The organism is Xanthomonas sp. LF07-6 (genome assembly GCF_034105445.1).
GTDB classification, from domain to species: domain Bacteria; phylum Pseudomonadota; class Gammaproteobacteria; order Xanthomonadales; family Xanthomonadaceae; genus Xanthomonas_A; species Xanthomonas_A sontii.
The window spans coordinates 288,358-403,700 of record NZ_JAXGGI010000001.1 but is presented as its reverse complement, the minus strand read 5'-3'; the positions used below and the strand labels follow the sequence as shown (position 1 = coordinate 403,700).

Annotated in this window: 90 protein-coding genes and 3 tRNA genes (2 of these 93 only partly in view); 68 read left to right on the top strand and 25 right to left on the bottom strand. The window is 69.3% G+C overall.

Features of this window, described 5'->3' with window-relative positions:
* A protein-coding gene (locus SLW56_RS01605) for an alkaline phosphatase (protein ID WP_267093773.1) crosses the window boundary here: on the bottom strand, positions 1-1,268 show its 5' portion. It extends 439 nt beyond the left edge of the window; 1,268 of the gene's 1,707 nt are visible here — the first part of the coding sequence; it begins with the start codon at positions 1,266-1,268; its stop codon lies off the left edge, out of view.
* A gap of 152 nt (positions 1,269-1,420) precedes the next feature.
* On the opposite strand from SLW56_RS01605, the gene SLW56_RS01600 reads away from it, so the two are divergent.
* The 3 genes from SLW56_RS01600 to SLW56_RS01590 all read left to right on the top strand — a co-directional run bounded on the left by SLW56_RS01600 (position 1,421) and on the right by SLW56_RS01590 (position 4,198).
* A complete protein-coding gene (locus tag SLW56_RS01600; RefSeq protein ID WP_017909254.1) occupies positions 1,421-2,761 on the top strand; it encodes a dicarboxylate/amino acid:cation symporter in 1,341 nt (446 codons plus the stop codon).
* Positions 2,762-2,768: 7 nt separating this feature from the next.
* Positions 2,769-3,605, top strand: coding sequence for a class I SAM-dependent methyltransferase (locus SLW56_RS01595; protein WP_267085074.1), 837 nt, complete (start codon positions 2,769-2,771; stop codon positions 3,603-3,605).
* Between the two features lie 113 nt (positions 3,606-3,718).
* On the top strand, positions 3,719-4,198 hold the full coding sequence (locus tag SLW56_RS01590) for an acyl-CoA thioesterase (protein ID WP_017909252.1): 480 nt from the start codon (positions 3,719-3,721) through the stop codon (positions 4,196-4,198).
* 22 nt (positions 4,199-4,220) lie between these two features.
* Here the strand turns inward: SLW56_RS01590 and SLW56_RS01585 are convergent, their stop codons facing one another.
* A complete protein-coding gene (locus SLW56_RS01585) occupies positions 4,221-4,970 on the bottom strand; it encodes a nucleotidyltransferase domain-containing protein (protein ID WP_320694257.1) in 750 nt (249 codons plus the stop codon).
* 161 nt (positions 4,971-5,131) lie between these two features.
* Between SLW56_RS01585 and SLW56_RS01580 the strand changes: the two genes are divergently transcribed.
* A complete protein-coding gene (locus tag SLW56_RS01580; RefSeq protein ID WP_267117254.1) occupies positions 5,132-5,908 on the top strand; it encodes a class I SAM-dependent methyltransferase in 777 nt (258 codons plus the stop codon).
* A gap of 117 nt (positions 5,909-6,025) precedes the next feature.
* Here SLW56_RS01580 and SLW56_RS01575 read toward each other — a convergent pair whose 3' ends face one another.
* Positions 6,026-6,862 (bottom strand): NlpC/P60 family protein, encoded by an 837-nt coding sequence (locus SLW56_RS01575; RefSeq protein ID WP_320694256.1) that lies wholly within the window; start codon positions 6,860-6,862, stop codon positions 6,026-6,028.
* Positions 6,863-6,969: 107 nt separating this feature from the next.
* The gene (locus SLW56_RS01570) at positions 6,970-7,512 is read right to left on the bottom strand and encodes a C40 family peptidase (RefSeq protein WP_017909248.1); all 543 of its coding nucleotides are present in this window, start codon (positions 7,510-7,512) and stop codon (positions 6,970-6,972) included.
* A gap of 109 nt (positions 7,513-7,621) precedes the next feature.
* Here SLW56_RS01570 and SLW56_RS01565 point away from each other — a divergent pair, with 109 nt between their 5' ends.
* From SLW56_RS01565 to SLW56_RS01540, 6 genes are all read left to right on the top strand, one after another.
* A complete protein-coding gene (locus SLW56_RS01565; protein ID WP_043092617.1) occupies positions 7,622-8,101 on the top strand; it encodes a peptidylprolyl isomerase in 480 nt (159 codons plus the stop codon).
* A 139-nt stretch (positions 8,102-8,240) separates the two neighbouring features.
* A complete protein-coding gene (locus tag SLW56_RS01560) occupies positions 8,241-9,482 on the top strand; it encodes a DUF418 domain-containing protein (RefSeq protein WP_320694255.1) in 1,242 nt (413 codons plus the stop codon).
* Between the two features lie 157 nt (positions 9,483-9,639).
* Entirely contained in the window at positions 9,640-11,001 is a 1,362-nt protein-coding gene (gene gorA, locus SLW56_RS01555) for a glutathione-disulfide reductase (RefSeq protein WP_267099139.1), read from the top strand.
* 88 nt (positions 11,002-11,089) lie between these two features.
* Positions 11,090-12,025, top strand: coding sequence for a DMT family transporter (locus tag SLW56_RS01550; RefSeq protein ID WP_148827547.1), 936 nt, complete (start codon positions 11,090-11,092; stop codon positions 12,023-12,025).
* Positions 12,022-12,405: an MGMT family protein gene (locus tag SLW56_RS01545; protein WP_295926851.1), complete on the top strand. Its 384-nt coding sequence runs from the start codon at positions 12,022-12,024 to the stop codon at positions 12,403-12,405. Before SLW56_RS01550 ends, SLW56_RS01545 begins: the two co-directional genes overlap by 4 nt.
* 706 nt (positions 12,406-13,111) lie before the next feature.
* Positions 13,112-13,768 (top strand): rhomboid family intramembrane serine protease, encoded by a 657-nt coding sequence (locus SLW56_RS01540; protein ID WP_267099141.1) that lies wholly within the window; start codon positions 13,112-13,114, stop codon positions 13,766-13,768.
* A gap of 138 nt (positions 13,769-13,906) precedes the next feature.
* Here SLW56_RS01540 and SLW56_RS01535 read toward each other — a convergent pair whose 3' ends face one another.
* Complete coding sequence (locus SLW56_RS01535; protein ID WP_320694254.1) at positions 13,907-15,919, bottom strand: M13 family metallopeptidase; 2,013 nt, start codon at positions 15,917-15,919, stop codon at positions 13,907-13,909.
* A 237-nt stretch (positions 15,920-16,156) separates the two neighbouring features.
* Positions 16,157-18,256 carry a M13-type metalloendopeptidase gene (locus tag SLW56_RS01530; RefSeq protein WP_193312573.1) on the bottom strand — a complete coding sequence of 700 codons (2,100 nt, stop codon included), beginning with the start codon at positions 18,254-18,256 and terminating at the stop codon, positions 16,157-16,159.
* Between the two features lie 201 nt (positions 18,257-18,457).
* Between SLW56_RS01530 and SLW56_RS01525 the strand changes: the two genes are divergently transcribed.
* Positions 18,458-20,050, top strand: a complete 1,593-nt coding sequence (locus tag SLW56_RS01525) for an NAD(P)/FAD-dependent oxidoreductase (RefSeq protein ID WP_267085067.1) — start codon at positions 18,458-18,460, stop codon at positions 20,048-20,050.
* A gap of 128 nt (positions 20,051-20,178) precedes the next feature.
* On the opposite strand, the gene SLW56_RS01520 is transcribed toward SLW56_RS01525, so the two are convergent.
* Together SLW56_RS01520 and SLW56_RS01515 are read right to left on the bottom strand one after the other, a co-directional pair.
* Positions 20,179-22,182: a S9 family peptidase gene (locus SLW56_RS01520; protein WP_267123634.1), complete on the bottom strand. Its 2,004-nt coding sequence runs from the start codon at positions 22,180-22,182 to the stop codon at positions 20,179-20,181.
* A 79-nt stretch (positions 22,183-22,261) separates the two neighbouring features.
* Positions 22,262-25,069 carry a TonB-dependent receptor gene (locus SLW56_RS01515; protein WP_267099145.1) on the bottom strand — a complete coding sequence of 936 codons (2,808 nt, stop codon included), beginning with the start codon at positions 25,067-25,069 and terminating at the stop codon, positions 22,262-22,264.
* A 456-nt stretch (positions 25,070-25,525) separates the two neighbouring features.
* Here SLW56_RS01515 and SLW56_RS01510 point away from each other — a divergent pair, with 456 nt between their 5' ends.
* On the top strand, positions 25,526-27,091 hold the full coding sequence (locus tag SLW56_RS01510) for a tetratricopeptide repeat-containing sulfotransferase family protein (RefSeq protein WP_295965594.1): 1,566 nt from the start codon (positions 25,526-25,528) through the stop codon (positions 27,089-27,091).
* Between the two features lie 174 nt (positions 27,092-27,265).
* Here SLW56_RS01510 and SLW56_RS01505 read toward each other — a convergent pair whose 3' ends face one another.
* Positions 27,266-27,655, bottom strand: coding sequence for a cupin domain-containing protein (locus SLW56_RS01505; RefSeq protein WP_267099147.1), 390 nt, complete (start codon positions 27,653-27,655; stop codon positions 27,266-27,268).
* Positions 27,656-27,940: 285 nt separating this feature from the next.
* Complete coding sequence (locus SLW56_RS01500) at positions 27,941-30,697, bottom strand: TonB-dependent receptor (protein ID WP_295969721.1); 2,757 nt, start codon at positions 30,695-30,697, stop codon at positions 27,941-27,943.
* Between the two features lie 767 nt (positions 30,698-31,464).
* Between SLW56_RS01500 and apbC the strand changes: the two genes are divergently transcribed.
* The 3 genes from apbC to SLW56_RS01485 all read left to right on the top strand — a co-directional run bounded on the left by apbC (position 31,465) and on the right by SLW56_RS01485 (position 33,587).
* A complete protein-coding gene (gene apbC, locus SLW56_RS01495; protein ID WP_152239691.1) occupies positions 31,465-32,316 on the top strand; it encodes an iron-sulfur cluster carrier protein ApbC in 852 nt (283 codons plus the stop codon).
* Between the two features lie 130 nt (positions 32,317-32,446).
* Entirely contained in the window at positions 32,447-33,019 is a 573-nt protein-coding gene (gene dcd, locus SLW56_RS01490) for a dCTP deaminase (RefSeq protein WP_010340509.1), read from the top strand.
* Positions 33,020-33,059: 40 nt separating this feature from the next.
* On the top strand, positions 33,060-33,587 hold the full coding sequence (locus SLW56_RS01485; RefSeq protein WP_152236095.1) for an RDD family protein: 528 nt from the start codon (positions 33,060-33,062) through the stop codon (positions 33,585-33,587).
* Positions 33,588-33,666: 79 nt separating this feature from the next.
* Here the strand turns inward: SLW56_RS01485 and SLW56_RS01480 are convergent, their stop codons facing one another.
* The 3 genes from SLW56_RS01480 to SLW56_RS01470 are packed head-to-tail and all read right to left on the bottom strand — an operon-like array spanning position 33,667 to position 34,941.
* Complete coding sequence (locus tag SLW56_RS01480; RefSeq protein WP_003467495.1) at positions 33,667-33,834, bottom strand: DUF5668 domain-containing protein; 168 nt, start codon at positions 33,832-33,834, stop codon at positions 33,667-33,669.
* A gap of 28 nt (positions 33,835-33,862) precedes the next feature.
* On the bottom strand, positions 33,863-34,270 hold the full coding sequence (locus tag SLW56_RS01475; RefSeq protein WP_152236094.1) for an HIT family protein: 408 nt from the start codon (positions 34,268-34,270) through the stop codon (positions 33,863-33,865).
* 8 nt (positions 34,271-34,278) lie between these two features.
* Complete coding sequence (locus SLW56_RS01470) at positions 34,279-34,941, bottom strand: dienelactone hydrolase family protein (protein WP_320694253.1); 663 nt, start codon at positions 34,939-34,941, stop codon at positions 34,279-34,281.
* Between the two features lie 156 nt (positions 34,942-35,097).
* Between SLW56_RS01470 and rimO the strand changes: the two genes are divergently transcribed.
* Complete coding sequence (gene rimO, locus SLW56_RS01465; protein WP_152236092.1) at positions 35,098-36,486, top strand: 30S ribosomal protein S12 methylthiotransferase RimO; 1,389 nt, start codon at positions 35,098-35,100, stop codon at positions 36,484-36,486.
* A 42-nt stretch (positions 36,487-36,528) separates the two neighbouring features.
* Here the strand turns inward: rimO and greB are convergent, their stop codons facing one another.
* The gene (greB, locus tag SLW56_RS01460; protein ID WP_017911327.1) at positions 36,529-37,035 is read right to left on the bottom strand and encodes a transcription elongation factor GreB; all 507 of its coding nucleotides are present in this window, start codon (positions 37,033-37,035) and stop codon (positions 36,529-36,531) included.
* 108 nt (positions 37,036-37,143) lie between these two features.
* On the opposite strand from greB, the gene SLW56_RS01455 reads away from it, so the two are divergent.
* Positions 37,144-38,583: a rhomboid family intramembrane serine protease gene (locus tag SLW56_RS01455; RefSeq protein ID WP_267121131.1), complete on the top strand. Its 1,440-nt coding sequence runs from the start codon at positions 37,144-37,146 to the stop codon at positions 38,581-38,583.
* Positions 38,584-38,644: 61 nt separating this feature from the next.
* Here the strand turns inward: SLW56_RS01455 and SLW56_RS01450 are convergent, their stop codons facing one another.
* Positions 38,645-39,925 carry a hypothetical protein gene (locus SLW56_RS01450; RefSeq protein ID WP_152236090.1) on the bottom strand — a complete coding sequence of 427 codons (1,281 nt, stop codon included), beginning with the start codon at positions 39,923-39,925 and terminating at the stop codon, positions 38,645-38,647.
* Between the two features lie 249 nt (positions 39,926-40,174).
* On the opposite strand from SLW56_RS01450, the gene nudK reads away from it, so the two are divergent.
* Positions 40,175-40,777: a GDP-mannose pyrophosphatase NudK gene (gene nudK / locus SLW56_RS01445; protein ID WP_267100168.1), complete on the top strand. Its 603-nt coding sequence runs from the start codon at positions 40,175-40,177 to the stop codon at positions 40,775-40,777.
* A 129-nt stretch (positions 40,778-40,906) separates the two neighbouring features.
* Here the strand turns inward: nudK and SLW56_RS01440 are convergent, their stop codons facing one another.
* Complete coding sequence (locus SLW56_RS01440) at positions 40,907-41,359, bottom strand: GFA family protein (protein ID WP_295926825.1); 453 nt, start codon at positions 41,357-41,359, stop codon at positions 40,907-40,909.
* A gap of 58 nt (positions 41,360-41,417) precedes the next feature.
* Positions 41,418-42,923 carry a DUF853 domain-containing protein gene (locus SLW56_RS01435; RefSeq protein ID WP_267093787.1) on the bottom strand — a complete coding sequence of 502 codons (1,506 nt, stop codon included), beginning with the start codon at positions 42,921-42,923 and terminating at the stop codon, positions 41,418-41,420.
* A gap of 319 nt (positions 42,924-43,242) precedes the next feature.
* Here SLW56_RS01435 and SLW56_RS01430 point away from each other — a divergent pair, with 319 nt between their 5' ends.
* Complete coding sequence (locus SLW56_RS01430; protein WP_152236088.1) at positions 43,243-44,841, top strand: transglycosylase SLT domain-containing protein; 1,599 nt, start codon at positions 43,243-43,245, stop codon at positions 44,839-44,841.
* 678 nt (positions 44,842-45,519) lie between these two features.
* Here SLW56_RS01430 and asd read toward each other — a convergent pair.
* A complete protein-coding gene (gene asd / locus SLW56_RS01425) occupies positions 45,520-46,365 on the bottom strand; it encodes an archaetidylserine decarboxylase (RefSeq protein ID WP_267093789.1) in 846 nt (281 codons plus the stop codon).
* Positions 46,362-47,012 (bottom strand): SCO family protein, encoded by a 651-nt coding sequence (locus SLW56_RS01420; protein WP_010340523.1) that lies wholly within the window; start codon positions 47,010-47,012, stop codon positions 46,362-46,364. The genes asd and SLW56_RS01420 overlap by 4 nt, the downstream gene beginning before the upstream one ends.
* Before the next feature lie 79 nt (positions 47,013-47,091).
* Between SLW56_RS01420 and prmB the strand changes: the two genes are divergently transcribed.
* The 12 genes from prmB (at position 47,092) to SLW56_RS01360 (ending at position 65,632) form a co-directional block, all read left to right on the top strand.
* Positions 47,092-48,018 carry a 50S ribosomal protein L3 N(5)-glutamine methyltransferase gene (prmB, locus tag SLW56_RS01415; RefSeq protein WP_148827806.1) on the top strand — a complete coding sequence of 309 codons (927 nt, stop codon included), beginning with the start codon at positions 47,092-47,094 and terminating at the stop codon, positions 48,016-48,018.
* A 10-nt stretch (positions 48,019-48,028) separates the two neighbouring features.
* Positions 48,029-49,132 (top strand): chorismate synthase, encoded by a 1,104-nt coding sequence (aroC, locus tag SLW56_RS01410; protein ID WP_267093790.1) that lies wholly within the window; start codon positions 48,029-48,031, stop codon positions 49,130-49,132.
* Positions 49,125-50,159: a D-glycerate dehydrogenase gene (locus SLW56_RS01405; RefSeq protein ID WP_320694252.1), complete on the top strand. Its 1,035-nt coding sequence runs from the start codon at positions 49,125-49,127 to the stop codon at positions 50,157-50,159. The genes aroC and SLW56_RS01405 overlap by 8 nt, the downstream gene beginning before the upstream one ends.
* Positions 50,160-50,259: 100 nt before the next feature.
* On the top strand, positions 50,260-51,285 hold the full coding sequence (locus tag SLW56_RS01400; protein ID WP_320694251.1) for an aspartate-semialdehyde dehydrogenase: 1,026 nt from the start codon (positions 50,260-50,262) through the stop codon (positions 51,283-51,285).
* 365 nt (positions 51,286-51,650) lie between these two features.
* The gene (locus SLW56_RS01395) at positions 51,651-53,762 is read left to right on the top strand and encodes a FimV/HubP family polar landmark protein (RefSeq protein ID WP_320694250.1); all 2,112 of its coding nucleotides are present in this window, start codon (positions 51,651-51,653) and stop codon (positions 53,760-53,762) included.
* 217 nt (positions 53,763-53,979) lie between these two features.
* Positions 53,980-54,753 (top strand): tRNA pseudouridine(38-40) synthase TruA, encoded by a 774-nt coding sequence (gene truA / locus SLW56_RS01390; protein ID WP_295908737.1) that lies wholly within the window; start codon positions 53,980-53,982, stop codon positions 54,751-54,753.
* A complete protein-coding gene (locus SLW56_RS01385; RefSeq protein WP_010342993.1) occupies positions 54,750-55,412 on the top strand; it encodes a phosphoribosylanthranilate isomerase in 663 nt (220 codons plus the stop codon). Before truA ends, SLW56_RS01385 begins: the two co-directional genes overlap by 4 nt.
* 233 nt (positions 55,413-55,645) lie before the next feature.
* A complete protein-coding gene (locus tag SLW56_RS01380) occupies positions 55,646-56,326 on the top strand; it encodes a DUF1449 family protein (protein WP_017912820.1) in 681 nt (226 codons plus the stop codon).
* Positions 56,323-58,323: a hypothetical protein gene (locus tag SLW56_RS01375; protein WP_026143208.1), complete on the top strand. Its 2,001-nt coding sequence runs from the start codon at positions 56,323-56,325 to the stop codon at positions 58,321-58,323. Before SLW56_RS01380 ends, SLW56_RS01375 begins: the two co-directional genes overlap by 4 nt.
* A gap of 122 nt (positions 58,324-58,445) precedes the next feature.
* Positions 58,446-63,782, top strand: coding sequence for a DNA repair ATPase (locus SLW56_RS01370; protein WP_320694249.1), 5,337 nt, complete (start codon positions 58,446-58,448; stop codon positions 63,780-63,782).
* Positions 63,779-64,492 (top strand): hypothetical protein, encoded by a 714-nt coding sequence (locus tag SLW56_RS01365; protein WP_320694248.1) that lies wholly within the window; start codon positions 63,779-63,781, stop codon positions 64,490-64,492. The genes SLW56_RS01370 and SLW56_RS01365 overlap by 4 nt, the downstream gene beginning before the upstream one ends.
* Positions 64,493-64,534: 42 nt before the next feature.
* Complete coding sequence (locus SLW56_RS01360; RefSeq protein ID WP_267085731.1) at positions 64,535-65,632, top strand: toxic anion resistance protein; 1,098 nt, start codon at positions 64,535-64,537, stop codon at positions 65,630-65,632.
* A gap of 163 nt (positions 65,633-65,795) precedes the next feature.
* On the opposite strand, the gene SLW56_RS01355 is transcribed toward SLW56_RS01360, so the two are convergent.
* The gene (locus SLW56_RS01355; protein ID WP_320694247.1) at positions 65,796-66,698 is read right to left on the bottom strand and encodes a LysR family transcriptional regulator; all 903 of its coding nucleotides are present in this window, start codon (positions 66,696-66,698) and stop codon (positions 65,796-65,798) included.
* Between the two features lie 97 nt (positions 66,699-66,795).
* On the opposite strand from SLW56_RS01355, the gene trpB reads away from it, so the two are divergent.
* The 5 genes from trpB to SLW56_RS01330 all read left to right on the top strand — a co-directional run bounded on the left by trpB (position 66,796) and on the right by SLW56_RS01330 (position 72,731).
* Complete coding sequence (trpB, locus tag SLW56_RS01350; protein WP_267085732.1) at positions 66,796-68,013, top strand: tryptophan synthase subunit beta; 1,218 nt, start codon at positions 66,796-66,798, stop codon at positions 68,011-68,013.
* Positions 68,014-68,159: 146 nt separating this feature from the next.
* Positions 68,160-68,963, top strand: coding sequence for a tryptophan synthase subunit alpha (gene trpA, locus SLW56_RS01345; RefSeq protein WP_295912108.1), 804 nt, complete (start codon positions 68,160-68,162; stop codon positions 68,961-68,963).
* 338 nt (positions 68,964-69,301) lie between these two features.
* Complete coding sequence (gene accD, locus SLW56_RS01340; protein ID WP_267103765.1) at positions 69,302-70,189, top strand: acetyl-CoA carboxylase, carboxyltransferase subunit beta; 888 nt, start codon at positions 69,302-69,304, stop codon at positions 70,187-70,189.
* A 142-nt stretch (positions 70,190-70,331) separates the two neighbouring features.
* Positions 70,332-71,675: a phosphoglucosamine mutase gene (gene glmM, locus SLW56_RS01335; protein WP_320694246.1), complete on the top strand. Its 1,344-nt coding sequence runs from the start codon at positions 70,332-70,334 to the stop codon at positions 71,673-71,675.
* Positions 71,676-71,792: 117 nt separating this feature from the next.
* The gene (locus tag SLW56_RS01330) at positions 71,793-72,731 is read left to right on the top strand and encodes a 2-oxoglutarate and iron-dependent oxygenase domain-containing protein (protein WP_242156702.1); all 939 of its coding nucleotides are present in this window, start codon (positions 71,793-71,795) and stop codon (positions 72,729-72,731) included.
* 129 nt (positions 72,732-72,860) lie between these two features.
* Here SLW56_RS01330 and SLW56_RS01325 read toward each other — a convergent pair whose 3' ends face one another.
* Complete coding sequence (locus SLW56_RS01325; protein ID WP_320694245.1) at positions 72,861-73,661, bottom strand: SDR family NAD(P)-dependent oxidoreductase; 801 nt, start codon at positions 73,659-73,661, stop codon at positions 72,861-72,863.
* Between the two features lie 113 nt (positions 73,662-73,774).
* Here SLW56_RS01325 and tpiA point away from each other — a divergent pair, with 113 nt between their 5' ends.
* The 25 genes from tpiA (at position 73,775) to pnp (ending at position 99,922) form a co-directional block, all read left to right on the top strand.
* Positions 73,775-74,536 carry a triose-phosphate isomerase gene (gene tpiA / locus SLW56_RS01320; RefSeq protein ID WP_043092571.1) on the top strand — a complete coding sequence of 254 codons (762 nt, stop codon included), beginning with the start codon at positions 73,775-73,777 and terminating at the stop codon, positions 74,534-74,536.
* A gap of 62 nt (positions 74,537-74,598) precedes the next feature.
* On the top strand, positions 74,599-75,033 hold the full coding sequence (gene secG, locus SLW56_RS01315) for a preprotein translocase subunit SecG (protein WP_152245707.1): 435 nt from the start codon (positions 74,599-74,601) through the stop codon (positions 75,031-75,033).
* Positions 75,034-75,084: 51 nt separating this feature from the next.
* Positions 75,085-75,169 (top strand) — tRNA-Leu (locus SLW56_RS01310).
* A gap of 107 nt (positions 75,170-75,276) precedes the next feature.
* A complete protein-coding gene (locus SLW56_RS01305; protein ID WP_010343005.1) occupies positions 75,277-75,633 on the top strand; it encodes an NADH-quinone oxidoreductase subunit A in 357 nt (118 codons plus the stop codon).
* A complete protein-coding gene (locus SLW56_RS01300) occupies positions 75,624-76,178 on the top strand; it encodes an NADH-quinone oxidoreductase subunit B (RefSeq protein WP_010343006.1) in 555 nt (184 codons plus the stop codon). The genes SLW56_RS01305 and SLW56_RS01300 overlap by 10 nt, the downstream gene beginning before the upstream one ends.
* 32 nt (positions 76,179-76,210) lie before the next feature.
* Positions 76,211-76,960 carry an NADH-quinone oxidoreductase subunit C gene (locus SLW56_RS01295; RefSeq protein ID WP_026144075.1) on the top strand — a complete coding sequence of 250 codons (750 nt, stop codon included), beginning with the start codon at positions 76,211-76,213 and terminating at the stop codon, positions 76,958-76,960.
* Positions 76,957-78,264 (top strand): NADH-quinone oxidoreductase subunit D, encoded by a 1,308-nt coding sequence (locus SLW56_RS01290; RefSeq protein ID WP_017912135.1) that lies wholly within the window; start codon positions 76,957-76,959, stop codon positions 78,262-78,264. Before SLW56_RS01295 ends, SLW56_RS01290 begins: the two co-directional genes overlap by 4 nt.
* The gene (gene nuoE / locus SLW56_RS01285) at positions 78,261-78,788 is read left to right on the top strand and encodes an NADH-quinone oxidoreductase subunit NuoE (protein ID WP_010343009.1); all 528 of its coding nucleotides are present in this window, start codon (positions 78,261-78,263) and stop codon (positions 78,786-78,788) included. The genes SLW56_RS01290 and nuoE overlap by 4 nt, the downstream gene beginning before the upstream one ends.
* A gap of 5 nt (positions 78,789-78,793) precedes the next feature.
* Positions 78,794-80,137 (top strand): NADH-quinone oxidoreductase subunit NuoF, encoded by a 1,344-nt coding sequence (gene nuoF / locus SLW56_RS01280; protein WP_148828923.1) that lies wholly within the window; start codon positions 78,794-78,796, stop codon positions 80,135-80,137.
* A complete protein-coding gene (gene nuoG, locus SLW56_RS01275) occupies positions 80,134-82,383 on the top strand; it encodes an NADH-quinone oxidoreductase subunit NuoG (protein WP_295970846.1) in 2,250 nt (749 codons plus the stop codon). Before nuoF ends, nuoG begins: the two co-directional genes overlap by 4 nt.
* On the top strand, positions 82,380-83,471 hold the full coding sequence (gene nuoH / locus SLW56_RS01270) for an NADH-quinone oxidoreductase subunit NuoH (RefSeq protein ID WP_017908129.1): 1,092 nt from the start codon (positions 82,380-82,382) through the stop codon (positions 83,469-83,471). Before nuoG ends, nuoH begins: the two co-directional genes overlap by 4 nt.
* A 3-nt stretch (positions 83,472-83,474) precedes the next feature.
* On the top strand, positions 83,475-83,963 hold the full coding sequence (nuoI, locus tag SLW56_RS01265; RefSeq protein WP_012915532.1) for an NADH-quinone oxidoreductase subunit NuoI: 489 nt from the start codon (positions 83,475-83,477) through the stop codon (positions 83,961-83,963).
* Between the two features lie 9 nt (positions 83,964-83,972).
* Complete coding sequence (locus tag SLW56_RS01260; RefSeq protein WP_017908130.1) at positions 83,973-84,620, top strand: NADH-quinone oxidoreductase subunit J; 648 nt, start codon at positions 83,973-83,975, stop codon at positions 84,618-84,620.
* Positions 84,617-84,922 carry an NADH-quinone oxidoreductase subunit NuoK gene (nuoK, locus tag SLW56_RS01255; RefSeq protein WP_017908131.1) on the top strand — a complete coding sequence of 102 codons (306 nt, stop codon included), beginning with the start codon at positions 84,617-84,619 and terminating at the stop codon, positions 84,920-84,922. The genes SLW56_RS01260 and nuoK overlap by 4 nt, the downstream gene beginning before the upstream one ends.
* A 7-nt stretch (positions 84,923-84,929) precedes the next feature.
* Positions 84,930-87,083 carry an NADH-quinone oxidoreductase subunit L gene (nuoL, locus tag SLW56_RS01250; protein WP_320694244.1) on the top strand — a complete coding sequence of 718 codons (2,154 nt, stop codon included), beginning with the start codon at positions 84,930-84,932 and terminating at the stop codon, positions 87,081-87,083.
* Positions 87,084-87,103: 20 nt separating this feature from the next.
* Positions 87,104-88,606 (top strand): NADH-quinone oxidoreductase subunit M, encoded by a 1,503-nt coding sequence (locus tag SLW56_RS01245; protein ID WP_320694243.1) that lies wholly within the window; start codon positions 87,104-87,106, stop codon positions 88,604-88,606.
* A gap of 36 nt (positions 88,607-88,642) precedes the next feature.
* On the top strand, positions 88,643-90,118 hold the full coding sequence (gene nuoN, locus SLW56_RS01240; RefSeq protein ID WP_026143462.1) for an NADH-quinone oxidoreductase subunit NuoN: 1,476 nt from the start codon (positions 88,643-88,645) through the stop codon (positions 90,116-90,118).
* Positions 90,119-90,325: 207 nt separating this feature from the next.
* Positions 90,326-90,402 (top strand) — tRNA-Met (locus tag SLW56_RS01235).
* Positions 90,403-90,609: 207 nt separating this feature from the next.
* Entirely contained in the window at positions 90,610-91,215 is a 606-nt protein-coding gene (rimP, locus tag SLW56_RS01230) for a ribosome maturation factor RimP (protein WP_152245715.1), read from the top strand.
* A complete protein-coding gene (gene nusA / locus SLW56_RS01225; RefSeq protein WP_017908136.1) occupies positions 91,212-92,723 on the top strand; it encodes a transcription termination factor NusA in 1,512 nt (503 codons plus the stop codon). The genes rimP and nusA overlap by 4 nt, the downstream gene beginning before the upstream one ends.
* Before the next feature lie 95 nt (positions 92,724-92,818).
* Positions 92,819-95,530 (top strand): translation initiation factor IF-2, encoded by a 2,712-nt coding sequence (infB, locus tag SLW56_RS01220; RefSeq protein WP_320694242.1) that lies wholly within the window; start codon positions 92,819-92,821, stop codon positions 95,528-95,530.
* 113 nt (positions 95,531-95,643) lie between these two features.
* A complete protein-coding gene (gene rbfA, locus SLW56_RS01215) occupies positions 95,644-96,057 on the top strand; it encodes a 30S ribosome-binding factor RbfA (RefSeq protein WP_267093802.1) in 414 nt (137 codons plus the stop codon).
* 201 nt (positions 96,058-96,258) lie between these two features.
* Entirely contained in the window at positions 96,259-97,185 is a 927-nt protein-coding gene (gene truB, locus SLW56_RS01210) for a tRNA pseudouridine(55) synthase TruB (protein ID WP_320694241.1), read from the top strand.
* Positions 97,186-97,388: 203 nt separating this feature from the next.
* Complete coding sequence (gene rpsO / locus SLW56_RS01205; RefSeq protein ID WP_003467392.1) at positions 97,389-97,649, top strand: 30S ribosomal protein S15; 261 nt, start codon at positions 97,389-97,391, stop codon at positions 97,647-97,649.
* Positions 97,650-97,813: 164 nt separating this feature from the next.
* The gene (gene pnp, locus SLW56_RS01200) at positions 97,814-99,922 is read left to right on the top strand and encodes a polyribonucleotide nucleotidyltransferase (protein ID WP_267107444.1); all 2,109 of its coding nucleotides are present in this window, start codon (positions 97,814-97,816) and stop codon (positions 99,920-99,922) included.
* A 361-nt stretch (positions 99,923-100,283) separates the two neighbouring features.
* Here pnp and SLW56_RS01195 read toward each other — a convergent pair whose 3' ends face one another.
* A complete protein-coding gene (locus SLW56_RS01195; protein WP_320694240.1) occupies positions 100,284-101,630 on the bottom strand; it encodes an EAL domain-containing protein in 1,347 nt (448 codons plus the stop codon).
* A gap of 114 nt (positions 101,631-101,744) precedes the next feature.
* Entirely contained in the window at positions 101,745-102,065 is a 321-nt protein-coding gene (locus SLW56_RS01190) for a DUF3175 domain-containing protein (RefSeq protein ID WP_152239657.1), read from the bottom strand.
* A gap of 544 nt (positions 102,066-102,609) precedes the next feature.
* Here SLW56_RS01190 and SLW56_RS01185 point away from each other — a divergent pair.
* From SLW56_RS01185 to SLW56_RS01165, 5 genes are all read left to right on the top strand, one after another.
* Positions 102,610-106,953 (top strand): DEAD/DEAH box helicase, encoded by a 4,344-nt coding sequence (locus tag SLW56_RS01185; protein ID WP_320694239.1) that lies wholly within the window; start codon positions 102,610-102,612, stop codon positions 106,951-106,953.
* Positions 106,954-107,394: 441 nt separating this feature from the next.
* Positions 107,395-109,062 (top strand): methyl-accepting chemotaxis protein, encoded by a 1,668-nt coding sequence (locus SLW56_RS01180; protein WP_150411363.1) that lies wholly within the window; start codon positions 107,395-107,397, stop codon positions 109,060-109,062.
* An 81-nt stretch (positions 109,063-109,143) separates the two neighbouring features.
* Complete coding sequence (locus tag SLW56_RS01175) at positions 109,144-110,826, top strand: CHASE3 domain-containing protein (RefSeq protein WP_320694238.1); 1,683 nt, start codon at positions 109,144-109,146, stop codon at positions 110,824-110,826.
* Positions 110,827-110,837: 11 nt separating this feature from the next.
* Positions 110,838-111,359, top strand: a complete 522-nt coding sequence (locus tag SLW56_RS01170) for a chemotaxis protein CheW (protein WP_267104220.1) — start codon at positions 110,838-110,840, stop codon at positions 111,357-111,359.
* Between the two features lie 84 nt (positions 111,360-111,443).
* Complete coding sequence (locus SLW56_RS01165; RefSeq protein WP_043092554.1) at positions 111,444-111,626, top strand: hypothetical protein; 183 nt, start codon at positions 111,444-111,446, stop codon at positions 111,624-111,626.
* Positions 111,627-111,819: 193 nt separating this feature from the next.
* Here SLW56_RS01165 and SLW56_RS01160 read toward each other — a convergent pair.
* Positions 111,820-111,895: transfer RNA gene (locus SLW56_RS01160), tRNA-Ala, on the bottom strand.
* Positions 111,896-112,126: 231 nt separating this feature from the next.
* Here SLW56_RS01160 and SLW56_RS01155 point away from each other — a divergent pair.
* Entirely contained in the window at positions 112,127-112,531 is a 405-nt protein-coding gene (locus SLW56_RS01155; RefSeq protein WP_010344215.1) for an H-NS family nucleoid-associated regulatory protein, read from the top strand.
* Between the two features lie 104 nt (positions 112,532-112,635).
* Here SLW56_RS01155 and rnd read toward each other — a convergent pair whose 3' ends face one another.
* Positions 112,636-113,721 carry a ribonuclease D gene (gene rnd, locus SLW56_RS01150; RefSeq protein ID WP_320694237.1) on the bottom strand — a complete coding sequence of 362 codons (1,086 nt, stop codon included), beginning with the start codon at positions 113,719-113,721 and terminating at the stop codon, positions 112,636-112,638.
* 151 nt (positions 113,722-113,872) lie between these two features.
* Between rnd and SLW56_RS01145 the strand changes: the two genes are divergently transcribed.
* A protein-coding gene (locus SLW56_RS01145; protein WP_152235786.1) for a formylglycine-generating enzyme family protein crosses the window boundary here: on the top strand, positions 113,873-115,343 show its 5' portion. It continues 389 nt past the right edge of the window; the window shows 1,471 of its 1,860 coding nt (coding positions 1-1,471); it begins with the start codon at positions 113,873-113,875; its stop codon lies off the right edge, out of view.

Sequence of the window (115,343 nt, the reverse complement as noted above, 5' to 3'; positions counted from 1 at the left end):
CCGGTGTTGGCGTCCTCGCCGCTGGTGCCGCGCACCTTGCCCAGGATCGGGTTGCCGCGCTGCGGGTAGCCGACGAAGTTCAGCGTGTGCGAGTGGTCGGCGGTGACGATGATCAGCGTGTCCTCGGCCGAGGTCGCATCCGCCGCGGCCTGCACCGCCTGCGACAGGGCGATGGTCTCGTCCAGCGCGCGGTAGGCGTTGCCGGCGTGGTGCGCGTGGTCGATGCGGCCGCCTTCGACCATCAGCACATAGCCGTTCTTGTCCTGCGACAGGGTACGGATCGCGGCCTTGGTCATCTCGGCCAGGCTCGGGTCGCCATTGGCGCTGCGGTCGCGGTCGTGGTCGAACTGCATGTGGTCCGGCTCGAACAGGCCCAGCAGCGCCGGCGCGTTCTGCGCCGCCTCCAGTTGCCCGCGGGTCCACACGTAGGCGCCCTGCGGATGACGCTGGCGCCATTCGCCGACCAGATCGCGGCCATCCAGGCGCAGGCCGACCTTGTCGTCGTACTCGGGGTCGCGCTGCTCGACGGTGGTGAACTGGCCGCGGCCGCCGGCCAGCATCACCTGCGGGCCGCGCCCGAAGCGTGCGCTCACCATCTGCTGGGCGATGTCGCGGCAACCCTCGGCCACCGCCTTCTCCGGCAGGTCGGCATCGCTTTCCCAGTTGCGCTCGGGCACGTGCGCGTAGGTCGCGGCCGGGGTGGCGTGGGTGAGACGGGTGGTGGTGACGATGCCGGTGCCCATGCCGGCGCTGTCGGCCAGTTCCAGCCAGCTCAGCAACTGCTTGCCGAGGCTGTCGGCGCAGGCGTCGCGCTTGCCGGCGGCCACGCCGATCGCGCCCATGTGGGTCTTCACCCCGGTGGTGATCGAGGTCATGGTGCCGGCCGAATCCGGCGTCTGCGAATCGGTGTTGTAGGTCTTGCTCAGCGCGGTGGCGGGGAACGCTTCCCACGACAGCTGGTTCTCTTCGCCGGAGGCGCCCTTGCGCTGGCCGTCGAGGATGCGCGCGGCGGCGACCGTGGTCAGGCTCATGCCGTCGCCAAGGAACAGGATCACGTTCTTGGCCTTGCCGCGCATCGCACCGTTGTTGGCGGCCTTGGCGGCGCCGCTGCGGTACCACCAGGCCGGGGTCTCGCCGGCCGGATGGGCCACGGCGGGGACGACGATCGGCGCGACGTTGGCGCTGGCGGCCGGCGCATGCGGCGTGCTGGCGCAGGCGCCCAGCAGTAGGGTGGAGGCGGCGGCGAGGGCGGAAACGGGTAGGCGCATACGCAGAACGGGTCCTGAACAACGAAGTCCCCTGCATTATGCCGACTGCGACAAGGCACGCCGATGACATCGCGCCTTTCCAGCCATGGCGTCGTCGCTGCTGCCGGGGTGCGCTATCGTGCGAAACCCCCCGATCTCTCTGGACAGCGTCGATGAAACTGGTGACGGCCTGGTTACGCATTCCGTTCTGGCAGCGCGTGGTCGCCGGCTTCCTGCTGGGCGCCCTGGCGGGCTGGGCGCTGGGCCCGACCGCGGAGACCTGGTTCAAGCCGCTGGGCGATCTGTACGTCACCCTGATCAAGATGATCGCGGTGCCGCTGGTGTTCTTCGCGGTCATCAACGCGATCTCGGCGCTGCACGGACAGCAGTCGGTGGCCAAGCTGGGCGGGCGCACCTTCCTGTGGTTCGTGGTCACCGCGGCGCTGGCGGTCGGCGTCGGCCTGGCCGTGGGCACGGTGTTGCAGCCGGGCGCCGGCCATCTGGGCCTGCGCGTGGACAGCGCCTGGACCCCGCGCGACGTGCCCAGCCCGGTGCAGGTGCTGCTGGACGTGGTGCCGTCCAACCCGTTCTATGCGCTCACCGGTATCGGCACCAAGACCAATGCCGCTGGCGAGACCGTGCTGGCGGCAGGGCGCGGTTCGATTCTGCCGGTGATCTTCTTCGCCGCGCTGCTGGGCTTTGCCATGGTCAAGCTCGGCGAGCGCGTGGCCGAGGCGCGCAAGCTCACCAAGCAGATGAGCGAGATCATGATCCAGGTCACCCGCTTCGTGCTGGAGATGACCCCGCTCGGCACCTTCGGCCTGATCGCCGCGCTGGTCGGCGGCTACGGCTTCGGCAAGCTGCTGCCGTTCGGCAATTTCGTGCTGGCGCTGTACCTGGCCTGCGCGATCCACATCGTGGTGGTGTACAGCGGCCTGCTGCTGGTGCACGGGCTCAATCCGTGGAAGTTCTTCCGCGGTGCCGCGCCGGGCATGCAGGTGGCCTTCGTCAGTTCCTCCAGCTTCGCCGCGATGCCGGTGGCGTTGCGCTCGATCACCCACAACCTCGGCGTCAACAAGGACTACGCCGCGTTCGCGGTGCCGCTGGGCGCCAGCATCAAGATGGATGGCTGCGGCGCGATCTTCCCGGCGCTGTGCGCGGTGTTCATCGCCCAGTACACCGGCGTGCCGCTGACCGCCAACCAGTATTTCGTGGTGCTGATCGCCTCGGTGCTGGGCAGCTTCGGCACCGCCGGCGTGCCCGGCACCGCGGTGGTGATGGCCACGGTGGTGCTGAGCGCGGCCAACCTGCCGCTGGAGGTGATCGGCTACCTGTACGCCATCGACCGCGTGCTGGACATGATGCGCACCATGACCAACGTGACCGGGCAGATGCTGGTGCCGGTGCTGGTGGCCAAGGAGACCGGCCTGCTTGATCGCACCATCTACGAGGCCGCCCCGAGCAATGTCGGCCTGGAAGATCCGCCGGTCGACGGTTCCGGCCAGGTGCGTTGATGCGTCCGTGAGTACGCCTGCCGAGAGCCTGCGCGCGCAGCTGCGACAGTTGCCCGGGCTGACGCTGCACGCGGGTGTGCTGGTGCACGACGCCCTGCCGGACGACCCGTTCGAGCAGCGCTACCTGGACGTGCGCCGCCGCGAAGGCCGGCTCTACAGCGACGCCCAAGTGCGCACGCTGCCGCAGCCGCCCGGCGCGCTCGGCGCCAGCCACGAATGGCGGGTGCGCGCCGAATCGTGCCGGCGCCTGTTGCGCCATCTGCGTGCGCGTGGCGGCGACGGGCCGCTGCTGGAACTCGGCTGCGGCAACGGCTGGCTGTCGTATCGCCTGGCCAGCGGCCTGCAGCGCGAAGTCTGCGGTGTCGACGTCAATCGCACCGAACTGGCGCAGGCGGCGCGGGTCTTCGCCGACGCGCCGCGGTTGAGCTTCGTCGCCGGCGACATCCTGCGTTTGCCGCTGCCGGCGCAGCGGTTCGATGTCGTGGTGGTGCCGGCCTGCCTCCAATACTTCGCCGATCCGCGTGCGCTGATCGCACGCCTGCTGCAGCTGCTGCAGCACGACGGCGAACTGCACATCCTCGACAGCCCGTTCTACGCCGACGTCGAGCAAGCCAGGGCCAGCGCCGCGCGCAGCCTGCGCTACTTCAGCGGCCTGGGCTGCGCCGAACTGGCGCAGCAGTACTACCAGCACACCGAGGCGGTACTGGACGGCATCGTGCTGCGCCGGTTGTTCGACCCACGGCGGCTGTCGGTGCGTTGCCTGCGGGCGTTGCGCTGGCGCCAGCCGCATTTCCCGTGGCTGTGCATCCGCAAGCGCGACAATCTCGCGCTGGCCGCGGCCTAGCCGGCGCCGCCGACCGCCGGCGCGTCTGCGGCGACACCTTATTGCGGCGCCGTTGCGATTGGCGGCGGCGGCGCATGGCAGACTGCCGCCTCCTTCCCCTGCATGGACTCCCGATGAGCGGCACGCAACGCGAACTGACCTTCCGCTTCCTGGCCGAACCGATCGACGTCAACTACGGCGGCAAGGTCCACGGCGGCGTGGTGATGAAGTGGATCGACCAGGTCGGCTATGCCGCGGCGGTGGGCTGGAGCGGCCACTACAGCGTGACCGTGGCGGTGGGCGGCATCCGCTTCGTCTCGCCGATCCGCATCAGCGACATGGTCACGGTCGGCGCCAAGCTGGTCCACACCGGCACCAGCAGCATGCATTTCGCCATCGAGGTGCGCGCCCGCGATCCGATGGGCGGCGAGCCGCGTCTGTGCACGCATTGCATCATCGTGTTCGTGGCTCTGGATGGCGTCGAAGGCCGCCCCACCGCGGTGCCGGCCTGGCATCCGGACACGCCGGAAGACCATCGCCTGGCCGAGTACGCGCAGAAGGTGATGGAACTGAGCAAGGGCATCGAGGACACCATCGCCCACTACCACGGCTGAGCGCGCGCGCCCGCGCGCTGGCTCAGGCGCGCCAGTCCGCGGGCGCGATGCGGCAGTCGCCGTCGAACAGGCGGCCGCCGTGCACGGCCAGTTCCTGCTGCGCCAGCGCCAGCACCGGCGCACCGTCGGCGTTGGCGAACAGCGCGGCGAAGGCCTGGTCGAAGCGTTGGCCCAAGGCCGGATCCATCCGTGCCAGCAGGCGCGGCACCCACTTGCCGCTGCCGTACCAATGGCCGCGTCCGCGCAGCGCCAGTTCCGCCAGGCGCGGATGCAGCAGGGCGCCGATGGCGAGGATCTCGGCGGCGCTGCGCTCGCCGCACAGGTCGTCGACCAGGTCAGTGATCTCGTAGCGCAGCGCGTCCCGTTGCGCCTGCGTCAGCGGCGGCGGCCCGGCCTGCAGCCGCGCGGCGACCTGGCTTTGCAGGCTGCGTGCGGATTCGGTCGCGGTGCCGACGAGGGTGCCCTCGTCGATCATGTGCAGCAGGCTGGGGCGGCCGCGGGCGGCGTCTTCGTCGACGAACCAGGCCAGCGTGCCCGGGTCGTGCACGAAGGCTTCGACGGGCATGCCGTCGGCGAGGAACGATTCGCGGCGTGCCGCCGGCAGGCGCTCATAGACCACGACCAGGTCGAGATCGGACAGATGCGTGCCTTCGCCGCGCAGGATCGAGCCGGCGGCGAAGCCGAAGGCCGCGTCGGCGTAGCGGGTGGACAGCAGCGATTGCGCGATCGCCAGCGCCTGGGCGGGCGTGGGCAGGGTGAGCGTGGCCGGCATCAGCGCAGCGCCTGCAACTGCGGCCAGGACGCGACCCGGCGGACGGGCTCATCGGCACGGCAGGACTGCGAGGCAGGCGAGGGGTGTGGTGTCATCGAAGTTCCGGTGACGCGATCGAGGCGGACAGCGTATCGTGCCGGCGGGCAACGCGGACGGCGACGATGACCCTCCAGGCGGACAGCGCGGAACTGCAGCGGCAATACGGCGATACACAGCGGCTGGTGCAGCGTAAGTCGCTGCATGCCAAGTACGGCCGCGGCGATTGGTACCCGTGGTTGCGCGCGCAGGTGCCGTTGGCCGCAGACATGCGCGTGGCCGATATCGGCTGCGGCACCGGCCAGCTGTGGGGCGCGCTCGCCGGGCAGTGGCCGCCATCGCTGGCATTGCAATTGCTGGATCGCTCGCCGGCCATGGTCGCTGCGGCATTGGCGCAGGCGGCGACGTTGCGGCCACAGGGTGTGGTCGGCGACGCGATGCGCCTGCCGCTGCGCGATGCCAGCATCGACGCCGCATTGGCCGTGCATATGCTCTACCACTTGCCCGATCCGCATGCGGGCGTGCGCGAGCTGCGGCGCATCGTCCGTCCAGGCGCGGCAGTACTGGCGGTGCTCAATGGTCGCGACAACATGCGTCAACTCGCGCAACTGGTCGCCGGGGTGGCCGGTGGCCCGGACCGCGACCCGTCCACCCTGCGCCTGGACGCGGAGGCGGGCGCGCGCCTGTTCGCCATGCACTTCGCACAGGTCCGGGTCGCGCGCTTCGACGACGTGCTGGTCTGCACCGATCCCGAGGACGTCATGGCCTATCTGCAGAGTCTGCCGTTGCCGCCGCAGGCGCACGCGTCAGCCTTGCGGCAGGCGGTAGAGGCAGCGTTTGCGCATGGCGACGGCGCGTTGCGGATCGACAAGGACGTGCGTGCGATCGTTGCCACCGCCTGAGGGCGGCCGCGTCGGTGCCAGTGGCACGAGCGCCAGCCGGGCGGCCGCGAAACGCCACAACGAAAAAGGCCGCTGTCCCCAGCGGCCTTTTCTGTGCGGTATCTGCGGAGCGGCGGCTTACATCGCCACGCGGCGCGCCTGCACGAACTTCTCGCCCCAGTAGCCGGAGGTCAGCGTGTCCACGCGCACGTCCTTGCCGCGGCTGGGCGCGTGCAGGAAGCGGCCCTCGCCGACGTACAGGCCGACATGGTCGACGCGGCCCTTGCGACCGAAGAACACTAGGTCGCCCGGCGCCAGCGCGTCGCGGTCCTTGATCAGCTGGGCATTGGCCTCGCGGGCCATCTCGCGCGACACGCGCGGCAGTTCGATGCCCAGCGCGGTGCGGAACACGTAGCCGACCAGGCCGCTGCAGTCGAAGCCTTCGGTGTCCTCGCCGCCCCAGCGGTACGGGGTGCCCAGCAGCGCCATGGCGCGCTTGAGCACGGACTGGACCTTGTCGCCGCCCGGCACCACGCCTTCGCGCGGGACCGGCTGGGACACGTCGTAGTTGGCCAGCAGGCGGCTGATGTCGCCGGCGAACATCGCCGAGCGGTCCATCAGCGGAATGGTGTCGTTGGCGGCCAGGTGCGGCAGCAGGGCGGCCAGGGTGGCGGTGGCGGCGGCGTCGGCCTTGCTGCGCGACGGTGCGGGCGCCTGGCCGGCGGCCGGCTTGGCCGAGGTGGTGGTGTTGTTGGGGGTCTGCGCGGTCGCCTGGGCGGTGGTCGCGGTGGCGCTCACCTGGGCGGGAGCGGGGGCGACGGTCGCGATCGCTTCCGGGACGACGGTGTCGGCGGGAGCGGTCTGGGCCAGGGCCGGGAGGGCCGAGAAACAGAGCGAGGCGGTGCAGAAGAGGCGGAAAGCGGTCCGGCGGGGAACGGCGGGCTTGCCTGGAGAGGTCTGGGCTTCGGTCGTCACGCTTGGATCACAAAATAAAACGATGGGGGATCATGCCTTGTAGACAGAAATAGGAAGTTCAAATAAGGTTAAATTTTCGTAATTATGAATGTGGGTGAAATCACAGTTCAACGCAAAACCCGTTTCGCCCCTGTGTAATGGTCCCGCCAGTAGGCCCCGTCCAGCGAATCCAGGCGCACCGTTCCGCCCGTGCTGGGAGCGTGCACGAAGCGGCCTTCACCGACATAAATTCCGACGTGCGTCACATTTCCTGCGCTGCCGAAGAACACCAGGTCGCCGGTGCTCAGGCGCTGCGGATCGATCCGCGGCCCCTGCACCGCAGCCAGTTCGCGCGAGGTGCGCGGCAGCCGCAGGTCGAGCATGTCGCGGTAGACGTAGGCGACCAGGCCGCTGCAGTCGAACCCGGACTCGGGGGTGTTGCCGCCGTAGCGGTAGGGCGTGCCGACCAGGCCCAGCGCCCGCATCAGCACTGCGTTGGCCGCGCCCGGGTCGGCCGGCGCCACCTGCGGCCACTCGCGCACCGCCACCGGTGCCGGCCGGGTGTGGCGGACCTCGTGGCGTCCGCAGGCCGCCAGCGCGGCGGTGCACAGCAGCGGAAGCCACCACGGGAACGCGCGGCGGCCGCGCGGCGAAACTGGCGTGTTGTGCATGGAGCCGGGATAATGCGCGACCTCAGAAGGCCGCCATCATGGCGGCGCTCCCGGCGGCCGACAAGCCGCCCATCCCGTCTGCCCCCGGCAGCCACAGCGCAGAGTGCACATGAAGATCGAAAAAGACCGCGTCGTCCGTTTCCACTACACCGTTTCGGAAGTCGGTCAAGAACCGATCGAAAGCTCCAAGGACCGCGATCCGCTGGTGATCCTGGTCGGCCACGGCAACATCATCCCGGGCCTGGAGAACGCGATGATGGACAAGGCCGCCGGCGACAGCTTCGGCGTCGACGTGGCCGCCAAGGACGCCTATGGCGAGTACCGCGAGGGCCTGAGCCAGCGCGTGCCGAAGAAGCATTTCGGCGCGGCCAAGCTGCAGCCGGGGAGCCAGGTGGTGCTGCAGACCAACTTCGGCCCGCGCGCGGTCACCGTGCAGAAGGTCGGCATGAGCGTGGTCGACGTCGACCTCAACCACCCGATGGCCGGCAAGGACCTGCACTTCGACGTGGAGATCGTCGACGTGCGCGAGGCCAGCGCCGAAGAGATCGAGCACGGCCACGTGCACGGCGACGGCGGCCACCACCACTGAGTGCGTTGGCGGCGGTGCCGGTCGCGCCGGTGCCGCCAGCCCTGGCACCGCGCGCAGCGGTGCCGTCGTGCCGCCGCGGACGCCGGCGGCCTTCCTGATCGCGGCGAGGGACATCGCCGGCCTTCCGCCCGGTGCCGCCTTGGCCACTTCCGCCCCCGTGTTGCAGCCCATCGCGCCCGCCGAGCGCATCGCCACGCTGGACGTGCTGCGCGGCTTCGCCCTGCTGGGCATCCTGCTGATGAACATCGAGGGCTTCGTCGGCCCGCTGGACGCGGCGATGACCGGTCTGGATCCGGCGCTGCGCGGCGCCGACCGCGTCGCCGACGCCCTGGTCTACATCCTGGTGCAGGGCAAGTTCTACACCTTGTTCTCGCTGCTGTTCGGCATGGGCTTCGCGGTGATGGCGCAGCGCGCCGAGACCGCGCGGCGGCCGTTCGGTGGTTTCTTCCTGCGCCGCAGCGCGGGGCTGCTGCTGATCGGCCTGCTGCATGCCGTGCTGCTGTGGTCCGGCGACATCCTGGTCAGCTATGCGTTGCTGGCGTTCATGCTGCTGGCGTTCCGCGAGGCGCCCACGCGCTGGCTGCCGGGCATGGCGCTGGTGGTCTACCTGTTCGCGCCGGCGCTGTGGCTGTTGATCGGCGCCGCCGCCTGGGCGGCGCAGGCCGATCCGCACGGTGCAGCGCAGTGGCATCGGGACATGGCCGAGCAGGCGCAGCGCGGCGCGGCGGCGCTGGCGCAGCAGCGCGAGGTGTTCGGCCACGGCAGCTACGCCCAGGCCACCGCGCAGCGCGCGCGCGACCTGGTCGAATCGCTGAGCGGGCTGCTGTTCAATGCGCCGACCATCTTCGGCATGTTCCTGCTCGGCGCCTGGTGCGTGCGCAGCGGCCTGGCCGCGCAACCGCAGCGCTTCCCGCGGCTGCTGGCGGTGCTGCGCTGGGGTGTGCTGCCGCTGGGGCTGGGGCTGATGCTGCTGAGCTTCCGGCTGGAGCCGTGGATGGATCCGGCGCGGCTGGATCTGCGCCTGACCTGTGCCTACGCCCTGGCCAGCGTCGCCAGCGGCCTGATGGCGCTGGGCTATGCGGCCTGGCTGGTGCGCGCCGCAGCGGCGTTGCAGTGGCTGGCGCCGGCCGGACGCATGGCGCTGAGCAACTACCTGCTGCAGTCGCTGGTGTGCACGACGTTGTTCTACGGCTACGGCTTCGGCTATTTCGAACAACTGCCGCGCGCCTGGCAGATCCCGTTCGCGGTCGCGCTGTTCGCGCTGCAGGTGGCGCTGTCGCACTGGTGGCTGCAGCGGTTCCGCTTCGGTCCGGTGGAGTGGCTGTGGCGCTCGGCCAGCTACCTGCGCTGGCAGCCGATGCGGCGCCGCGACGCGGCCTGAGCGCAGGCGCTGCAGCGGCGTCCTCACATCTGCCGCGCGGTCGCCCATGGCATGCTCCGCGGCGACCGAGACATGCGACAGGACAGCCGATGGACGATGTGAACCGCGCGCACCGTGCCGCGCCCGATGCGACCCCGCCGCGCGCCGAGCGTGCGCCGTGAACGGGGCGATCCGCGATTACGACCTTCTGGTGCTGGGCGGCGGGTCCGGCGGCCTGGCCACCGCCTTCCGCGCCGCCAGCCATGGCGCACGGGTGGCGATCCTGGAGCCGAGCGCGCTCGGCGGGACCTGCGTCAACGTCGGCTGCGTGCCGAAGAAGGCGATGTGGCTGGCGGCGGATCTGGTCGAACGCATCGATCTGGCGCGCGCGGTCGGCTTCGCCATTCCGGAGGCCACGCTGTCCTGGGCGGAACTGGTGGCGCATCGCCAGGGCTACATCGGCAACATCCACGCCAGCTACCGGCGCCGGCTGGATGCCGACGGCGTGGTGCTGATCCCGCGGCGCGGCCGGCTGGTCGATGCGCACACCGTCGAATGCGACGACGGCGTGCGGGTCAGCGCCAAGCACGTGGTGATCGCCACCGGCGCGCACGCGCTGCGGCCGAACATCGACGGCGCCGAGCTGGGCCTGGTCTCCGACGACTTCTTCAATCTCTGCGAGGCGCCGCCGCGGGTGGCGATCGTCGGCGGCGGCTATATCGCGGTGGAACTGGCCGGGCTGCTGCAGGCGCTGGGCAGCCGGGTGGAACTGTACGTGCAGGGCGAGCGCCTGCTGGAGCGGTTCGACGTGGAACTGGCACGGCAGCTTGCCGACAACCTGCGCCACCAGGGCGTGCGCCTGCATTTCGGCTACCGCGCCGGCGCCTTGCGCCGCAGCGGCGAGGGCCTGTGCGTGGTCGATGCGCAGGGGCAGCCCGGCGAGAGCGTCGACAAGGTGTTCTTCGCGATCGGGCGCCGCCCCAACACGCGCGACCTTGGCCTGGAAGCGCTTGGTGTGCGCCTGGGCGACAAGCACGAGATCGTGGTGGACGCGTACCAGAACACCGACGTGCCGGGGCTGTATGCGATCGGCGACGTGGCCGGCAAGGTCGGCCTGACCCCGGTGGCGATCGCCGCCGGGCGCAAGCTGATGGACCGCGTGTTCGGCGACCGGCCGCAGGCACGGCTGGACTACGAGAACGTGCCCAGCGTGGTGTTCTCGCATCCGCCGCTGGGCCAGGTGGGATTGGGCGAGGAGCAGGCACGCGAGCGCTATGGTGCCGACGCGGTGACCGTGTACCGCAGCAATTTCCGGCCGATGCTGCAGGCCCTGGCCGATTCGCCGCAGCGCAGCTTGTTCAAGCTGGTGTGCGTGGGCGCCGAGGAGCGTGTGGTCGGCTTCCACCTGCTCGGCGATGGGGCCGACGAGATCCTGCAGGGCTTTGCGGTGGCATTGAAGCTGGGCGTGACCAAGCAGCAACTGGAAGACACCGTGGCGATCCATCCGACTTCGGCCGAGGAAGTGGTGCTGATGCGCTGAGGTCGCCGCGATCCGGCGGCTGGTTGGCTGTGGCGCCGTAGAATGGCGGCATGCACGTGTCCTCTTCTCCCTGCCGCGGCGCCGCGCGATGAGCGCGTCCGGCACGTCCGCCGCCGTCGCCCCCACCGCCACCCAGGCCAGCCTCGGTGGCGTGCTGCTCGCCGCCGGCGGCGCGATCGCGTTCTCGGGCAAGGCCATCATCGTCAAGCTTGGCTATCGCTATGGCGTCGATGCGGTGACCCTGCTGGCCTTGCGCATGCTGGTGGCGCTGCCGTGCTTCGCGGCGATGGCGCTGTGGGCGGCGCGCCGCGCGCCGCCGCTGCAGGCGGGCGACCGTTGGCGGATCGTCGCGCTGGGCGTGCTCGGCTACTACCTGGCCAGCTTCCTGGATTTCCTCGGCCTGGCCTACATCACCGCGACCCTGGAGCGGCTGATCCTCTATCTCACCCCGACCCTGGTGCTGCTGATCGGCGTCCTGCTGTGGCGGCGGCGTCCGCAGCGGCGCCAGCTGTGGGCGCTTGCGTTGAGTTACCTGGGCGTGTTGCTGGCGTTCGGCCACGACCTGCAGATCGGCGGCGCGCGTACTGCTTGGGGGAGCTTGCTGGTATTCGGCAGCGCGCTGGCCTATGCGGCCTATCTGGTCGGCAGCGGCCAACTGGTGGCGCGGGTCGGCGCGGTGCGATTGACCGCCTACGCCAGCCTGGTCGCCTGTGCGCTGTGCATCGCCCAGTTCCTGCTGCTGCGGCCGCTGCACGCGCTGGTCCTGCCGACACCGGTCTACGCGCTGTCGCTGCTCAACGGCACGCTGTGCACGGCGGTGCCGGTGCTGGCGACGATGCTGGCGGTGCAGCGCATCGGCTCGGCGCTCGCGTCGCAGATCGGCATGCTCGGCCCGGTCTCCACCATCGTGCTCAGCGTGCTGGTGCTGGGCGAGGCAATGGGGCCGTGGCAGATCGCCGGCACCGTGCTGGTACTGGGCGGGGTGCTGCTGGTGTCGCGGCCGGTGCGGGCACGGTCGGCATGAGTCCACGGCGGCCGCCCGCAGCGAGCGCGTCGGCGCCGGCCGCAACGGCGGCGGCCGAGGCGCATGCGCGGATCCTGGCGACGATCCGGACGATCCCGTCGGGCCAGGTGCGCGGCTATGGCGAGGTGGCGATGCTGGCCGGGTTGCCGGGACGCGCGCGGCTGGTGGCGCGCCTGCTCGGCGGCAATGCCGATGCCGCGCTGCCCTGGCACCGGGTGCTGCGCAGCGACGGCCGCATCGCCTTTCCCGAAGGCTCGCGCGGCTATCGCGAGCAATGTCAGCGCCTGCGCGCCGAAGGTGTGGCGGTGCAGGGCGGACGGGTGAAGCGTGCGCCCGCGCCGGCGCGCGATCTCGATGCCGAGGTCTGGGGGCCGCGCTAGCGAGGTGCGCCAGAACTGCGGGGCTCGTGTCTCGAAGCGCAGAAGACGCCGGCTGTGAAGGGCTTAGCCACTCTCCCTCCGGGAGAGGGGTTGGGGTGAGGGTAGGGGCGCGAAGCGCATGCGGTGTTTCGACTGCATGAGGCTGCGCCCTTACCTTCATCCGCCCCTTCGGGGCACCTTCTCCCGGAGGGAGAAGGAGGTACAAGCCCCCCTCCCTCCGGGAGAGGGGTTGGGGTGAGGGTAGGGGCGCGAAGCGCATGCGGTGTTTCGACTGCATGAGGCTGCGCCCGTACCCTCATCCGCCCCTTCGGGGCACCTTCTCCCGGAGGGAGAAGGGACGTACAAGCCCCTCTCCCTGCGGGAGAGGGGTTGGGGTGAGGGTAGGGGCGCGAAGCGCATGCGGTGTTTCAGCTGCACGAGGCTGCGCCCGTACCCTCATCCGCCCCTGCGGGGCACCTTCTCCCGGAGGGAGAAGGAGGTACAAGCCCCTCTCCCTGCGTGAGAGGGGTTGTGAGGGTACGGACGCGAAGCGCATGCCGCATGTTGACTGCGCGAGGCTTCGCCCGCGCCCTCGTCTGTCTCTTCGGCGCACCGCGCTCGCAATACCTCTTGGAAGAGCGGCGTTGGTCATGGCATGCCGCTGCATTGGTTGGGGTGCATGCTCTGGCGAGCGGCTATGATGGAGACAGTTGCCACGGACCCGACCATGTTTCCCAGACTTCCGCCCGTCACCCAAGCGCTGCTGATCGGCAACGTCGTGGTATTCCTGCTGCAGATGCTGCTCGGCATGGACACCTTCGATCCCTTCATGCTGTGGCCGATCGGCGCGTTCGATGCGTTCTCGCCCGGGCAGAACTTCCAGCTTTGGCAGTTGCTGACCTATGGCTTCCTGCACGGCAGCTTCTCTCACCTGCTGTTCAACATGCTGGCGCTGTACATGTTCGGCGGGCCGCTGGAGCAGACTTGGGGCAACAAGCGCTTCCTGACCTACTACCTGGTCTGCGTGGCCGGCGCAGGCCTGTGCCAGTTGCTGGTCGGTTGGTGGATGCTGAGCAATGGCAGCCAGCCGCTGCCGGTCATGGGGGCCTCGGGTGGCGTTTTTGGCTTGCTGCTGGCGTTCGGCATGCTGTTCCCGAACCAGCGGGTGGTGCTGCTGTTCCCGCCGATCCCGATGAAGGCGCGCACCTTCGTGATCGTGTTCGGCGCGCTGGAACTGCTGATGGGCTTCACTGGCTGGCAGCCGGGCGTGGCGCATTTCGCGCATCTGGGCGGCATGTTGTTCGGCTGGCTGATGATCCGCTACTGGCGCGGCCAGCCGCCGTTCGGCAAGCGCAAGCCGCCGCGTCCGCGCATCGTGCGCTGAGCGAAAACGCCTGCGGCTGCTGCGCGCCGCAAGCGCGGCGCCGGCGGCACGTTTTCCCGACCCCTGAACGCAAGACGGCGCGGTTGCCCGCGCCGTCTTGCTGTGTGTGCCTGGCCGGCGGCTAGCGCCGACACCGGCTCACGGCCACAGGTGGATCTGTTCGGCTTCGCTGCGCACCATCGGCTGGCCGGGCTTGCAGGTGAAGGTCGCGGCGAAGGCGGGCAGGTTGGCCAGCGCGCCGTTGGTGCGCCAGCGGCCGGGCGCGTGCACGTCGGCGGTGACCCGCTGCACGGCTTCGTTCGGCGACAGTTGCTGCGCCCACAGGCCGGCCCAGGCCTTGTAGAACGCCTGCTTGCTTGCCTCGTTGGCGGTCGGTTGCGCGGCGCTGTAGGCCTGCCAGGCCAGTTCGACGCTGCCGATGTCGGTCAGGTCCTCGTCCTGGGTCAGCGGGCCGTTGACCTTGGCGCCCTTCACGCCCGGGAAGTCGTAGGCGCCGTACTGCGCGGCGGTGCGGGCGGCCAGCGCGTTCCAGGCGCTCTTGTCTTCCGGGGTCCACCAGTTGCGCAACTGGCCCTGCGCGTCGACCTGGCTGCCCTTGCTGTCGATGGCGCCGATCAGCTCGTGCGCGACCATCGCGCCGTAGGCGCCGTACAGCGTCGCGGCGTCGCCGCCGGCCGCGTACACCGGCGGCTGCAGCACCGCGGCGGTGACGATCAGGCGGTTCTGGGCGATGTCGTAGGTCAGTGCGGGCTGCTGCGGCAGCACGTCCCAGCGGCGGTCGGCGTTGCCCTTGCCGATGCGCTTCATCTCCTCGCGGTGACGCCAGGTGGAGGCGATCAGCATGTTGCCGCCGAAGCTGCCGCGGCCCATCGGCTGCAGGGTGTAGTCGAGGTCGCGGCGCGGCGCGCCGACCTCGATCTTCAGTGCGGCCAGCTTGGCCTGCGCCTCGGTGCGCGCCGGCTCGCTCAGCCAGGTGCTGCGCTTGACCGCAGCGATCTGCGCGTCGCGCACCTGGTCGGCGATGGTCTCGGCCTGGCGGCGGGTGTCGGCCGACAGGTAGCGGGCCACGTACTCGCGGCCGAGCATGGGGCCGGCGGCGACGTTGATCGCGTCCAGCACCTGCGCCCAGCGCGGCGGCGGTGCGACCTGGCCCTGCAGCACGCGGCCGCGGAACTCGAAGCTGGCGTCGCGGAAGCTCTTGGACAGGTACGGCGCCATCGCATCGCCCACGCGCCAGCGCAGGTAGGCCTTCCACTGCTCGGGCTTGATGCTGACGATCATGCCGTCGAGCTGCTTGAACATGTCCGGGTCGGCCATCGACACCAGGTCGTCGTTGACGCCCTGCGCCTTGAGGAAGGCGTCGAGCTGCAGGTTGCGGTACTGCTTGTTCAACTCCTTGGTCGAGATCGGCGCGTAGTTGTTGAACGGGTTGTTGATGCCGGACAGCGACTTGGCGCTGCGCGCCAGCGCGGTCTCGATCTGCAGCACCGACTGCGCGTCGGCCTCGAGGCGGTCGGCCGGGGTGCCGGTCAGGGTCAGGATCTGCTTGACGTAGGTGCGGTAGCGGCCCATCAGCGCCATGGTGTCGGCGTCGGTGCGGGTGTAGAAGGCCGGATCGGGCAGGCCCATGCCGCCCTGCATGAAGTAGCCGATGTGGCGGTCCAGCGCCTTCAGGTCGACGTCGGCGCCGAAGTTGAACGCGACCGGGATGCCGATCTGGTGCAGCGCGGCGATCGAGGCCGGCACGTCCTTGGCCTTCTTGATCGCATCGATGCGGCCGAGCAGCGGCGCGATCGGGTTGGAGCCGTCCTTCTCGACGGCGGCCTCGTCCAGGCCGCTGGCCCAGAAATCGCCCAGCGCCTTCTGCACCGCGTTCTGCGGCGACTGCATGGAGGCGTCGAGCAGGTCGCGCTGCTGTTGCTGGGTGCGCTCGGCCAGCTGGCCCAGCGCGGTGACCGCGCCGGTCTGCGGCACCGGGTTCTGCTTCAGCCAGTCGGCATTGGCGTCGTCGTAGAAGTCGCTGCAGGCGGCGCTGATCGGCGGGGCCTTGGGCGCGGCGGCGCGCTTCTTCTTGGGCGCGGCATCGGCGGCGGAGGCGAGGGCGATCAGGCTGAGGGCGACGGCGAGGGCAAGCGGACGGGCATTGGGCATCGGGAACGCATCCGGTCAGGATTAAAGTCGGCGGAGTTTAACAAGCTGCGGTGTGCAACTGTGGCGATGATGCGCGTCCACGTCCCCACCGGATTCAGCGAGCGACGCCGGCAGGCACGGGTGCCGGTGGCCGGGCAGGGCGGTCGGCATCGCCGCCGTCGTCGCAGGCCGATGCCCACGCAAAGAAAAGGCCCGGACAAGCCGGGCCTTTTCGCGAGACGTCAGTGACGCCGTCGCTTACCAGATCACCACGCGCTTGTCGCCGCTGCGCACCATCGGCGCGCCCGGCTTGCACTGGAACGCGGTGGCGAAGGCCTCCAGGTTCGACGGCGCACCGATCGCGCGGAACTGCGCCGGGGCGTGCGGATCGGTGGTCAGGCGCACCATCGCGTTCTGCGGGGTGTACTTGGTGCGCCACACGGTGGCCCAGTTGATGAAGAAGTTCTGGTCGCGGCTCATGCCGCCGACCTTCGGGTCGTCCTTGCCCTCGGTGGCCTTCTTCATGGCGTCGTAGGCGGTGGTGATGCCGCCCAGGTCGGCGATGTTCTCGCCCAGGGTCAGCTTGCCGTTGACGTGCTTGCCGTCGACCTCGTAACCGTCGAACTGCTGCACCAGCTTGCCGGTGAGCGCGGAGAACTTCTTGGCGTCGGCCGGGGTCCACCAGTTCTCGAAGTTGCCGGTCGGCCCGAAGCGCGCGCCCTGGTCGTCGTAACCGTGGGTCATCTCGTGGCCGATCACCGCGCCGATGCCGCCGTAGTTGAACGCGTCGTCGGCCTTGGGGTCGAAGAACGGCGGCTGCAGGATCGCCGCCGGGAACACGATCTCGTTCTGCAGCGGGTTGTAGTAGGCGTTGACCGTCTGCGGGGTCATGCCCCACTCGGTCTTGTCCACCGGCTTGCCGATCTTGCTGAGGTTGTACTTGTAGTTGAACGCGGTGGCGGCGCGCACGTTGTCCAGGTAGCTGTCGCGCTGGGTGCTCAGGCTGGCGTAGTCGCGCCACTTGTCCGGGTAGCCGATCTTCGGGGTGAAGGTCTTCCACTTGTCCAGGGCCTTGGCCTTGGTCTCGTCGCTCATCCAGGTCAGCTTCTCCAGGCGCGCCTTCAGCGCCTGGCTCAGGTTCTCGACCAGTTGCTGCATCTTGGCCTTGTCGTCGGCCGAGAAGGCGACCTTGACGTACATCTGGCCCATCGCCTCGCCGGCACCCTCGTTGATGCTGCCGAGCACGCGCTTCCAGCGCGGCTTCATCTCGGCCTGGCCGTTGAGTTCCTTGCCGTAGAAGGCGAAGTTTTCCTGCGCGAAGGCGTCGCTCAGGTACGGCGAGGCGCTGTCCACGGTGTGGAAGCGCAGGTAGGCGCGCCACACCGACGGGTCGGTGTCGCCCAGCGCCTTGCTCACTTCCTGGTGGAAGGCCGGGATCGCCAGCGAGAACTTCTCCGGCACGGCCACGCCCTGCGACTCGAAGAACTTGGTCCAGGGGAAGTTCGGGGTCAGCTTGTCGGCGTCGGCAGGGGTGACCGGGTTGTAGGACAGCTCGGCGTCGCGCGAGAGCTGCTCGCTGGACTTGGACACCTTGGCCAGGCGCGTTTCCAGCGCCACCACGTCCTGCGCCTGCTTGGCCGCGTCGGCCGCCGGCACGCCGGCCAGCTCCAGCACCTTGGCCACGTGCGCCTGGTAGGCCTTGAGCTTGTCCTGCTTGTCGGCGTCGAAGTAGTAGCTGCGGTCGGGCAGGCCGAGGCCGCCCTGCATGGCGTAGGCCATGTTCATCGCCGAATTCTTGAAGTCCGCCTCGGCGCCGAAGCCGAACAGGCCGTTCTCGCCCTTGGCCGCGCTCTGGCGCAGGTACTCGGCCACCGCCGGGCCGTCCTTGAGGCCGTCGATCGCGGCCAGGTCGGCCTTCAGCGGCGCGATGCCCTGGGCGTTGATCTTGGCTTCGTCCATGCCCGAGGACCAGAAGTCGCCGACGATCTTCTCCACGCCCTGCGGGTTGGCCGCGGCGGCGGCCTGTTCGGCCAGCTGGTGCTGCGCCGCGACCGAGCGCTCGTCCAGGATCGAGAACGCGCCCCAGCTGCTGCGGTCCTTGGGGATCTCGTTGGCGGCCAGCCACTTGCCGTTGACGTAGCCGTTGAAGTCGTCGCAGGCGTTCTTGCTGGCGTCCAGGTCGTCGACGTTGAAGGCGTTGTAGGCCGGCAGCTTGCTGGTGTCGAGCTTGAGGTCGGTCGACGCCGCGGCCGGGGCGGCGGCCGGCGCGGGCTTGGCGGCGTCGGCGGCGGGCGCGGCGCTCTCGGGCTTGTTGCAGCCGGTCAGCGCGGCGCTCACGGCCAGGGTCAACAGCAGCATCTTGGGATTGCGAAGGGTCACAGGCAGGCTCCAGGCCGACGTGGATAAAGGAATGGCCCGCACGGGCCGTGGCGAGACTCTACGCCGCCACTGCAGGTTTCAGGGGTGTCGAAGGTCATGGGTGGCCCTGGCCATTGGGCCGCAGGACGGCGTCGCCGCCTGCCGTCGGCAGGCCCGCCGGCGCTGGCTTACCATGCGGCCATGACCCGCGAACCGCCATGCGATGCCCTGATCGTCGGCGCCGGCCACAACGGCCTGGTCTGCGCCGCCTACCTGGCGCGGGCCGGCTGGAAGGTGACGGTGCTGGAGCGGCGCGGCGTGGTCGGCGGCGCTGCGGTGACCGAGGAGTTCCACCCCGGGTTCCGCAACTCGGTGGCGTCCTACACGGTGTCGCTGCTGCAGCCCAAGGTGATCGCCGACCTGGATCTGGCCGGCCACGGCCTGCGCATCGTGCCGCGCCGGCGCAACAACTTCCTGCCTTTGCCGGATGGACGTTATCTGCTGACAGGCGCCGGCCACACCCAGGCCGAACTGGCCAGGTTCTCCGCACGCGACGCCGCGCGCCTGCCGGCCTACGAGGCGCGGCTGGAGGGCATCGCCGACGTGCTGCGCGCGCTGGCGTTGCAGCCGCCGCCCAACGTCACCGATGGCGGCTGGCTGCAGGCACTGCCCGAGCTGCTGCGCGCCGGCCGCCTCGGGCGCCGCCTGCATGCGCTGGATGCGGAGTTGCGCCAGGACCTGCTGGACCTGTTCACCATCTCCGCCGCCGAGTATCTGCAGCGCTGGTTCGAGAGCGACGCGGCGCAGGCGTTGTTCGGCTTCGACGGCATCGTCGGCAACTACGCCAGCCCGTACACGCCGGGATCGGCCTACGTGCTGCTACACCACGTGTTCGGCGAGAGCAATGGGGTCAAGGGCGCCTGGGGCCATGCGCTGGGCGGCATGGGCGCGATCACCCAGGCCATGGCCCGCGCGGCCACTGCGGCCGGCGCGCGCATCCGCACAGATGCGGGCGTGCGCGAGATCCTGGTCGAGGGCGGACGCGCGGTCGGCGTGGTCACCGAGCAGGGCGAGCGCCTGCGGGCGCGGCACGTGGTCGCCAACGTCAATCCCAAGCTGCTGTACGAACGCCTGCTCGATCCGGCGCACGTGCCGGCCGCCACCCGCGAGCGCATGGTGCACTGGCGCTGCGGTTCCGGCACGTTCCGCATGAACGTGGCGCTGTCGCGGCTGCCCAGTTTCAGCGCGCTGCCGGGGCCGGGCGATCATCTCACCGCCGGCATCGTACTGGCGCCTAGCCTGGACTACATGGACCGCGCCTACCACGACGCGCGCCGGCACGGCTGGTCGCGCGAACCGATCGTCGAACTGCTGATTCCCAGCACCCTGGACGATGGCCTGGCGCCGCCCGGCCAGCACGTGGCCAGCCTGTTCTGCCAGCACGTCGCGCCGCAGTTGCCGGACGGGCGCAGCTGGGACGCGCACCGCGAGGAGGTCGCCGACCTGATGATCGCCACCGTCGAGCGCTACGCGCCGGGCTTCGCCGCCGCGGTGCTGGGCCGGCAGGTGCTGAGCCCGCTGGACCTGGAACGCACTTTCGGGCTGATCGGCGGCGACATCTTCCACGGCGCGCTGAGCCTCAACCAGTTGTTCAGCGCACGGCCGATGCTCGGCCAGGCGGCGTACCGCGGTGCGATTCCCGGCCTGTTCCTGTGCGGCTCCGGCACCCACCCCGGCGGCGGCGTGACCGGCGCGCCCGGCCACAATGCGGCGATGGCGTTGTTGCGCGGTTGAGCGGCGGCGGACGATAGCGGCAAGAAAAAAAGAACCCTGGCATGGCGACCAGGGCGAGGGAAAGGCGCGGCGCGTGCAGCGCGCCGCGCGTGCCACGGCGGCGCGCCGTGGCGTTGTCTGCGCCAGCGTCAGGGCGCGCCGGCCTGCACGGATGCGCTCGGTCGTGCCGCGGAACCGCCCAGGTGCGCGTCGAAGAACCCCAGCATTCGGGTGTAGAGGTTGAGGTTGTTGTCTTCCTTGTAGAAGCCGTGGCCTTCGCCGGACTGCACGATCACGCCTTCGGGTGGGTTGCCGGCCGCCTGCAGCGCCTTGGCCAGCGCCTCGGTGTGCTCCGGCGGGCAGCGGTCGTCGCGTGCACCGGCGGCGAGGTAGATCGGCAGCGTCAGCGCCTGCACGTGGTTGATCGGCGACATCCGCTCCTGCTCGGCACTGGTGCTGCCGAAGGCGCGCAGCAGATAGCGCCTGCCGCTCTCGCTCTTGCTGGTGTCGCTGAGCCGCAACTGGATCTTGGCGTCGTACATGCCGACGTAGCCGAACGCGCAGCGGAACAGCCCCGGCGCGCGCACCGGCGCCATCATCGCGGCGTAGCCGCCGAAGCTGCCGCCGTAGATGCAGATCCGCGCCGGATCGGCCAGACCCTGCTGGATGGCGTACTGGGTGCCGTCGACGATGTCGTTGATGATGCCCCCGTCCCACTGCCCGTAGGCGCGGTCCATGAACGCCTTGCCGAAGCCGCCGGAGCCGCGGTAGTTGAGTTGCAGCGTGGCGTAGCCGCGGCTGGCGAACAGTTGCGCCTCCGAATGGAAGCCCCAGTTGTCGCGCGGCCCCATCGGTCCGCCGTGCACGTTGACGATCAGCGGCAGGTTCTTCGCCTGCGCTCCGGCCGGCACGGTGAGGTAGCCATGGATGCGCAGACCGTCGCGGGCGGTGAACTGGATCGGCGTGATCGTGGCCATCTTCGCCGCATCGATCCAGGGCCGGCTCTTCATCAGGAAGCGCGCCTTGCCGGTGGCGCGCTCGTACAGGTACAGCTCGCCGGGATTCTGGTCGCTGCGCACGCTGACCACGATGGTGTCGCCATTGCGGGTGGCGCTGGCGAAGTCGACGTACTGGCCGGGAAAGGCCGCGGCCAGGCTGGCGTACAACGCTGCGTCCGGATGCGCCTCGTCGATCAGCCTGACCTGCGGCGCGCCGGCCTCGGTGACCACCGCCAGCGCGGTGTCCGAGCCGTCGGTGGCGGTGATGGTGCGCGCCACCTCGCTGGTGGGGTCCTGGAACAGGGTGACGAAGCCGCCGCTGCGCGGATCCAGATACCCGAACGCGCCGGGCGCCTTGCCGTCGTCGCGGGTGGCATAGACGCGGCCGTTGGCGGTGGACCAGGCGATGTCCAGGCGCGCGCCATCGGCCTTGCTGGCGTTGATGAGCTCCCACTTGCCGTCCTTCAGCGCGTACACCTCGCTGTGGCTGTCGTAGCCGGTGTCCTCGTCCTTGTCGCTCTGGCAGGTGGCGAAGGCGGGCTGCTTGGTCGCGTCCAGGGCGATGGAACAGTTCGTCTTCGGCGCGCGGCCCAGCGATTTGCGCCGCCCGCTGAGGGTGTCGATCATCACCACTTCGGTGCCGGCACCTTCCGAGGAGCGCGGGTAGCGCACCTGCATGACCACGTTCTGCTCGTCGTCGCGCAGCGTGTCGAGCAGCGCGAACGATTCGCGGCCGACGCTCTTGCCGCGCTGGGTGACGCCCTGGGTGCCGTATTCGATCAGGGTGCGCGGCTGGCCGCCGTCGGCGTCGACCGCGAACCACTCGCCGGTGCCCATCGGCCGCTCGAACGAACCGACCTTCTTGACCGCGGTGAACAGCAGCCGCTTGCGGCCGGTCCAGTAGAACGCGCCGACGCTCTTGCCGTCCGGCAGCACGTTGACCTTGATCGGCTTGAGGTCGCGCGTGCCGAGCACGGTCAGCACGTCCTGCTCGCCGCGGTCCACGGTCAGCGCCAGGTATTCGCCGTCCGGCGAAATCTTCACCGCGCTGTAGGTGGGACGTTTGACGAAATCCGCAATGGGCGGGGGAGCGGCCGCGGCGATGCCGACGTGCAGGCACAGCCCCAGCGCGCAGAAAGCAACGAGTCGTTTCACGAGAATCCTTTTTGCGTGATTGAACACAGCGAGAGCCCGATGCCGGGCTCTCGCTGACCTCCGGTGCGCGTGGTGCGGCTCAGCGGAAGCGGTACTGGAACTCCGCCGCCACTTCGCGGCCGTACGGGCTGTAGGCGCGCCAGAAGTACGGATACGTGTTGTAGCCGCTGTCCTTCGGATGCGTCTTGTCGAACACGTTGTTGACGTAGAAGTTGACCGTCAGCTTGTCGGTCAGCTTCTTGCCCACGTTGGCGTTCCAGATGAAGTACGGCGCGATGCGGCCGGTCTCCTGCCAGTTCGGCAGGCTGCCGTAGCGGATCATGAACACCGCCGCCTGCCAGTCGTTCCTCTGCCAGGTCGCGGTGGTACGGATGCGGCTGCGGAAGTCGAAGTTGCCCAGGTCGTCGCGGTAATCGAGGATCGGATCGCCCTTGAACTCGGCCGACTTCTGCTCGAGGGTGTGCGAGTAGCCCACCTGGAAGCGGAAGTCGCCAAGCCGGTCGGTGTCCAGGCGGTAGTCCAGCGACGCATCGATGCCCTTGGTGCCGAGGAAGGCGCGGTTGATCGGACCGCGGCGAATCTCGGTGATCTGGCCGTCGTTCGGCGTGCCCGGCGCGTTGAGGCGGGTGACCCGCGACAGCATGTCGTTGCAGAACGCCGAGCCCGGCGCACCCAGGGTGAACGGGTTGCGGTTGCGGGTCAGCCCGGTCACGCAGCCGGCTTCGCCGTCGAGGATGTAGGTGGAGGTGATGTCGGCCACCACGTTCTTCAGGCGGATGTCGTAGTAGTCGGCGGTGACCGACAGGCCGTCGAGCACGTCCCACACGAAGCCGGCGGTCCACGACGTGCCGGTTTCCTCGGAGAGGTTGGTGGTGCCCTGGCGCACGCCGTACGCGGTGTAGTTCACCGTGGTGTCCGAGGTCGGGCACTGCGCCGCGGCGCGGCCGCTTTCCAGGCAACGACGGGTGTCGAAGATGCTGGAGAACGAACCGCTGCGATCGGCGAACACGTAGTGCAGGTCCGGCGCGCGGAAGCTGGTGGAGTAGGAGCCGCGGAACAGCAGATTGTCCAGCGGACGCCATTCCAGGCCGGCGTTCCAGGTCTTGGCGTCGTCCACCGCGGTGACGTCGTCGTACTTGTCCAGGCGTCCGGCCAGGTGCGCCTTCAGCGAGCTGAGGATCGGAATCGACAGCTCCACGCCCAGCGCGTAGCGGTCGCGCTTGCCGCCGCCGCCGGTGCCGGTGAGATTGTACGGACGGTCGGTGCCGGTGTAGTCGGGCAGGATGCGCGGGTCGGCATTGAGCTTGTATTCCTGCTGCGAGGCTTCGACCACGCCGGCAAAGCCCAGCGCGCCGGCCGGCAGCTCAAACAGGTCGCCGGAGAGCACGAAGCTGCCCTGGTTGACATGCGAGTTGGCGTCGGTCTTGACCGTGGTGCTCAACGCCGCGAACTGGTCCGGGGTCAGTGCGCTGTAGTAGCGCTGCTGGTTCAGGCGATACACCGGATAGGTGACGCCGCCGACCACGCGGGTGCCCAGTTGCTGGCCGAGGAAGTAGTCGTTGACCGCCGAGGCCATCAGCCGCGGACGATCGACCTTCACCTTGTACTCGGCGCGCGACAGGGTCAGGTCCCAGTCGAAGCGGTCGCCCAGCTTGCCGCGCAGGCCGGCGGCGAAGTCGTAGGACTTCTCCTTGTTGCGCGCCATCAGGTGCTCGACGCCGCCGGCTTCCTGCGGGGCGAACACGCGCTGCGCGTCGACCAGCGCGTTGAAGCCGGGATCGAACCACAGCGCGCCATTGGTGCGGCCGGACCAGAACTGGGTGCCCGAGGTGTACTTGGACTCGGACGACCAGGCCTGCAGGCTGGCCCAGCCCTGCATGCCGCCTTCGAAATCGAAGGTGCCGTAGGCGTAGCCGGACAGGTCGTTGTTCTCGTTGCGGATGGTCTGGTAGGCCGGATCCTTGAAGGTGCCGCAGGCCTGGCCGAGGTTGGTGATGGCGCCGGCGGCGCTGGCGCTGCGGTAGTTCCAGCGCACCCACTCGTCGCCCAACTGTTCGCAGGCGCCGGCCGGCGGCGCGAAGTAGGAGTTGGTGGTCGAGCCGGTGCGGCGGCGCACGCGCATGGTGCCGGTCGGCTGGATGCCGACGAAGGCCGGCGGGAACGGGTTGTCCAGCGACGAATCCATGAAGTCGCGCTGGTAGCCGTACAGCGGCTCGCCGGCGGTGTACTCGAAGGCGTAGGTCAGGCTCCAGCGGTCGCCGGTCTTGCCGCCGATCCACTGGAAGTCGCCGGTGTCGCCGCCGCCGCGGGTCAGGGTGCTGCCGCGCAGCTTGACCAGGTCGCCCTCGTAGTTGGTCTTGAGAATGACGTTGACCACGCCGGCGACCGCGTCGGAGCCGTAGATGGCCGAGGCGCCGCCGGCGAGGATCTCGATGCGGTCGACCGCCGCGGCCGGGATGTTGCCGAAGTTGGCGAAGTTGCTCTGGCCGTTGTACGGCAGCGGATAGTCCGCGGCGCGGCGGCCGTTGATCAGCAGCAGGGTACGGCCGGGGCCGAGACCGCGCAGGTTGATCACGCTGGCGTTGGGGGTGAAGCCGCCCTGGAACAGCTCGTTCTGGGTGGAGCCGGAGGCCTGGGTGAGCGTGCTCAGCGCGTCGAAGACGGTGTTGAAGCCTTCGCGCTCGATCTGCGTGGCGGAGATGATGGTGACGGGCGAGGGGCCCTCGACCTCGGTGCGCTGGATGCGCGAACCGGTCACCGTCACCTTCTCGAGGGTGCGCGCCTTGGCGCCGGTGGCCTCGGTCAGTTGTTCCGTCTCCGATTCCTCGCTCGCGGGCTGGCTTTGCGCCAGCGCCGATGCGGCGGGCAGGGCCAGAATGGCGGACACAGCAACGACTAGAAGACTCCGCTTGGGAGTCGGTGCTTTGACTGACATTGACAAATTTCCCCTAGATGCTTGTGCAGTACCCGGGTCCCTTCCTGGACAGGTACGTGTAGAGAGTGTGAGGTCCGTTTCACGTTTCTTGACCGTAGCATGAACAAATCGGAAAAGTAACGAAAAATTTGCGTTACATGACATGTTTTTGAAGTGGACGTGCTGTAAAGGCGGTCGCCGCGGCAGGCGCACCTGGACGCCACGTGATGCAAGCCCTTGTCGCCGCGGCGTTTGCGCCAGCGCGAGCCCGTTTCGCTCCGCGCTCGCCCTGCGGCCGGGGTGTGCGGCGGCGGCTGGCGGCAGACACCGCGCATGCGCGCGAATGCTGCGCTGCGGTCATAATCGGAGACCGCCGCGCCCGCCTGCGTGCCGCCGCGGCCAGCCTTCCAGGGGAGATCGGGCGCATCCATGAGCGAACAGGTTCAGCTCTACAACCAGGCCATCGCCGCGCTCAATCGCAGCGACTGGCCGCACGCGCTGCGGATCGCGCAGCATCTGCTGCAGGCCTTGCCGCAGCATCCGGGCGTGCATTTCGTCGCCGGCGTGGCGGCGCTGGAGTTGCAGCAGATGCAGGTCGCCGCGGTGCATCTGCACCAGGCCGCGACCCTCAATCCCGAACGCGCCGACTACGCGGCGCAACTGGCGCGGGTGTTGGCGATGGGCCGGTTCCTTCAGGATGCGCACCGTTTCGCCGATCATGCGATGGCGCTGCAGCCCACCGATGCACATACCCTGGACACGCTGGGCGTGGTCTACAGCCAGGTCAACGAACACGCCGCGTCGTTGCAGGCGTTCACGCGTGCGGTGCAGGCGGCGCCGCAGCAGGCCAGCTTCCGCTACAACCTCGGAACTTCGCTGCTGTTCTTCGGACGGCTGCAGGAGGCCGAGGCCGAATACCGCGCCTGCCTGGCGCTGGAGCCGCGCTACTGGAAGGTGTACCTGTCGCTGTCGCAACTGCGCAAGTGGACGCCGGAGGAGAACAACCTGGCGCTGCTCGACGCCGCGCTGGCGTCGGCCGTCGACGATCCGGACGCGGTGCTGCACCTGAACCTGGCGCTGGCCAAGGAGCACGAAGACCTCGGCGACTACCGCGCGGCGTTCCGCGGTTATGTGCAGGGCAAGTCGGTGCACAAGCGGGCGCGCGGCTACACCTCCGAGCGCGATGCGCGCCTGTTCGAGGCCCTGCATCGGAGCTTCCGCGCCGATGATGCGCCGGTGGCGGGCTTCGAGAGCGAGGAGCCGATCTTCGTGATCGGCATGCCGCGCAGCGGCACCACCCTGGTGGACCGGATCCTGTCCAGTCATTCGCAGGTGCACTCGGCGGGCGAACTGCAGAACTTCTCGGTGGTGCTCAAGCGCCTGACCGGCACGCCGTCGCCGGAGATCCTCGACGAAACCACGCTGAGCCAGGTGCAGGGGCTGGACTGGCGCGCGCTCGGCCGCGGCTATGTCGAATCCACGCGCCCCGGCACCGCGCTGAAGCCGCGCTTCGTGGACAAGCTGCCGCACAACTTCCTCTACGCCGGCCACATCGCGCGGGCCTTGCCGAAGGCCAAGATCGTGTGCCTGCGGCGCGATCCGATGGACACCTGCCTGAGCAACTTCCGCCAACTGTTCGCGCTGTCATCGCCGTACTACGACTATTCCTTCGACCTGATGGACGTCGGCCGCTACTTCCTGATGTTCGACCGGCTGATGGCGCACTGGAACGCGGTGCTTCCGCAGCGCATCCTGCAGGTCGATTACGAGGACCTGGTGAATGCGCAGGAGCCGACCACGCGCCGCCTGCTGGAGTTCTGCGGCCTGCCATGGGACGACGCCTGCCTGCATTTCGAGCAGAACCAGGCGCCGGTGGCGACCGCCAGCGTGGTGCAGGTACGCACGTCGATGACGCGTTCCTACATGGGGCGCTGGCAGCGCTACGGCGAGGATCTGCAGGAACTGAAGGCGCTGTTGTCGGCGTTCTATCCGTAACCACTGGGCCGGCCACGCGGCCGGTCTCTACCGCTCCGTGATCGGTCGCTGTGGTATCCGGCGCGCACGCTGGCGCGTGGCGCAGGCGTGGTGCGGAGCGGTGAGCGCTGCGCACTTCTTCCGTGGCGCTCCTGTGTGCCGCGGCATTGCCGCACTGCGCGTGGCTGGCCTCGCCTAGTCCAGATCGGTCTGGATCCAGGTCGGCGAATGATGGATGTCCAGCGTCTGCAGACGGCCAGGACCCAGGTTCTCGAACCGGTGCGGCACGCCGGCGGGACCGAAGACCACGTCTCCGGCCGCCGCCTCGAGCGTGCTGTCGCCGACGAAGAATCGCGCGCGTCCGACCAGGACCACGAAGGTTTCGTCGTACGGATGGACGTGGCGCGGCGGGCCGTCGCCGATCGCATCGGTGCCGTAGGTCAGGACGGTGACCGCACCACCCAGGGCTGCGCCGGCGACGACGCCGTGCCACGGCGGCGGCGTGTCCGCATCGAACAGCCGTGCCTGGGTTGCCGGCCGCCCGTCCGCGGCGAAGGTGGCGGGATCGAAGTCGCGACGCGCCATGTCGGGTATCTCCACTGGATGCATTGCGGCATCGGATACGACGACGAGGAGGGGGCGTCTCGGCGGCGACGGATGCGTTGGGCGCGATTACAGCATGGGCTGACGGCGCCAACGGCCACGGCGGCGGAACGCCGTCGTACGCAAATCATGTGTGCTTGACCAATCTCGCCGACGTGCCGCGCGGGCAGACGCCTGCAATGGATGGAATGACCTAGTAGGCCGCGCATGCGAGGCAAAAAAAAGCCCACCCTTGCGGGTGGGCTCTGTGAGGACATGCGTGTCGGCTTACTTGCCGAACGAGTAACGCATTTCCAGGTAGTACGCACGGCCGTACACATCGAAGTTGTAATCGTTGTACGCCCACTGCGCGCTGCCCGGGTACGACTTGTCCAGCGGCGGCATCTTGTTGAACACGTTGGTCATCATCAGCGACAGCTCCATGCCCTCGAACGCCTTGTAGGTCACGCTGGCGTTGTGGGTGATGTGCGACGGCAGCTTGCCGGCGCGCGGGGAGGCATAGCCGGCCGGTGCGACGGTCGCCGCGTAGTTCGGGGTCTTGTCGAACCAGCTCGCGTACCACGTGGTCGAGAACTTGCCGATGTCCCAGGTCAGCGACGCGTCGGCCTTGCGCTTCGGGTCGGTGCTCCAGTACGGATCGTTCAGCAGGTCCACCGGCGTGTCGCCCGTATAGCGCACGTACTTGTGGCGCAGGTTCTCGCTGTAGCTGGCGATGGTGCTCAGGTCGCCCCAGCGACCGAAGTCGTAGCCATAGCGGAACGAGGCGGTGACCGCTTCCAGCTTCTGGTTGGAGACGTTGATCTTCGGTGTGTAGATGTTGGTGATCTGGCCGGTGGCATTGCGTGTGACTTGGGCGAACGTGGCCTGGCACAGCGCCGAGGCGGCATCGTCGATGCCGGCGCGGCAGCGGTAGTCCTGGAGGCTCAGGCCATCGGCGCTCTGCTGGGTGACTTCATCGCTGATGTCCCAGTTGAGGTAGTCGACGGTCAGCGCCATGCGGTCCACCGGCGACCACACGAAGCCCGCGCTCCACACGTCGGCGTTGATCGGCTTCAGGTCCAGGCTGCCGGACTGCGTACCGCGGAACTGACGGCTCGAGTAGGCCTGCGGACAGTTGTCGGTATTGCCCGGCAGATAGCCGCGCTGCGCGCACTGGTAGTAATCGACAACGCTGCTGTAGTAGCCGCTCTGGCCCTGGTACAGGTCGGACAGGGTCGGCGCGCGGAACGCGGTGCCGTACTTGCCGCGCAGCAGCAGGGTCTCGAAAGGACGGTACTCCAGCGAGATGCTGTAGGTCGGCTTGTCGATGGTGCGGCCGCTGGCCTTGAACGCATCGTAGCGGCCGGCCAGGGTGATGGTCAGCGGGTCGAACACCGGCATGCGCAGTTCCGAGGTCAGCGCGTAGCGGTCGCGCTGGCCGCCGCCGGCCACCGAGGTCAGACCCCAGACTTCGCCGTTGAGGATGACCGGATCCGGCGCGTAGTCCCACTTCTGCTTGCCGTACTCGCCGACCACGGCCAGGCCCGCGTCGCCGCCGGGCAGGCTGAACAGCTTGCCGTTGGTGGCCTGCACGCGAATCATGCCGTCGGAGGTCTTGCTCTTGTTGGTGGCCTGGCCGGTGAAGCTGGCGAAGTCCGCCTGGCTGATCGGCGAGTAGAACGCCGCGTAGTTCGGCGAGTAGACCGGATACCCGAAAGTGGGATCAACGCCAAGTTGCGGTCCCAGCACTCTGTCGATGAAGAACTGGTCGATCGCGTTCTTGTAGCGGACCAGCTGGCGCTCTTCCAGCTTGTACTGGGTGTAGGTGACGCCGGCATCGTAGTCCCAGCTCGATTGGCCGAGCTGGCCCTGGGCGCCGAAGGTCACGCGCACCGAGTCGCTCTTGTTGCGGCTCATCGTGTCCTTGATGCCGTTGATGCCCATTTCTTCCGGCGCGAACGAGCGCTGCAGGTTCAGCAGGTCGTCCACCTGCGGATCGTAGTAGTAGCCGAAGTCGGCGGCGGTGCCCCACCAGATGTAGTTGGAACCGGCGTTGAACTTGACCTCGTCGTGGCTGTAGAGCACGTCGCCGTACAGCTGCACGTTGTCGTTCAGGTCATGGGTGCCGTGCAGGTAGGCCTGCAGCGACTTGGTGCCGCTGTCCAGGGTGCGGTAGCCCGGGGTGTACTTGGAGCCGCAGTAATACTCGTCGCCGAAGCCACGGCGCTGCTGCTTGGCGATGGTGCCGCCGAACAAGCCGGACACGTTGCTGCAGTTGTTCGGGTCGAGGAACTTGTAGCTGGTGAACGGGCTGTAGACCAGGAAGTCGCGGCTCGGCAGCTGGGCGTTGTAGCCCTGCGTGTTGAACTGCTTGGTCTGGCTGCGCTGATAGGCCCAGATCGGATCCTTTTCTTCGTACTGCAAGCCGCCCAGGATGCTGGTGCGGCCATCGGCCGAGGTCCAGCCGTCGGCGAAGGTGGTGCGGAAGTTGCTGCCGCCGCCCTCGGAGAAGCCGCCGCCGCGGATGCTGAACACCGCGCCGTCCATCTTCTTCTTCAGGATGACGTTGATCACGCCGGCGATCGCATCGGAGCCGTACAGCGACGACTGGCCGCCCGGCAGGATTTCGATGCGGTCGACCAGGTCGATCGGAATGCCGCTGATGTTGTTGAACGTGTCGCTGCCGTTGTACAGCGCCGGGTAGTTCGACATCGGACGGCCGTCGATCAGGTACTTCACGTAGCCCGGCGGCAGGCCGAACAGGCTCACCGTCTTCGCGCCCTGGGTGAAGGTGCCCGAGCTCTGCCCGCCCTGCACGCCGCCGGTGGCGAACGAGCTCTTCTGCAGCACGTCGGCGACGGTGCTGAAGCCGCGCGCCTTGATTTCTTCGGCGTTGATCGTGGTGACCGGGGTGGCGGTCTCGATCTCGGTCTGCGGGATCAGCGAGCCGGTGACGGTGATCTTGTCGAGATTCGTCGCTTTATCGGTCTTGTCGTCGGTCGTGGCGTCCTGCGCGAAGGCGGCGAACGCGGCCGGGACAAGCATGGCGGAGGCCAGCGCGGCACTCAGGTGGCTGTGCTTGAAACTACGAGTATGACGGACAGTCATCTTTCTCTTCCCCGAAAATCAATCGATAAGGCGAGGGGCCTCGTGCCGCGACGTGTGCCTTGAAAGTGGGATCGCGTCCTGCGATCAACCCAAACGTAACACGGACTTAACGCGGTTTGTACATGGGTGTCACTTTTTTCGTCTACCAACAAAAACTGCGGTGATCAGGCGGGAAATGTCGGCGAACGTCGGGCCGCGGCACCGACGTAGACAAATTTCGCGTTGCTTTGCACCATTGCGGGGCATTCGTTGTATAGGTTGCTGAACGGATGTGGGGCGTGGCGGGCCGTGCCCCTGAAGGCCTGCGACGACTGGGCGATCCCGATACCGCCGGCAGCGCGGCCCGGCTACCGGCGCACCATTTCGGTGAGCGCGACTCGCCATCGTGGGGCGTGCAAGTGCGGGTGACCGCCGCATCGGCATGGCGCGCCGCGATCCCGGCGTCTGCGCGGGCCGGTGCCGAGGCGCGCGATGGCGGAGCTGAAAGGTCGGTCGCAGGCCGTGCCACGCGGCATTTGCGCAAAATCCGCCAGCGCTCGCGCCGCCCGCGGCGCGGGACCGTGCGTCGGTGCACTTGTATAGTCATGTGTCTGTGCGGCCCGCGCCGCTGCCGATGCCCGCGGCGCCGTGTGCGGTCCATGGTTTCCTTTCCGTCGCGCGCATGCCTGGCCTGCGTCGCCGACGCTTTCTTGTTGAGTTTCCCGATGACCGATCGCCCGCGTCTCCCCGCCCACGCCGTCCAGCCCAAGCTCGCCCCGCACCCGCGCATCCGCAACGTCGTCGCCGTCGGCTCCGGCAAGGGCGGGGTGGGCAAATCCACCACTGCCGTGAACCTGGCCCTGGCCCTGCAGCGCCAGGGCGCGCGCGTCGGCGTGCTGGATGCCGACGTCTACGGCCCCAGCGTGCCGGCCATGCTCGGCCTGAGCGGGCGCCCGGACAGTCCGGACGACAAGAGCATCGAGCCGATGCGCGCCTTCGGCATCGAGGCGATGTCGATCGGGCTGCTGGTGGACCAGGACACGCCGATGATCTGGCGCGGTCCGATGGCGACCTCGGCGCTCACCCAACTGTTCGCCGATACCCTGTGGGACGACCTGGACTACCTGCTGATCGACCTGCCGCCCGGCACCGGCGACATCCAGCTGACCCTGGCGCAGAAGATCCCGGTGGCTGGCGCGGTGATCGTCACCACCCCGCAGGACATCGCCACGCTGGACGCGAAGAAGGCGCTGAAGATGTTCGAGAAGGTCGAAGTGCCGGTGCTGGGCATCGTCGAGAACATGGCGGTGCACACCTGCAGCCAGTGCGGCCATGTCGAGCACCTGTTCGGCGAGGGCGGCGGCCAGCGCATGGCGCAGCAGTACGGTGTGCCGCTGCTGGGATCGCTGCCGCTGGCGATCGCGATCCGCGAGCAGGGCGATGCCGGCACCCCGGTGGTGGCGGCCGCGCCGGACTCGGCCGCGGCGCAGGCCTACCTGGCCACCGCGCAGCGCCTGACCGAGGAACTGCGCAAGCGCCCGCGCGCGGCCATCCCGATCTCCGCGGCGTTGGGCTGAGCGGCGCGCGGCGCCTGCCGCGAACGCCCCGCGACCGGCTAGAATCGCCGGTCATTGCGGCCGGCCCCATCGGTCGGCCGCGCTCCCGGCGCGCAGGCTGCGGCCGCCGCCACCGGCATCAGGAACCCCCATGAGCATCAAGAGCGACCGCTGGATCCGCCGCATGTCCGAACAGCACGGCATGATCGCGCCCTACGAGCCGGGCCAGGTCAAGCAGGTCGACGGCCAGCGCATCGTCAGCTACGGCACCTCCAGCTACGGCTACGACGTGCGCTGCTCGCGCGAGTTCAAGGTGTTCACCAACATCAACTCGACCATCGTCGACCCCAAGCACTTCGACCCCAAGAGCTTCGTCGACATCGAGGCCGACGAGTGCATCATCCCGCCCAACAGCTTCGCGCTGGCGCGTACGGTGGAATTCTTCCGCATCCCGCGCGACACCCTGGTGGTATGCCTGGGCAAGAGCACCTATGCGCGCTGCGGCATCATCGTCAACGTGACCCCGCTGGAGCCGGAGTGGGAAGGCCACGTGACCCTGGAGTTCAGCAATACCACGCCGTTGCCGGCGCGCATCTACGCCAACGAAGGCGTGGCGCAGATGTTGTTCTTCCAGTCCGATGCCGACGACGTCTGCGAGACCAGCTACAAGGATCGCGGCGGCAAGTACCAGGGCCAGACCGGCGTGACCCTGCCCAAGACCTGATCTCCCACTCCCTTCTTTCCGACAGCACAAGGAGCGCGCAATGAACGACCCCAATCCCTACCAGGCCCCCGACGCGGCGTTGCCGCCCGCGCTGCCGGGCATCGCCGACGGTGAGACCCTGGCCGGACGCGGCGAGCGCCTCGGCGCGGCGCTGATCGACGGCGTGATCTCGCTGGCGACGTTCCTGCCGGTGGCGGCGCTGACCGGCTACTTCGGCAAGGTCATGGAGGCCGCGCGCAGCGGCGTGCAGGTGCCGTTCCTGACCACGCTCGGCTACGGCGTGCTGGGCATGGTGATCTTCCTGCTGGTGCAGGGCTACCCGCTGGCCAAGAGTGGCCAGACCTGGGGCAAGAAGCTGCTGTGGATCCGCATCGCCGACCTGGACGGCGGGCAGCCGCCGTTCTGGCGCCTGATCGCGCTGCGCTATCTGCCGACCCAGGCGATCTCGCTGTTGCCGATCGTGGGCGGCATCTACGCCCTGGTGGACGCGCTGTTCATCTTCCGCCAGGACAAGCGCTGCCTGCACGACCTGATCGCCGGCACCCGCGTGGTCAACGTCCGCCGCTGAGTCAGCGGCCGCGACGCAGTAGCGGGGTGGGGATCGCCCAGGCGAATCCCCACTCCCAAATCCCCAATCCCGGCTGCACCTACTTGCCGCGGCCGAACAGCATGCCGACGCCGACCGCGACCAGGATCGCCGGCCACCAGGTGGCGATCAGCCGGCCCAGGCTCAGGTTGGTCCAGCCCAGGTTGTTGGCCAGGAACACCAGGCCGATCACGATCAGCACGATGGCGGCGATCACATTGGATTTCATGGAGGCGCGGCTTCCGCAAAAAGGGCGCCTATCGTAGCCGCTGGCGCCACGCCGCAACACGCGCCTGCAGTTCCTCGGGCGGCAGCCGCTGCGCCGCGCCGCTGCCCCACACCGGGCCGGGCCACGCCGCATCGTCCGGGTGCCGCCCCAGCACGTGCACGTGCAGTTGCCGCACCACGTTGCCCAGCGCGCCGATGTTGAGCTTGTGCACGCCCGGTTCGTGCCGCAGGAGTTGCGAGAGCTGGTTGATCTCGGCCAGCAGCAGACGCTGCTGGCCACCGTCCAGGTCGATCCATTCGCTGGCCTCGGCCACCCGCGGCACCAGCAGCAGCCACGGGAAGCGCGCGTCGTCCATCAGCCGCACCTGCGACAGCGGCCCGTCGGCGACGAACGCGCTGTCGGCCTGCAGCCGCGGGTCGAGGACGAAGTCGGCCACGCCGCGGCTCAGCCCAGGTGCTCGGCGAGGAACGCCAGGCTGCGTTCGCGGGCGAGCTCGGCACTGTCGGCGTCGTAGTGGTTCGGGTCCACGTGGCGGTCGAAGCCGTGGCCGGCCGGGTACACTAAGGTCTGCATCTGCGGCAGCTTTTCGCGGTGCTGCTGGATCGACTCGGCCGGGATGCTGCCGTCCTGCGCGCCGAAGTGGAACAGCACCGGCGCCTTCGGCGTTTCGTCGAGGAACTGGGTGTTGCGGCCGCCGTAGTAGCTCACCGAGGGCAGGCCCAGGCGCAGCGCCGACAGCAGCGCGACGCTGCCGCCCCAGCAGTAGCCCAGGGTGCCGACCTTGCCGGCCGGCGCCAGCGCCTGCGCGGCCGCCTGCACGATGTCCAGGGCGCGGTCGAAGCCGAGCGCACCGACCAGTTCCAGGCCCTTGCGCACGCCGTCCTGGTCGTAGGCCAGCTGCGCGTCCTTCTCGACCGGATCGAACAGCGCCGGCGCCAGCACCTCGTAGCCGTGCGCGGCGTAGCGGTCGGCGACCTCGCGGATGTAGTCGGTCACCCCGAAGATCTCCTGGATGACGACCAGGCCTCCGCGCGGCGTGCCCTCGGGCAGGGCATGCCAGGCGGAGACCTGGCCGTGAGCGGTGTCGAGCGTGGTCCAGTGGCCCATGGCGGCATTCCTGTGGCGTGGGGGAAGCGGCGGATTATCCATGGCCCAGGCTAAGCCGGGGTGAGCGGGCGCATACCGGGCCGGGCCGCGCCGGCGGCCCCGGCCCGGTATACTTCGCGCGCTGTTTTTCTCCCAGGCCCCCGGACCCCGGCCCCAATGTCTCTCGCGACCCCCAAAGTCGGCTTCGTCAGCCTCGGCTGCCCGAAGGCCCTTGTCGATTCCGAACGCATCCTCACCCAGCTGCGCGTGGAGGGCTATGCGATCGTGCCCAGCTACGACGCGGCCGACGTGGTGGTGGTCAACACTTGCGGTTTCATCGATTCGGCGGTGGCCGAGTCGATGGAGGCGATCGGCGAGGCCATGGCCGAGAACGGCAAGGTCATCGTCACCGGCTGCCTGGGCAAGCGCTCGGAGCAGATCCGCGCGGCCTATCCGGACGTGCTGGCGGTGTCCGGCCCGCAGGACTACCAGAGCGTGATGGAAGCGGTGCATGCGGCGCTGCCGCCGCGCCACGACCCGTTCGTGGACCTGCTGCCGCGCGCGCGGGGCGCCGAGGACGACATCGGCGTCAAGCTGACCCCGCGCCACTACGCCTATCTGAAGATCTCCGAAGGCTGCAATCACCGCTGCAGCTTCTGCATCATTCCGTCGATGCGCGGCGACCTGGTGTCGCGCCCGGTCGACGAGGTGCTGCGCGAGGCCGAACGCCTGGTCAAGGGTGGGGTGCGCGAGTTGCTGGTGGTGTCGCAGGACACCTCGGCCTATGGCGTGGACCTGAAGTATGCCGAGCGCGAGTGGCGTGGCCGCGCCTACCAGACGCGGATGAAGGCGCTGTGCGAGGGTCTGTCGGAACTGGGCGCGTGGGCGCGCCTGCACTACGTATATCCGTATCCGCACGTGGACGACGTGATCCCGCTGATGGCCGAGGGCAAGTTGCTGCCGTACCTGGACATCCCGTTCCAGCACGCCAGCCCGCGCATCCTCAAGTTGATGAAGCGGCCGGGCGCGGTGGAGCGCACCCTGGAGCGCGTGCAGCGCTGGCGTGCGCTGTGTCCGGAAATCACCCTGCGTTCGACCTTCATCGTCGGCTTCCCCGGCGAGACCGACGCCGAGTTCGAGCAGTTGCTGGAGTTCCTGGACGAAGCGCAGCTCGACCGCGTCGGTGCCTTCGCCTATTCGCCGGTGGAAGGCGCCAGCGCCAATGCGCTGCCGGATCCGGTGCCGGAGGAACTCAAGCAGGAGCGGCTGGCGCGCTTCATGGAGCGGCAGGCGGCGATTTCCGCCGCGCGCCTGGAAGCCAAGATCGGCACGGTGCAGGAGTGCCTGGTCGACCTGCTGGAGGACGGCATCGCGGTGGCGCGCTCCAAGGCCGATGCGCCGGAGATCGATGGCCTGGTGCATATCCAGAACGGCGGCGAGCTTGGGCTGAAGCCGGGCGATCTGGTGCAGGTGGAGATCACCGACAGCGACGAGCACGACTTGTTCGGCGATGCCCTGCCGGCGCAGGCGTCGTCGGCAACGCCGCTGGATCTGCGGGTGCTCTGACGCTGCAGGCGGCGGCATGCGTGGCGCCACGGCGCCGCGCGCTCACGGCGCGGCGTAGTCCACCGCCACCACCACGAAGCTGTGGCGGCCGCCGGGCAGCTGTGCTTCCACTTCGTCGTCGACGCGCTTCTTCAGCAGCGCACGCGCCAGCGGCGAATCGATGCTGATCCAGCCGCGCGCCGCGTCGGTCTCGTCCGGGCCGACGATGCGGTAGCGGCGCAGTTCGCCGCTGTCGGCATCCTCCAGTTCGATGTGCGCGCCGAAGAACACCGCCTGCGGGTCGGACGGCGCCTCGGCGACCACGCGCAGCGCTTCCAGGCGCTTGCTCAGGTAGCGCACGCGGCGGTCGATCTCGCCCAGTTGCTTCTTGCGGTAGGTGTACTCGGCGTTCTCCGAGCGATCGCCCTCGGCCGCCGCCGCGGCCAGCGCCTTGACCACCTCGGGGCGGCGCACCCGCCACAGTTCCTCCAGCTCGGCCTTGAGCCGGGCATGGCCTTCCGGGGTGATCAGGGCGGTGCTTTTTTCGGCAGGGGGACGCCAGCGGCTCATCGGTGCGACTGCGGTGGAGCGGGGTGGCGATGCTAGCGCGTGCCTGCGGCTTGCGCACCCGCAGGCGATGGCCGAAGCTGGCGCCGCCCCGCACATGGACGTTCTTCGATGTTGATCCTGCCGCTGCACAAGCCGCTGTCGCGGGACAATTTTCCGGTGGTCACGCTGCTGCTGATCCTGCTCAACATCGCGGTGTACGCGGGCTGGCAGCGCCACGACGCGGCGCCGCTGCGGCAGGCGCAGCGCTACTACCTGGACTCCGGTCTCGGTGCGCTGGAAGCGCCGGCCTACGCGCGCCATCTGGAACGCAGCGGTCAGCGCGAGGCGTTGGCGCAACTGCAGCAGGTACCGGCGGCGGAGCGGCCGGCCTTCGTCGGCGCCGCCACCGTGCACGACGTGCGCTTCGTGCAGGCCATGCGCGACGGCAGCGCCTTCGCCGATGCCGGTGCACAGCGGGCGTGGACGCCGCTGCGCGCGCATTACGACGCGCTGCTGCAGCGCGTGTTCACCCTGCGCCATGTGCAGCGCAGCTCGGAATGGGCGCCGGCGCGCATGCTCAGCGCCGCGTTCCTGCATGCCGACGCCATGCACCTGCTCGGCAACATGCTGTTCCTGCTGGCGCTGGGCACGCTGCTGGAAGGCGCGATCGGCGGCTGGCGGTTCCTGGCGGTGTACCTGCTCGGTGCGTTCGGCGCCAGCGCGGCCAGCCTGTGCTGGCGCTGGGGCGAGGCAGGGGCGGGCCTTGGCGCGTCCGGTGCCATCGCCGCGCTGATGGGCGCGTTCTGCGTGGTGTGGGGACGGCGTCCGGTGCGCTTCTTCTATTGGGTGGCGGTGCTGTTCGACTACGTGCGTGCGCCGGCCATCGTGCTGTTGCCGCTGTGGCTGGGCTGGGAGCTGTACAACCTGCTGTACAACGGCGATGCCGGCATCGGCTTCGACGCGCATGCCGGCGGACTGATGGTCGGCGCGCTGCTCGGTGCCGTGCTGGTGGCAACCGGGCAGACGCGCGAGGCCTTCCTGCGCGACGATGGCGGGGCGCCGGCCGATGACCGCTGGGAGCGTGCGCAGGCGCATCTGGGGCGGATGGAGCACGTCCAGGCCGGCGCATTGCTGGACGCGTTGGCGGCGGAGGCGCCGCAGCGCTTCGATGTGGCACTGGCGCGCTACCGCCTGGCCGCCAATGCCGGCCAGGCCGCGACAGCGCGGGCACGGGCGCTGGAGCTGTTGCGCCTGTCGGCGGCATCAGCCCAGGAAGCGCGGCAGCAGGCGGGAGTGCTGCACGCGGCCGGCGATCTGGATGCACCGATGCGTGCGGCGTTGTTCGTGCGTTGGATGGCGCTGGGAATGCTGGTCGAGGCCGAGACGCTGCTGGCGCAGGATGCGGTCTCGCCACGCGAGCAGCAGGCGCAGGCCTGGTTCCGGCTGGCGCTGGGCCACGGCGAACGCCAGGCTACAACGGAGTGGCGGCGCGTGCTGGAGGCGCTGGTCGCGCGGTATCCGGATCTGCCGCAGGCGGACAAGGCGCGGTTCCTGCTCGCCAATGCGTGAGGGCGCGGCCCGGTACCGAAGCGGGGCATGTTGGTGCGCCCCGCACCGTGCGCGACGCGCGCTAGACCGGCGCGATCGTCACCGCGCGCAACGCCGCCTGCAGCTTGCCGCGTTGCACCTCGTCGTCGCAGCGGCTCAGCGCGTGTTCCAGCAGGCCGCGCGCCTGCGCGTCCTCGCCGAAGCGTTCGGCCAGCAGCAGGGCGGCCTGCAGCGACCAGGTGCTGTGTTCCGGTGCCTTCGGCCAGGCATGCAGCGCGGCCTGCAGGCCGTCGGCGGCGAGCCGGAACTGGCCGGCTAGCTGCGCGCGTTCGGCCAGCAGCGTGGCCTGTTCCGGCAGCAGCGGCACGAAGTCGGGATCGGCATCCAGCGCCTCGCGCTGCAGGGCCAGTGCCCGCCGTTCCTGCTTCTCCTGCAGCAGCCGGTGGATGTACTGGCGGGTGTGCTCGCGGCGTTCGTCCTGGCGCGCACTGCCGCGCAGCAGACGCTGGTACAGCTCGTGCACGCCCAGGCTCACCGCGCGGGTGCGCACTTCGCTGCGCAGCACCTGCAGCGCGTCGTCGGTATGGCCGTCGCGTACCAGCTGTTCGGCCTCGTCGAGTACGCGCTGGTCCGGGTCGTGGCGGGTGAAGCCGCTCGCGGCGTCGGCGGCAGGTTCGTAGCCCAGCACGGCGTGATACTGGTAGACCAGATAGCCCATCAGGTGGAAGGCGGCGAACAGGCCCCAGATCGTCACCACGGTGACCGCCAGGTCGGCGACCAGTGGCGGCAGGACGCGCTGCAGCCAGGCGGCGGCACCCAGCGCGCTCGCCTGGATCACGAACAGCAGGCCGAACGCGGCAAGGTACGGCCAGCCGATGCGCAGCGCCAGGCCGATCGACACCGCCGGGTTCAGCGCGCGGCGCAGGCTGCCGTCCATCGCCAGGGAAATCAGGATGCCCGGCTGCAGCAGCACCACCGCCAGCAGCATCAGCAGGCCGCCGACCGGCCCGGTCAGCAGCAGCGCGGCGAACACCGCCACGCCGAGCAGGATCATCATCGCCAGCAGCCGCAGCACCACGCCGTCGCCGATGTCGAAGCCACGTTCCGGCGCGTCCAGGTAGCCATCGGCGGTGTGCCGCAGGATCTCGAAGGCGTACTTGTAGATGGCCAGGGTGGTGACGATGCCCAGGATCCAGCCGATGCCGGGCAGCATGCCCAGCAGGCTGCACAGGGTCAGCGCGATCAGCGCGTACAGCGCGCCGCCGCGCAGCGGATACAGCGCGATGGCGCGGGTGCGCGCCCAGAACGGTTCGGGTGTGCTGCGGTGTACGCGGCTCGCGCCCGCGCGACGACGGTCTTCCATGACGCCCCCTGTCTACGAAGTGTGACGATTGTGCGGGTCGGCTGCGGCGCACGCAATCGGGCGCCTGGCTGGGGGGCGGCAGCGCAATGCGGACGGCGGCACCGAGGGAGTGTGGTCGGTTGCGCAAAGCGCACCCCGTGCCGGCGCGCAGGGGTGCGTGCTGGCTACACTGCCCGGTCGAACGGCGGCAGAGGTGTGGCGGGTGCCGCGCCTGCGGCCTGCCGTGTCCCTTGTCCCTTGGAGTTTCGCTTGGACCCTTCGTTCGTTTCCGGCAACCCGCGCGTGCGCGTCACCAACATCGAAGTGCTGTCGGACAACTGGTACGTGCTGCGCAAGGTCAGCTTCGATTTCCAGCGCCACGACGGCAGCTGGCAGGCGCTCACGCGCGAGGCCTACGACCGCGGCAACGGCGCGACCATCCTGCTGTACAGCCGCGCCAAGCGCACGGTGATGCTGACCCGCCAGTTCCGTCTGCCGACCCTGCTCAACGGCAACCCCGACGGCATGCTGATCGAGGCCTGCGCCGGCCTGCTTGATCGCCACGATCCGGAGACCTGCATCCGCAAGGAGACCGAAGAGGAGACCGGCTACCGGATCGAGAACGTGCGCAAGGTGTTCGAGGCGTTCATGAGTCCGGGTTCGGTGACCGAGCGGCTGTACTTCTTCGTGGGCGAGTATGTCGATCGCGACAAGGTCGGTACCGGCGGTGGCGTGGCCGCCGAGGGCGAAGAGATCGAAGTGCTGGAGCTGGCGCTCGATGCGGCGCTGGCGATGATCGACACCGGCGAGATCGCCGACGCCAAGACCATCATGCTGCTGCAGTACGCCAAGCTGCACGGTTTGCTGGCCTAGCGTAGCTTTATCGGTTCTTGTCTCTGCGGGTGGCATCGCCAGGATCGAAGGCCGCGCCTAACAGCGCATCCAGCGTTCTGAACGCTGCGCCTGTCGATCGCTGGTGACGACGGTGTGCGGCAGGCATGCTCAGGTGTCAGCGATGACCCATTGCACGTCCGGCACCCACGCCTGCCGCCATCGGGCCATTTTTGCCTCGGCGTCCAGCCATTGTGGGGACACCGGTGCTGCGGCCCCCAACGCCGGCGTCTTGTTCAGACAGCCGGCATTGACGGCACCGTAAAGCCGCCCCTGATGCTCGAACGTGACCGCGACCAGCACCCCGCACTGGCGGCACAGCTGGAATTGCGCGGCCTCCGCACCCTGGCGATAACGATGCACGGCCTCGGCATGCGTGGCCGTCAGTCGCAGCGTGCCGGCGGGATCGGAAACGTATCCCGCACCATGCTTCTGGCAGAAGCTGCAGTCGCAGGCGCGCGGACGGATGTCCTCGGCCGGTTGATCCGTCGAGAACGCGACGGTCAGGCAGCCGCAGTGGCAGCTTCCCTGGAGCGTTGTCGGCTTGTCTTGCCGCGACATCATTGAAAGGCGCTCATCGCGTTCCTGTCCATGCTGGAGCTTCCTTTGGCGTCGGCCGCGCTCAGCGCTTGCCGCCGAAGATACTGCCGAAGATGCCGCGCACGATCTGCTGGCCGATGCGGTTGCCGATGGTGCGCGAGGTCTGCTTGGCCATCGCCTCGAGCATGCCCTGGCGGCGCTTGGTGCCGAACACCGCGTCCTTGACCGCCTGGCCGAAGCCGCTGTCCTGCGCTTCGTCCTGTTCGCGGGTGCGCGCCGGCGGCGCGGCGCTGTGGTCGGCGCTCTGCTCGACCCGGCGCGCCAGCAGTTCCGCCGCCGATTCGCGATTGACCGGCGTGTCGTAGCGCGTGCCGACCGGGCTGCCGGCGCGCACCTGCGCGCGCTCGGCGTCGGTGATCGCGCCCATGCGGCAGCGCGGCGGGGCGATCAGGGTCTGCTGCACCGGTGCCGGCACGCCCTTGTCCTGCAGCGTGGACACCAGCGCCTCGCCGGTGCCGAGCTGGGAGATGGCCTTGGCCACGTCCAGCTTGGGATTGGCCACGAAGGTTTCGGCGGCGGTGCGCACCGCCTTCTGATCGCGCGGCGTGTAGGCGCGCAGCGCGTGCTGCACGCGGTTGCCGAGCTGGCCGAGGATGCTGTCGGGCACGTCGTCCGGGAACTGCGAGCAGAAGTACACGCCCACGCCCTTGGAGCGGATCAGCCGCACCACCTGCTCGATGCGCTGCACCAGCGCCGGCGGCGCATCGTCGAACAGCAGGTGCGCCTCGTCGAACACGAACACCAGTTTCGGCTTGTCCAGGTCGCCCACTTCCGGCAGCCGCTCGAACAGTTCCGACAGCAGCCACAGCAGGAAGGTCGAGTACAGCCGCGGCTTGAGCACCAGTTGCGCGGCGGCGAGGATGCCGATCACGCCGCGACCGTCGTGGTCGACCCGCATCAGCTCGGCCAGGTCCAGCGCCGGCTCGCCGAAGAAGCCTTCGCCGCCGTCCTGGGCCAGGCGCAGCAGCGCACGCTGGATCGCCGCCACCGACTGCGCGCTGACCAGGCCGTACTCGGTGGAGATGTCCTTGCGCTCTTCCACCACCAGCGCCAGCAGCGCGCGCAGGTCGTCCAGGTCGAGCAGCAGCAGGCCGCGGTCGTCGGCCAGCTTGAACACGATGTCGAGCACGCCGGCCTGGGTGTCGTTGAGTTCCAGCACGCGCGCCAGCAGGGTGGGGCCCATCTCGCTGACGGTGGTGCGGACCGGATGGCCGAGCTTGCCGTACAGATCCCAGAACAGCACCGGATTGGCCGCGGGGGCGTAGTCGGCCACGCCGATCTCCCGGGCGCGCTGCAGCACCTTCTCGCTGCCGTCGCCGGGCATTGCCAGGCCGGCCACGTCGCCCTTGACGTCGGCCAGGAACACCGGCACGCCGATGCGCGAAAAGCCTTCGGCCAGCGTCATCAGGGTCACGGTCTTGCCGGTGCCGGTGGCGCCGGCGACCAGGCCGTGGCGGTTGCCCAGGCGCGGTTGCAGCAGCACCGCGATGTCGTCGGTCACGCCTTTGCCTAGCAGGATCGGGTCCATATCGGGGTCCGCAATGAGATGCCCGGATTCTAGAACGTACGCGGCATGGCCGAACGCGTGCCGCGCTGCGCCGGCCTGCAACTGCCGGCACTCCCGGCCAACCGCGGTCTTTGCGAGGTGTGGTCGTTCGCGGGTGCGGCACCGCGTGGCGGACGACATCGGTGGCGCGGGAGCCAGCGCGCGGTAGTTGTGTTGCGGTGCGGGATGGCCGCCAGCGATGAACCCTGGCCCCGCCGCGGGCCGGACCCTGGCCGCCGCGACCTTGCCGCGATGCGACGGCGGGGGCTACCCTGCGGCCTTTCCGTCGCCGCGTCCCACCATGCCCCTTCCGTTCCGCTTCACCCACGCGTGGCCCGTCGCGGCTGCCGTGGCGCTGACCTGCACCGCTCCTGCCGCCCAAGCCCGCGTGTCCGCCCGCGACCAGGCCGCCATCGCCGTCCTCGACCAGCGCCTGGCCGCCGCCGAGAAGCGCTACAACGACGCCCTGGTGCTGGTCGGCAACAGCGACCCCAAGGGCACCCAGGAAAGCGACGCCGCGCTGGAGGACATCGAGGACGTGATCCAGGCCTGCATCAAGCAGCGCGGCTGCGAGGTGGGCACCTATCTGGGGGCGTACAAGCGCCTGCTGAAAGCCAAGGCCGACGCGCAGGGCCAGGCCAGCGACACCGATGCCGCCGCCGACGACTCGGCGCCGCTGCAGGCCGACCCCGACCACATCAGTCCGCTCGCCGCCGATGTGCCGGAAGCCGCGCGTGCGGCGCGCCTGCTCAACGACAAGCGCCACGCCTTCGATTCGATGGTGGAGTACAACCCGGCGGTGCAGGCCGGCATCCGCCGCTGGCTCACCGACATGCGGCCGGCACTGATGAGCAGCTACGAGAACTACCAGAACCTGCGCGCGGTCATGTGGCCGGAATGGGAGAAGCGCGGCCTGCCGGAAGCGCTGCTGTTCGGCATCATCGCCAAGGAATCCAACGGCCGCGTGCACGCCAATTCGCGGGTGGGCGCCGCCGGGCTGATGCAGTTCATGCCGGCCACCGGGCGCCGCTTCGGCCTTGGCCCGGACGGTACCGGCTTCGACACCCGCTACGACGCGCGCAGCGCCGCCGAGGCCAGCGCGGTCTACATCAACGAGCGCATGGCCGAACTCAATCGCAGCGTCGAACTGGCGCTGGCCGGCTACAACGGCGGCGAAGGCCGCGCCGCGCGCGTGTTCAACCAGATGCCCGGCCGCAGTTTCTGGGACGCGTCGGTGTACAACCAGTTCCCGGCCGAGACCAAGGACTACGTGCCGATGGTGATCGCCGCGGCGTGGATCTTCCTGCACCCGCAGCAGTACGGCGTGGCCTTCCCCAAGATCAATGCGCAGCCGGCCACGCTGCGCCTGGCCAAGTCCACCACCATCTACGAACTGACCATCTGCCTGGGCAGCGACGGTACCCGGGACGGCTACATGCGCGCGCTGCGCAACCTCAACCCGCGCTACGAGCCGGACGGCTGGATCCCAGCCGGGGTGACCATCAACGCCACCACCAAGATCGTCGGCCTGTACAACCGCTACTGCGTCAGCGGCCCACGCGCCGACCTGGCGCGCGCGCTGATCACCGCCGACGTCACCTCCGCCGTGCGCAGCGGCAGCCCGGCGCCGGCCGCCGACCTTACCGGCAATGTCGCGGTGGGCGACGTCAGCCCGGTCGCCGGCGTGCCGACCACGGTGGCCACCGGCCGTCCCGCGCCGGCCAAGCCCAAGCAGAAGCAGGTGCGCAACTACCGCGTGGCCAAGGGCGACACCCTGGGCCGGATTTCCGACCGCCACGACTGCGATCTGAAGGAGCTGGCCAAGGCGAATGGCTTGCGTGCGCCGGGTTATGCGCTGAAGCCGGGGCAGTCGCTGAAGCTGGTGGGCTGCGAGAAGTAGGGCGCTGTCGCTCCCTTCTCCCTCCGGGACCATGGCCCCCTTTTCGGGGGAAGGTGGCGCGCAGCGCCGGATGAGGGTGCGGCTGCCGCAGTGTTGGGCGCGTGGCTTTTCGGTCATCCATCGCGGACGGACCGTCTGTCACCGTCCATGCGTCGGGACTGAATTCCCTCCCACAGTGTGTGCCGTTGTATCTCGCGGGTCGCTAGCTGAAGCTCCGGCCGCGAGACCCGAGCGCGGCCCATCCCTTCTCCCCTGGGACCATGGCCCCCTTTTCGGGGGAAGGTGGCGCGTAAGCGCCGGATGAGGGTGCGGCTGCCGCGGTGTTGTGTGTGCGGCTTTTCGGTCATCCATTGCGGGTTGGTGGTCTGTCACCTTCCATGCGTCGGGACTGAAGTCCCTCCCACAGTGGGGCCATTGCATCTCGCGGGTCGCTGGCATGAACGTCGACCGCGAGATCCAAGCGCGATCCCCATCCCTTCTCCCCTCGGGACCATGGCCCCTTTTCGGGGGAAGGTGGCGCGTAGCGCCGGATGAGGGTACGGCGGCCGCAGTGCTGGCGCGTGTGGCTTTTCATCTACCCATTGCAAGCCCGGGTTCTCTCACCGCCAGCGCGTCGGGACTGAAGTCCCTCCCACAAGGGTGTCTCTACACAAAGGGCCGCAGCGCGGCCTGCGCACCTCAGCGCACCAGCCGCGCCAGTGCCTGCCCCAGCCGCACCGGCGATTCCGCCTTCAGCGTCGGGTCGAACGCGGCCACGCCGGGCGGCAGCAGCACGATCACCGTGGAGCCGTAGTTGAAGCGCGCCATCTCCTCGAACCGCTGCAGGGTAATCCCCTTGCCGCGCCAGTCCTTGCGGGTGATGCGGTCGGCGTAGCGCGGGATCTCCACGCCGCTCCACACCGTTTCCACGCCGGACACCAGCAGCGCGCCGACCATCACCGAGACCATCGGGCCGAAGTCGGTGTCGAAATGGCAGACCAGGCGCTCGTTGCGCGCGAACAGGCGCGGCACGGTGCGCACCGCGTCGGTGCCGACGCTGAACAGCCGCCCCGGCACGTGCACGGTTTCGCGCAGGGTGCCGGTCCAGGGCATGTGCACGCGGTGGTAGTCGCGCGGCGACAGGTACACGGTGGCATACAGGCCATTGGCGAACGGGGCCGCGGCGGCGTCGTCGCCGAGCAGTTCGGCGGCGGTGAACGACTGCCCCTTGGCCTGGAAGATGCGTCCGTCCTCGATCCGGCCGAGCTGGCTGATGCGGCCGTCGGCCGGCATCAGCAGCGCCTGCGGATCGGGATCGGCGACGCGCGCGCCCGGCTTCAGTGCGCGGGTGAAGAAGGCATTGAAGGTCGGGTAAGCGGTCGCGTCCGGTTGCGCGGCCTCGCTCAGGTCCACGCCGAAGCGGCGTACCACCGTGTCGATCAGCCACTGCTTGAGCCCGGGCCGCGACGAATAGGCCAGGCGCCGCGCCAGCGAGGACAGCAGCCGGTGCGGCAGCACGTAGGTCAGGCGGGTGGTCAGGCTCATGGGGCGGTGGCCTTGGTCAGGGCCTGCAGGTCGGCGGCGATCGCGGCGGCATCGAACGGCGGGCGGATCAGCCCGGCCTGGCGGCCCTGCGGGTCGAGCACCGCGATCGCGGCGGAGTGGTCCATGCTGTAGTCGTTCGGGTTCTCGGCGTAATGCTTGCCGGGCACCTTCTGGAACACGAAGCCCAGCGCGGTGGCGAAGCGCTCCAGCTCGGGCACGTCGGCGGTGGCGGCGATGGTGTCCTTGTGGAAGGCGTGGGCGTACTCGCCCAGCCGCGGCAGGGTGTCGCGCTGCGGGTCGACCGAGACGAACAGCACGCGCGGGCGCAGCGTGTCCGGCAAGGTCTCCCATTGCTTCTGCGCGCGCGCCAGGTCGGCCAGGGTGGTCGGGCACACGTCCGGGCAGGCGGTGAAGCCCAGGAACACCAGGGTCCAGTGGCCCTTGAGCTCGCCCGGCACCAGCGGCGTGCCGTCGGTCTGGCGCAGGTGGAAGTCGGGCAGGGGCCGCGGCTGCGGGTACATGCGCACCGTGCGGGTCTCCGGCCAGGCCGGGGCGGCGCTGCCGCCGAAGTACTTCTGGGCCAGCAGCAGCCCCAGGCCGGCGGCCAGGGCAACCACCAGGACGATGCCGAAGGTGCGGTTGAACATACTGATTTCCCATGCAACGAACGCTCATCATAGCGGCCGGGCCTCTATAATCGGGGGCCGAATTGCCTTGCCTGTTGCCATGACTGCCGACGCGGCCGCCGAACTCCACACGATCATCGACCTGATCCGCTACGGCACCAGCCGTTTCAACGCCGCCGGGCTGAGCTTCGGCCACAGCTACGACAACGCCCTGGACGAGGCCACGCAACTGGTGCTGCACGCGCTGCACCTGCCGCACGACCTCGGCCCGGCCTACGGCAGCGCGCGGGTCACCACGCCGGAGAAGGCGCAGGTGCTGGCGCTGTTCGAGCGCCGCATCGCCGAGCGCATCCCCGCCGCCTACCTCACCGGCGAGGCCTGGTTCGCCGGGCTCAGCTTCAAGAGCGATGCGCGCGCGCTAGTGCCGCGCTCGCCGATCGCCGAACTGATCGAGGCCGGCTTCGAGCCGTGGCTGGCCGGACGCCCGGTGGAGCGCGCGCTGGACCTGTGCACCGGCTCGGGCTGCATCGCCATCGCCATGGCCCACTACAACCCGAACTGGCAGGTGGACGCGGTCGACATCAGCGACGACGCGCTGAGCCTGGCCGCCGAGAACAAGGAGCGGCTGCTGGCCGACAACGTCGAACTGGTCAAGTCCGACCTGTTCGCCGGGCTGGGCGGGCGCCGCTACGAACTGATCGTCACCAATCCGCCCTACGTCACCCACGCCGAGACCGACGCGCTGCCGCCGGAATACGCGCACGAGCCGGAGCTGGGCCTGCGCGCGGGCGACGACGGGCTGGACCTGGCGCTGAAGATCCTGCGCGACGCGCCGGCGCACCTGAGCGAGGACGGGCTGCTGATCTGCGAGGTCGGCGAATCCGAACGCGCGCTGGCGCAGTTGCTGCCGGAAGTGGACTTCGCCTGGGTCGAGTTCAAGGTCGGGCAGATGGGCATCTTCGCGGTGGAGCGCAGCGAATTGATCGCGCACCACGCGCGCATCGCCGCGCTGGCCGCGGACCGGTGACGCAAGCGACATGAGCGCGAACAGTTTCGGCAAGCTGCTGACCGTCACCACCTTCGGAGAATCGCACGGGCCGGCGATCGGCTGCGTGGTCGATGGCTGCCCCCCGGGGCTGGAACTGGACGCCAGCGAATTCGCCCACGACCTGCAGCGCCGCGCCACCGGCAAGAGCCGGCACACCTCGGCGCGACGCGAAGCCGATGCTATCGAGATCCTGTCCGGGGTCTATGAGGGCCGCACCACCGGCACTCCGATCGGCCTGCTGATCCGCAACACCGACCAGCGCAGCAAGGACTACACCGACATCGCCCGGCAGTTCCGCCCCGGCCATGCCGACTACAGCTATTGGCAGAAGTACGGCATCCGCGATCCGCGTGGCGGCGGGCGCTCGTCGGCGCGCGAGACCACCATGCGCGTGGCCGCCGGCGTGATCGCCAAGAAGTGGCTGGCGCAGCGCTACGGCGTGCGCGTGCGCGGCTACCTGTCGCAGCTCGGGCCGCTGCTGCCGCAGGGCTTCGCCTGGGACGCGGTGGAGGACAACGCGTTCTTCTGGCCGCATGCGCCGCAGGTGCCGGAGCTGGAGGCGTACATGGATGCGCTGCGCAAGTCCGGCGATTCGATCGGCGCGCGGGTGACCGTGGTCGCCGACGGCGTGCCGGCGGGCTGGGGCGAGCCGATCTACGGCAAGCTCGACGGCGAACTGGCCGCGGCGATGATGAGCATCAACGCGGTCAAGGGCGTGGAGATCGGCGACGGTTTCGCCGCGGTGACCCAGAAGGGCACCGAGCACCGCGACCTGATCGCGCCGGACGGCTTCCAGTCCAACCACGCCGGCGGCGTGCTCGGCGGCATCGCCACCGGCCAGCCGGTCGTCGTCTCGGTGGCGTTCAAGCCCACCTCCAGCCTGCGCCTGCCCGGCGCCACGGTGGATGTGGACGGGCAGGCGGTGGACGTGATCACCACCGGCCGCCACGACCCCTGCGTCGGCATCCGCGCCACCCCGATCGCCGAGGCGATGATGGCGCTGGTGCTGATGGACCAGGCGCTGCGCCACCGCGCGCAATGCGGCGACGTCGGCACGATCACGCCGCGCATCCCCGGCGGTGGCGATGGCTGAGTCGCGGCCGCGGGTGTGGGTCAGCCAGCCGCTGTTCGACGACGTCGTCGCACGGCTGGGCGAGTATTGCGCGCTGACCACCACCGCGGACGTGACCAGGTATTCGCCGCAGGACCTGGCCGCGGCGCTGGCGCCGCTGGACGGCGCCCTGGTCACCCTCAACGAACGCATCGGCGCCGCCGAGATCGCCGGCGCGCCGCGGCTGCGCGCCATCGCCAATGTCGGCGTCGGCTACAACAATCTGGACCTGGGCGCGCTCAGCGCGGCCGGCATCGTCGCCACCAACACCCCTGACGTGCTCACCGAGACCACCGCCGATCTCGGCTTCGCCCTGCTGATGGCCGCCGCGCGCCGCGTCGGCGAGGCCGAGCGCTGGCTGCGCGCGGGGCAGTGGCAGCAGTGGTCGTTCCAGACCATGCTCGGCGCCGATGTCCACGGCAGCACCCTCGGCATCCTCGGCATGGGCCGCATCGGCCAGGCCATCGCGCGCCGCGCCGCCGGCTTCTCGATGCGCGTGCTGTACCACAACCGCAGCCGCCTGCCGGCCGAGGTGGAGCGCGCGCATCGCGCCGAGTACGTCGGCTTCGACGACCTGCTAGCGCGCGCCGACCACTTGCTGCTGGTGCTGCCGTACAGCGCGCAGTCGCATCACATCGTCGACGCCGCCGCGCTGGCGAAGATGCGGCCGACCGCGACGCTGGTGAACATCGCCCGCGGCGGCCTGGTCGATGAAATCGCACTGGCCGACGCGCTGGCCAACGGGCGCCTGGCCGCGGCCGGGCTCGACGTGTTCGAAGGCGAGCCGGCGATCCGTCCGGAGCTGCTGGCGCTGCGCAACGTGGTGCTGACCCCGCATATCGGCAGCGCCAGCGTGGCCACGCGCCGCGCAATGGTGTCGCTGGCGGTGGACAACCTGCTTGCCGCGCTGGGCATCGGCGCCGACGCCGGGCGCCCGCCCAACGCGCTGAACCTGGACGCGATTGCCGCGGCCGGCGGCGCGCGGGCGATTGCGGACAAAAAACGATAGGGAGCCTGCGGCGCCGCGCGCGACGCGCACGGCAGGTTCCCCGAATCCACGTGGCAGTGCGGCTGTTCCTCCCCTTCTTTTTCTGCGGATCGAATCTTCCATGAGCAATGCAACCCGTCGTTTCAACGTCGCCGTCGTCGGCGCCACCGGTGCCGTCGGCGAAACCATGCTGAGCATCCTCGCCGAGCGCGATTTCCCCGTCGCCACGCTGTACCCGCTGGCCTCCGAGCGCTCGGCCGGCGGCCAGGTCGAGTTCAACGGCCACAAGGTCACCGTGCTCGACCTGGCCACGTTCGACCCGAGCGGCGTGGACATCGCGCTGTTTTCGGCCGGCGGCGGCATCTCCAAGGAATACGCACCGAAGTTCGCCGCGGCCGGCGCGGTGGTGATCGACAACTCCTCGACCTTCCGCTACGACGACGACGTGCCGCTGGTGGTGTCGGAGGTCAATCCGCACGCGCTGAAGCACCGTCCGCGCGGCATCGTCGCCAACCCCAACTGCTCGACCATGCAGCTGATGCCGGTGTTGGCGCCGATCCACAAGGAATACGGCATCGAGCGCATCAACGTGGCCACCTACCAGTCGGTGTCCGGCGCCGGCCGCTCGGGCATGGAGGAGCTGGGCAAGCAGACCGCGCAGTTGCTGGCGTTCCAGGACATCGAGCCGCAGAAGTTCCAGGCGCAGATCGCCTTCAATCTGATCCCGCACATCGACGACTTCCAGCCCAACGGCTACACCAAGGAAGAGATGAAGCTGGTGTGGGAGACGCAGAAGATCCTCGAGGACAGCAGCATCCTGGTGAACCCCACCGCGGTGCGCGTGCCGGTGTTCTTCGGCCATTCCGAAGCGGTCAACATCGAGACCAAACGCAAGATCACCGTCGAGCAGGCGCGCGCGCTGCTGGGTCAGGCTCCGGGCGTGGAAGTGGTCGACGAGCACAAGGCCGGCGGCTATCCGACCCCGGTGACCCATGCCTCCGGCAAGGACCCGGTGTTCGTCGGCCGCATCCGCGAGGACTTCTCGCACCCGCGCGGCCTCAATCTGTGGGTGGTGGCCGACAACATCCGCAAGGGCGCTGCGCTCAATGCGGTGCAGCTGGCCGAGCTGGTTGCCCTGGAGGGCTGAGATTCGGGAGTCGGGATTGGGGATTCGTAAGAGCCCCGCAGCGCCGTTTCGGCGCTGCGGAGCGCGTTATCTCCAGGCAACCACGCAACGGCCAGTGGCGCATGCCTTGGCCGTTGTCGTGTCCAGCATTTGCGTCGTGCCGGATGGCGCAGCTCAAGCGGCGCCCGTGTGGGAGGGACTTCAGTCCCGACGGGCTTTACCGACCCAGTGTCCGGGCTGAATCCCTTCCCACACCTGCTCCCCACCACAACGCCAGCGCTCCGTCGGCATTGCGCGCCAACCCACGCAATTCGACCCCGCCGCCGCTGCAGTGCGCGCAACGAATCCACAATCCCAAATCCCCAATCCCCGCTTCATATATATTGATGGACATGACTCCAAGGGGCAGGGGCGGGATGCGCCTACAACCACGTTTGTTCCGTCGCCGTCGCGGCGATGCGGTGTCCGCCGTGCGCGGGCTGCGCCATGTCTGTCGCGCCGCCGCGGCGCTGCTGTTGCTGGCCTGCAGCCAGGCCGCGCTGGCCCTGGGCCTGGGCGATATCCGCGTGCTGTCCAAGCCGGGCGAGCCGTTCCTGGCCGAGATCCCGGTGATCTCCAACGAGCCGGGCGAACTGGAGCGGGCGCGGGTGGCGCTGGCCTCGCCGGCGACCTTCGCGCGGGTCGGGCTGGAGCGCCCGCAGGGCCTGGTCAGCGATCTGCAGTTCCGCTTCAGCCAGACCCGCAAGGGCCGCGCGGTGATCCAGGTCAGCAGCCGCATGCCGGTCGACGTGCCGTCGCTGAGCTTCCTGATCGAGGTCGATTGGGGCCAGGGGCGGCTGATCCGCGAATACTCCGCGCTGATCGATGCGCCCAACACCGCCGCCGCGATCGATGCACCGGCGATCGATGCGCCGGCCGCGGCGCAGCCGTCCGACCGCATCGCCCGCGAAACGTCCACCGCGGCGCCAGCGCCTGCCGCCGCCGCCACGCCGGCGACGCCAAGCGCCAGGCCGGCCGCCACGCCGCGTCCGGCGCCGGCCCCCGCGGCCGCGCCCGGCGATGCGCTGGCGCCGGTGCGCGCCGGGCAGACCCTGTCGCAGATCGCCGGGCAACTGGCGCGCGGCAACGGCCATTCGCTGGACCAGACCATGGTCGCGCTGCTGCGCGCCAATCCGGACGCCTTCATCCGCGGCAATCTCAACCTGCTCAAGCAGGGCGCGGTGTTGCGCACCCCGCGCGAGGAGGATCTGGCCAGCCTGGATGCCGCCGCCGCCGAGGCGGTGGTGCGCGAACAGGCGGCGCAATGGCGCCAGGCGCGTGCGCCGGTGCCGCAGCCGGCACAGGCGCAGCAGGACGCGGCGACGGCGCAGACTGCGCCCAAGCCGGCCGCCGCCGCTGGCGCACGCCTGGAAATCGCACCGGCGGTGCCGGCGACGCGCCGCGAGGCGGGAACCAAGTCCGGCACCGGTGCCGGCGACGAAGGAGACATGGTGGCAGCCCAACAATTGCAGCAGGCGCGCGAAGACCTCGCGGCACGCGATGCCGAGGTCCAGGAACTGCGTTCGCGGGTGGAGCAGCTCGAAAAGCTGAAGGCCCAGCAGCAGCAACTGATCGCGTTGAAGGACAGCGACCTGGCCGCGGCGCAGAAGCGCCTGGCCCAGGCCGGGCAGGCGGCGCCGGCCGCGGCGGCCGCCCAGGCACCGGCCAATGACGGGTTCCCGCTGTGGCTGTGGGGCGGGCTGAGCCTGCTGGTGCTGGGCCTCGGTGCCTGGCTGCTGTCGCGCCGGCGCAAGCCCTCGCCGCTGCCGCCGTTGCCGCGCGACGACGATGCCGCGCTGGCGGCGAGCGCCGCGGTGCCGGTGGTCGCGCACCGCGATGTCGATGCGCCGGAACTGCCGCCGCTGGAACCGGCCGAGCCGCTGGCGGAGGAGGAGGCGGTCGCCCGCGACCACGAGGCGTTGGAAGAGTGGGAGCGCGCCGACCATCTCGACCACGCTGCCGCCGATCACTCAGATCACGCCGATCACCACACCGCACTCGACGACGACGCCTTCGAGCGGGTGCTGGCGCAGCAGTCGCTGCGGCAGGCGCCGGCCGATGCGCCGCTGTCCGCGGACAACGACGACGACCATTCCGCTGGCGTGTCCGATGCCCATCCGGAGGCCGCACCGGCCGCCGAGCCGGTTGCCGAGGCGCCGTGGCGGCAGCCATCGCCGGTGGTCGCAGTGCCGGGCGGCGACGCCCATGCCGACAAGGACGCCGGCGGCGGCCGGCAGGAGCCGACCTGGCATCAGCCTGCCGCGCCGGCCCCGGCCCCGGCCCCGGCCGAAGCACCGTCGCCGTATCCGCCGGCGGGCCGCGAGCGGCTGGAACTGGCGGTGGCGTACATGGATCTGGGCGACAACGAGACGGCACGTACCCTGCTGACCGAGGTCGCGGCCAGTGGCGATCCGGCCGCACGCGCCGAAGCGCTGCAATTGCTGGGACGGCTGGACTGATGGCAGCAGGCGGCGCGCGGCGCGCTCGCCGCGGCCGGCCGGCCTGGAGCGGGACGGCCCTGCGGCAGCGTGTCCCTGGGCGGCGGGCGCACGCCGAAGGCGCGTTCCGGGACTGGCAGATGCAGTGCTGCGGCGTTGCAGGCGCCCCGCGCTGGCCCATGCACGCGTCGGCCGCAGCGCGCGCCGGCGCCGATGCCGCACTGCAGTGGAGGTCGCCATGCGCTACGCGCTAGGCGTGGAGTACGACGGCAGCGAATTCCAGGGTTGGCAGCAACTCGGCGAGAGCGGTGGCCCCAGCGTACAGGCGACGCTGCAGGCGGCGCTGTCGTCGGTGGCCGACGCCCCGGTGAGCGTGGTCTGCGCCGGCCGCACCGATGCCGGCGTGCACGGCGAGTGCCAGGTGGTGCATTTCGATTGCGACGCGCCGCGCCCGGCGCGCGGCTGGATGCTGGGCGCCACCGCGCGGTTGCCGCCCTCGGTCTGCGTGCGCTGGTGCGTGCCGGTGGCCGACGACTTCCACGCGCGCTTCTCCGCCCGCGCGCGCCGCTATCGCTACCGCCTGCTCAACCGCCAGGTACGCCCGGCGCTGTACCGGCAGACCCTGAGCTGGGAGCGGCGGCCGCTGCAGGCCGAGGCCATGCACGCGGCGGCGCAGGCGCTGCTGGGCGAGCAGGACTTCAGTGCTTTCCGCAGCGTGCAGTGCCAGGCCCTGCACGCGCGCCGCGAGCTGCAGTCGATCGCGGTGACCCGCAGCGGCGAGCTGGTCGAGATCCAGGTCCAGGCCAATGCATTCCTTCATCACATGGTGCGCAATATCGTTGGTTCCCTTGTCATGGTGGGAACGGGCGAAAAGCCGGCGTCCTGGATTGGCGAACTGCTCGCGGGACGCGACCGCCGCGTCGCTGGTCCGACGGCACCGCCGCAGGGCCTGGTGTTCGTCGGTCCCCTCTATCCCGCCCACTGGACGCTTCCGGACGAGGTCACGCTATGAATCGCACGCTGTATCGCACCCGCATCAAGTTCTGCGGCATGACCCGCGCCGGCGACATCCGCCTGGCAGGCGAGTTGGGCGTGGATTCGATCGGGTTCGTGTTCGCCCATGGCAGCCCGCGGCGAGTGGCGCCGGCCGAGGCGCGGGCCATGCGCCAGGCCGCCGCGCCGATGGTGGACGTGGTGGCGCTGTTCCGCGACAACCCCAAGGACGAGGTGCGCGAGGTGCTGCGTACGGTGCGTCCGACCCTGCTGCAGTTCCATGGCGACGAGGACGACGGCTTCTGTCGCAGCTTCAACCTGCCGTACCTGAAGGCGGTGCCGATGGGCGGCGGCGAGGTGAATGCGCGCACCCTGCAGCTGCAGTATCCGAACGCGGCCGGCTTCCTGTTCGACAGCCACGCGCCCGGCGAAAGCGGCGGTTCGGGCAAGACCTTCGACTGGTCGCGGCTGCCGACCGGCCTGCACCGGCCGTTCCTGCTCGCCGGCGGCATCAATGGCGACAACGTGTTCGACGCGATCATCGGCACCCTGCCGTGGGGCGTGGACGTGTCCAGCGGCATCGAGAGCCAGCCCGGGATCAAGGACGGCCACAAGATGCGCAAGTTCGTCGAGGAAGTGCGCCGCGCCGACTGCCACGAGTTGAACACCAACTGCTGAGCGCGGCCGGCTGGCACGCGCCGCCGGGAGCAGCCCGCTGCCGGGTCCGGGCCGGCGCCGGCCGCCGCAGGTGCCGCCGCTTCGGCCCGCGCCGCGGGCCAACCGCCGCGACTTTCACGTATCATCCGGCTCTAGAACCTGCCGGCGGTCCGCCGCGCGCCGTGCGCGCAGGCCGGCGGGATGACGCGTGCCCATGATGGGGCACGCCGTCACGGCACAGCAAGGATGAGGGGATGGCCGAGTTCCTGAACGTCGCACTGGGATTTCCCACGTTGCCGTACAGCATCCTGTTGGCATTTTCCGCGCTCTACTGGGCGCTGGCCGCCTTCGGCATCGGCGACCATGCCGCGCCCGACGGGCATCTGCATGTCGACGGCGCCGACCATGGCCTGCACGGCGTGTCCGCCGTCTTCGCGCGGCTGGGCCTGGGCGGTGCGCCGGTGATGCTGGTGGTGGCGCTGCTCTCGTTCTGGGGCTGGCTCGGCACCTATTTTGTCCATCTGTTCCTGCTGCAGTCCCTGCCGGCCGGCCTGCGCTGGGGCATCGGCAGCGGCGTGGCGCTGTTGGCCCTGCTGCCTGCGCTGCCGCTGACCTCCTGGATGCTGCGGCCGCTGCGCCGGCTGTTGCTGCGGCTGCGGCCGGTGGCGCAGACGTCGTTGCTCGGCAAGGTCGGCGTCGTCGCCTCGCCGCGTGCCGACGCGGACTCCGGCTACGCCACCGTCGACGATGGCGGCGCCGGCCTGGTCCTGCAGGTGCGTGCTCAGGCCGGCCAGGTCTATCCGCGCGGCGAGCGCGTGGTGCTGGTCGACTACGTGCAGGCGCACAACCACTATCTGATCGCCCGCGAGCAGGATCTGCCGGGTTTGCCGTTTCCACACAGCCTGATTGCGGGCGATAAGGAGATCCACCGATGAGTTTTGCGACGATGGCGCCGTTTCTGATCGGCGTCGGCATCCTGCTGGTGCTGCTGCTGGGGCTGGCCGGCCTGTTCCGCGCGTTCTACCGCAAGGTGGATCAGGGCGTAGCGCTGATCGTCAACGACATGAGCGCCACGCCCAAGGTGCACTTCACCGGCGCGTTGATCGTGCCGGTGCTGTACCGCGCCGAGCTGATGCGGATCAGCCTGATCACCCTTCAGGTCGACCGCCGCGGCAAGGAAGGGCTGATCTGCCGCGACAACATGCGCGCCGACATCGCCGTGGCGTTCTACCTGCGGGTCAACGAGACCCAGGCCGACGTGCTGCGCGTGGCCAAGGCGATCGGCGCCGACCGCGCCTCGGACAAGGACGCGGTCGACGAACTGTTCAACGCCAAGTTCTCCGAGGCGCTCAAGACGGTGGGCAAGAAGTTCGAGTTCACCGAGCTGTTCGAGAAGCGCCAGGAGTTCCGCGACGAGATCATCGCGGTGATCGGCAACGACCTCAACGGCTACGTGCTCGAGGACGTGGCGATCGACTACCTGGAGCAGACGCCCAAGGCGCTGCTGGATCCGCACAACATCCTCGACGCCGAGGGCATCCGCAAGATCACCGAGCTCACCGGCACCCAGAACGTGGTCACCAACGAGCTGGAGCAGAACGCGAAGCTGGCGATCACCAAGAAGAACGTGGAGGCGCGCGAGGCGATGCTGGCGCTGGAGCGGCAGCAGGCCGAGGCCGAGGCGCGGCAGAAGCGCGAGGTCGACACGATCCGCGCGCGCGAGCAGGCCGAGACGCTGAAGGTGCAGGAGGAGCAGCGCCAGTTGGCGGAGAACGCGCGCATCGAGGCGCAGCAGTTGATCGACATCCGCGAGCAGAACCGCCTGCGCGAGGTCGAGGTGGCCGAACAGAACCGCCAGCGCGCGGTGGCCATCGAGGTCGAGCGGGTCGCGCGCGCGCGCCAGCTGGAGCAGGTCACCACCGATCGCGAGGTGCAGCTGCAGGGCGTGGAGCGCGACAAGGTGGTCGAGAACGGCAAGATGGACGTGGCCAACATCACCCGCGAGCGCATCGCCATCGACAAGACCGTGGCGCAGGAAGAGGAGCGGATCAAGGAAGTGCGCCAGGTCGCCGAGGCCGACCGGCTCAAGCAGGTCACGATCCTGGAAGCGGAGGCCAAGGCGCAGGAACTGCTGGTGCGCCAGGTCAAGGACGCGCAGGCGCGCGAGACCGCGGCCAAGCACCGCGCGGTCGAACTGACCACCCTGGCGCAGGCCGAACACGAGGCCGCCGGCAAGCAGGCCGAAGCCAAGAAGCTGCTCGCCGACGGCATCCGCGCCGAGAAGGCCGCGCCCGGTCTGGCCGACGCGCAGGTCAAGGAGGCCTCGGCACTGGCGATCGAGAAGGTCGGTATCGCCGAGGCGCGGGTGATCGAGGCCAAGGCCGATGCCAGCCTCAAGCAGGGCAGCAACGAGGCGCGCGTGCTGGCCGAGACGCTGCAGGCCAAGGCGCAGGGCGAAGAGCAGATGGGCAAGGCCAAGGCCAGCGCCGCCGAGTCGATCGGCATGGCCGAGGCGGTGGTGGTGGAGAAGCGCCTGTTGGCCGAGGCCGACGGCCTGACCCGCAAGTTCGAGGCGATCGGCGCGCTCAGCGACAGCGCGCGCGGCCACGAGGAATTCCGGATGCTGCTCGACAACAGCCTCAAGCAGGCGCTGGCGTCGATCGAGGCCGGCAAGGAAGTGTCCAAGGAGAACGCCGAGGTCATCGCCAGCGCCCTGCGCAATGCCGACATCGACCTGGTCGGCGGCGACGGCGGCATGTTCGACAACCTCATCAAGGCGGTCTCGCTCGGCAAGTCGATCGAAGGCCTGGCCGACAAGAGCCCGATCGTGCAGGACCTGATGCAGCGCTATCTCGGCGTGCAGCGCGGCGCGGCGGCGCCGTCGCGGCTGGCGCCGGACGCGGCTGGCCAACTGCCCGTCGCCGAGCCTTGAGCGCGGCACTGGACTGAGTGCGCAGGCGGCGCGCGGCCGGCGACGGTGGCGCGTCGTCGCAACCCGTGGCGGGCGCGCGGCGCGATGCGCCGATCCCCCGCAAGCCGGCAGGAGCCGCGACGATGGCAACACCTCCCCAACCCCAGACCGATCCCCAGCCCGAGGGCGACGCGCCCAGCCAGGTCGACCAGGCGGTCGCCCAGGGCGGCGCCTACGACGTGCTGCGCAAGCGCTTGGTCGAGCAGGGCGCGCGGCTGCAGGACGCGGTCGAGGCGCTCAACCGGCAGCGCCTGCAGGAGTTCGGCGACAGCCGTCTCGAGGTGGACGGCCGCTTCCGCATCCGCACCGAGCACAATTGCGTCGGCCGCGACATCGTGCAGGTCGGGCCGGACCTGCTGCTGTTCGGCTACAACGTGTTCCTCGGGCTCAAGAACCAGACCCGCGTGCAGGACGTGTTCGGGCTGTACCGGCTGGTCGAGGGCGCCGACGGCTACGACGTCAGCCCGATCGACCTGGCCGGCAGCTTCCTCGGCCAGGCCGGCTTCGTGCACGACTTCGGCGAGCTGTACGCCTACTACAAGCACGCCCGGCTGCTGCAACTGATCGTCATCGGCGGCAAGCTGCTGGCGGCGTTCCAGATCGGCGAGCGCAGCAGCGACGTGCGCGTATTCCGCTGGGCGCAGGACAGCGACGGCGCGCTCACCTACATCGATGCGCGCGGCGAACGCGACATCGCGCTGCCGCCGCCGTTCGACTTCGAATGGACCCGCGCCACCCGCGAGATGGCGGTGAACGGGCGCCATTCGCATCTGAACATCCTCGATACCCTGTTCGTGGAGACCATCGGCGGCGATCTGACCATCAAGGTCGAGAACAACACCGAGACCGGACAGGGCATCTACAGCGAACCGGTGGAGGACAAGACCCAGTCGCTGGATGATGCGCAGTTCGATTTCGCGCGGGTCGGCAGCCTGGTCCTGCTCAAGGTGCTGCCGTATCGCGAGACGCAGTTGCGCGGGCTGATCTACAACACGCTCAGCGGCCGCATCGTGCGCAACGATGCCATCGTGCAGGCCTGCGTGCAGCTGCCCGAGGACCACGGCATCATTTTTCCCGGCGGCTATTACCTGCAGAACGGCGATCACAAGGCGTTCGACGCGGCGATGGACGGGATGCAGTTCAAGCGCGCGATCCGCTCGCCCAACGGCGAGGACGTGCTGTACATCTTCTACGAGCGCGAGGGCGGCAAGTCCGCGCTGTTCGTCTACAACACCATCCGCCGCGCGCTGCAGAACCCGGTGTTCGGCCATGGCTATGCGTTGCTGCAGGACGGGCGCATGGTGCTGTTCCATGCCGAGGGCAGCGAGCCGACCCGGATCCATCCGATGCAGGTCTGGCAGACTCCCTTCAGCAGCGACGAGTTCGCTGCCAGGCGCCCGCCGAGCAACACCTTCCTCGGTCGCATCGGCAATGCCGAACTGGTGCGCGGCATCTCCAGCCTGTTCGGGCTGGCGCGCGCGATCGACCGCGACGAGGTGTCGGTGCAGCGCTACCAGTTGCTGGTGGAGGACGCGCGGCGCCTGTTCGACGCGCACCATTGGCTGGAGGACGCGCACTGCGGCGACCTGGCCGGCGTGCTGCGCGGCATCAGCGCCACCGGCGAGGCGGTGCTGGACGAATACGAAAAGGTGCTGTCGATCCGCCAGCAGTCCGACCAGGCGATGGCCGAGGCCACGGCCGCGCACAAGGCGCTGCTGGCGCGGCTGCAGCCGGAGAACTGGAACAGCATCCAGGAGTTCGTCGAACCGCTCAACGCCATCGCCGCGCAGCGCGGCCATCTGCTGACCATCCGCGAGTACCGCTACATCGACACCGATGCGATCGATGCGATGGGCGCGACGCTGCAGCAGGCCCACGACACCGTCGGCGCCGCCACCGGGCGTTTCCTCGGCAGCGAAAGCGCGCTGGCGCCGTTGCACGCGCGCCTGGCCGAGCTGGACGCGGCGGCGCAGGTGGCGGCGACCGCGCGCGCGCTGTCCGAGCAGGTGCAGGCGATGCAGGCGATGTCGGCCGACCTGGACCTGCTGTCGGAACTGATGGCCGGGCTCAAGGTCGACGACGCCACCGAGCGCACCCGCGTGGTCGAGGCCCTGTCCGAAGTCTACGCGCGGCTCAACCAGGCGCGTGCGCGTGCCGAGCAGCGCCGCAAGAGCCTGGGTTCGGCCGAGACCGTGGCCCAGTTCGGTGCGCAGTTCGCGCTGTTCGGCCAGGCGATCACCAGCGCGCTGGCGCTGTCCACCGATCCCGAGCGCGCCGACGAGCAGCTTTCGCGGCTGATGGTGCAACTGGAGGAACTGGAGAGCCAGTTCGGCGAGCACGAGCAGTTCCTCGGCGACATCCTCAGCAAGCGCGAGGAACTGGTCGAGGCGTTCGAGACGCACAAGCAGGCCTTGCTCGACGACCGCCAGCGCAAGGCGCGCTCCTTGCTGGACGCGGCCTCGCGCATCCTCGACGGCCTGCCGCGGCGCACCGAGCGCTTCGCCAATGCCGACGAACTCAACGCCTTCTTCGCCGGCGACCCGCTGATTCTCAAGCTGCGCGAGCTGGCCGAGCGGCTGCGCGGCTACCGCGACAGCGTCAAGGCCGACGACGTCGAGGCGCGGCTGAAGGGCGTGCGCGACCAGGCGGTGCGCGCGCTGCGCGACCGCAGCGAGCTGTTCGAAGCCGGCGGCAACGTGGTGCGGCTGGGTCCGCGGCACCGCTTCAGCGTCAACACGCAAGCATTGGACCTGACCCTGCTGCCGCGCGAGGATGGACTGGCGCTGCATCTGACCGGCACCGACTACCTGGAGCCGCTGCAGGACGCCGCACTGGACGCCACCCGCGCCTACTGGCAGGTGACGCTGGATTCGGAATCGCCCACGCTGTACCGCGGCGAATACCTGGCCGGGCGCATGCTGGAAGCGGCGCTGGCGGGCGAGGAGGGGCTGAGCCTGGATGCGCTGGCGCAACTGGCGGCCACACCCGACGCGCTGGCGCGCAGCGTGCGCGACTTCGCCGCGCCGCGCTACCGCGAGGGCTACGAGCGCGGCATCCACGACCACGACGCCACGCGCATCCTGCAGGCGCTGCTGCCCTTGCAGCAGGCCGCGGGCACGCTGATGCACGCCCCGGCCGCGCGCGCGCTGGCGCTGGCGTTCTGGGCCGAACGCCAGCGCGAGGAGGAGGTGGCCGCGTGGGTCGCGCGTCAGGCCGGCGTCGATGCGATCGCGCGCCTGTTCGGCGCGCGCGACGGCCGCGACGCGCTGCAGGCCGAGATGGCGCAGGCCATGCAGCGCTTCGCCGAGGACGCAGGGCTTGCGTTCGATGCCGCCCAGGCGCGGGCGGCCGCCGCCTACCTGGCGGCCGAACTGGCGCAGGGCGAACCGACTTTTCCGTTCAGCCGGCATGCGCGGGAACTGCTCGATGCGCTGCATGCGCGGCTGGCCGAGGCCGGGCTGCGCGAGCAGTTCGAGCAAGGCCTGGAACGCGTGCGCGGCAAGCTCGGCGCTGCCTGGACGCAGGCCAGCCAGTGGGTGCAGGGCCTGTGCCACGATCCGCGCTTCGCGGTCCACGCCGGCTACGCGCCCGAGGCGGTGGCGATCGCGCTGCTGGCGCCGCGGCTGCGCAGCCGCGCCAGCGAGGTGGCGTTGATGGCCACGGTGGAGGGCCTGCTCGGCGAACATCCGCGCATCGAAGGCGGGCGCCTGCGCCTGGCCATCGACGATTTCCTGGCGCGCCTGCGCCACCACGAGCAGGTGTTCGTGCCCGGCTTCCGCCAGTACCAGGCACTGCGCCAGCAGGTCATCGCCCGCGAGCGCGAGCAGTTGCGCCTGTCCGAGTTCAAGCCGCGGCCGCTGTCCTCGTTCGTGCGCAACAAGCTGATCAATGAGGTCTACCTGGGCGTGATCGGCGACAACCTGGCCAAGCAGATGGGTACGGTCGGCGAGAACAAGCGCAGCGACCTGATGGGCATGCTGATGCTGATCTCGCCGCCCGGCTACGGCAAGACCACGCTGATGGAGTACGTCGCCAGCCGGCTCGGCCTGGTCTTCATGAAGATCAATGGTCCCGCGCTGGGCCACGCGGTGCGCTCGCTGGATCCGGCGCAGGCGCCGGACGCCACCGCGCGACAGGAATTGCTCAAGCTCAATCTCGCGCTGGAGATGGGCAACAACACCATGCTGTACGTCGACGACATCCAGCACACGCACCCGGAATTCCTGCAGAAGTTCATCTCGCTGTGCGACGGCACGCGCCGCATCGAGGGCGTGTGGAAGGGGCGCACGCGCACCTACGACATGCGCGGCAAGAAGTTCTGCGTGGTGATGGCCGGCAATCCGTACACCGAGTCCGGCGAAGTGTTCAAGATTCCGGACATGCTCGCCAACCGCGCCGACATCTACAACCTGGGTGACGTGCTCGGCGGCATGGAGGAGGCGTTCCTGCTCAGCTACATCGAGAACGCGCTCACCTCCAATCCGGTGCTCGCGCCGCTGGCCACGCGCGAGCTGGCGGACCTGTACCTGCTGGTGGATCGCGCGCGCGGCAAGGAGATCTCCAGCAACGCGCTCAGCCATGCCTACAGCGGCGCGGAGATCAACGAGATCGTGGCCACGCTGCAGCGCCTGCTGCGCGTGCGCGAGGTGGTGTACAAGGTCAACCAGCAGTACATCGCCAGCGCCGCGCAGGACGATCGCTACCGCACCGAGCCGCCGTTCCGGCTGCAGGGCAGCTACCGCAACATGAACAAGCTGGCGGAGAAGGTCTCGCCGGTGATGAACGAGGCCGAGTTGCAGCAGCTGATCTCCGACCACTACCTGGGCGAGGCGCAACTGCTGACCAGCGGCGCCGAGGAGAACCTGCTCAAGCTGGCCGAGTTGCGCGGCGCGATGGGCGCCGAGGAACAGGCGCGCTGGGACCAGATCAAGCGCGACTTCCTGCGCAACAAGGCGATGGGCGCCGACGAGGCCGATGTCGGCGGGCGCATGGTGGCGCAGCTGGCGGACATCGCAGGCGGCCTGCAGGGGCTGCGTGCCGAGCCGAGTCCGGAACCGGCACGCTGGGAGCAACTTCTTGCGCTGCTGCGGCAGGTGTTGGCCGAACGCGAGCGCGAAGCGCCGCCGGCCACGCCGGCCGCGCCTGCGCAGACGGAAGCATCGGTCACGCCCGCGCTGCAGCTCTTGCTGGACGCACTCGCGCGCTCGCACGAGGGACAGGCGCAGGCCGGGCAGGCGCTGACCGCGCTGGCAGAGGCGCTGCGCGCGTCGTTGCGCGAGCCGTCCGCGCCGGAAGCGGAGCCGCGCGTGCGGCGGCCGCGCACGCTGGCCGAACGCCAGCTCGACGAAGCGCTGGCGCGGCATTTCTATGGCGACGCGGGCGCCGCGCGCAGCGACGATCCCGAACCCGGCCCTGCGTGAGCGCGCGCGCCGCTCCTGCGCTGCCCAAGCCGCCGGTGTCGCCGCCCGCGGCGAACGACGCGCAGGTCGCGTCCGGCTACGCGGCGCCGCTGCTCGAGGCGGTCGCACAGGCCCTGGCCGCGCGCGCCGCCGCGCCGGACGCCGGCGCGGCACTGGTGCAGGAGCTGGAGCGCATCCAGCACGCACTGCAGGCGCGCGATCCGCGGCGGATCCGCCGCGACAGCAGCCTGCTCGGCCGTCTGCTCGGCCGCGACCTGGAGCGCCAGGCCGAGGCCGAGACCCTGCAGGCGCAACTGGGCGTGGTCCTGCTGCGGGCCGATGCGCATGCCCAGGCGCTGCGGCACGCGGGCCAGGCATATGCCGAAAGCGCCGGCGTCGCCGAGGCCGGCGTGGCCGCGCTCGAGCGCTGGATCGCCGCGGCGCCGACGCCCGACCCGGCGTTGGCGCAGGCCTGGAACCAGCGACTCGACCACTTGCGCCGCCTCGCCGCCGCCTGGCGCCTGGAAGCGGCGCAATGGCGGTTGCTGCAACAGCAGGGCGAGCACCTGCTGCAACGCTACAGGAACATCCGCGACGTGCTGCTGCCGGCCTGGCGCCAGGCCGCCGTCACGCCGCAGGCAGCGCAGGGCAGGGACCACGTGGCCCGCGCCGCACAGGCGCAGCAACACATCCTGGCCGAACTGCAGGCCATGCGGGCTAGACTGCGCTGAGCCTGCGCCGCCGCCGCGAATCGCTATCGAAGGAGAACCATGATGACCCAGGAACACCCGCTGACGCCGCAGAGCCTGCCGCTGCAACCCGACGAAGCCGAGCTCAAGGCGCTCGGCCTGGTGCCGGACGATCGTGCGCAGATCGCGGCGCTGGCGCAGGGCCTGCGCGAACTCACGCCCGGCAGCCTGCACCTGTTCGGCACCGAGGTCGCCGCGCAGACCGCCGCGTTCTCCAGCCAGTTGCTGGACCAGGTCCGCAACCGCGACCTGGAGGCCAGCGGCGACAAGCTCGGCGAAGTGGTGCGGATCGCGCGCGCGCTCAAGCTGGACCAGCTCGGCGAGCGCTCGCGGGTGCCGCTGATCGGCGGCCTGATCGATCGCCTGCGCGCGTCCAAGGACGAACTGGTGCAGAAGTTCAGCGACACCAACCGGCAGATCGAACAACTGCTGCGCGACGTCGGCGCGCAGCAGGCCAACCTCGGCCAGCGCGTGGGCGAATTCGACCGCATGCACCAGATGGTGCAGGCCGAGCGCCGCGAACTGGGACTGCACGTCGCTGCCGGCAAGCTGCGCCTGGCCGAACTGCAGCAACAGCACCTGGCGCTGGCGGGCCAGGACGATCCGCAGGCGCGCGGCCAGCGCGCCGAGATCGATACCGCCCTGCGCCTGCTCGACAAGCGCGTCGGCGACCTGCAGGTGATGCAGCACGCGGCCGAGCAGGCGCTGCCGATGATCCGGCTGATTCAGGCCAACGCGCTGCAACTGATCGAGAAGTTCAACACCGTCCGCGACATCACCATCCCGTCGTGGAAGCGCCAGTTCGCGATCCAGCTGTCGCTGCACGAGCAGCAGAACGCGGCGGTGCTGTCCAACGCCATCGACGATGCCACCAACGACATCATGCGCCGCAACGCCGACCTGCTGCGGCAGGCCTCGGTGGACACGGCGCGCGCCAACCAACGCGCGGTGATCGATATGGACACGCTGCGCCACGTGCACGAGCAACTGATCGCCACGGTGGAGGAGGTGCGCGAGATCCACCGCGACGGCATGCAGCAGCGGCGCGCCGCCGAGGTCGAGCTGAGCCGGCTGCGCGACGACCTGCAGCGGCGCCTGGCCGCGCCGGCGCAGCCGGGCTGACGCGCGCGCCCGCCGATGGGCGCTCGACGCCCCACCCACCCATGTAGAGCGGCTTCAGCCGCGACAGACACCTCCACTCCCGCGCACGCCAAGCGTCGCGGCCAAGCGTCCTGTACAGCGCGGTTGCGCCGCGAATTGCCGGCGAACAGGCCAGGCAATACGCCTAGCCGCGATCCTCCCGCAACTCGCCGGCCAACCACCCGGCCAACGCCTCCACCCGTGGATCCTGCTGCTCCCGCCGCGCGCACAGCGCCCACTGCCCGCCGGTGTCGACGAAGCCCCAGGGCGCCAGCAGGCGGCCATTGGCCAGGTCGTCGGCGACCAGCGGCTGCGGCGCGATCGCCACGCCGATCCCGGCCAGCGCCGCCTCCAGCAGGTAGTACAGGTGTTCGAAGCCGGTGCCGTAGCGCAACTGCGCCGGCGCCAGTCCCTGCGCCTCGGCCCAGGCCGGCCAGGCCTGCGGGCGCGACACCGTATGCAGCAGCGGCAGCCCCTGCAGCGCCGCCGGTGCAGCCGCGGCCAGTGCCGGTGCCTGCGGCAGGGCAGGGCTGAGTACCGGGCCGATCCGCTCCGGCGCCAGCACGCGCACCTGCCAGTCCGCCGGCCACGGCGCCTGACCCAGCAGCAGCGCCGCATCCAGGCCGTCCAGGTCGGCGGCGAAGTCGCCCTCGTGCGCGGACAGGTGCAGGGTCAGCGCCGGCAGGTCGCGCTGCAGCGCCTGCAGCCGCGGAATCATCCAGCGGGCCAGGATGCTGCCGGGGCAGCCCAGCACCAGCGCGGTCGGCCGCGCGGGACGGCGCAGTTCCGCCACCGCCTCGTGCAGTTGCGCGAACGCCGCGCCGGCTGCCTCGCACAGGCGCGTGCCGGCGGCGGTCGGGCGGATGCCGCGGCCGTCGCGCTGCAGCAGCGGCAGCCCCAGTTCCTGCTCCAGCAGCCGCACCTGACGGCTCACCGCGCCATGGGTGACATGCAGTTCCGCCGCCGCCTCGCCGACGCTGCGCAGCCGCGCGGCGGCCTCGAACGCACGCAGGGCGTTGAGCGAGGGCAGGCGGCGCGTGCTGGTCATGTGAGTTTTCCTGACGGATTGCGTCAGACTTTATCGGTTTTTCTGTGGGAACGTGTGCGCTAAAGTGCAGGCCTGTCCTGTTGCCCCCGGTTGCGCCATGTCCTCTGTCCCCGTCAGCGACTTCCACGCCTACCCCGACGCCGCCGGCCATTTCGGCCGCTACGGCGGCCGTTTCGTCGCCGAGACCCTGATCGGCCCGCTGCAGGAGTTGGCCGCGGCCTACGACGCCGCGCGCCAGGATCCGGCCTTCATCGCCGCCTACGACAAGGACCTGACCCACTACGTCGGCCGGCCCAGCCCGATCTATCACGCCGAGCGGCTCAGCCGCGAAGTGGGCGGCGCGCAGATCCTGCTCAAGCGCGAGGACCTGAACCACACCGGCGCGCACAAGATCAACAACACCATCGGCCAGGCGCTGCTGGCCAGCCGCATGGGCAAGACCCGCATCATCGCCGAGACCGGCGCCGGCCAGCACGGCGTGGCCAGCGCCACGGTGGCCGCGCGGCTGGGCCTGGAGTGCGTGGTGTACATGGGCGCCACCGACATCGAGCGGCAGAAGATCAACGTCTACCGGATGAAGCTGCTCGGCGCCACGGTGGTGCCGGTGCATTCCGGCTCGGCCACGCTCAAGGACGCGCTCAACGAGGCGATGCGCGATTGGGTGACCAACGTGCAGGACACCTTCTACATCATCGGCACCGTCGCCGGTCCCGATCCTTACCCGCGCATGGTGCGCGACTTCAACGCCATCGTCGGCCGCGAGGCGCGTGAGCAGATGCTGCGCGACTACGGCCGCCTGCCGGATGCGATCAGCGCCTGCGTCGGCGGCGGCAGCAACGCCATCGGCCTGTTCCATGCCTTCCTCAACGACGCCTCGGTGAAGATCTACGGTGCCGAGGCCGCCGGCGACGGCATCGGCAGCGGCCGCCATGCCGCCTCGATCGCCGCCGGTCGCCCCGGCGTGCTGCACGGTAACCGCACCTACGTGATCTGCGACGACGACGGGCAGATCGTCGAGACCCATTCGGTGTCCGCCGGCCTGGACTACCCGGGCGTGGGTCCGGAGCACGCGTTCCTGGCCGACAGCGGCCGCGCCATCTACCATGGCATCACCGACGACGAGGCGCTGGCCGCGTTCCACCTGCTGGCGCATACCGAGGGCATCCTCGCCGCGCTGGAGTCCAGCCACGCCGTGGCGCAATCGATCAAGCTGGCGCGCGAATTGCCCAAGGACGCGCTGGTGCTGTGCAACCTGTCCGGCCGCGGCGACAAGGATGTGCACACCATCGCCGCGCGCGAGGGGCTGACGCTGTAACGCTTTGCCCTTCTCCTTCGGGAGAAGGTGGCGCGGAGCGCCGGATGCGGGTGCGGGCGCAGCCCCGTACTCACATTCCGCACCGCTTCGCCTATTCCCCTCACTCCAACCCCTCTCCCGGTGGGAGAGGGGTGCATAGGTCCCCCATGAACCGCCTCGCCGATACCTTCGCCCGACTCGATGCCCAAGGCCGCAAGGCCCTGATCCCCTTCCTCACCGCCGGCGATCCGTCGCTGGAGGCGACCGTGCCGGCGATGCATGCGCTGGTCGAGGCCGGTGCCGACGTGATCGAACTGGGCGTGCCGTTCTCCGATCCGATGGCCGACGGCCCGACCATCCAGCGCAGTTCCGAGCGCGCGCTGGCGCGCGGCGCCGGCCTGCGTTACGTGCTGGAGACGGTCAGCGCGTTCCGTCGCGACGACGCCACCACGCCAGTGGTGCTGATGGGCTACCTCAACCCGGTGGAGATCCACGGCACCGCGCGCTTCGCCGAGGAGGCGGTGGCGGCCGGCGTGGACGGCGTACTGCTGGTCGACCTGCCGCCGGAGGAGTCGGCCGAGACCCTGACGGTCTTCGCCGACGCCGGCCTGGACCTGATCGTGCTGGCCTCGCCGACCACCAGCGACGCGCGCATCGCCCTGTTGTGCGAGGCGGCGCGCGGCTATCTGTACTACGTCAGCTTCGCCGGCGTGACCGGCGCCGACCGGCTGGATACCCGTGCCGCCGGCGATCGCCTGCGCCAGTTGCGCGCGCGCTGCCCGGTGCCGGTGGTGGCCGGCTTCGGCATCAAGGACGCCGCCAGCGCCAAGGCCATGGCGGTCGATGCCGACGGCGTGGTGGTCGGCAGCGCGCTGGTCGCGGCGCTGGCCGAGGCCGGCAGCCCGCAGGCCGCGCGCGACGCCGCCCTGGCGTTCCTGACGCCGCTGCGGCAGGCGCTGGACGCGGGCTGAGCCCCGCCTGGTCCGTCGCGAACGCCCGCCGCGCGCGGGCGTTCGCGTTTTGCCGCAATGCCGCAAATGTGGTGCGTGCGGAGCATGCGGTACATGCATCGTTGGTCGGACGGCACGCGCCGTCGCTAGCCCCCGCTTAGGTGTCGACGATGCGGGATGGCGGCGACGCTACCGCACGTCCCGCGTTGCGCGGCCGCAGCAGGCGTCCTGGCGGCGGCCGCGCCGCTACCGGCCGGCCCGGCCGCTCCATGCGCCACCGTCTGCAGGCCACCGGGGGACCGAGTTAGACTGTCGCCCCTCTGCGGCTCTCGCGGCCGCCCAATGGATCGTCACATCGCATGAGTTGGCTCAGCAAATTGATGCCTTCGGGCATCCGCACCGACAGCACGCCCAGCAAGAAGCGCAGCGTTCCCGAAGGCTTGTGGGAGAAATGTCCCAACTGCAGCGCCGTGCTGTACCGGCCGGAACTGGAGGATAACCTGGAGGTGTGCCCGAAGTGCGGCCACCACATGGCGATCCGCGCGCGCGCGCGCCTGGCCGCGCTGTTCGACGCCGACACCGCGCCGACCGAGATCGGTGCGCGCCTGGGTCCGACCGACGCGCTCAAGTTCAAGGACCAGAAGAAGTACGGCGAGCGCATCAAGGCCTCACAGAAGAGCACCGGCGAATACGACGCGCTGGTGGCGATGCAGGGCCTGCTCAAGGGCCAGCCGCTGGTCGCCGCTTCGTTCGATTTCGCCTTCATGGGCGGCTCGATGGGCTCGGTGGTCGGCGAGCGCTTCGCCCTGGCCGCGGAGACCGCGCTGAAGATCGGCGCACCGTTCGTGTGCTTCTCCGCCAGCGGCGGCGCGCGCATGCAGGAAGGCCTGTTTTCGCTGATGCAGATGGCCAAGACCTCGGCCGCGCTCGGTCGCCTGCGCGAGGCCGGCCTGCCGTACGTGTCGGTGCTGACCCATCCCACCACCGGCGGCGTCTCGGCCAGCTTCGCCATGCTCGGCGACATCAACATCGCCGAGCCGTACGCGCTGATCGGCTTCGCCGGCCCGCGCGTGATCGAGCAGACCGTGCGCGAGACCCTGCCAGAAGGCTTCCAGCGCTCGGAATTCCTGCTCGAGCATGGCGCCATCGACCAGATCTGCGACCGCCGCGAACTGCGCGACCGCCTGTCCGAACTGCTGGCGCTGATGATGCGGCAGCCGGCCCCGGCGAAGAGCGAGGCGGCATGACGGCCGGGAATCGCGAATCGGGAATAGGGAATCGTGGTCGCGCGCGTGCGTTGCATCGCGCGGCAAGCCCGTGCTTGTCGCGATCCCTGGACGTCTCCGGCTGTTCCCGATTCCCGATTCTCCATTCCCGATTCCCCAGCGCATGAGTCAACGCAAATACTTCGGCACCGACGGCATCCGCGGCCGGGTCGGGCAGGGGGCGATTTCCGCCGATTTCGTGATGCGCCTGGGCAATGCGCTGGGCCGCGTGCTGGTCGCCGGCGGCACCGCGCGGCCGACCGTGGTGATCGGCAAGGACACGCGCATCTCCGGCTACATGTTCGAGTCGGCGCTGGAGGCCGGGCTGGTCGCGGCAGGCGCCAACGTGCAGTTGCTCGGGCCGATGCCGACTCCGGCGGTGGCGTTCCTCACGCGCACTCTCGGTGCCGACGCCGGCATCGTCATCAGCGCCTCGCACAATCCGCACTACGACAACGGCATCAAGTTCTTCTCCGCCCACGGCGAGAAGCTCGATGACGCCACCGAGCAGGCGATCGAGGCCGCGCTGGACGCGCCGTTCGCCACGGTCGAGTCCGAGCGGCTGGGCAAGGCGATGCGCGCGCGCGAGGCGATCGGCCGCTACATCGAGTTCTGCAAGGCGAGCGTGCCGCGCGGCTTCGACCTGCGCGGGCTGAAACTGGTGCTGGACTGCGCGCACGGCGCGACCTACCACATCGCGCCGCTGCTGTTCCGCGAACTGGGCGCGGAGGTGATCGCGATCGGCGCCGCGCCGGACGGGCTCAACATCAACGCCGGCGTCGGCTCGATGCACATCGACAACCTCGCCGCCAACGTGCGCGAGCATGGCGCGCACCTGGGCATCGCCTTCGACGGCGACGGCGACCGCGTGCTGATGACCGACGATCAGGGCAACCCGGTCGACGGCGACGGTCTGCTGTACGTGCTGGCCTGCGGTTGGCAGGCCAGCGGCCGCCTGCACGGCCCGGTAGTCGGCACGCTGATGACCAACTATGGCCTGGAACGGGCGCTGGCCGCGTTGCAGGTGCCGTTCCTGCGCGCCAAGGTCGGCGACCGCTACGTGCACCAGGCACTGGTGGAACAGGGCGGGGTGCTCGGCGGCGAGGCCTCCGGGCACATGCTGTGCCTGGACCGCGCCACCACCGGCGATGCCATCGTCAGCGCGCTGCAGGTGCTGGAAGTGCTCAAGCGCTCGCGGCAGACCCTGCGCCAGGCCTTGGCCGGGCTGCAGAAGGTGCCGCAGCAGACGGTCAACGTGCGCCTGCAGCCGGGCGTGCGCCCGCTCGAGGCCGAGACCGTGAAGGCCGCGCTGGCCGCGGCGCAGGCGGCGGTGCAGGGGCGCGGGCGCGCCTTTCTGCGCGCCTCCGGCACCGAACCGGTGGTGCGGGTCACGGTCGAGGCCGACGATGCCGCATTGATGCGGCAGACCCTCGACGCCCTGGCCGAGGCGGTCCGTGACGCGGCGTGAGTCGATCGCCATTGCCCTCTTCGTGATCGTCGCCAAGGCGGTCACGTTCTACCTGCTGTATCGCCTGCTGCGCTGAGCGCGGCGTTTGCTTCCTCTCACGAGATGACGGTTCCTGCCATGACTGCGCGCATTCCCACCCTCGACATCACCCGTTTCGACACCGACCGCGAGGCCTTCGTCGCCGAGCTGGGCGCGGCCTACCGCGAGTGGGGCTTCGCCGGCATCCGCAACCACGGCATCGCGCAGGCGCAGATCGACGCGGCCTACGACGTGTTCAAGGCGTTCTTCGCCCTGCCCGAGGAGACCAAGCGCACCTACCACTTGCCCGGCAGCGGCGGCGCGCGCGGCTATACCGCCTTCGGCGTGGAGACCGCCAAGGACTCCAAGCACTTCGACCTGAAGGAGTTCTGGCACATCGGCCGCGAGATCGCCGACGACTCCCCGTACCGCGCGGTGATGCCGCCGAACCTGTGGCCGAGCGAAGTGCCCGGCTTCCGCGCCCACGGCTACGGCCTGTACCAGGCGCTGGACCAGCTCGGCGCGCGTGTGCTGTCGGCGCTGGCCCTGCACATCGGCCTGCCCGAGCACTACTTCGTCGACAAGACCGATTCGGGCAACTCGATCCTGCGCCCGATCCACTACCCGCCGATCACCGCCGACGACATCCCCAACGTGCGCGCCGGCGCCCACGAGGACATCAACCTGATCACCCTGCTGGTCGGCGCCAGCGCCGCCGGCCTGGAAGTGAAGTCCAAGCAGGGCGAGTGGGTGCCGTTCACCTCCGACGCCGACACCATCGTGGTCAACATCGGCGACATGCTGCAGCGCCTGACCAACCACGTGTACCCCTCGACCACCCACCGCGTGGTCAACCCCCCGGGCGAGCAGGCGCGCCAGCCGCGCTACTCGGTACCGTTCTTCCTGCACCCGAACCCGGACTTCGTGATCGACGTGCTGCCGTCCTGCGTCAGCGCCGACAACCCCAGCCGCTATCCCGAGCCGATCACCGCGCAGGGGTATCTGGAAGAGAGGTTGCGCGAGATCAAGCTGAAGTAGCTGGGAATCGGGAATAGGGAGTGGGGAATCGGTAAAAGCGGGTTTCCGTGCCCAGTGTTGCTACAGGCCTTCGTCGGCTTGGAGGCGCGGCTGTTCCCATTCCCCTTTCCCGTTTCTCCATTCCCAGCCTCATTCCACACTCCTGATCCGATGCGAGCCGCGGCCCATCATCCGCAGCAGCAGGGCATTGGGCAGTAGTGCCGTGAGGCCGAGCAGGGCGCGGTAGACCGCGCCGGGGACCACCCGCACCTTGCCGCGTTCGGCGCCGTCGATGCCGGCGCGGGCCACGGCGGCGGTCTGCAGCCAGATCCAGCGCGGCAGGGCGTTCATCTGTTCGCGGGTGCCGGTGACGTCGTGGAACTCGGACCAGGTGAAGCCGGGGCACAGCGCGCAGACACCGACGCCGCGGTCGGCGTTCTCCAGCGCCAGCGATTCGCTGAAGCGCAGCATGAAGCTCTTCGCCGCCGCATACAGGGTATGGCCGTCCGCGCCGGGCACCAGGGCGGCGAACGAGGCGACGTTGAGGATGCGGCCGTGGCCGCTGGCGCGCAGCGCCGGCAGCAGCCGCCAGGTCAGTTCGCAGACCGCGCCGACCATCACCTGCAGGAACGCCGCGTGCACCGCCCAGTCCTGGGCGATGTAGCGGCCGGGCACGCCGTAGCCGGCGTTGTTGACCAGGATCCGCACCGCCAGCCCGCGCCGTTCGATCTCGGCCACCAGCGCGGCTGGCGCGGCCGGATCGGCCAGGTCCGCGACCAGTACCTCCACCGGCACCTGCGGCCGCAGTTCGGCGGCCAGCGTCTGCAACTGCGCCTCGCGGCGCGCGGTCAGGATCAGCGGCACGCCGCGGCGGGCGTATTCGCGGGCGATCTCGCGGCCGATGCCGCTGGAGGCGCCGGTGATCAGGGCGTAGCCGGGAAGCTGGGTCATGACGGTCTCTGGGCGTGGAGCGGGCGGCGTGGCGCAGGGCGGGGCAGGGGCGATGCCTGCCCTTGGCGGCGCATCGGCTATCCTCTCGGCACTTTTTCGCCGGAGATGCGCCGATGCGACGCAAGATCGTAGCCGGAAACTGGAAATTGCATGGCACCCGCCACTTCGCCGCCGACCTGGTACGGGAGATCGTCACCGGGCTGCACGAGGCCGAGCACGGCGTGGAGGTCGTGATCCTGCCGCCGCTGCCGTACCTGGGCGACCTGATCGAGCATTTCGAGGACCGGCTGCTGCGCTTCGGCGCGCAGGACGTCAGCAGCAACGAGAAGGGCGCCTACACCGGCGAGGTGTCGGCGGCGATGCTGGTGGACGTGGGCGCCGACTATGGCCTGGTCGGGCATTCGGAGCGGCGCCAGTACCACCAGGAGAGCAGCGAGCTGGTCGCGCGCAAGTTCGCCGCCGCCCTGCACGCCGGGCTGGTCCCGATCCTGTGCGTGGGCGAGACCCTGGAGCAGCGCGAGGCCGGGCGCACCGAGGCGGTCATCGCCGCGCAGCTGGCGCCGGTGCTGGATCTGGTCGGCGCCGAGGGCTTCGGCCGCGCGGTGGTGGCCTACGAGCCGGTCTGGGCGATCGGCACCGGCCGCACCGCCAGCCCGGCGCAGGCGCAGGCGGTGCACGCGTTCATCCGTGGCGAAGTGGCGGCGCGCGATGCTAGAATCGCGGATTCGTTGCCGATCCTGTATGGCGGCAGCGTCAAGCCCGACAACGCCGCCGAGCTGTTCGCGCAGCCGGATGTCGATGGTGGGCTGGTGGGCGGCGCCTCGCTGGTCGCCGCGGAATTCCTGGCCATCGTGCGAGCGGCGGCCACCTGTTGAGCGAACGGCCGCCGCTGGCGGCCGTTCGTCCCCCAAGTCGTACTGTCCGGACGGATTTCGAAATGCTGATGGTCATCCTCAATGTGGTCTACGTGCTGGTGGCGATCGCGATGATCGCGCTGATCCTGATGCAACGCGGCGCCGGTGCGGCGGCGGGTTCCGGGTTCGGCGCCGGCGCGTCCGGCACCGTGTTCGGATCGCGCGGCGCGTCCAACTTCCTGTCCAAGTCGACCAAGTGGCTGGCGGTGGTGTTCTTCGCCATCAGCCTGTTCATGGCCTGGTACGCCGGCCACAGCGCGCGTCCGGCCGACGCCAATCTGGGCGTGATGTCGCAGTCGGCCACCCCGGCGCCGGCTGCGCCGGCCGGCGAACTGCAGGTCCCGCAGGCGCCGTCGGCCGCCGCCGCGGCGCCGGCTGCCCCCGCCGCCGCCCCGGCCGCCCAGCAGGCGCCGGAAAAAGCGCAAGAAAAGTCGCCTGCCCCGTCGCAGAAAGACTGAAGGCGGTTACAATATGCTGCGCGGCGGGATTGCCGCGCAGGTTTTACGCAAGCCCAGGTGGCGGAATTGGTAGACGCACTACCTTGAGGTGGTAGCGACTTAGGTCGTAGGGGTTCGAGTCCCCTCTTGGGCACCATTGTTTGGCTACGGTTTCTGCGCGAAGGCATCACGCCCTCGCTCGGAGAATCGTCTATCCCATGCCTGCGCGGCACGCGTGCGGGCACAGGCAAGAGAGAATCGCGAGTGCTGGCCGAATATTTGCCGACCCTGCTGTTTCTGATCGTGGCCACCGGTATCGGCGTCGCGCTGATGCTGGTGGGGCGGTTCCTCGGTCCCCGGCGTCCCGACCTGAAGAAGCTCTCGCCGTACGAGTGCGGCTTCGAGGCCTTCGAGGACGCGCGCATGAAGTTCGACGTGCGCTACTACCTGATCGCCATCCAGTTCATCGTCTTCGATCTGGAAATCATCTTCATCGTGCCGTGGACGCAGGTGTTCATGGACCTGGGCGCTCGCTCCCTGGTCACCATGGGCCTGTTCGTCGGCATGCTGTTCCTCGGTTTTGTTTACGTGTGGAAGAAGGGAGCGCTGGAATGGGAGTGATTCAGACCCTGGATCGCCTGATGACCAACCCGATCCCGGAAGGGCGGGTGGACGACATCCTGCGTCCCGAAGGCGAAAACCCGCTGCTGGAAAAGGGCTACGTCACCACCAGCGTCGACGCGCTGCTGAACTGGGCGCGCACCGGCTCGATGTGGCCGATGACCTTCGGCCTGGCCTGCTGCGCAGTCGAGATGATGCACGCCGGCGCCGCGCGCCTGGACCTGGACCGCTACGGCGTGGTGTTCCGCCCGTCGCCGCGCCAGTCCGACGTGATGATCGTCGCCGGCACCCTGGTCAACAAGATGGCCCCGGCGCTGCGCAAGGTTTACGACCAGATGCCGGACCCGAAGTGGGTCATCTCGATGGGCAGCTGCGCCAACGGCGGCGGCTACTACCATTACTCGTATTCGGTGGTACGCGGCTGCGACCGCATCGTGCCGGTGGACGTCTACGTCCCCGGTTGCCCGCCGACCGCCGAGGCCCTGGTCTACGGCATCCTGCAGTTGCAGAAGAAGATCTGGCGAACCCAGACCATCGCGCGCTGATTCCTCTTTCCTCGAGAGCACGCCAAGCCCCCATGGCAGAGCAAGCATCTTCCTTTAGCGACCGACTCGGCGCCCGTTTTCCCGGCAGCCAGGTCTTCGTAGCCCTTCCGCGCGGCGAAGTCACCCTGGAAGTGCCGGCCGACGCCTGGCACGCCACCTGCCTGGCGCTGCGCGACGAGTTCGGTTTCGAACAGCTGTCCGACCTGTGCGGCGTCGATTACCTCGGCTACGGCAGCGACGAGTGGGATACCTCCGACGTGTCCTCGCACGGCTTCAGCCGCGGCGTCGAAGGCAAGGCCGTGGGCCGTTTCGCCTGGGGTGAGTTCCCCAGCGGTGAGGCTGCCGGCGGCGCCCAGCCGTTGCCGGTCCCACAGCAGCGTTTCGCGGTGCTGGCGCAGCTGATTTCCTACCGCCACAACCAGCGTCTGCGCGTGCGTTGCTACGCGCCGAACGAAGACCTGCCGGTGGTGGCCTCGGTCACCGACATCTGGCCGGGCGCCAACTGGTTCGAGCGCGAGGCGTTCGACCTGTTCGGCGTGGTCTTCGCCGGGCACCCGGACCTGCGCCGCATCCTCACCGACTACGGCTTCGTCGGCCATCCGTTCCGCAAGGATTTCCCGCTGATCGGCAACGTCGAAGTGCGCTACGACGAAGAGAAGCAGCGCGTGATCTACGAGCCGGTGACCTCGGTGGAGCCGCGCGTGGGCGTGCCGCGCGTGATCCGCGACGATGCGCGCTACCAGACCGCGGCGGGCGAAGCACAGAAGGAGTCCGCCAAGTGAGCGAGTACCACCAGGCGCACGACGGGTTCGCCAGCAATCCTGCCGAAGCCAAGCAGGAAATCCGCAACTACACGATGAACTTCGGCCCGCAGCATCCGGCCGCGCACGGCGTGCTGCGCCTGATCCTGGAAATGGACGGCGAGACCGTGGTCCGCGCCGATCCGCACATCGGCCTGCTGCACCGTGGCACCGAGAAGCTGGCCGAGTCCAAGCCGTTCAACCAGTCGATCGGCTACATGGATCGCCTGGACTACGTGTCGATGATGTGCAACGAGCACGCCTACGTCCGCGCGATCGAGACCCTGATGGGGATCGAGGCGCCGGAGCGTGCGCAGTACATCCGCACCATGTTCGACGAGATCACCCGCATCCTGAACCACCTGATGTGGGTCGGCTCCAACGGCCTGGATCTGGGCGCGATGGCGGTGATGCTGTACGCGTTCCGCGAGCGCGAAGAGCTGATGGACGTGTACGAGGCGGTGTCGGGCGCGCGCATGCACGCGACCTACTACCGTCCGGGCGGCGTCTACCGCGACCTGCCGGACCGCATGCCCAAGTACCAGGAATCGCGCTGGCACAAGGGCAATGCGCTGAAGCGGCTCAATGCCGCGCGCGAAGGCTCGATGCTGGACTTCCTGGAGGAGTTCACCAACACCTTCCCGGCGCGCGTGGACGAGTACGAGACCCTGCTCACCGACAACCGCATCTGGAAGCAGCGCACCGTCGGCATCGGCGTGGTCACCCCGGAGCAGGCCTATGCCTGGGGCATGACCGGCGCCATGCTGCGCGGCTCGGGCATCGCCTGGGACCTGCGCAAGAAGCAGCCGTACGCCAAGTACGACAGCGTCGATTTCGACATTCCGCTCGGCACCAACGGCGACTGCTACGACCGCTACCTGGTGCGCGTGGCCGAGATGCGCGAGTCCAACCGCATCATCAAGCAGTGCGTGCAGTGGCTGAAGGCCAACCCGGGCCCGGTCATGGTCGAGAACTTCAAGGTGGCGCCGCCCAAGCGCGCCGAGATGAAGGACGACATGGAAGCGCTGATCCATCACTTCAAGCTGTTCAGTGAAGGCTACTGCGTGCCGGCCGGCGAGACCTACTGCGCGGTCGAGGCGCCGAAGGGCGAGTTCGGCTGCTACCTGATGTCCGACGGCGCCAACAAGCCGTTCCGCGTGCACCTGCGTGCGCCGGGCTTCGCCCATCTGTCGTCGATGGACGCGATCGTGCGCGGCCACATGCTGGCCGACGTGGTGGCGATGATTGGTACCTATGATCTGGTGTTTGGTGAGGTCGACCGATGAAGGCGACAGGTAATTTCGAAGCGGCGCGCGACGTCGATCCGATGGTGGTGCTGAGCGACAAGACGCGCGCGCACATCGATCACTGGCTGAGCAAGTTCCCGCCGGACCGCAAGCGTTCGGCGGTGCTGCAGGGCCTGCACGCCGCGCAGGAACAGAACCAGGGCTGGCTGACCGACGAACTGATCGCCGGCGTGGCCAAGTACCTGGAGCTGCCGCCGGTGTGGGCCTACGAGGTCGCCAGCTTCTACTCGATGTTCGAGACCGAGAAGGTCGGCCGCAACAACGTCGCGTTCTGCACCAACATCAGCTGCTGGCTCAACGGTGCCGAGGATCTGGTCGCGCACGCCGAGAAGAAGCTCGGCTGCAAGCTGGGCCAGTCCACCGCCGACGGCCGCGTCTACCTCAAGCGCGAGGAAGAGTGCCTGGCCGGTTGCGCCGGCGCACCGATGATGGTCATCAACGGCCACTACCATGAGCATCTGACCAAGGACAAGGTCGACGAATTGCTGGACGGGTTGGAGTAACGGCAATGGCACAGCATCCCCACGCCCCCACCGGTCCGGTCGGCCCCGCGCCGCAGCCGCACCAGGTGGTGTACACCACGCTGCACTACGACACCCCGTGGTCCTACGAGAGCTACCTGAAGACCGGTGGCTACGCCGCGCTGCGCAAGATCCTCGAAGAGAAGATCCCGCCGGAGCAGGTGATCGAGATGGTCAAACAGTCGAACCTGCGCGGCCGTGGCGGCGCCGGCTTCCCGACCGGCCTGAAGTGGTCGTTCATGCCCAAGGGCGCGCCGCAGAAGTACATCCTGTGCAACTCGGACGAGTCCGAGCCGGGCACCTGCAAGGACCGCGACATCCTGCGCTACAACCCGCATTCGGTAGTGGAGGGCATGGCCATCGCCTGCTACGCCACCGGCTCCACCGTGGGCTACAACTACCTGCGCGGCGAATTCCACCACGAGCCGTTCGAGCATTTCGAGCAGGCCCTGGCCGATGCCTACGCCAATGGCTGGCTGGGCAAGGACATCCTCGGCAGCGGCATCGACATCGACATCTACGGCGCCCTCGGTGCCGGCGCCTACATCTGCGGCGAAGAGACCGCGCTGATGGAGTCGCTGGAAGGCAAGAAGGGCCAGCCGCGCTACAAGCCGCCGTTCCCGGCCAACTTCGGCCTGTACGGCAAGCCGTCGACGATCAACAACACCGAGACCTACGCGTCGGTGCCGGCGATCATCCGCAACGGCCCGGAATGGTTCCTGGGCTTGAGCAAGACCAAGAACGGTGGCCCGAAGATCTTCTCGGTGTCCGGCTGCGTGCAGAAGGGCGGCAACTTCGAAGTGCCGCTGGGCACCACCTTCGACGAACTGCTGGAAATGGCCGGCGGGCTGAAGCCGGGTCGCACCCTCAAGGGCGCGATCCCGGGCGGCGTGTCGATGCCGGTGCTGAAGGCCGAGCAGCTCAAAGACCTGCAGATGGACTACGACACCCTGCGCGCACTGGGCACCGGCCTGGGCTCGGGTGCGATCGTGGTGCTGGACGACAGCGTGTGCTGCGTGAAGTTCGCCTGCCGCATCTCGCAGTTCTTCCACAAGGAGTCCTGCGGCCAGTGCACCCCGTGCCGCGAAGGTACCGGCTGGATGCATCGCGTGCTGGAGCGCATCGTGGCCGGCAAGGCCACGATGGAAGACCTGCACCAGCTGCGCACCGTCGCCGGGCAGATCGAAGGCCACACCATCTGCGCCTTCGGCGAAGCGGCGGCCTGGCCGATCCAGGGCTTCCTGCGCCAGTTCTGGGACGAATTCGAGTACTACATCGTCAACGGTCATTCGATGGTTGACGGCAAGAAGCTGGAGGCAGCCGCCGCATGAGCGCGCAACCCAACAATCCCGGCGCGACCCCCGCGGTCGTGCCGGAAGGCCATGTGACCGTCGAGATCGACGGCCAGTCGCTGGTCGTGCCGAAGGGCTCGATGATCATCCAGGCCGCCGACAAGGCCGGCATCCCGATCCCGCGCTTCTGCTACCACGAGAAGCTGCCGATCGCGGCCAACTGCCGCATGTGCCTGGTCGATGTCGAGAAGTCGCCCAAGCCGTCGCCGGCCTGCGCCACGCCGGTCATGGACGGCATGAAGGTGCAGACGCGCAGCGACAAGGCGCTGAAGTACCAGCGCAGCGTCATGGAATTCCTGCTGATCAACCATCCGCTGGACTGCCCGATCTGCGATCAGGGCGGCGAGTGCGAGTTGCAGGACGTGTCGCTGGGCTATGGCCGTTCGGTCAGCCGCTTCAACGAGCGCAAGCGCGTGGTGCCGGACGAGGACATCGGGCCGCTGGTCGCCACCGAGATGACCCGCTGCATCCAGTGCACCCGCTGCGTGCGCTTCACCGCGGACATCGCCGGCACCTACGAGCTGGGCGGCATGTACCGCGGCGAGAACCTGCAGATCGGCACCTACGACGGCAAGCCGCTGACCACCGAGCTGTCCGGCAACGTGGTCGACGTGTGCCCGGTCGGCGCGCTGACCAACAAGGTGTTCCAGTTCCGCGCGCGGCCCTGGGAACTGGTGGCGCGCGAGTCGCTGGGCTACCACGACGCGATGGGCTCCAACCTGTTCCTGCACGTGCGCCGCGGCGAAGTGCTGCGCACCGTGCCGCGCGACAACGAAGCGGTCAACGAGTGCTGGCTGTCCGACCGCGACCGCTACTCGCACCAGGGCCTGTACGCCGAGGACCGCGCGCTGCGGCCGATGCGCAAGGTCGACGGGCAGTGGCGCGAGGTGTCGTGGGCCGAAGGGCTGTCCGCCGCGAGCGAGATCCTCAAGGCCAACCGCGGCGACGCGCTGGGCGTGCTCGCGCATCCGTCCACCTCCAACGAGGAGGGCGCGCTGCTGGCGCGCCTGGCCGACGGTCTGGACAGCGGCAACCTCGATCACCGCGTGTACAACCGCGACTTCTCCGATGCCGCGCTGGCCGAACCGTTCGCGCTGCCGCTGGCGGAGATCGAGCAGGCCGACGTGGTGGTGATCCTGGGCAGCAACCTGCGCCATGAACTGCCGCTGCTGCATGCACGCCTGCGCAAGGCGCGGATGCAGCACCAGACCAAGGTGTACTCGATCAACCCGGTCGATTTCGACGTGGCCTTCGACCAGGCCGGCCGCCAGATCGTGGCGCCGTCGAAGTTCGCCGAGGCGCTGGCCGACGCCGCGCTGCGCGAGGCGGTGCAGGGCGCCGGCCGTGCGGTGCTGATCGTCGGCGCGCTGGCCGAGAACCATCCGCAGGCCGCCGCCCTGCGTGCCGCCGCGCGCGACTTCGCCGCCGCCACCGGCGCGGCGCTGTGCCGCATCCCGCAGGGCGCCAACGCGCTGGGCCTGTCGCGCTACGGCGTGCTGCCGCGCGGTCGCAACGTCGCCGCGATGCTGGCCGAGCCGCGCAGCGCCTACGTGCTGTACGGCCTGGAGCCGGGCCTGGACTTCGCCGACGCCGCCGCCGCGCGCAGCGCGCTGGCCGGCGCCAAGGTGGTGGCGTTCAGCCACTTCGCCTGCGCCTCCACCCGCGACGTGGCCGATGTGATCCTGCCGATCGGCGCGCTGCCGGAAATCGAGGCGACGCTGACCAACCTCAACGGCAGCGACCAGCGCACCCGCGCCGGCGGCAAGCTGCCGGGCGAGGCCCGCGAGGGCTGGCGCGTGCTGCGCGCGCTCGGCGGCGAGCTGGGCCTGCCTGGCTTCGAGTTCATCGACCTGGCCGGGCTGCGCGACGGCCTGCAGCCGCGCGAGGTCGCCGCGGCGAGCTCGGCGCAGCCGGCACGCCAGGACGAGGGCCTGGAACTGGCCGCCAGTCCGGCGATCTACCGCACCGATGCGGTGGTGCGCCGCGCGCAGGCGCTGCAGCAGCATCCGCTGAACCGCGCGCCGGGCATTGCGCTGCATCCGGACGAGGCGGCGCGCCTGGGCCTGAGCGACGGGCAGATGGTCAAGGTCGGCACCGCGGCGGGTAGCGCCACGTTGCCGCTGGCGACGGACAAGCGGGTCGCGCCGGGCGCGGCCTGGATCGAAACGGGCCACGGCGCGACCGCGCCGCTGGGCGCCGGTCGGGTGACGGTGGTGGCTGCATGAACGAGATGCTGTTGAACGTGGTCGACCCGCTGCACCAGTGGTTCCTCGGCCTGGGCGCCCTCGGCGTGGTTCTGTGGATCGTGCTGAAGATCCTGCTGATCGCCATGCCGGTGATCATCGCGGTGGCGTTCTACGTGGTCTGGGAGCGCAAGCTGATCGGCTGGATGCATGTGCGCCACGGGCCGATGTACGTGGGCATGGGCATCTTCCAGGCCTTCGCCGACGTCTTCAAACTGCTGTTCAAGGAAATCATCCAGCCCAGCAGCTCGCACAAGGCGATGTTCGTGATCGCGCCGCTGATCACCCTGGCGCCGGCCTTCGCCGCCTGGGCGGTGGTGCCGTTCGACGCCAAGCTGGTGCTGTCCAACGCCAACGCCGGCCTGCTGTACCTGCTGGCGATGACCTCGCTGGGCGTGTACGGCATCATCCTGGCCGGCTGGGCGTCCAACTCCAAGTACGCCTTCCTGGGGGCGATGCGCTCGGCGGCGCAGGTGGTCAGCTACGAGATCGCGATGGGCTTCGCCCTGGTCGGCGTGATGATCGCGGCCGGCAGCCTGAACCTGAGCACGATCGTGCAGGCGCAGGCCGGCAGCTCCGGGTTCTTCGACTGGTTCCTGATTCCGCTGTTCCCGCTGTTCATCGTGTACTGGGTGTCCGGCGTGGCCGAGACCAACCGCGCGCCGTTCGACGTGGTCGAAGGCGAGTCGGAAATCGTCGCCGGCCACATGGTCGAGTATTCGGGCGGTGCGTTCGCGCTGTTCTTCTTGGCCGAATACGCCAACATGATCCTGGTCAGCTTCCTGGTCTCGATCTTCTTCCTGGGCGGCTGGCTGAGCCCGATCCAGGGCTGGGTCACCGCGGACATCTCGCCGTGGGTCAACTGGATCTGGACCGGCGGCTGGCCGTGGCTGCTGATGAAGGTGCTGTTCTTCGCCAGCGCGTACATCTGGTTCCGCGCCAGCTTCCCGCGCTACCGCTACGACCAGATCATGCGCCTGGGCTGGAAGGTGTTCATCCCGCTGACGATCGTGTGGATCGCGGTGACGGCATTGATGGTGTTCTACGGCGTGATCCAGAAGGGCGTGTAAGCGATGAATAAAATCACCCATTACTTCAAGAGCCTGCTGCTGCTCGAGCTGCTCGGCGGCCTGTGGCTGACCTTGAAGTACACGTTCCGTCCCAAGTACACCGTGCTGTACCCGATGGAGAAGTTCCCGCAGTCGCCGCGCTTCCGCGGTCTGCACGCGCTGCGCCGCTATCCCAACGGCGAAGAGCGCTGCATCGCCTGCAAGCTGTGCGAGGCGGTGTGCCCGGCGCTGGCGATCACCATCGACTCGACCAAGCGCGAGGACGGCACCCGCCGCACCACCCGCTACGACATCGACCTGTTCAAGTGCATCTACTGCGGCTTCTGCGAGGAAAGCTGCCCGGTGGATTCGATCGTGGAGACCCAGGTGCTGGAGTACCACTTCGAAAAGCGCGGCGAGAACATCGTCACCAAGCCGCAGTTGCTGGCGATCGGAGACCGGCTCGAGGCCGAGATCGCCGAGCGCCGCGCTGCCGACGCTCCCTTCCGCTGAGGTTCCGAAATGGATTGGGTCAATATCGCTTTCTGGATCTTCGCCACCATCGCCGCGGTCGCCGCCGGCGCGGTGATCAGCGTGCGCAACCCCGTGTACGCGGTGCTGTGCCTGATCCTGACGTTCTTTTCCATCGCCTGCGTGTGGCTGCTGGTGGGCGCCGAGTTCCTCGGCGTGACCCTGGTGCTGGTCTACGTCGGCGCGGTGATGGTGCTGTTCCTGTTCGTGGTGATGATGCTGGACATCGACACCGCCCGCATGCGCGAAGGCTGGGTGCGCTACCTGCCGGTGGGCCTGGTGGTGGCAGTGGCGATGCTGGTGCAGATGGTCACCCTGATCGGCGTGAAGGCGCGCAGCGCGGCGCCGTTCCCGGCCGACAACGCCGCGGCGCAGGCCGCCGACACCTCCAACATCACCTGGCTGGCCAAGACCCTGTTCACCCAGTTCCTGCTGCCGTTCGAGTTCGCCGCGATCATCCTGACCGTGGCGGTCGTGGCCGCCGTGATGCTGACCCTGCGCAAGCGCACCGGCATCAAGACCCAGAACCCGGGCGACCAGTCGCGGGTCAAGGCCGGCGACCGTCTGCGCATGGTCAAGATGGCCGCCGAAAAGCCCACGCTCCACACTCCGCCGGCATCGCAGGAGGGCCAGCCATGATCTCCCTAGGCCATCTGCTGGCGCTCGGCGCGGTGCTGTTCTGCATCGCCCTGGCCGGCATCTTCCTCAACCGCAAGAACGTCATCGTGCTGCTGATGTCGATCGAGCTGATGCTGCTGTCGGTCAACATCAACTTCGTCGCCTTCTCGCGCGAGCTCGGCGACGCCGCCGGCCAGTTGTTCGTGTTCTTCATCCTGACCGTGGCCGCGGCCGAAGCCGCCATCGGCCTCGCGATCCTGGTGACGCTGTTCCGTACCCGCCACACGATCAACGTGGCCGAAGTCGATTCGCTGAAGGGCTGACCTGCAGATGGAAATTACGCTCTCTAAGAGTCTGCTGATCGCGGTGGTGCTGGCCCCGCTGGTCGGCAGCATCATCGCCGGCCTGTTCGGCCGTCAGGTCGGCCGCAAGGGCGCGCAGTTCGCCACCATCCTCGGCGTCGCGGTCAGCTGTGCACTGTCGTGCTGGACCCTGTACCAGTTGGTGGGGCAGGGCGCCTCGCCGTTCAACCAGAACCTCTACACCTTCTTCGAGGTCGGCCACTATTCGGCCCACGTCGGCTTCATGGTCGACCGCCTGACCGCGATGATGATGGTGGTGGTGACCTTCGTGTCGCTGCTGGTGCACATCTACACCATCGGCTACATGGCCGACGATCCGGGCTACCAGCGCTTCTTCAGCTACATCTCGCTGTTCACCTTCTCGATGCTGAGCCTGGTGATGAGCAACAACTTCCTGCAGCTGTTCTTCGGCTGGGAAGCGGTGGGCCTGGTGTCGTACCTGCTGATCGGCTTCTGGTTCAAGCGCCCGACCGCGGTGTTCGCCAACATGAAGGCGTTCCTGGTCAACCGCGTCGGCGACTTCGGTTTCATCCTCGGCATCGCCGGCGTGCTGCTGTGGTTCGGCACGCTGGACTACGCCAGCGTGTTCGCCAACGCCACCGCGGTGCTGGGCAGCGATGCCGCCGGCGGTCTGGCCCAGGTGCAGCTGTTCCAGGGTCATGCCTGGAACGTCTCCACCATCATCTGCGTGTGCCTGTTCATCGGCGCCATGGGCAAGTCGGCGCAGGTGCCGCTGCACGTGTGGCTGCCGGACTCGATGGAAGGCCCGACCCCGATCTCGGCACTGATCCACGCCGCGACCATGGTCACCGCCGGCATCTTCATGGTGGCGCGCATGTCGCCGCTGTTCGAACTGTCGCAGACCGCGCTGAACTTCGTGCTGGTCGTCGGCGCCACCACCGCGTTCTTCACCGGCCTGATCGGCATCGTGCAGAACGACATCAAGCGCGTGGTCGCCTACTCGACGCTGTCGCAGCTGGGCTACATGACCGTGGCGTTGGGCGTGTCGGCGTACTCGGCCGCGGTGTTCCACCTGATGACCCACGCCTTCTTCAAGGCGCTGCTGTTCCTGGCGGCCGGCTCGGTGATCATCGGCATGCACCACGAGCAGGACATGCGCAAGATGGGCGGCCTGCGCAAGTACATGCCGATCACCTACTGGACCAGCGTCATCGGTACCCTGGCGCTGGTCGGCACCCCGTTCTTCGCCGGCTTCTACTCCAAGGACACCATCATCGAGGCGGCGCAGCACCACGCGCACACCTCGCATGGCTGGATCGCGACCTACGGCTACTGGGCCGTGCTCGGCGGCGTGCTGATCACCAGCTTCTACAGCTTCCGCCTGCTGTTCCTGACCTTCCATGGTCAGGAGCGCTTCCGCGATGCGCATGCGCACCACGATGCGCATCATGCCGACGCCCACGGTGCGCATGCCCACGACGATCACGCACACGACGATCACGATCACGGCCACGGCCACCACGGCGCGCACGAACCGCACGAGTCGCCGTGGGTGGTGACGGTGCCGCTGATCCTGCTGGCGATTCCGTCGATCGCGATCGGCTTCTTCACCATCGGCCCGATGCTGTTCGGCACCGACTGGGCGGGGCACCATGCCGCGGCGGCGATCAAGGGCCAGGCGGTCAGCTTCTTCACCGGCATCGTCGACTTCTACGATCCGGCGCGCGACACCGTCGGCGCGCTGGCCGAGGAGTTCCACGGCCCGGTCGCGTTCGCCCTGCACGGCCTGACCCAGCCGCCGTTCTTCCTGACCCTGGCCGGCTTCGCCCTGGCCTGGATCCTGTACCTGTGGAAGCCGGAATTGGCGGCGAAGGCGCGCAAGACCTTCTCGGTGCCGGTGTGGATCCTCGAGAACAAGTACGGTTTCGACAAGCTCTGGATCGGCGGTTTCGCCGGCGGTGGCGTGCGCCTGGGCAAGGTGTCGCGCGCGGTGGATACGCATGTCGTGGACGGCGTCATGGTCAACGGCACCGCACGCGTGATCGACCTGGCGGCCAATCTGCTGCGTCGCACGCAATCCGGTTTCCTCTATCACTACGCCTTCGCGATGATCGTCGGTCTCATTGCCCTGCTGGGCGTGCTGATGCATTTCTGGCGTTGACCTGTACGGAATAAGAACACGTGTCGAACTGGCCTCTACTCTCCATCCTGATCTGGCTGCCGATCATCGGCGGCGCCCTGGTGCTCGCCCTGAGTGACGCGCGTGCGGCGCGCTGGGCGTCGCTGCTGGTGGCGTTGCTGACCTTCGCGCTCAGCCTGCCGCTGCTCACCGGTTTCGACTACGCCAGCGACGCGCTGCAGTTCGTCGAGACCCATGCCTGGATCCCGGCATACGACATCGGCTACAACCTCGGCGCCGACGGCATCGCGGTGGCGCTGATCGTGCTGACCACGCTGGTCACGGTGCTGGCGCTGATCGGCGCGTGGACCTCGATCGACAAGCGCGTCAACCAGTATGTGGCCGCGTTCCTGATCCTGGAAGGCGTCACCGTCGGCATCTTCTCCGCCACCGACGCGATGCTGTTCTACGTGTTCTTCGAGGCGATGCTGATCCCGATGTTCCTGATCATCGGCATCTGGGGCGGCCCGCGCCGCATCTACGCCGCGGTCAAGTTCTTCCTGTACACCTTCCTCGGCTCGGTGTTGATGCTGGTCGGGTTGATCTACCTGTACCTGAAGGGCGGCAGCTTCCAGCTCGCCGACCTGTACCAGCTGTCGCTGACCTCGAAGGAACAGACCTGGCTGTTCTTCGCCTTCCTGATCGCCTTCGCGGTCAAGGTGCCGATGTTCCCGGTGCACACCTGGCTGCCGGACGCGCACGTGGAAGCACCGACCGCCGGTTCGGTGATCCTGGCGGCGATCGCGTTGAAGATCGGTGGTTACGGCTTCCTGCGCTTCAACCTGCCGATCCTGCCCGATGCCAGCAACGAGTGGGCGTGGCTGGTGATCGCGCTGTCGCTGATCGCGGTGATCTACGTCGGCCTGGTCGCCCTGGTCCAGGACGACATGAAGAAGCTGATCGCCTACTCGTCGATCGCGCACATGGGCTTCGTCACCCTCGGCACCTTCGTCGCCTTCGCCCTGGTCGGCTTCGGCAGTACCGATGCGGCCCGGTTGGGCCTGCAGGGCGCGATGGTGCAGATGATCTCGCACGGTTTCGTGTCCGGCGCGATGTTCTCCTGCGTCGGCGTGCTGTACGACCGCATGCACACCCGCCGCATCGCCGACTACGGCGGCGTGGTCAACGTGATGCCGTGGTTCGCGACCTTCGCGATGCTGTTCTTCATGGCCAATGCGGGCCTGCCGGGCACCAGCGGCTTCGTCGGCGAGTTCATGGTCATCATGGCCAGCTTCCAGGCGCACCCGCTGCTGGCCTTCGGCGCGGCGACCACCCTGGTGATCACCGCCGCCTACACCCTGTGGCTTTACAAGCGCGTGTTCTTCGGCGAGGTCGCCAATGCGCACGTGGCCGAGCTGAAGGACATCAACGGCCGCGAGGCGCTGGTGCTGGGCGTGTTCGCGCTCGGCGTGCTGGCCCTGGGCCTGTATCCGAAGCCGTTGACCGACCTGATGGAGCCCTCGATCGCGAAGCTGGCGGCGCAGATCGCCACCAGCAAGCTGTAAGCGGCCGTCGAGCGTATTGATTCCAGAGATTTGATGATGACCACCCCTGCGCTGCTGCCTCTGACCACCGTCGACCTGCCGCCCCTGCTGCCCGAGCTGGTGCTGACCGCCGGTGCCTTCTTCCTGCTGATGCTCGATCTGTTCATCAGCGAGCGCAACAAGGCCTGGACCCACATCGTCTCGGTGGCGATCCTGGTCGCGGTGTTCGCGATGCTGCTGGCCGGCGTGGGCGGGCAGGGCGAGGTGTTCAACGGCATGTTCGTGCGCGATGCCGCCGCCGACGTGATGAAGACGGTGATCGTGGGCCTCAGCGCGCTGACCCTGATCTATGGCTGGAGCTACCTGCGCGAGCGCAAGCTGTACCAGGGCGAGATCCCGGTGCTGGTGCTGTTCGCCACGGTCGGCATGATGATCCTGGTCTCGGCCGGCAGCCTGCTGATGGTCTACCTGGGCCTGGAACTGCTGGCGCTGTGCTCCTACGCGCTGGTCGCTTCCAACCGCGACAACGGCATGGCCACCGAAGCGGCGATGAAGTACATCGTGCTCGGTTCGCTGGCCTCCGGCCTACTGCTGTACGGCATGTCGCTGATCTACGGCGCCACCGGCACGCTGAGCCTGAGCGGCATCCACGAGGCGATCGGCAACGGCCGCGAGCACATGCTGCTGCTCACCGGCACCGTGTTCATGATCGCCGGCGTCGCCTTCAAGCTCGGCGCCGCGCCGTTCCACATGTGGCTGCCGGACGTCTACCAGGGCGCCCCGGCGCCGATCGCGCTGTTCATCAGTTCGGCGTCCAAGCTGGCCGCGTTCGGCATGGCCTACCGCCTGCTGGAAGTGGGCGTGGGCCCGCTGGCGGCGCAGTGGCACTGGGTGATCGGCGGCCTGGCGGCGCTGTCGCTGGTGGTCGGCAACCTGATGGCGGTGGCGCAGAGCAATCTCAAGCGCATGCTGGCGTATTCCACGGTCTCGCACATCGGCTTCCTGCTGCTGGGCGTGGCCGGCGGCGGCGAGCGCGGCTATGCGGCGGCACTGTTCTACGCGATCTGCTATGCGGTGATGTCCACCGCCTCGTTCGGCGCGATCATCGCGTTGTCGCGCAAGGGCTTCGAGGCCGAGAACATCGACGACTTCAAGGGCCTGAACGCGCGCAACCCGTGGATGGCGCTGCTGGTGCTGTGCATCATGGCCTCGCTGGCCGGCGTGCCGCCGTTCCTGGGCTTCTGGGCCAAGCTGGCGGTGCTGGGCGCGGTCGTCGCGGTGCCCGACCAGAACCTGTGGTGGACCGGCCTGGCGGTGCTGTCGGTGCTGTGCGCGGTGATCGGCGCGTTCTACTACCTGCGCGTGATCAAGGTGATGTATTTCGACGAGCCGGTCGGCACGCCGCTGCCGGCCAACGACGACCGCGTGCTGGGCGTGGCGCTGGGCGTCAACGCGCTGGGCCTGCTGGCCTTCGGCCTGGCCTGGAGCCCGCTGATGGCGTGGTGCCAGCGCGCCTTCGCGCACCTGGCCTGATCGCGAAAGGGCGGTTTTCCCGCTGTTTTCCGCCAACGCCGCCGCAAGGCGGCGTTGGCGTTTTTGCATTCGGCGATGCGATTGTTGTTTCGTTTTCCATCGTGTGCGGTTATCATGGCGTCCTTCGAACGGCAGCGTCGCTACCGCATCGAGATGAAAATCAGGGCTTGCAATCGACGCACTGATTCTTCATAATTCCGCTTCTGCTGCGGGGTGGAGCAGTCTGGCAGCTCGTCGGGCTCATAACCCGAAGGTCGCAGGTTCAAATCCTGCCCCCGCTACCATCTTTGTCTGCAGCGGCAACCAGTGCATCGGTTGTCTGCGGCAGGGAAGTTTGGGCTTCGCGATGACGCATGTTCCCGTCGTCGCAACCGGAATCCAGCGTGACCGGAGTTTTACCGGACAAGGGGCCCAGAGGGCCCTTTGTCGTTTCCGGGGTCCGGGAAATGCACGCAATCGACTTTTCAACCTTTTCAGATGCAAGGCAGGCTGTGAGCGACAAGGCAAACGAAATCGCGACTCTGCTGGGCCCGACCGTGGACGCGTTGGGCCTGGAACTGCTGGGCGCGGAATACCTGCCGGCCCCCGGCGGCGCCACGCTGCGCCTGTACATCGACGTGCCGCTGGCAGAGCAGCCCGAGCGCATCGTCAACATCGACGATTGCGAGCGGGTCAGCCGCGAGGTGTCGGCGCAACTGGACGTGGAAGACCCGATCAGCGGCAACTACACGCTGGAAGTGTCCTCGCCGGGCGTGGACCGGCCGTTGTTCAGCGCCGAACAGTTTTCCCGCCATGTGGGCGAATCGGCCAAGGTGGTGCTGAAGTTGCCGCAGCAGGGCCGTCGGCGCCTGCAGGGGCGCATCGTGCAGGCCGACGCCGCTACCGGCCGCATCACTTTCGAGGTCGACGGCGCCGAACTGGCGGTGGACTTCGACAACATCGACAAGGCGCGGATCATGCCCGACTGGGCGGCGCTGGGTCTGGCGCCGACCAAGCCGGGCAAGGGCCCGAAGCCGGCCGGCAAGAACGCAAAATCCAATAAGAAACCATCCAACGAACCGGCGGCCGACGAGGCTGCGCGCGGAGCGAAAGAATGAGCAAGGAACTGTTGCTGGTAGTCGACGCGGTGGCCAACGAAAAGGGCGTGCCGCGCGAAGTGATCTTCGACGCGATCGAGGCCGCATTGGCGTCGGCGGCCAAGAAGCGCTACCCCGACCAGGACGTGCTGACGCGCGTCACCATCGACCACAAGGACGGCACCTACGAAACCTTCCGGCGCTGGGAAGTGGTGGCCGACGATGTGGTGATGGAATCGCCCGACCGGCAGATCCGCCTGATGGACGCGGTCGACGAGGCCGAGGGCGTGGACGTCGGCGACTACATCGAAGAGCAGATCGAGAATCCGGACTTCGGCCGCATCGCCGCGCAGGCCGCCAAGCAGGTGATCGTGCAGCGCGTGCGCGAGGCCGAGCGCCAGCAGGTGGTGGACGCGTGGAAGGATCGCGTCGGCGAACTGGTCACCGGTGTGGTCAAGCGCGCCGAGCGCGGCAACATCTACGTGGACCTGGGCGGCAACGCCGAGGCCTTCATTCCCAAGGACAAGGGCATCCCGCGCGACGTGCTGCGCGCCGGCGACCGCGTCCGCGGCTACCTGGCCGAAGTGCGTTCGGAGCCGCGCGGCCCGCAGCTGTTCATCAGCCGCGCCGCGCCGGAATTCATGATCGAGCTGTTCAAGCTGGAAGTGCCGGAAGTGGGCCAGGGCCTGGTCGAGATCAAGGCCTGCGCACGCGATCCGGGCGATCGCGCCAAGATCGCGGTGCTGGCGCACGACACCCGCACCGATCCGATCGGCGCCTGCATCGGCATGCGCGGGTCGCGCGTGCAGGCGGTGTCCAACGAGCTCAACGGCGAGCGCGTGGACATCGTGCTGTGGAACGACAACCCGGCCAACTTCGTCATCAACGCGATGGCGCCGGCCGAGGTGCAGTCGATCATCGTCGATGAAGAAAAGCACTCGATGGACCTGGCGGTGGCGGAAGACCGCCTGGCCCAGGCGATCGGCAAGGGCGGCCAGAACGTGCGCCTGGCCAGCCGCCTGACCGGCTGGCAGCTCAACGTGATGACCGCCGAGCAGGTCGCGGCCAAGTCCGAGGCCGAGCAGGCCGTGGCCCGCCAGCTGTTCATGGACAAGCTGGAAGTGGACGAGGAGATCGCCGCGATCCTGGTCGCCGAGGGCTTCAACTCGGTCGAGGAAATCGCCTACGTGCCGGTCGGCGAGTTGCTGGCGGTGGAAGGCTTCGACGAGGACATCGTCGAGGAACTGCGCGCGCGTGCCCGCGACGCGCTGCTCAACGAGGCGCTGGCCGCCGAGGAGAGCGACGACGACGGTGTGCCGGCGGCGGACCTGCTGTCGCTGCCGGGCATGGACGAAGCCACCGCCTACGCGCTGGCCGGCCATGGCGTACGTACCAGCGAGGACCTGTCGGATCTGGCTGCCGACGAAATCCTCGAGTTCGGCATCGAGGACCTGGACAAGGACCGCGCCGCGGCCCTGATCCTGGCCGCCCGCGCCGAGGAGATCGCCCGCCTGGAGCGCGGCGAATGAGTCAGCGATGAATGCCGCCCTGACCCGATCAGGGCTTAGAATCCGCGCTACCTTCGCACGCGGCGAGGGGGCGCCAACCAGATCATAGGATCCGAATGTCGCAGCAAACCACCATCCGCAAGCTGGCCGAACTGGTGAACACGCCGGTCGAGAAACTGCTGGTTCAACTGGCCGACGCCGGGATGAAGTTCAGCGGTCCCGACCAGGTCGTCACCAGCACCGAAAAGATGAAGCTGCTGGGCTTCCTGCGCCGTACCCACGGCAAGACCGACAAGCCGGTCGAGGAAGAGGCCCAGGCCGCGCCGAAGAAGATCACCCTGAACCGGCGCAAGCTGCAGGAAGTGACGGTCAGCGCCGGGCGCAGCAAGACCACGGTCAACGTCGAGGTCCGGCAGAAGCGCACCTACGTGAAGTCGGCCGAGGACCTGGCCGCCGAGCGTGCGGCGCCGTCCGCGGGCGGACGGGTGGACGACGAGCGCGCCGAGATCCTGCGCAAGCTGGAGGAATCCAAGCAGCGCAATCTGGCCGAACAGCAGAAGCTCGCCGAGCAGGATCGCGCGCGCGCCGAGGAAATCGAGCGCAAGCGCAAGGCCGAGCAGGAAGCGCGCGAGCGTGCCGAGGCCGAGCAGCGCGCGGCCCAGGCCGCGCTGGACGCCGAGTCGGCGCCGCCGGCTGCGGCGCCGTCCGCGCCTGCCGCCGACCGCAACGCCGCCGCCGCCGCGCCGCGTCCGCCGCGTCCGCCGATGGCGCCGCGTCCGGCCGGTGCCGCGCATCCGGCCAAGCCGGCCGCGCCGCGCAGCGACGACCGCAACAATGCCAACAACAAGCATAAGACCCGCGGCTCGCACGTGATGGTCGCCGGGGTCGAGGACGACGACAGCACCAGCCGTTTCGCCGGCCAGCTGCATCTGTCCGCGGCCGACCGCGCGCGCCGTTCCAACGTGCGCGGCAAGCCGCGCGGCGGCAGCCACAGCGGCGGTCGTCGCCAGGCCGAACCGTCGCGCAGCGGCGGCGGCGCGCACGGCTTCGAGCGTCCGACCGCACCGGTGGTGCGCGAAGTGGCGATCGGCGACACCATCACCGTGGCCGACCTGGCGCAGAAGCTCGCGCTGAAGGGCGGTGACGTGGTGAAGGCGCTGTTCAAGATGGGCGTGATGGCCACCATCACCCAGACCATCGACCACGACACCGCCGCGCTGGTCACCGAGGAACTCGGCCACAAGCCGACCCGCGCCGGCAGTGCCGACGCCGAGGACGCGCTGCTGGCGCACACCGAGGACGCGCAGGGCGAGAAGCTGCCGCGGCCGCCGGTGGTCACCATCATGGGCCACGTCGACCACGGCAAGACCTCGCTGCTGGATTACATCCGCCGCACCAAGGTCGCCTCCGGCGAAGCCGGCGGCATCACCCAGCACATCGGCGCGTACCACGTCGAGACCGACCGTGGCGTCATCAGCTTCCTGGACACCCCGGGCCATGCCGCGTTCACCTCGATGCGCGCGCGCGGCGCCAAGCTCACCGACATCGTGGTGCTGGTGGTCGCGGCCGACGACGGCGTGATGCCGCAGACGGTCGAGGCGGTCAAGCATGCGAAGGCGGCCGGCGTGCCGCTGATCGTGGCGGTCAACAAGATCGACAAGTCCGGCGCCGATCCGCTGCGGGTCAAGAACGAGCTGCTGGCGCAGGACGTGGTCGCCGAAGAATTCGGTGGCGACACCCAGTTCGTCGAACTCTCGGCCAAGACCGGCCAGGGCATCGACGTGCTGCTGGACGCGATCTCGCTGCAGGCCGAAGTGCTGGAACTGCGGGCGGTGGCCGAAGGCCGCGCCAGCGGCGTGGTGATCGAGTCCTCGCTGGACAAGGGCCGCGGCCCGGTGGCGACGGTGCTGGTGCAGCAGGGCGCGCTGAAGAAGGGCGACTACCTGGTGTGCGGCATCCAGTACGGCCGCGTGCGTGCGCTGTTCGACGAGACTGGCAAGCAGCCGGAATCGGCCGGCCCGTCGATTCCGGTGCAGGTGCTGGGCCTGTCCGGCGTGCCGGATGCCGGCGACGACTTCGTGGTCGTCGACGACGAGCGCCTGGCCAAGGACGTGGCGCAGCAGCGCGAGACCAAGCGCCGCGAGTCGCGCCTGGTGTCCTCGGCGGGCAGCCGCATGGAAGACATCATGTCGCAGCTCGGCAAGGGCGAAGGCCAGCTGTCGCTGAACCTGGTGATCAAGGCTGACGTGCAGGGTTCGGTGGAAGCGCTGAAGCAATCGCTGACCGCGCTGTCCAATGAGCAGATCCGCATCAACGTGATCCACTCCGGCGTGGGCGGCATCACCGAGTCCGACGCGAATTCGGCGCTGGCCTCCAAGGCCACGGTGATCGGCTTCAACGTGCGTGCCGACGCCTCGGCGCGGCGCATCATCGAGACCAACGGCATCGACCTGCGGTACTTCTCGATCATCTACGACGTGATCGACCAGGTGAAGCAGGTGGCGTCCGGCCTGCTGGGCGTGGAGATCCGCGAAGAGATCATCGGTATCGCCCAGGTGCGCGACGTGTTCCGCAGCTCCAAGTTCGGCGCCGTCGCCGGCTGCATGGTCGTGGAGGGCGTGGTCAAGCGCAACAAGCCGATCCGCGTGCTGCGCGACAACACCGTGGTGTTCGAGGGCGAGCTGGAATCGCTGCGTCGCTTCAAGGAGAACGTCGACGAAGTGCGCAACGGCACCGAGTGCGGTATCGGCGTGAAGGCCTACAACGACGTCAAGGCCGGCGACCAGATCGAGTGCTTCGAGCGCATCGAAGTGCAGCGTACGCTGTAAGAGCTGGGATTCGGGAATCGGGATTGGGGAATGGGAGGAGCGGGGCGCTGCAGGTGCGTCGCTCGTCCCAGACCCTTCCCGATTTCTTTATTCCGAACAGAGAGATTTTCGCTATGCCCACCAAATCCTTTCACCGTACCGATCGCGTGTCCGCGCAGATCCGGCGCGACCTCGGCACGATCGTGCATGCGGCCGTGCGCGATCACGGCCTGCCGTCGGTCAGCGTGTCCGACGTCGAGGTCACCCGCGATCTGGCCCATGCCAAGGTGTTCGTCACCGCGTTGATGCAGGAACGCTCGGCCGAGGCGGTCAAGGGCCTTAAGGAGCTGGCGCCGCAACTGCGCAGCGAGCTGGCGCGGGCGATGAAGCTGCGCCACGTGCCCGAACTGCATTTCCACTACGACGATTCGGTCGATCGCGGCGAGCGCATCGACAATCTGCTGCGCGACATGCCGGAACTGCAGCAGGAGCAGGACGACGGCGGCCCTGCCGCCGACGACGCCGACACGGCGCCGCGCAAGGACTGAGTCCGCTGCCGACGCCGCGGCGTCGGCGTCCAGTGTTCGAGTGCGGGCGCCCAACGCGAGCGTCCGTTTCGCAGTCGCGATCGCGGCGCTCTTTCATCCGTCTGGCGTCACGCTGTTCCATGCGTGCCGTTCGCCCGCGCCATGCCGGGGTAGGATCCGCCAATCCCGAATCCCCAATCCCGAATCCCCGCCCAACCCCCCATGCCCGTCTTCGGCCCGCGCCTGCCTCGTATCGTCTTCCGTCGCCTCGACGGCATCGTGCTGCTCGACAAGCCGATCGGCATGAGTTCCAACGCGGCGCTGCAGGCGGCGCGGCGGCTGTTCCGTGCGGAGAAGGGCGGTCACACCGGCAGCCTGGATCCGCTCGCCACCGGCCTGCTGCCGCTGTGCTTCGGCGAGGCGACCAAGCTGGCCGGCCTGCTGCTCGGCTCGGCCAAGGCCTACGAAGCGGAGGTCGTGCTCGGCGTCACCACCGACAGCGACGATGCCGAGGGCGCGGTGCTGCGCACCCGACCGGTGCCGCCGCTGGACGCACCGACCCTGGAGGCGGCGCTGGCGCCGCTGCGCGGGCGCATCCGCCAGCGTGCGCCGATCTATTCCGCGCTCAAACAGGGCGGCGAACCGCTGTACGTCAAGGCGCGCCGCGGCGAGGCGATCGAAGCGCCGGAGCGCGAGGTCGAGGTGCATGCGATTGACGTGCTCGCGCATGCCGGCGACCGCCTGCGCCTGCATGTGGCCTGCGGGTCCGGCACCTATATCCGCAGCCTGGCCCGCGACCTGGGCGAGGCGCTGGGTTGCGGCGCGCATATCGCCGCGTTGCGGCGGCTGTGGGTGGAGCCGTTCCGGACACCGCAGATGGTCACCCTGGAGCACCTGCAACACCTGGCCGCGCAGGATCCGGCGGCCCTGGAGGCGCTGGTGCTGCCGCTGGCCGCCGGCCTGGCCGATTTCCCGCCGCTGCGCCTGGAACATGCTGCGGCGCAGCGCTTCCGCATGGGCCAGCGCCTGCGCGATCCGGCCTGGGCGCCCGGCGTGGCGGCGGTGTTCGACGCCGACGGCGTCCCGCTGGGCCTGGGCCAGGTCGATGCGAGCGGGCTGCTGGCGCCGCAGCGCATGTTCAATCCGTGACCGCACAGCGGTCGCGCCGGGTGTTACCTGACTGTCGTTCAGTCATGACGCGGTCTTAACACCTTGTTCCTCCGGGCCGAGGCCGGTACAATTTCGCGGCCTTTCCGGCACGCTGCGCTCCGGCGCAATCCTTCGCAATCGGCGAGCCAGGCGGTGCGTCCTCTGCACGTTCCTGCCGGCCCCGCATCTCAGAGAAAAATCCCATGTCCATCGACACCCAGAAAGTCATCGAAGAAAACAAGCGCGGCGCTGCCGACACCGGTTCGCCGGAAGTCCAGGTCGCCCTGCTGACCGCCCGCATCGAACTGCTGACCGGCCACTTCAAGACCCACAAGAAGGATCACCACAGCCGCCGCGGCCTGCTGCAGATGGTCAACCGCCGCCGCAGCCTGCTCGACTATCTGAAGAAGAAGGATGGCGAGCGCTACAAGGCGCTGATCGAGAAGCTCGGCCTGCGTCGCTGAGTCAACGAACCCCACCGCGGCGCAGCGATGCGCCGCGGTTTTGTTTTGGGTAGTACCGTGGCCCGGGGATCGCTCCGCGCCACCGGCCGGATCCTCCCGGCCACCCGCCAGCGGCATGGGCCGTCAGCGGTCCATTTGCAGACAGCATCATCCAAGGAAACCCCGTGGCAAAAATCACCAAAACCTTCCAGTACGGCAAGCACACCGTCACCCTCGAAACCGGCGAGATCGCCCGCCAGGCCGGCGGTGCCGTCATCGTCAAGATGGACGACACCGTACTGCTGGTCACCGCCGTCGCTGCCAAGAGCGCGCGCGAAGGTCAGGACTTCTTCCCGCTGACGGTCGACTATCAGGAGAAGTTCTACGCCGGCGGCCGCATCCCCGGCGGCTTCTTCAAGCGCGAGGGCCGTGCGACCGAGAAGGAGACGCTGATTTCGCGTCTGATCGACCGTCCGATCCGTCCGCTGTTCCCGGAGGATTACAAGAACGAAGTGCAGATCATCGCCACGGTGATGTCGATGAACCCGGACATCGACGGCGACATCGCCGCGCTGATCGGCGCCTCGGCCGCCCTGTCGCTGGCCGGCACCCCGTTCAAGGGCCCGATCGGCGCCGCCAAGGTCGGCTACAAGAACGGCGAGTACATCCTCAACCCGACCGTGTCGGATCTGAAGGATTCGCAGCTGGAGCTGGTCGTCGCCGGTACCGCCAACGCGGTGCTGATGGTCGAGTCCGAAGCCGCGCTGCTGTCGGAAGAAGTGATGCTGGGCGCGGTCACCTTCGGCCACCGCGAGATGCAGAAGGTCATCAACGCGATCAACGAGCTGACCGTCGAAGCCGGCACCAAGCCGTCCGACTGGGTCGCCCCGGCCAAGAACGAGGCCATGATCGCCGCGCTGAAGGAAGCCGTCGGCGAGCAGCTGGCCGCCGCGTTCCAGGTGCGCGACAAGCTGCAGCGCCGCGACGCCATCGCCGCGATCAAGAAGGACGTGCTGGCGCAGCTGGCGCCGCGCGCCACCGCCGAGAACTGGGTCGCTGCCGACCTGGCCAAGGAATTCGGCGAGCTGGAATACCAGACCATGCGCGGTTCGGTGCTGAGCACCAAGGTGCGCATCGACGGCCGTGCGCTGGACACCGTGCGCCCGATCAGCGTGCAGGCCGGCGTGCTGCCGCGTACCCACGGCTCGGCGCTGTTCACCCGCGGCGAGACCCAGGCGATCGTGGTCACCACGCTGGGCACCGCCCGCGACGGCCAGGTGATCGACGCGGTTTCCGGCGAGTACAAGGAAAACTTCCTGTTCCATTACAACTTCCCCCCCTACTCGGTGGGCGAGTGCGGCCGCTTCGGCGCGCCCAAGCGTCGCGAAATCGGCCACGGCCGCCTCGCCAAGCGCGGCGTGCTGGCGGTGATGCCGACCATGGAAGAGTTCCCGTACACCATCCGCGTGGTCTCGGAAATCACCGAATCCAACGGTTCCTCGTCGATGGCTTCGGTCTGCGGTTCGTCGCTGGCGCTGATGGACGCCGGCGTGCCGGTGAAGGCGCCGGTGGCCGGTATCGCCATGGGCCTGGTGAAGGAAGGCAACGACTTCGTGGTGCTGTCGGACATCCTGGGCGATGAAGATCACCTGGGCGACATGGACTTCAAGGTCGCCGGTACCGCCGACGGCGTGTCCGCGCTGCAGATGGACATCAAGATCGAAGGCATCACCGAAGAGATCATGAAGCAGGCCCTGGCGCAGGCCAAGGCCGGCCGCCTGCACATCCTCGGCGAGATGGCCAGCGCGCTGACCACCCCGCGTGCGGAGCTGAGCGACTACGCGCCGCGCCTGCTGACGATCAAGATCCACCCGGACAAGATCCGCGAAGTGATCGGCAAGGGCGGTTCGACCATCCAGGCGATCACCAAGGAAACCGGCACCCAGATCGACATCCAGGACGACGGCACCATCGTCATCGCCTCGGTCAATGCGATCGCCGCGCAGGCGGCCAAGTCGCGCATCGAGCAGATCACCTCGGACGTCGAGCCGGGCCGCATCTACGAAGGCAAGGTCGCCAAGATCATGGACTTCGGCGCGTTCGTGACCATCCTGCCGGGCAAGGACGGCCTGGTGCACGTCTCGCAGATCTCCAGCGAGCGCGTGGAGAAGGTCGGCGACAAGCTGAAGGAAGGCGACGTGGTCAAGGTCAAGGTGCTGGAGGTCGACAAGCAGGGCCGCATCCGCCTGTCGATGAAGGCCGTGGAAGAAGGCGAGGGCGCGTCGGCCGAATAAGCCGCACGCTGCCAGCGTCGTTCTCCAGGAAAAAGCGGGCTTCGGCCCGCTTTTTTCTTGCCTGGCGTTTGCGCAGGCGCGACGGGGCGCCAACGGTGACGTCCTGTCGCGGCTGGCGCCGCTCCTGCACAGGAAGACGGAGCATTTGGCCCGCGACTTGGCCGAGGCTGCCAGCGATCGCTGGAGAGCATCTGCAGATGCGCTGACAGCGGCCCAGGGTCGGCGAGGGTGGGGCGCGCGCCCGTAGCGCACGCTTTCGCAGGAGCGGCTTCAGCCGCGACCAGGCCGGCATGGCGATCTTGGGAATGCTGGGGGGGTGATCCCGAACTGGGGACCAGCGCCGCGCCTGCGGTGGGCGTTCTCAGCCGCTGCTGTCGTCTTCGATCGCCGGATAGCGCGCCAGATGCGCCGATAGCGGTCCGGGGTGGGCTAGCTGGTAGCCCTGGCCGTAGCGCGCGCCCAGCGCCTGCAGTGTCGCCAGTTCGCTCTCGGTCTCGATGCCTTCGACGACCACGTCGGCATTGGTTTCCGCGGCGAAGGAGAGGATGGCCATCGCCAGCCGCTGCCGGCGCGGTTCGGCGTCGATGCCGCGGGTCAGGGTCAGGTCCAGCTTGATGATGTCCGGCGCCAGGTGCAGCAGATGGCGCAGGCTGGCGAAGCCGGTACCGGCGTCGTCCAGGGCGATGCGCAGGCCCTGCCGCTGCAGCAGGCCGATGTGCTCGGAAAGGCGTGGGTAATCCGGCGCCTGCAATTGCTCGGTGATTTCCAGCACGATCCGCGACAGGTCGTGGCCGTGCAGCAGCGCCTGCAACTGCGGATGCAGCAGCGTCGGTGCGGACACGTTGATCGCCAGATACAGCGGCGCCGGCAACTGCTCCAGCAGCTCCAGCGCCTGGCGCGCGGCGGCCAGTTCCAGGTCCAGGCCCAGCCCGACCCGGCTGGCATCGTCGAACCAGCGCAGCGGCGGCAGCGCCGGATTGGCCGGAAAGCGCGACAGTGCCTCCACCCCGACGATGCGTTGCGATGCCAGCGCCAGCACTGGCTGGGTCACGATCTGCAGGCGCGTCTCGGCGATGGTTTCGCGGATGCGGGTGGCGATCGCCGCCTTCTCGCGAAATGCGTGTTTCTCCATGTCCTGGCGGCGCGCGATGTCGGTCTGCAGTGCGGCGCGGTCCATCGCCAGCGCCAGCGTCGCGCCGACCAGGGTCGCCAGCAATTCCAGCGTGCGCACGTCCTGTGCGCTGTAGGCGTTGGGGTGCGGCGCGAGGACCTTGAGCACGCCGATGCTGCGGTCGCCGTAGCGCAGCGGCACCACCAGCATCGAGCGCAAACCGATGCGCCGGCAGGCCGCGCGGTCCACGCGCGGATCGACTTCCGAATCGTCGCAGCGCAAGACCTCGCCGGTCCGCATGCACAGCCCCGACAGGCTGCCGTTGCTGGGCAGGCGCAGGCCGAGGTGGCGCTCGGCGACGCCGCTGGCCGACCAGTACAGCATGTCCTTGCCGTCGCACATCTCCACCACGGCGCCGTTGGAGCGGGTCAGCTCCTGCGCGCGGCGGGTGACCACGTCGACCACCTGCAGCGGATCGCCGCCGGCCGCGGCGATTTCGCCCTGCGCCAGGATGATGCGCGACAGCAGCGCCGCGTCGTCCTGGGTCGCGGCGGCGGCGTGCTGGATGAGGTCCGAAATGTCGGATGCCTTGGCCATGTCCGCATCATGTGGCAGTGCGTCGGAGGACGGCAATCGCGCGGCGCGCGCTTCGCCCAGGCAGCGTGCGGAACTGATCGCTCCATCACGCTGCGCGCGTGCGCGTGCGCGTGCTCAGTCGCCAGCGCCACCCTTGCGCGGCTTGCCGTACAGGCTGCGCAACTCGTCCTTGGCCTGCTCCAGGATCTGGCGGCGCTGCGCCGGCAACTGGTCGCCGGCGCGATTGATGTAGAAGGTCAGCATCGACATGGCCGAGCGATACGGACCGGTGCGGCGGCGGGCGTGCAGGTCGGCCGACTGCTTGAGCGCGCGCGCGATCGCGGCCGGATCGTTGCCTTCGAACACGTTCGGCGCGATGCCGAGCGACTGTTGCGCGTCGCTGCCGCGGCGCTGGTTGAGGTCGGTGCTGGAGAGTGACGGGCTGCTCTGTGCCATTGGTGATGCTCCTTGGCGATGGCGGTGGAGAGGTACAACGCATGCGCAGTCCCACAGTGCAGGACCCGATGGCGGATGCCGCCGCCATCGCTGCCGCACGCCGCGAGGCGACGGCAGTTCGACGTCGAAGGGAGAGGAAGGCGGACGCGGCGCGAACGCGCGCCGCCGCGATCGCGTGTGCGGGTCGTGGAGCGTCCCGCGCGCGTGATGGGCGATGCCGTTGTTCGCTGGTGTTGCCGTGCCGCATTCCGTTCCCAGAAGCGAAGCTTGTGCGTGATGCGCAAACGCTAGGCCGGGATACGTGACGCCGTCGACAACATAACCGCGCTACGCGGAGCGAGTGGTAGACATTATGTCGTTCGATGAACGCTTAATGGAAAAACCCCTAAAAACAGGGCTCGCGCGAGGTTGCGCTTGATTGCCTGGATAACGTCACCATTTTCATTGCCGAGAAAATGGCGCAAGACATCCAGCTGGACAATCCGCACAGGCGGCATCGTCGGCGCGCCCCAGGTTGGTTGCGACGCTGACACCAGGAGATCGCATGTCGTTGGCGCAGGCGCGCTTCCATCCCGCCGTTGCACGCTGGTTCGAGCAGCGTTTCGCGGCGCCCACGCCGGCGCAGGCGGCGGCGTGGCCGGCGATCCAGGCCGGACGGCATACGCTGGTCGCCGCGCCGACCGGCTCGGGCAAGACCCTGACGGCATTTTTGGCCGCGCTGGATGCGCTGGTCCGCGAAGGCCTGCGTGAAGGCGGCCTGCAGGACCGTACTCAGGTGTTGTACGTGTCGCCACTGAAAGCGCTTTCAAACGACATCCAGCTCAATCTCGAGGCGCCGCTGCAGGGCATTCGCGCCGAACTGGCGGCGCTGGGTTTGCCGGATGTGTCCATTCGCACCGCGGTACGCACCGGCGACACCCCACAGCGCGAGCGCGCGCAGGCGCGGCGGCGCCCGCCGCATGTGCTGGTGACCACGCCGGAGTCGCTGTACGTGCTGCTCGGCTCGGTGTCCGGGCGCGAGACGCTGCGCCACGTGCGCACGGTGATCGTCGACGAGATCCACGCGCTGGCGGCGAACAAGCGCGGCAGCCATCTGGCGCTGTCGCTGCAGCGCCTGCAGCAGCTGTGCGAGGTGCCGCCGCTGCGCATCGGCCTGTCGGCGACGCAGAAGCCGATCGAGGCGGTCGCGCGTTTCCTGGTCGGCAGCGCCGCGGTGCACGACGGCGTTGCCGACTGCGCCATCGTCGACATCGGCTATGCGCGTGCCCGCGACCTGGCGCTGGAGGTGCCGCCGACGCCGCTCAGCGTGACCATGTCCGCCGACCAGTGGCAGCAGGCGTATACGCGCCTGGCCGAGTTGGTGCGCGCGCACCGCACCACCCTGGTGTTCGTCAACACCCGGCGCATGGCCGAGCGCACCGCGCGGCACCTGGGCGAACTGCTCGGCACGCAGGCGGTGGCGGCGCATCACGGCAGCCTGGCGCGCGAGACCCGGCTGCTCGCCGAGCGCCGGCTCAAGGCCGGCGAGCTGCAGGTGCTGGTGGCCACCGCCTCGCTGGAACTGGGCCTGGACATCGGCGACGTCGACCTGGTCTGCCAGCTCGGCTCGCCGCGTTCGATCGCCGCGTTCCTGCAGCGCGCCGGCCGCTCCGGCCACGCGGTGGGCGGCACGCCGAAGGCGCGCTTGTTTCCGCAGTCGCGCGACGACCTGGTCGAGTGCGCGGCCTTGCTGGATTGCGTGCGCCGCGGCGAACTGGATGCGCTGCGCATGCTCGATGCGCCGCTGGACGTGCTCGCCCAGCAGCTCGTCGCCGAGGTGGCCTGCCAGGAGTGGGAGGAAGACGCGCTGTACGCGCTGGTGCGTGGCGCCTGGCCGTATGCGGCGTTGCCGCGCGCGCAGTTCGACGCGGTGCTGCGCATGCTCAGCGAAGGCTTCAGCACGCGGCTGGGGCCGCGCACCGGTTACCTGCATCGCGATGCGGTGCATCGCCGCGTGCGCCAGCGCCGCGGCGCGCGGATGGCGGCGCTCACCTCCGGCGGCACCATCCCCGAGACCGGCGACTACAGCGTGGTGCTGGAGCCGCAGGCGCAGACCATCGGCACGGTCAACGAGGATTTCGCGGTGGAGAGCCTGGGTGGCGACGTGTTCCAGCTCGGCAACGCCAGCTACCGCATCCTGCGCGTGGAAGCGGGGCGGGTGCGGGTGGAGGACGCGCGCGGCGCACCGCCCAACATCCCGTTCTGGATCGGCGAGGCGCCCGGGCGCAGCGACGCGTTGTCGCTGGGCGTGTCGCGGCTGCGGGCCGAAGTCGCGCAGGCGCTGGAGCAGGGCGGCGCGGCGCAGGCGCTGCAGTGGCTGTGCGGCCCGCTGGCGCTGGACGCCGCCGCCGCGCAGCAGATCGTCGATTACCTGGGCCGCGCGCATGCGGCGCTGGGCGCCTTGCCGACCCAGCAGTGCATCGTGCTGGAACGCTTCTTCGATGCCACCGGCGGCACCCAGCTGGTGATCCACAGCGTCTACGGCAGCCGCATCAACCGCGCCTGGGGCCTGGCCCTGCGCAAGCGCTTCTGCCGCACCTTCAATTTCGAGCTGCAGGCGGCCGCGACCGAGGACGCGATCGTGCTGTCGCTGTCGACCCGGCACAGCTTCGCCCTGGACGAGGTGGCACGCTATCTGCGCGCCGCGTCTGCGCTGGACGTGCTGGTACAGGCGCTGCTGGACGCGCCGCTGTTCGGCGTGCGCTGGCGCTGGAACGCCACCAATGCGCTGGCGCTGCCGCGCTTCACGGGCGGGCGCAAGGTCGCGCCGCAACTGCAGCGGATGAAGTCCGAGGATCTGCTGGCCACGGTGTTTCCCGACCAGGTGGCCTGCGCGGAGAACCTGGTCGGCGAGCGCGAGATTCCCGAGCACCCGCTGGTGGCGCAGACCCTGCGCGACTGCCTGGACGAGGCGATGGACAGCGACGGCTGGCTGCAGCTGCTGCGCGGCATCGAGGCCGGCGAGGTGCGCGTGCTGGCGCGCGAGCTGACCGCGCCCTCGCCGCTGGCGGCCGAGGCGCTCGACGCGCGGCCCTATGCCTTTCTCGACGACGCGCCGCTGGAAGAGCGGCGCACCCAGGCGGTGCACAGTCGCCGCTACCAGGATCCGCACAGCGCCGACGATCTCGGCCAGTTGGACCCGCAGGCGATCGCTGCGGTGCGCGAGGAGGCCTGGCCGCAGCCGCGCAGCCGCGACGAGATGCACGAGGCGCTGCTCACGCTCGGGGTGGTGAGCGTGGACGAGGCCGCCGCGCAGCCGCAGTGGCGGCAGTGGTTGGATGAACTGGCTGCCGACGCGCGCGCCACCTGCCTGCACGGCGTCGACGGCGCCGCGGCGGCGTTGTGGGTGACGGCCGAAGCGCAGGCGGCGGTGGCGCCGCTGTACCCGCAGGCCAGCGCGCGGCCGGCCATCGCCAGTCCCGAGGGCTACGCGGTGGCCGACTGGGACCGCGACAGCGCGCTGCGCGAGTTGCTGCGCTGGCGGCTGGCAGGCCTGGGGCCGGTGACTGCGGCCACGCTGGCCGCGCCGCTGCACCTGCCGCTGCGCGAGGTGCAGGCCGGGCTGCTTGCGCTGCAGCAGGACGGCTATGTGCTCGGTGGTCGGTTCAGTGCCGACGCCGATGCCGAGGAGTGGTGCGAGCGGCACCTGCTGGCACGCATCCACCGCTACACCCTTGGCCGCCTGCGCCGCGAGATCGAGCCGGTGGCGCCGCGCGACTACGCGCGCTTCCTGTTCCGTTGGCAGCATCTGGACGCACAGGGGCAGGTGGAGGGCGCCGAAGCGCTGGCCGCGGTGCTGGCGCAACTGGAGGGCGTGGAGGCCGCGGCGCCGCTGTGGGAGGCGGAACTGTTGCCGGCGCGGGTGCGCGACTACCGCCCGGCCTGGCTGGACGAGGCCTGCAGTGCCGGCCGCACGCTGTGGACGCGGTTGCGCCCCGGCGCCGGCGGCGCCGCGCCGACGCTGCGCAGCACGCCGATCCTGTTGCTGCCGCGGCGCAGCGCCGGGCAATGGTCGCGGCTGTCGCCAGTGCCGGAGGCCGATGCGCTCGGCTCGCGCGCGCGCAAGGTCGCCGACCATCTCGCGGCGCATGGCGCCTCGTTCTTCGACGAGATCGCCGCGGCCACCCGCCTGCTCTCCACCGAATTGGAGGCGGCGCTGACCGAGCTGGTCGCCGCCGGCCGGGTCCATTGCGACAGCTACGCCGGCCTGCGCGCCTTGCTGGTGCCGACATCGAAGCGCCCGTCGGCGCTGTCGCGGCGGCGGCCGCGCATGGCGCTGTACGGCGGCATCCAGGATGCCGGGCGCTGGGCGCTGTTGCGGGCCGGCGCCGAGGCCGACGACCCGGCCGCGCGCAGCGAGGCGGTCGAGCACGTCGCGCTGACGCTGCTGCGCCGCTACGGCGTGGTCTGCTGGCGCCTGCTCGAGCGCGAGGCGGCATGGCTGCCGCCGTGGCGCGAGCTGTTGCGGGTCTACCAGCGCCTGGAGGCGCGTGGCGAGATCCGCGGCGGGCGCTTCATCGATGGCCTGTCCGGCGAACAGTTCGCCCTGCCGGAGGCGATCGGTCTGCTGCGGCAACTGCGCCGCCAGCCTGGCGACGGCACCTGGGTGTGCGTGGCCGCCGCCGATCCGGCCAATCTGCTCGGCAGCGTGCTCCCGGGCACGCGGCTGCCACGCGTGGCGGGCGCGCGCGTGCTGTACCGCGACGGCGTGCCGATGGCGAGCTGGGTCGGCGAGCGTTTCGAGGCGCTGCAGCAGCTCGATGCCGAGGAACGCGTGCGCGCGCAGCGCTTGTTGCGCGGAGCCACCGCGGCGGAACGACGTACGGTCGCGGCGCTGCCGATGGTGTGAAGACGCGGCGCCATGCATGCGCTCGCGCATTGCGAGGGCGGGCATATCGGCGCCGCTTTCACATTCTGTCTACAAATTAAAGGGGTTGGTATCCCACTTCGCCTTCGGTGCAAAACCGGGGTCATCTGCCATTGCAGAACAACTGCGGCATCCGCGCCGCAGACGCCCAGGCGCTTTCTTCACACGCGTCGAGTGCTGCGCCGCAATGCCCGTTGCGCATTCATGCAACGTCGCCGCAGCGCTTGCGCTATGCGGAATTCCGCAGTTTTCACGCGATTTAAAGGCGCTGTCGATGGCGCCGATAGCCCTCACGCACAGACGTTGCGGCGCAGCGTCCTCGCTCTCCTCAGAGCGAGTGTGTCCACTCCGCGAGGCGCTGCGGAAGACGGCTGGAGGCGCTCACTTGCGCAACCGGACGCACACAAAGAATCGGGGTACACCATGTTGGGCAATATGAAAATCGGAGTCAGGCTGACGGCGGCGTTCCTGATCGTGGCGGCGATCGGCGCGTGCATCGGCTGGGTCGGCATCCGCAACTCGGGCCGGATCAACGACTACGCCACGGTGCTGTACGAGCGCGAGCTGCTCGGCCTGTCGCACCTGAAAGAGGCCAACATCAATCTGATCAACGCCGGCCGCTCGCGCGCCAACCTGCAGTTGGCCAGTACGGCGGAGGATCGCGCCAAGCACATCGCCAGTCTCGACAAGTACACCGCCAAGGTGGTCGAGCACATGGACAAGGCCAGGACCTCGTTCGACGACCCGGCCACGCTGGCCAAGCTGGCCCGCTTCGACCAGGTGTGGAAGACCTACCTGGAGCGGCGCGGCCAGTTCGTCGACTCGGTGATGCGCGAGCCGCTGCCGCAGGGCAATGCGCAGCTGGCGGACCTGTCGAAGGGCGTGCGCAGCAGCTCCGACGAACTGGATGCGCTGATGTCCGAACTCAGCGAAACCAAGGAAGCCAACGCGGCGCGTGCCAACGACGCCACCGACGCGATCTATGCCAGCAGCACCCGCACCATGCTGGCCATCGTGATCGGCGGCGTGTTGCTCGGCGTGGGCCTGGGCGTGTTCATCAGCCGCAGCGTGACCCGGCCGATCGGCAAGGCGGTCAGCGTGGCCAATGCGCTGTCCGAGGGCGACCTGAGCATGTCGATCGAGGTGCGCGGCCGCGACGAGACCGCACAGCTGCTGCTGGCGATGCAGCGCATGGTCGAGAAGCTGCAGCAGGTGGTCGGCGAGGTCAACGCCAGTGCGCAGAGCCTGGCCGGCGCGTCGGAAGAAGTCAGCGCCACCGCGCAGTCGCTGAGCCAGGCCTCGACCGAACAGGCCGCCGGCGTGGAAGAGACCAGCGCCTCGCTGGAACAGATGACCGCCTCGATCGCGCAGAACACCGACAACGCCAGGATCACCGACGGCATGGCCGCGCAGGCGGCGCGGGAAACCCTGGAGGGCGGCGAGGCGGTGGTGGCCACGGTCGCGGCGATGAAGCAGATCGCGCAGAAGATCGGCATCATCGACGACATCGCCTACCAGACTAACCTGCTGGCATTGAACGCGGCGATCGAGGCTGCGCGCGCCGGCGAGCACGGCAAGGGCTTTGCGGTCGTCGCCGCGGAAGTGCGCAAGCTGGCCGAGCGCAGCCAGGTGGCCGCGCAGGAGATCGGCGAGGTCGCCGGTTCCAGCGTGGAACTGGCGGAGAAGGCCGGTCAGCTGCTGGAGACCATCGTGCCCAGCATCAAGAAGACCTCGGATCTGGTGCAGGAGATCGCTGCCGCCTCGCAGGAGCAGTCGTCCGGCGTCACCCAGATCAATGCGGCGGTGGTGCAGCTGAGTCAGATCACCCAGCAGAACGCGACCGCCTCCGAAGAGCTGGCGGCCACCGCCGAATCGATGAGCACGCAGGCCGTGCAGTTGCAGGACAGCATGGCGTTCTTCCAGTTGTCCGCCGGCACGCGCCGCGCCACGCACGCGCTGGACGACGGCGAGGCGGTGGCGCCGCTGCGTGCGGCTGGCTCGCGCTGGGCGCCGCGTGCGCCATCCGTCGCCGCGCGGCGTTCCGTTGCAGGCAATCGCGACCGCAGCGAAGCGCTGCTGGGCCGCGCCTGATCCATTCCCTGGCGGGGCCTGCCGCGCCGCCAGTTCCGTGTCGCTGTCGTTGTCACAACTGCCCATTGTCGGGAGAGTGCCGTGCTGAAGAATCTCAAAATCGCAACCAAGCTCTACGGCGGCTTCGCCGTGGTCCTGTGCATCCTGCTGGCCCTGGCCGGCGTGGCGTACTTCAACGTGTCCGCGTTGTCGCAGGCCAATTACTGGAACACCCACACCTACAAGGTGATCGCCGAAGTCGATGCCGCGCTCAGCAGCCTGATCAACATCGAGACCGGTACGCGCGGCTTCTCGCTGACCGGCGAGGACGCGTTCCTGCAGCCCTACCGCGACGGCGTCGCCAGCTTCGACAGCCACCTGCGCACGGCGCAGGAGCTGACCGCCGACAACCCCAAGCAGCAGGAGCGCCTGAACGCGCTGAAGCAGACCCAGGCGCAATGGCTCAGCCAGGCGGTGCATCCGCAGATCGCGCTGCGCAAGAACGTCAACGATGGCCAGGCGACGATGGAGGCGCTGAGCGCTGCGGTGCGTGCTTCCAAGGGCAAGGCCTACATGGACGCGATGCGCGATCGCATGGCCGAAGTGCGTCGCGCCGAGAGCGAGTTGCTCGCTGCGCGCGCCACCGAGGCCGAGCAGTTGCAGCAGCGCACCAACCTGACCCTGATCGTCGGCAGTCTGGTCGCGGCACTGTGTGCCTCGTTGATCGGTTTCCTGATCGCGCGGTCGCTGATGAGCGAACTTGGCGGTGAGCCGAGCACGGTGATGGAAGTGGCCTCGCGAATCGCGCGCGGCGATCTCACCGTGCAGGTGCCGACCCGCCCCAACGACAGCACCAGCGCGATGGTGGCGCTGCAGGCGATGGTCGAGCGACTGGCGGAGGTGGTGGGCGAGGTCAATGCCAGCGCGCAGTCGCTGGCCGGTTCCTCCGAGGAAGTCAGCGCCACCGCGCAGTCGCTGAGCCAGGCTGCCACCGAGCAGGCCGCCGGCGTGGAGGAGACCAGCGCCTCGCTGGAGCAGATGACCGCGTCCATCGCGCAGAACACCGACAACGCCAAGGTCACCGAGGGCATGTCGGCGCAGGCGGCCAAGGAAGCGGTGGAGGGCGGCGACGCGGTGCTGGCGTCCACCCAGGCGATGAAGCAGATCGCGCAGAAGATCGGCATCATCGACGACATCGCCTATCAGACCAACCTGCTGGCGCTGAACGCGGCGATCGAGGCCGCGCGCGCCGGCGAGCACGGCAAGGGCTTTGCGGTGGTCGCCGCCGAAGTGCGCAAGCTGGCCGAGCGCAGCCAGGTGGCCGCGCAGGAAATTGGCGAAGTCGCCGCCAACAGCGTCGGCCTGGCCGATCGCGCCGGCAGCCTGCTCGGCACCATCGTGCCCAGCATCAAGAAGACGTCGGATCTGGTGCAGGAGATCGCCTCGGCCTCGCAGGAGCAGTCCTCCGGCGTCACCCAGATCAACCTGGCGGTGTCCCAGCTCAGCCAGGCCACGCAGCAGAACGCGGCGGCCTCCGAGCAACTGGCGGCGACCGCCGAACAGATGAGCACCCAGGCCGAATCGCTGCAGCAGGCGATGGGATTCTTCCGCCTCAGCCGCGAACAGGACCTGGCCGCGCCGCGCCGTGCCGCGCCGGTGGCGCCGAGGCCGGCCGCCACCCGGCCGCTGCGCAACGCCGGCAAGGCGCTGCGCCCGCGTGCGCGCCCGGTGCCGGCCTACGCGCTGGCGGATGCGCCGGACGAAGGCCAGTTCGTCAACTTCTGAAGGGGAAGAACATGCACAACGATCGCTACGAGAGCGCGGCCGAGCACGCGCCGCAGGGTGGCTGGCAGTTCCTGACCTTTCAGCTGGACCGCGAACTGTTCGGGCTCAACATCGCCGGCATCCACGAGATCATCGAGTACCGTCCGCCCACCCCGGTGCCGACCATGCCGGCCTGCGTGCGCGGGGTGATCAACCTGCGCGGCGCGGTGGTGCCGGTGGTGGACCTGCAGTCGCGGCTCGGCCGCGCGCCCAGCCAGGTCACCCGGCGCAGCTGCATCGTCATCGCCAGCGCCGCCACCGACGAGGGCGGCGGCGCGCAGTCCTTCGGCCTGCTGGTGGATGCGGTCAACGAGGTGCTGGAACTGCCGCCGCAGCAGATCGAGGCGCCGCCGGCCTTCGGCAGCGATATCCGCCGCGACCTGCTGCAGGGCATGGGCAAGCTGGAGGATCGGCTGGTGATCCTGCTGGACCGCGCGCGGCTGCTGCGCAGCGACGACATCGCCGAGGCCGGCGCAGCGGCGCTGGCGGCGTGACGTCAGGTAGGCCGTGATCCATGCATCACGGCGGCCCCGCTAGGGTGGCGGCGAACGGGCATCCGCCCCAGCGAGGTGCAGACCATGGCAAAAGACGAGACCACCCAGTCCGGCAAGCAGCAGGGCATCCACGAGGGCCGGCAGGACCGTGCCCAGGACGACACCGCCAAGCAGCGGCCGGGCCTGGAAGACCAGAAGCTGCGCGAAGCGCACGAGCGCGGCCCGCGCTCCGGCCAGGGCGAGGCGGCGCAGGACGGGCACGACTGAGCGATGCGGCGGGAAGGAGCGGAGTGCATCCCGCTTCCCGTTCTGTCAGGACGACGGCCAAGGACTGCCTGGCGCGCCAGCGGACGGCGCACCCCGCGCGATCAAGCGCGGCCAGGCCCAAGCTTGGCCAACAAAAAAGGCCAGAGAGCCTGGTGGCTGTCTGACCTCGTTTGCACCGTCGAAGACGGCAAGATGGTGGAGCGGAAGGGGATCGAACCCTCGACCTTCGCATTGCGAACGCGACGCTCTCCCAGCTGAGCTACCGCCCCACATCAGACGCGTAGTGTAACTGGGCACGGGGCCGCGTGCCAAGGGGGCAGTGCAACATCGGCGGCGCCGGGGCAGGGGACCGGTCGGGCCGGAAAACGTGTTCGCCTTTTGTCTACAGCGCGCGCATGGAGTCGATATACTCGACGGCCGAAATCCCCCGCGGTGATTTCGTTCCGGACGAAATATACCGTCCGCTTCACACCTTTTTACTAAAGACAGGTCTTTTACACATGACGGAAGTTCGCAACTTGCAACAGATCGCCGAAGCCAAGGCCAAGCTGCAGGAAGAAATGCGCAAGCTGGAAGAGCAGGAGCGGCAGGCGCGCGAGGGCGAAACCAATGCGGCGCATGCCAACGTGCTGTCGCTGCTGGAGCAGTTCGCCGAGTTCTTCAGCGCCAAGCAGCGCAACGAGATCGCCGCCTACGTGACCAGCGCAGCGCCCAAGCCGGCCAGCAGCAAGTCCGCCGGCGGCCGCAGCGAGGTCAAGCCGAAGTACCAGTTGCCGCACACCGGCGAGACCTGGTCCGGCCGCGGTCGCACGCCGAAGGCATTCGCCGCCTGGGAAGGCACCGCCGCCTACAACGAATGGAAGGCGCGCCACCCGGATCTGAAGTTCCCGCTCTTCAAGTATTGAGCGAACGAAGAAAGGCCAGGAATTCCTGGCCTTTTTTTATGCCCGATCGTTGACCCGATCGCGCTGCGCGGACGGGGCGGCGCGATCGGCCCGGCCGCGCCCGCTCAGCGCGTGGCCGCCAGCAGCGGCTGCAGCCGTGGTTCCAGTTCGCGCCGGCGCCAGCCCGCCAGCGGTGCCGGCCATTGCGCGCTTTCCAGCAGGGCTTCCAGGTGCTTGCGCGAGGCGAGCAGGCCGTCGGGCAGGCCGAGTTCGGCGCTGCGCGCGGCCACCGCGTCCTGCAGCCGCTTCAGCGCGGCCTTGTTGTCGTCGCTGGCGGCCAGCGCCTGCGGGGCGTCGGTTTCGTCGGCCAGTGGGGTGGTCAGCGCCTGCCACACCGCATCGCTGAGCTTGCGCGGCGCCTTGGGGTGTTTGTCGAACAGCGCCAGCATGGCCGGTTGGTCCTGCGGCGGGAAGCGCGCCAGGGTGGCGGCCAGTTCGTTGTCCAGGATCCAGCTGCGCGGTTTGTCGTTGTGCCGGGCCTGCGCGTCGCGCCAGCGCAGCAGGCGCAGCAGGCGCAATTGCGCGGGGCGGTCCATGAACTGCGCCGAGCGCATGCCCAGGTGCGGCCAGCGTTCGCCGTCGTCGTGCTCGACGGTGCCGAGCAGGCGTTCGCCGTCCTCGTGCAGCCAGTCGCCGCGCTCCAGGGTCTGCAACCGCGCCTGCAGGTTGTCGTGCAGCGCGAACAGATGGCGCACGTCGTCGGCGGCGTACTCCAGCTGCGCCGGCGACAGCGGGCGGCGCAGCCAGTCCGAGCGGGTCTCGCCCTTGGCCAGGTGCACGCCGGTGATCTCCAGCACCAGCTTCTGGTAGCCCATGCCGGCGCCGAGCCCGGCCAGGCCGGCGGCGATCTGGGTGTCGAACAGCGGCCGCGGCAGGGTGCCGCAGGCGCACTTGAAGGCGACCAGGTCTTCGCTGGCGCTGTGCATGATCTTGAGGATGTCCGGGTCGCTCAGCCACGGCGCCAGCGTCTGCGGCATGCCCGGGATCAGCGGGTCGATCAGCAGGATTTCGTCGCCTACGACCATCTGCACCAGCGCCAGTTGCGGCCAGTAGGTCCGTTCGCGGACGAATTCGGTATCCAGGCCGATGCGGGCCGGTCGCTGCGCCAGCCGTTCGCTCAGCTCGGCAGGTTGCTTGATCCAGTAAGGCACGTGATTTCCGTTGACTGCAGGGTTTGCTCAGGCAGGCGAGAATAGCCTAACGTCGCTCCGCCGGCCGCACGGCGCGCCGGACGGGATGGCGTCGCAAGGTCCATGGTTCGGAGGGAAAGTGCGCAGCAGCGGCGTTGTGATGGTCTGGAGCATGCTTGCGGCGGCGCTGGTCGGCTGTGCGCGGCAGCCGTCGGCGCCGGCCGCCGAGACCGCGCCTGCGACCGCCGCTGCCACCGCCACCGCTACGGCGCAGTCGGCGCCGGTCAAGCCGGTGCAGGCGCCCAGCGTGACCATCGGCGGCGAGGATGCGGCCGAGACCGTGGCGCGCTGGCAGCCGCCGTTGCCGACCCTGACGCGCAGCGGCCTGCCGCAGGCGCGGCGCCAGGCGGCGCGCGCGCTGGCCGAAGATCGCCTGTTCGAGGATGCGCAGTCGGCGATTCCGCTGTACCTGGCGATCCGCAGCCTGGCGCCGAACGATCGCGTTGCCCAGGACGGCCTGCGCAAGGCGCGGCGGCGCCTGTTGCAACTCGGCGCGCAGGCGCTGGGCGATCCGGATCTTTCCGAACGCACGCTCGAGCAGGCCGCGCGCATCGCGATGGTGGCGCTGTGGCTGGATGCCGATGACCCGGCGGTGCGGCGCCTGCAGCAGCGGGTGGAGACCGCCTCGCGGGTGCTGGCCTACAACCGCGCCGGCGAGGACGACCTGCGCGGCGGCCGCCTGGGCGAGGACGGCAATGGCGCCCTGGCCAATTTCCGTGAGGCGTTGCTGCTGGATGCGGACGATGCGCGCGCGCGGCAGGGCGTGGCGGCGGTGGAAAGCGCGCTGATCCGTCGCGCCGAGACGGCCGCGGCGGCCTCGGATTTCGCCGCCGCCGGCAGTTGGCTGGCGCGCGCGGCGCGGGTGCGCGAGGACGCGCCCACGGTGCACGACGCGCGCGAGCGCGTGGAGCAGGTGCGGGTGGCGCGCATCGCCGCCTTGCGCGATGCGGGCCTGCGCGATCTGGCCACCCCGGCCGGATTGAAGTCGGCGCGCGAGCGCCTGGGCGACGTGCTGCGCATCGCCGATCCCGGCGACCCGGTGGCGGCGATGCTGCGCGAACGCATCGACCTGGCCACCCACTACGGCAGCTTCCGCCCCGGCCAGGTGTTCACCGACGGCATGCACGACGGCGGGCGCGGTCCGCAGATGATCGTGGTGCCGCACGGCGGCTTCCGCATGGGCGCGGCCGAGACCGAACCCGGCGCCTCGCCGGCGGAGATGCCGCAGCACTACGTGCGCTTCGACCGCGGTTTCGCCATGTCGATCACCGAGGTCACCGTGGCCGAGTTCCGCCGTTTCGTGGAGGCGACCAATGCGCGTCCGCGCGCCACCCGCCGCGGCCATTCCACCGTCTACGACGAACGCAGCGGCAACTTCGTGCGCCGCAACGGCGTGGACTGGCAGTCCGATTACCAGGGCGCCCGGGCGGCGCCGAACAGCCCGGTGATGCACGTCAGCGTGCGCGACGCCGAGGCCTATGCGGCCTGGCTGTCGCAGCAGACCGGGCGGCATTACCGGCTGCCCAGCGAGGCCGAGTTCGAATACGCCCTGCGCGCCGGCGGCCGCGGCCGCTATCCCTGGG

Bases quoted from the DNA above. Each gene is read 5' to 3' on its own strand.
- SLW56_RS01600 (WP_017909254.1), top strand. From the start codon at position 1,421: ATGAAACTGGTGACGGCCTGGTTACGCATTCCGTTCTGGCAGCGCGTG.
- SLW56_RS01590 (WP_017909252.1), top strand. From the start codon at position 3,719: ATGAGCGGCACGCAACGCGAACTGACCTTCCGCTTCCTGGCCGAACCG.
- SLW56_RS01585 (WP_320694257.1), bottom strand. From the start codon at position 4,970: ATGCCGGCCACGCTCACCCTGCCCACGCCCGCCCAGGCGCTGGCGATC.
- SLW56_RS01580 (WP_267117254.1), top strand. From the start codon at position 5,132: ATGACCCTCCAGGCGGACAGCGCGGAACTGCAGCGGCAATACGGCGAT.
- SLW56_RS01570 (WP_017909248.1), bottom strand. From the start codon at position 7,512: ATGCACAACACGCCAGTTTCGCCGCGCGGCCGCCGCGCGTTCCCGTGG.
- SLW56_RS01565 (WP_043092617.1), top strand. From the start codon at position 7,622: ATGAAGATCGAAAAAGACCGCGTCGTCCGTTTCCACTACACCGTTTCG.
- SLW56_RS01550 (WP_148827547.1), top strand. From the start codon at position 11,090: ATGAGCGCGTCCGGCACGTCCGCCGCCGTCGCCCCCACCGCCACCCAG.
- SLW56_RS01545 (WP_295926851.1), top strand. From the start codon at position 12,022: ATGAGTCCACGGCGGCCGCCCGCAGCGAGCGCGTCGGCGCCGGCCGCA.
- SLW56_RS01540 (WP_267099141.1), top strand. From the start codon at position 13,112: ATGTTTCCCAGACTTCCGCCCGTCACCCAAGCGCTGCTGATCGGCAAC.
- SLW56_RS01535 (WP_320694254.1), bottom strand. From the start codon at position 15,919: ATGCCCAATGCCCGTCCGCTTGCCCTCGCCGTCGCCCTCAGCCTGATC.
- SLW56_RS01530 (WP_193312573.1), bottom strand. From the start codon at position 18,256: ATGCTGCTGTTGACCCTGGCCGTGAGCGCCGCGCTGACCGGCTGCAAC.
- SLW56_RS01525 (WP_267085067.1), top strand. From the start codon at position 18,458: ATGACCCGCGAACCGCCATGCGATGCCCTGATCGTCGGCGCCGGCCAC.
- SLW56_RS01510 (WP_295965594.1), top strand. From the start codon at position 25,526: ATGAGCGAACAGGTTCAGCTCTACAACCAGGCCATCGCCGCGCTCAAT.
- SLW56_RS01505 (WP_267099147.1), bottom strand. From the start codon at position 27,655: ATGGCGCGTCGCGACTTCGATCCCGCCACCTTCGCCGCGGACGGGCGG.
- SLW56_RS01500 (WP_295969721.1), bottom strand. From the start codon at position 30,697: ATGCTTGTCCCGGCCGCGTTCGCCGCCTTCGCGCAGGACGCCACGACC.
- apbC (WP_152239691.1), top strand. From the start codon at position 31,465: ATGACCGATCGCCCGCGTCTCCCCGCCCACGCCGTCCAGCCCAAGCTC.
- dcd (WP_010340509.1), top strand. From the start codon at position 32,447: ATGAGCATCAAGAGCGACCGCTGGATCCGCCGCATGTCCGAACAGCAC.
- SLW56_RS01485 (WP_152236095.1), top strand. From the start codon at position 33,060: ATGAACGACCCCAATCCCTACCAGGCCCCCGACGCGGCGTTGCCGCCC.
- SLW56_RS01480 (WP_003467495.1), bottom strand. From the start codon at position 33,834: ATGAAATCCAATGTGATCGCCGCCATCGTGCTGATCGTGATCGGCCTG.
- SLW56_RS01470 (WP_320694253.1), bottom strand. From the start codon at position 34,941: ATGGGCCACTGGACCACGCTCGACACCGCTCACGGCCAGGTCTCCGCC.
- rimO (WP_152236092.1), top strand. From the start codon at position 35,098: ATGTCTCTCGCGACCCCCAAAGTCGGCTTCGTCAGCCTCGGCTGCCCG.
- greB (WP_017911327.1), bottom strand. From the start codon at position 37,035: ATGAGCCGCTGGCGTCCCCCTGCCGAAAAAAGCACCGCCCTGATCACC.
- SLW56_RS01455 (WP_267121131.1), top strand. From the start codon at position 37,144: ATGTTGATCCTGCCGCTGCACAAGCCGCTGTCGCGGGACAATTTTCCG.
- SLW56_RS01450 (WP_152236090.1), bottom strand. From the start codon at position 39,925: ATGGAAGACCGTCGTCGCGCGGGCGCGAGCCGCGTACACCGCAGCACA.
- SLW56_RS01440 (WP_295926825.1), bottom strand. From the start codon at position 41,359: ATGATGTCGCGGCAAGACAAGCCGACAACGCTCCAGGGAAGCTGCCAC.
- SLW56_RS01435 (WP_267093787.1), bottom strand. From the start codon at position 42,923: ATGGACCCGATCCTGCTAGGCAAAGGCGTGACCGACGACATCGCGGTG.
- SLW56_RS01430 (WP_152236088.1), top strand. From the start codon at position 43,243: ATGCCCCTTCCGTTCCGCTTCACCCACGCGTGGCCCGTCGCGGCTGCC.
- asd (WP_267093789.1), bottom strand. From the start codon at position 46,365: ATGAGCCTGACCACCCGCCTGACCTACGTGCTGCCGCACCGGCTGCTG.
- SLW56_RS01420 (WP_010340523.1), bottom strand. From the start codon at position 47,012: ATGTTCAACCGCACCTTCGGCATCGTCCTGGTGGTTGCCCTGGCCGCC.
- prmB (WP_148827806.1), top strand. From the start codon at position 47,092: ATGACTGCCGACGCGGCCGCCGAACTCCACACGATCATCGACCTGATC.
- aroC (WP_267093790.1), top strand. From the start codon at position 48,029: ATGAGCGCGAACAGTTTCGGCAAGCTGCTGACCGTCACCACCTTCGGA.
- SLW56_RS01405 (WP_320694252.1), top strand. From the start codon at position 49,125: ATGGCTGAGTCGCGGCCGCGGGTGTGGGTCAGCCAGCCGCTGTTCGAC.
- SLW56_RS01400 (WP_320694251.1), top strand. From the start codon at position 50,260: ATGAGCAATGCAACCCGTCGTTTCAACGTCGCCGTCGTCGGCGCCACC.
- SLW56_RS01395 (WP_320694250.1), top strand. From the start codon at position 51,651: ATGGACATGACTCCAAGGGGCAGGGGCGGGATGCGCCTACAACCACGT.
- truA (WP_295908737.1), top strand. From the start codon at position 53,980: ATGCGCTACGCGCTAGGCGTGGAGTACGACGGCAGCGAATTCCAGGGT.
- SLW56_RS01385 (WP_010342993.1), top strand. From the start codon at position 54,750: ATGAATCGCACGCTGTATCGCACCCGCATCAAGTTCTGCGGCATGACC.
- SLW56_RS01380 (WP_017912820.1), top strand. From the start codon at position 55,646: ATGGCCGAGTTCCTGAACGTCGCACTGGGATTTCCCACGTTGCCGTAC.
- SLW56_RS01375 (WP_026143208.1), top strand. From the start codon at position 56,323: ATGAGTTTTGCGACGATGGCGCCGTTTCTGATCGGCGTCGGCATCCTG.
- SLW56_RS01370 (WP_320694249.1), top strand. From the start codon at position 58,446: ATGGCAACACCTCCCCAACCCCAGACCGATCCCCAGCCCGAGGGCGAC.
- SLW56_RS01360 (WP_267085731.1), top strand. From the start codon at position 64,535: ATGACCCAGGAACACCCGCTGACGCCGCAGAGCCTGCCGCTGCAACCC.
- SLW56_RS01355 (WP_320694247.1), bottom strand. From the start codon at position 66,698: ATGACCAGCACGCGCCGCCTGCCCTCGCTCAACGCCCTGCGTGCGTTC.
- trpB (WP_267085732.1), top strand. From the start codon at position 66,796: ATGTCCTCTGTCCCCGTCAGCGACTTCCACGCCTACCCCGACGCCGCC.
- trpA (WP_295912108.1), top strand. From the start codon at position 68,160: ATGAACCGCCTCGCCGATACCTTCGCCCGACTCGATGCCCAAGGCCGC.
- accD (WP_267103765.1), top strand. From the start codon at position 69,302: ATGAGTTGGCTCAGCAAATTGATGCCTTCGGGCATCCGCACCGACAGC.
- glmM (WP_320694246.1), top strand. From the start codon at position 70,332: ATGAGTCAACGCAAATACTTCGGCACCGACGGCATCCGCGGCCGGGTC.
- SLW56_RS01330 (WP_242156702.1), top strand. From the start codon at position 71,793: ATGACTGCGCGCATTCCCACCCTCGACATCACCCGTTTCGACACCGAC.
- SLW56_RS01325 (WP_320694245.1), bottom strand. From the start codon at position 73,661: ATGACCCAGCTTCCCGGCTACGCCCTGATCACCGGCGCCTCCAGCGGC.
- tpiA (WP_043092571.1), top strand. From the start codon at position 73,775: ATGCGACGCAAGATCGTAGCCGGAAACTGGAAATTGCATGGCACCCGC.
- secG (WP_152245707.1), top strand. From the start codon at position 74,599: ATGCTGATGGTCATCCTCAATGTGGTCTACGTGCTGGTGGCGATCGCG.
- SLW56_RS01300 (WP_010343006.1), top strand. From the start codon at position 75,624: ATGGGAGTGATTCAGACCCTGGATCGCCTGATGACCAACCCGATCCCG.
- SLW56_RS01295 (WP_026144075.1), top strand. From the start codon at position 76,211: ATGGCAGAGCAAGCATCTTCCTTTAGCGACCGACTCGGCGCCCGTTTT.
- nuoE (WP_010343009.1), top strand. From the start codon at position 78,261: ATGAAGGCGACAGGTAATTTCGAAGCGGCGCGCGACGTCGATCCGATG.
- nuoF (WP_148828923.1), top strand. From the start codon at position 78,794: ATGGCACAGCATCCCCACGCCCCCACCGGTCCGGTCGGCCCCGCGCCG.
- nuoG (WP_295970846.1), top strand. From the start codon at position 80,134: ATGAGCGCGCAACCCAACAATCCCGGCGCGACCCCCGCGGTCGTGCCG.
- nuoH (WP_017908129.1), top strand. From the start codon at position 82,380: ATGAACGAGATGCTGTTGAACGTGGTCGACCCGCTGCACCAGTGGTTC.
- nuoI (WP_012915532.1), top strand. From the start codon at position 83,475: ATGAATAAAATCACCCATTACTTCAAGAGCCTGCTGCTGCTCGAGCTG.
- SLW56_RS01260 (WP_017908130.1), top strand. From the start codon at position 83,973: ATGGATTGGGTCAATATCGCTTTCTGGATCTTCGCCACCATCGCCGCG.
- nuoK (WP_017908131.1), top strand. From the start codon at position 84,617: ATGATCTCCCTAGGCCATCTGCTGGCGCTCGGCGCGGTGCTGTTCTGC.
- nuoL (WP_320694244.1), top strand. From the start codon at position 84,930: ATGGAAATTACGCTCTCTAAGAGTCTGCTGATCGCGGTGGTGCTGGCC.
- nuoN (WP_026143462.1), top strand. From the start codon at position 88,643: ATGACCACCCCTGCGCTGCTGCCTCTGACCACCGTCGACCTGCCGCCC.
- nusA (WP_017908136.1), top strand. From the start codon at position 91,212: ATGAGCAAGGAACTGTTGCTGGTAGTCGACGCGGTGGCCAACGAAAAG.
- infB (WP_320694242.1), top strand. From the start codon at position 92,819: ATGTCGCAGCAAACCACCATCCGCAAGCTGGCCGAACTGGTGAACACG.
- rbfA (WP_267093802.1), top strand. From the start codon at position 95,644: ATGCCCACCAAATCCTTTCACCGTACCGATCGCGTGTCCGCGCAGATC.
- truB (WP_320694241.1), top strand. From the start codon at position 96,259: ATGCCCGTCTTCGGCCCGCGCCTGCCTCGTATCGTCTTCCGTCGCCTC.
- rpsO (WP_003467392.1), top strand. From the start codon at position 97,389: ATGTCCATCGACACCCAGAAAGTCATCGAAGAAAACAAGCGCGGCGCT.
- SLW56_RS01195 (WP_320694240.1), bottom strand. From the start codon at position 101,630: ATGGCCAAGGCATCCGACATTTCGGACCTCATCCAGCACGCCGCCGCC.
- SLW56_RS01190 (WP_152239657.1), bottom strand. From the start codon at position 102,065: ATGGCACAGAGCAGCCCGTCACTCTCCAGCACCGACCTCAACCAGCGC.
- SLW56_RS01185 (WP_320694239.1), top strand. From the start codon at position 102,610: ATGTCGTTGGCGCAGGCGCGCTTCCATCCCGCCGTTGCACGCTGGTTC.
- SLW56_RS01180 (WP_150411363.1), top strand. From the start codon at position 107,395: ATGTTGGGCAATATGAAAATCGGAGTCAGGCTGACGGCGGCGTTCCTG.
- SLW56_RS01170 (WP_267104220.1), top strand. From the start codon at position 110,838: ATGCACAACGATCGCTACGAGAGCGCGGCCGAGCACGCGCCGCAGGGT.
- SLW56_RS01165 (WP_043092554.1), top strand. From the start codon at position 111,444: ATGGCAAAAGACGAGACCACCCAGTCCGGCAAGCAGCAGGGCATCCAC.
- SLW56_RS01155 (WP_010344215.1), top strand. From the start codon at position 112,127: ATGACGGAAGTTCGCAACTTGCAACAGATCGCCGAAGCCAAGGCCAAG.